Source organism: Georgenia halophila (assembly GCF_039541595.1).
In genome coordinates this window covers 112,979-226,547 of sequence record NZ_BAABGN010000001.1, presented here as the reverse complement: position 1 = coordinate 226,547, position 113,569 = coordinate 112,979, and the positions used below count along the sequence as shown (strand labels likewise).

General features: G+C 69.0%; 105 protein-coding genes and 2 pseudogenes (2 of these 107 cut by a window edge). 48 read left to right on the top strand and 59 right to left on the bottom strand.

The window, feature by feature from the left end; translation table 11 throughout:
- From ABD907_RS01035 to ABD907_RS01015, 5 genes are all read left to right on the top strand, one after another.
- Positions 1–249, top strand: the final stretch of a protein-coding gene (locus tag ABD907_RS01035; protein ID WP_345214630.1) for a LacI family DNA-binding transcriptional regulator. 816 nt of this gene lie to the left of the window's left edge; only the last 249 of its 1,065 coding nucleotides appear in the window; the start codon falls outside the window, past its left edge; it ends in the stop codon at positions 247–249.
- Positions 246–1,865, top strand: a complete 1,620-nt coding sequence (locus ABD907_RS01030) for an FAD-dependent oxidoreductase (RefSeq protein ID WP_345214629.1) — start codon at positions 246–248, stop codon at positions 1,863–1,865. The genes ABD907_RS01035 and ABD907_RS01030 overlap by 4 nt, the downstream gene beginning before the upstream one ends.
- A gap of 58 nt (positions 1,866–1,923) precedes the next feature.
- Positions 1,924–3,219 carry an ABC transporter substrate-binding protein gene (locus tag ABD907_RS01025; RefSeq protein WP_345214628.1) on the top strand — a complete coding sequence of 432 codons (1,296 nt, stop codon included), beginning with the start codon at positions 1,924–1,926 and terminating at the stop codon, positions 3,217–3,219.
- 3 nt (positions 3,220–3,222) lie between these two features.
- Positions 3,223–4,146 carry a carbohydrate ABC transporter permease gene (locus ABD907_RS01020; RefSeq protein WP_345214627.1) on the top strand — a complete coding sequence of 308 codons (924 nt, stop codon included), beginning with the start codon at positions 3,223–3,225 and terminating at the stop codon, positions 4,144–4,146.
- Between the two features lie 127 nt (positions 4,147–4,273).
- Positions 4,274–5,068 (top strand): carbohydrate ABC transporter permease, encoded by a 795-nt coding sequence (locus tag ABD907_RS01015; RefSeq protein WP_486334035.1) that lies wholly within the window; start codon positions 4,274–4,276, stop codon positions 5,066–5,068.
- Between the two features lie 117 nt (positions 5,069–5,185).
- On the opposite strand, the gene ABD907_RS01010 is transcribed toward ABD907_RS01015, so the two are convergent.
- The 3 genes from ABD907_RS01010 to ABD907_RS01000 form a co-directional block, all read right to left on the bottom strand.
- Complete coding sequence (locus tag ABD907_RS01010) at positions 5,186–6,673, bottom strand: sugar transferase (RefSeq protein WP_345214625.1); 1,488 nt, start codon at positions 6,671–6,673, stop codon at positions 5,186–5,188.
- A gap of 107 nt (positions 6,674–6,780) precedes the next feature.
- Positions 6,781–8,133 carry an MFS transporter gene (locus tag ABD907_RS01005; protein ID WP_345214624.1) on the bottom strand — a complete coding sequence of 451 codons (1,353 nt, stop codon included), beginning with the start codon at positions 8,131–8,133 and terminating at the stop codon, positions 6,781–6,783.
- The gene (locus ABD907_RS01000) at positions 8,130–8,588 is read right to left on the bottom strand and encodes a MarR family winged helix-turn-helix transcriptional regulator (protein ID WP_345214623.1); all 459 of its coding nucleotides are present in this window, start codon (positions 8,586–8,588) and stop codon (positions 8,130–8,132) included. Before ABD907_RS01000 ends, ABD907_RS01005 begins: the two co-directional genes overlap by 4 nt.
- A 133-nt stretch (positions 8,589–8,721) precedes the next feature.
- Between ABD907_RS01000 and ABD907_RS00995 the strand changes: the two genes are divergently transcribed.
- The gene (locus tag ABD907_RS00995) at positions 8,722–10,146 is read left to right on the top strand and encodes an Nramp family divalent metal transporter (RefSeq protein WP_345214622.1); all 1,425 of its coding nucleotides are present in this window, start codon (positions 8,722–8,724) and stop codon (positions 10,144–10,146) included.
- A gap of 9 nt (positions 10,147–10,155) precedes the next feature.
- On the opposite strand, the gene ABD907_RS00990 is transcribed toward ABD907_RS00995, so the two are convergent.
- The 5 genes from ABD907_RS00990 to cysD all read right to left on the bottom strand — a co-directional run bounded on the left by ABD907_RS00990 (position 10,156) and on the right by cysD (position 14,319).
- Positions 10,156–10,323 carry a hypothetical protein gene (locus tag ABD907_RS00990; RefSeq protein WP_345214621.1) on the bottom strand — a complete coding sequence of 56 codons (168 nt, stop codon included), beginning with the start codon at positions 10,321–10,323 and terminating at the stop codon, positions 10,156–10,158.
- The gene (locus ABD907_RS00985) at positions 10,323–11,030 is read right to left on the bottom strand and encodes a class E sortase (protein WP_345214620.1); all 708 of its coding nucleotides are present in this window, start codon (positions 11,028–11,030) and stop codon (positions 10,323–10,325) included. The genes ABD907_RS00990 and ABD907_RS00985 overlap by 1 nt, the downstream gene beginning before the upstream one ends.
- Before the next feature lie 379 nt (positions 11,031–11,409).
- On the bottom strand, positions 11,410–12,156 hold the full coding sequence (locus ABD907_RS00980; protein ID WP_345214619.1) for a 3'(2'),5'-bisphosphate nucleotidase CysQ: 747 nt from the start codon (positions 12,154–12,156) through the stop codon (positions 11,410–11,412).
- Positions 12,157–13,407, bottom strand: coding sequence for a sulfate adenylyltransferase subunit 1 (locus ABD907_RS00975; protein ID WP_345214618.1), 1,251 nt, complete (start codon positions 13,405–13,407; stop codon positions 12,157–12,159).
- The gene (cysD, locus tag ABD907_RS00970; protein WP_345214617.1) at positions 13,408–14,319 is read right to left on the bottom strand and encodes a sulfate adenylyltransferase subunit CysD; all 912 of its coding nucleotides are present in this window, start codon (positions 14,317–14,319) and stop codon (positions 13,408–13,410) included.
- 105 nt (positions 14,320–14,424) lie between these two features.
- Between cysD and cysC the strand changes: the two genes are divergently transcribed.
- Positions 14,425–15,717 carry an adenylyl-sulfate kinase gene (cysC, locus tag ABD907_RS00965; protein WP_345214616.1) on the top strand — a complete coding sequence of 431 codons (1,293 nt, stop codon included), beginning with the start codon at positions 14,425–14,427 and terminating at the stop codon, positions 15,715–15,717.
- A 7-nt stretch (positions 15,718–15,724) separates the two neighbouring features.
- Here cysC and ABD907_RS00960 read toward each other — a convergent pair whose 3' ends face one another.
- On the bottom strand, positions 15,725–17,320 hold the full coding sequence (locus ABD907_RS00960; protein WP_345214615.1) for a tyrosine-protein kinase domain-containing protein: 1,596 nt from the start codon (positions 17,318–17,320) through the stop codon (positions 15,725–15,727).
- 303 nt (positions 17,321–17,623) lie between these two features.
- Between ABD907_RS00960 and ABD907_RS00955 the strand changes: the two genes are divergently transcribed.
- The 3 genes from ABD907_RS00955 to ABD907_RS00945 are packed head-to-tail and all read left to right on the top strand — an operon-like array spanning position 17,624 to position 19,927.
- Complete coding sequence (locus ABD907_RS00955; RefSeq protein WP_345214614.1) at positions 17,624–18,274, top strand: hypothetical protein; 651 nt, start codon at positions 17,624–17,626, stop codon at positions 18,272–18,274.
- Positions 18,271–19,158 (top strand): sulfotransferase, encoded by an 888-nt coding sequence (locus ABD907_RS00950; RefSeq protein ID WP_345214613.1) that lies wholly within the window; start codon positions 18,271–18,273, stop codon positions 19,156–19,158. Before ABD907_RS00955 ends, ABD907_RS00950 begins: the two co-directional genes overlap by 4 nt.
- A 4-nt stretch (positions 19,159–19,162) precedes the next feature.
- Positions 19,163–19,927: a hypothetical protein gene (locus ABD907_RS00945; RefSeq protein WP_345214612.1), complete on the top strand. Its 765-nt coding sequence runs from the start codon at positions 19,163–19,165 to the stop codon at positions 19,925–19,927.
- Here ABD907_RS00945 and ABD907_RS00940 read toward each other — a convergent pair.
- The 3 genes from ABD907_RS00940 to ABD907_RS00930 form a co-directional block, all read right to left on the bottom strand.
- Entirely contained in the window at positions 19,922–20,956 is a 1,035-nt protein-coding gene (locus tag ABD907_RS00940) for a glycosyltransferase family 4 protein (RefSeq protein ID WP_345214611.1), read from the bottom strand. The genes ABD907_RS00945 and ABD907_RS00940 overlap by 6 nt on opposite strands.
- Before the next feature lie 82 nt (positions 20,957–21,038).
- Positions 21,039–22,220 (bottom strand): glycosyltransferase family protein, encoded by a 1,182-nt coding sequence (locus tag ABD907_RS00935; protein ID WP_345214610.1) that lies wholly within the window; start codon positions 22,218–22,220, stop codon positions 21,039–21,041.
- Positions 22,217–23,335, bottom strand: coding sequence for a glycosyltransferase (locus ABD907_RS00930; RefSeq protein ID WP_345214609.1), 1,119 nt, complete (start codon positions 23,333–23,335; stop codon positions 22,217–22,219). Before ABD907_RS00930 ends, ABD907_RS00935 begins: the two co-directional genes overlap by 4 nt.
- A gap of 462 nt (positions 23,336–23,797) precedes the next feature.
- On the opposite strand from ABD907_RS00930, the gene ABD907_RS00925 reads away from it, so the two are divergent.
- The 6 genes and pseudogenes from ABD907_RS00925 to ABD907_RS00900 form a co-directional block, all read left to right on the top strand.
- Positions 23,798–24,730 (top strand): glycosyltransferase family protein, encoded by a 933-nt coding sequence (locus tag ABD907_RS00925; RefSeq protein WP_345214608.1) that lies wholly within the window; start codon positions 23,798–23,800, stop codon positions 24,728–24,730.
- 95 nt (positions 24,731–24,825) lie between these two features.
- Entirely contained in the window at positions 24,826–25,749 is a 924-nt protein-coding gene (locus ABD907_RS00920; RefSeq protein WP_345214607.1) for a sulfotransferase family protein, read from the top strand.
- A gap of 89 nt (positions 25,750–25,838) precedes the next feature.
- Positions 25,839–27,053 carry a hypothetical protein gene (locus ABD907_RS00915; protein WP_345214606.1) on the top strand — a complete coding sequence of 405 codons (1,215 nt, stop codon included), beginning with the start codon at positions 25,839–25,841 and terminating at the stop codon, positions 27,051–27,053.
- A gap of 55 nt (positions 27,054–27,108) precedes the next feature.
- Positions 27,109–28,159: pseudogene (locus tag ABD907_RS00910) on the top strand (IS3 family transposase); the annotation flags it as partial.
- 235 nt (positions 28,160–28,394) lie between these two features.
- On the top strand, positions 28,395–29,498 hold the full coding sequence (locus tag ABD907_RS00905) for an IS110 family RNA-guided transposase (protein WP_345214605.1): 1,104 nt from the start codon (positions 28,395–28,397) through the stop codon (positions 29,496–29,498).
- A 14-nt stretch (positions 29,499–29,512) separates the two neighbouring features.
- Positions 29,513–29,752 (top strand): annotated as a pseudogene (locus ABD907_RS00900) (IS3 family transposase); the annotation flags it as partial.
- A 36-nt stretch (positions 29,753–29,788) separates the two neighbouring features.
- On the opposite strand, the gene ABD907_RS00895 reads toward ABD907_RS00900, so the two are convergent.
- Positions 29,789–30,979 carry a lipopolysaccharide biosynthesis protein gene (locus ABD907_RS00895; protein ID WP_345214604.1) on the bottom strand — a complete coding sequence of 397 codons (1,191 nt, stop codon included), beginning with the start codon at positions 30,977–30,979 and terminating at the stop codon, positions 29,789–29,791.
- A 1,017-nt stretch (positions 30,980–31,996) separates the two neighbouring features.
- Here ABD907_RS00895 and gmd point away from each other — a divergent pair.
- The gene (gene gmd, locus ABD907_RS00890) at positions 31,997–33,028 is read left to right on the top strand and encodes a GDP-mannose 4,6-dehydratase (RefSeq protein WP_345214603.1); all 1,032 of its coding nucleotides are present in this window, start codon (positions 31,997–31,999) and stop codon (positions 33,026–33,028) included.
- Entirely contained in the window at positions 33,025–34,005 is a 981-nt protein-coding gene (locus tag ABD907_RS00885; RefSeq protein ID WP_345214602.1) for a GDP-L-fucose synthase family protein, read from the top strand. Before gmd ends, ABD907_RS00885 begins: the two co-directional genes overlap by 4 nt.
- Positions 34,006–34,166: 161 nt before the next feature.
- Here ABD907_RS00885 and ABD907_RS00880 read toward each other — a convergent pair whose 3' ends face one another.
- Together ABD907_RS00880 and ABD907_RS00875 are read right to left on the bottom strand one after the other, a co-directional pair.
- Entirely contained in the window at positions 34,167–34,697 is a 531-nt protein-coding gene (locus ABD907_RS00880) for an LPXTG cell wall anchor domain-containing protein (protein ID WP_345214601.1), read from the bottom strand.
- Positions 34,698–34,755: 58 nt separating this feature from the next.
- The gene (locus tag ABD907_RS00875) at positions 34,756–36,387 is read right to left on the bottom strand and encodes a DUF4012 domain-containing protein (protein ID WP_345214600.1); all 1,632 of its coding nucleotides are present in this window, start codon (positions 36,385–36,387) and stop codon (positions 34,756–34,758) included.
- Positions 36,388–36,696: 309 nt separating this feature from the next.
- On the opposite strand from ABD907_RS00875, the gene ABD907_RS00870 reads away from it, so the two are divergent.
- Positions 36,697–37,284: an arsenate reductase/protein-tyrosine-phosphatase family protein gene (locus tag ABD907_RS00870; RefSeq protein WP_345214599.1), complete on the top strand. Its 588-nt coding sequence runs from the start codon at positions 36,697–36,699 to the stop codon at positions 37,282–37,284.
- Between the two features lie 38 nt (positions 37,285–37,322).
- Here ABD907_RS00870 and ABD907_RS00865 read toward each other — a convergent pair whose 3' ends face one another.
- Positions 37,323–38,783 (bottom strand): NCS2 family permease, encoded by a 1,461-nt coding sequence (locus ABD907_RS00865; protein ID WP_345214598.1) that lies wholly within the window; start codon positions 38,781–38,783, stop codon positions 37,323–37,325.
- Positions 38,784–38,854: 71 nt separating this feature from the next.
- Between ABD907_RS00865 and ABD907_RS00860 the strand changes: the two genes are divergently transcribed.
- The 4 genes from ABD907_RS00860 to ABD907_RS00845 all read left to right on the top strand — a co-directional run bounded on the left by ABD907_RS00860 (position 38,855) and on the right by ABD907_RS00845 (position 41,385).
- On the top strand, positions 38,855–39,103 hold the full coding sequence (locus ABD907_RS00860) for a DUF2530 domain-containing protein (RefSeq protein ID WP_345214597.1): 249 nt from the start codon (positions 38,855–38,857) through the stop codon (positions 39,101–39,103).
- 319 nt (positions 39,104–39,422) lie between these two features.
- Positions 39,423–40,355, top strand: coding sequence for a sulfite exporter TauE/SafE family protein (locus ABD907_RS00855; RefSeq protein WP_345214596.1), 933 nt, complete (start codon positions 39,423–39,425; stop codon positions 40,353–40,355).
- Positions 40,356–40,396: 41 nt separating this feature from the next.
- Positions 40,397–40,855, top strand: coding sequence for an RrF2 family transcriptional regulator (locus ABD907_RS00850; RefSeq protein ID WP_345214595.1), 459 nt, complete (start codon positions 40,397–40,399; stop codon positions 40,853–40,855).
- Positions 40,852–41,385 (top strand): CAP domain-containing protein, encoded by a 534-nt coding sequence (locus tag ABD907_RS00845; RefSeq protein ID WP_345214594.1) that lies wholly within the window; start codon positions 40,852–40,854, stop codon positions 41,383–41,385. The genes ABD907_RS00850 and ABD907_RS00845 overlap by 4 nt, the downstream gene beginning before the upstream one ends.
- A gap of 3 nt (positions 41,386–41,388) precedes the next feature.
- Here the strand turns inward: ABD907_RS00845 and ABD907_RS00840 are convergent, their stop codons facing one another.
- From ABD907_RS00840 to ABD907_RS00810, 7 genes are all read right to left on the bottom strand, one after another.
- Positions 41,389–43,305 (bottom strand): discoidin domain-containing protein, encoded by a 1,917-nt coding sequence (locus tag ABD907_RS00840; RefSeq protein WP_345214593.1) that lies wholly within the window; start codon positions 43,303–43,305, stop codon positions 41,389–41,391.
- A gap of 155 nt (positions 43,306–43,460) precedes the next feature.
- Positions 43,461–44,246 carry a DeoR/GlpR family DNA-binding transcription regulator gene (locus ABD907_RS00835; protein WP_345214592.1) on the bottom strand — a complete coding sequence of 262 codons (786 nt, stop codon included), beginning with the start codon at positions 44,244–44,246 and terminating at the stop codon, positions 43,461–43,463.
- Positions 44,247–44,358: 112 nt separating this feature from the next.
- Complete coding sequence (locus ABD907_RS00830) at positions 44,359–46,164, bottom strand: sulfatase (protein WP_486334034.1); 1,806 nt, start codon at positions 46,162–46,164, stop codon at positions 44,359–44,361.
- Between the two features lie 80 nt (positions 46,165–46,244).
- Positions 46,245–47,105, bottom strand: a complete 861-nt coding sequence (locus ABD907_RS00825) for an ATP-binding cassette domain-containing protein (protein WP_425555641.1) — start codon at positions 47,103–47,105, stop codon at positions 46,245–46,247.
- Positions 47,102–48,868 (bottom strand): ATP-binding cassette domain-containing protein, encoded by a 1,767-nt coding sequence (locus tag ABD907_RS00820; protein WP_345214590.1) that lies wholly within the window; start codon positions 48,866–48,868, stop codon positions 47,102–47,104. The genes ABD907_RS00825 and ABD907_RS00820 overlap by 4 nt, the downstream gene beginning before the upstream one ends.
- Complete coding sequence (locus tag ABD907_RS00815; RefSeq protein WP_345214589.1) at positions 48,865–49,806, bottom strand: ABC transporter permease; 942 nt, start codon at positions 49,804–49,806, stop codon at positions 48,865–48,867. The genes ABD907_RS00820 and ABD907_RS00815 overlap by 4 nt, the downstream gene beginning before the upstream one ends.
- Before the next feature lie 58 nt (positions 49,807–49,864).
- Complete coding sequence (locus tag ABD907_RS00810; protein WP_345214588.1) at positions 49,865–51,418, bottom strand: ABC transporter substrate-binding protein; 1,554 nt, start codon at positions 51,416–51,418, stop codon at positions 49,865–49,867.
- Between the two features lie 221 nt (positions 51,419–51,639).
- Between ABD907_RS00810 and ABD907_RS00805 the strand changes: the two genes are divergently transcribed.
- From ABD907_RS00805 to ABD907_RS00790, 4 genes are all read left to right on the top strand, one after another.
- Positions 51,640–54,141 (top strand): beta-glucosidase family protein, encoded by a 2,502-nt coding sequence (locus tag ABD907_RS00805; protein ID WP_345214587.1) that lies wholly within the window; start codon positions 51,640–51,642, stop codon positions 54,139–54,141.
- Between the two features lie 95 nt (positions 54,142–54,236).
- Positions 54,237–54,827, top strand: a complete 591-nt coding sequence (locus ABD907_RS00800; RefSeq protein ID WP_345214586.1) for a PadR family transcriptional regulator — start codon at positions 54,237–54,239, stop codon at positions 54,825–54,827.
- A 234-nt stretch (positions 54,828–55,061) separates the two neighbouring features.
- Positions 55,062–55,445 carry an STAS domain-containing protein gene (locus ABD907_RS00795; protein WP_345214585.1) on the top strand — a complete coding sequence of 128 codons (384 nt, stop codon included), beginning with the start codon at positions 55,062–55,064 and terminating at the stop codon, positions 55,443–55,445.
- A 170-nt stretch (positions 55,446–55,615) separates the two neighbouring features.
- Positions 55,616–56,053, top strand: a complete 438-nt coding sequence (locus tag ABD907_RS00790) for an ATP-binding protein (RefSeq protein ID WP_345214584.1) — start codon at positions 55,616–55,618, stop codon at positions 56,051–56,053.
- Between the two features lie 17 nt (positions 56,054–56,070).
- Here the strand turns inward: ABD907_RS00790 and ABD907_RS00785 are convergent, their stop codons facing one another.
- Complete coding sequence (locus tag ABD907_RS00785; protein ID WP_345214583.1) at positions 56,071–57,117, bottom strand: LCP family protein; 1,047 nt, start codon at positions 57,115–57,117, stop codon at positions 56,071–56,073.
- A gap of 148 nt (positions 57,118–57,265) precedes the next feature.
- Positions 57,266–58,408, bottom strand: coding sequence for an MFS transporter (locus ABD907_RS00780; protein WP_345214582.1), 1,143 nt, complete (start codon positions 58,406–58,408; stop codon positions 57,266–57,268).
- A 79-nt stretch (positions 58,409–58,487) separates the two neighbouring features.
- Here ABD907_RS00780 and ABD907_RS00775 point away from each other — a divergent pair, with 79 nt between their 5' ends.
- Together ABD907_RS00775 and ABD907_RS00770 are read left to right on the top strand one after the other, a co-directional pair.
- Positions 58,488–59,069, top strand: coding sequence for a TetR/AcrR family transcriptional regulator (locus ABD907_RS00775; RefSeq protein ID WP_345214581.1), 582 nt, complete (start codon positions 58,488–58,490; stop codon positions 59,067–59,069).
- A gap of 16 nt (positions 59,070–59,085) precedes the next feature.
- On the top strand, positions 59,086–59,802 hold the full coding sequence (locus ABD907_RS00770) for an SDR family oxidoreductase (protein ID WP_345214580.1): 717 nt from the start codon (positions 59,086–59,088) through the stop codon (positions 59,800–59,802).
- 28 nt (positions 59,803–59,830) lie between these two features.
- Here ABD907_RS00770 and ABD907_RS00765 read toward each other — a convergent pair whose 3' ends face one another.
- The 5 genes from ABD907_RS00765 to ABD907_RS00745 form a co-directional block, all read right to left on the bottom strand.
- The gene (locus ABD907_RS00765) at positions 59,831–61,396 is read right to left on the bottom strand and encodes a class I adenylate-forming enzyme family protein (RefSeq protein WP_345214579.1); all 1,566 of its coding nucleotides are present in this window, start codon (positions 61,394–61,396) and stop codon (positions 59,831–59,833) included.
- Entirely contained in the window at positions 61,393–61,839 is a 447-nt protein-coding gene (locus ABD907_RS00760) for a PaaI family thioesterase (protein ID WP_345214578.1), read from the bottom strand. Before ABD907_RS00760 ends, ABD907_RS00765 begins: the two co-directional genes overlap by 4 nt.
- Positions 61,836–62,849, bottom strand: coding sequence for a zinc-binding dehydrogenase (locus tag ABD907_RS00755; RefSeq protein ID WP_486334033.1), 1,014 nt, complete (start codon positions 62,847–62,849; stop codon positions 61,836–61,838). The genes ABD907_RS00760 and ABD907_RS00755 overlap by 4 nt, the downstream gene beginning before the upstream one ends.
- A 528-nt stretch (positions 62,850–63,377) precedes the next feature.
- Positions 63,378–64,847, bottom strand: a complete 1,470-nt coding sequence (locus ABD907_RS00750) for an NAD-dependent succinate-semialdehyde dehydrogenase (protein WP_345214576.1) — start codon at positions 64,845–64,847, stop codon at positions 63,378–63,380.
- 43 nt (positions 64,848–64,890) lie between these two features.
- Positions 64,891–66,258 carry an alpha/beta fold hydrolase gene (locus tag ABD907_RS00745; protein WP_345214575.1) on the bottom strand — a complete coding sequence of 456 codons (1,368 nt, stop codon included), beginning with the start codon at positions 66,256–66,258 and terminating at the stop codon, positions 64,891–64,893.
- Between the two features lie 168 nt (positions 66,259–66,426).
- Here ABD907_RS00745 and ABD907_RS00740 point away from each other — a divergent pair, with 168 nt between their 5' ends.
- The 9 genes from ABD907_RS00740 (at position 66,427) to ABD907_RS00700 (ending at position 73,680) form a co-directional block, all read left to right on the top strand.
- Positions 66,427–67,137 carry a GntR family transcriptional regulator gene (locus tag ABD907_RS00740; RefSeq protein WP_345214574.1) on the top strand — a complete coding sequence of 237 codons (711 nt, stop codon included), beginning with the start codon at positions 66,427–66,429 and terminating at the stop codon, positions 67,135–67,137.
- Positions 67,134–68,027 carry an NAD(P)-dependent oxidoreductase gene (locus ABD907_RS00735; protein WP_345214573.1) on the top strand — a complete coding sequence of 298 codons (894 nt, stop codon included), beginning with the start codon at positions 67,134–67,136 and terminating at the stop codon, positions 68,025–68,027. Before ABD907_RS00740 ends, ABD907_RS00735 begins: the two co-directional genes overlap by 4 nt.
- Before the next feature lie 111 nt (positions 68,028–68,138).
- A complete protein-coding gene (locus ABD907_RS00730) occupies positions 68,139–68,522 on the top strand; it encodes a carboxymuconolactone decarboxylase family protein (RefSeq protein ID WP_486334032.1) in 384 nt (127 codons plus the stop codon).
- 58 nt (positions 68,523–68,580) lie between these two features.
- A complete protein-coding gene (locus ABD907_RS00725; protein WP_345214571.1) occupies positions 68,581–68,853 on the top strand; it encodes a hypothetical protein in 273 nt (90 codons plus the stop codon).
- Positions 68,853–70,373, top strand: a complete 1,521-nt coding sequence (locus ABD907_RS00720; protein WP_345214570.1) for a sodium:solute symporter family protein — start codon at positions 68,853–68,855, stop codon at positions 70,371–70,373. Before ABD907_RS00725 ends, ABD907_RS00720 begins: the two co-directional genes overlap by 1 nt.
- Positions 70,374–70,452: 79 nt before the next feature.
- On the top strand, positions 70,453–71,385 hold the full coding sequence (locus ABD907_RS00715; protein ID WP_345214569.1) for a carbon-nitrogen hydrolase family protein: 933 nt from the start codon (positions 70,453–70,455) through the stop codon (positions 71,383–71,385).
- Positions 71,385–72,386, top strand: coding sequence for a nitronate monooxygenase (locus ABD907_RS00710; protein WP_345214568.1), 1,002 nt, complete (start codon positions 71,385–71,387; stop codon positions 72,384–72,386). The genes ABD907_RS00715 and ABD907_RS00710 overlap by 1 nt, the downstream gene beginning before the upstream one ends.
- A gap of 1 nt (position 72,387) precedes the next feature.
- The gene (locus ABD907_RS00705; protein ID WP_345214567.1) at positions 72,388–73,179 is read left to right on the top strand and encodes an N-acyl homoserine lactonase family protein; all 792 of its coding nucleotides are present in this window, start codon (positions 72,388–72,390) and stop codon (positions 73,177–73,179) included.
- A gap of 126 nt (positions 73,180–73,305) precedes the next feature.
- A complete protein-coding gene (locus tag ABD907_RS00700) occupies positions 73,306–73,680 on the top strand; it encodes an STAS domain-containing protein (protein ID WP_345214566.1) in 375 nt (124 codons plus the stop codon).
- A gap of 85 nt (positions 73,681–73,765) precedes the next feature.
- Here the strand turns inward: ABD907_RS00700 and ABD907_RS00695 are convergent, their stop codons facing one another.
- Positions 73,766–74,329: a class I SAM-dependent methyltransferase gene (locus ABD907_RS00695; RefSeq protein ID WP_345214565.1), complete on the bottom strand. Its 564-nt coding sequence runs from the start codon at positions 74,327–74,329 to the stop codon at positions 73,766–73,768.
- Complete coding sequence (locus tag ABD907_RS00690; protein ID WP_345214564.1) at positions 74,326–74,781, bottom strand: DUF6069 family protein; 456 nt, start codon at positions 74,779–74,781, stop codon at positions 74,326–74,328. Before ABD907_RS00690 ends, ABD907_RS00695 begins: the two co-directional genes overlap by 4 nt.
- Positions 74,782–74,961: 180 nt before the next feature.
- On the opposite strand from ABD907_RS00690, the gene ABD907_RS00685 reads away from it, so the two are divergent.
- Together ABD907_RS00685 and ABD907_RS00680 are read left to right on the top strand one after the other, a co-directional pair.
- Positions 74,962–76,155 carry a sensor histidine kinase gene (locus ABD907_RS00685; RefSeq protein ID WP_345214563.1) on the top strand — a complete coding sequence of 398 codons (1,194 nt, stop codon included), beginning with the start codon at positions 74,962–74,964 and terminating at the stop codon, positions 76,153–76,155.
- A 36-nt stretch (positions 76,156–76,191) separates the two neighbouring features.
- The gene (locus ABD907_RS00680; RefSeq protein ID WP_345214562.1) at positions 76,192–76,956 is read left to right on the top strand and encodes a response regulator transcription factor; all 765 of its coding nucleotides are present in this window, start codon (positions 76,192–76,194) and stop codon (positions 76,954–76,956) included.
- Here ABD907_RS00680 and ABD907_RS00675 read toward each other — a convergent pair.
- From ABD907_RS00675 to ABD907_RS00645, 7 genes are read right to left on the bottom strand one after another with little or no spacing between them, the layout of a single operon-like run.
- Positions 76,935–78,137, bottom strand: a complete 1,203-nt coding sequence (locus ABD907_RS00675) for a GGDEF domain-containing protein (RefSeq protein WP_345214561.1) — start codon at positions 78,135–78,137, stop codon at positions 76,935–76,937. The genes ABD907_RS00680 and ABD907_RS00675 overlap by 22 nt on opposite strands.
- Positions 78,134–79,774 (bottom strand): sensor histidine kinase, encoded by a 1,641-nt coding sequence (locus ABD907_RS00670; RefSeq protein WP_345214560.1) that lies wholly within the window; start codon positions 79,772–79,774, stop codon positions 78,134–78,136. The genes ABD907_RS00675 and ABD907_RS00670 overlap by 4 nt, the downstream gene beginning before the upstream one ends.
- Before the next feature lie 33 nt (positions 79,775–79,807).
- Positions 79,808–80,218 carry an Hpt domain-containing protein gene (locus tag ABD907_RS00665; protein WP_345214559.1) on the bottom strand — a complete coding sequence of 137 codons (411 nt, stop codon included), beginning with the start codon at positions 80,216–80,218 and terminating at the stop codon, positions 79,808–79,810.
- Positions 80,218–80,880: a signal peptidase I gene (locus tag ABD907_RS00660; protein ID WP_345214558.1), complete on the bottom strand. Its 663-nt coding sequence runs from the start codon at positions 80,878–80,880 to the stop codon at positions 80,218–80,220. The genes ABD907_RS00665 and ABD907_RS00660 overlap by 1 nt, the downstream gene beginning before the upstream one ends.
- Positions 80,877–81,869 (bottom strand): hypothetical protein, encoded by a 993-nt coding sequence (locus ABD907_RS00655; RefSeq protein ID WP_345214557.1) that lies wholly within the window; start codon positions 81,867–81,869, stop codon positions 80,877–80,879. Before ABD907_RS00655 ends, ABD907_RS00660 begins: the two co-directional genes overlap by 4 nt.
- Positions 81,866–82,405, bottom strand: coding sequence for a SipW-dependent-type signal peptide-containing protein (locus ABD907_RS00650; RefSeq protein WP_345214556.1), 540 nt, complete (start codon positions 82,403–82,405; stop codon positions 81,866–81,868). The genes ABD907_RS00655 and ABD907_RS00650 overlap by 4 nt, the downstream gene beginning before the upstream one ends.
- 19 nt (positions 82,406–82,424) lie before the next feature.
- A complete protein-coding gene (locus ABD907_RS00645; protein ID WP_345214555.1) occupies positions 82,425–83,021 on the bottom strand; it encodes an alternate-type signal peptide domain-containing protein in 597 nt (198 codons plus the stop codon).
- A gap of 261 nt (positions 83,022–83,282) precedes the next feature.
- Between ABD907_RS00645 and ABD907_RS00640 the strand changes: the two genes are divergently transcribed.
- A complete protein-coding gene (locus ABD907_RS00640; RefSeq protein ID WP_345214554.1) occupies positions 83,283–83,945 on the top strand; it encodes a response regulator in 663 nt (220 codons plus the stop codon).
- Positions 83,946–83,968: 23 nt separating this feature from the next.
- Here ABD907_RS00640 and ABD907_RS00635 read toward each other — a convergent pair whose 3' ends face one another.
- Positions 83,969–84,598, bottom strand: coding sequence for a VOC family protein (locus ABD907_RS00635; RefSeq protein ID WP_345214553.1), 630 nt, complete (start codon positions 84,596–84,598; stop codon positions 83,969–83,971).
- A gap of 182 nt (positions 84,599–84,780) precedes the next feature.
- On the opposite strand from ABD907_RS00635, the gene ABD907_RS00630 reads away from it, so the two are divergent.
- From ABD907_RS00630 to ABD907_RS00615, 4 genes are all read left to right on the top strand, one after another.
- Positions 84,781–86,241: a hypothetical protein gene (locus ABD907_RS00630; RefSeq protein ID WP_345214552.1), complete on the top strand. Its 1,461-nt coding sequence runs from the start codon at positions 84,781–84,783 to the stop codon at positions 86,239–86,241.
- 81 nt (positions 86,242–86,322) lie between these two features.
- Positions 86,323–87,915: a hypothetical protein gene (locus ABD907_RS00625; RefSeq protein ID WP_345214551.1), complete on the top strand. Its 1,593-nt coding sequence runs from the start codon at positions 86,323–86,325 to the stop codon at positions 87,913–87,915.
- 109 nt (positions 87,916–88,024) lie between these two features.
- Entirely contained in the window at positions 88,025–88,246 is a 222-nt protein-coding gene (locus ABD907_RS00620; protein ID WP_345214550.1) for a type II toxin-antitoxin system CcdA family antitoxin, read from the top strand.
- Positions 88,243–88,632 (top strand): type II toxin-antitoxin system VapC family toxin, encoded by a 390-nt coding sequence (locus tag ABD907_RS00615; protein WP_345214549.1) that lies wholly within the window; start codon positions 88,243–88,245, stop codon positions 88,630–88,632. Before ABD907_RS00620 ends, ABD907_RS00615 begins: the two co-directional genes overlap by 4 nt.
- A gap of 50 nt (positions 88,633–88,682) precedes the next feature.
- On the opposite strand, the gene ABD907_RS00610 is transcribed toward ABD907_RS00615, so the two are convergent.
- The 16 genes from ABD907_RS00610 to ABD907_RS00535 form a co-directional block, all read right to left on the bottom strand.
- Positions 88,683–90,770, bottom strand: a complete 2,088-nt coding sequence (locus tag ABD907_RS00610; protein WP_345214548.1) for a beta-galactosidase — start codon at positions 90,768–90,770, stop codon at positions 88,683–88,685.
- Between the two features lie 77 nt (positions 90,771–90,847).
- Positions 90,848–91,747 carry a carbohydrate ABC transporter permease gene (locus ABD907_RS00605; RefSeq protein WP_345214547.1) on the bottom strand — a complete coding sequence of 300 codons (900 nt, stop codon included), beginning with the start codon at positions 91,745–91,747 and terminating at the stop codon, positions 90,848–90,850.
- Positions 91,747–92,685 (bottom strand): carbohydrate ABC transporter permease, encoded by a 939-nt coding sequence (locus ABD907_RS00600; protein WP_345214546.1) that lies wholly within the window; start codon positions 92,683–92,685, stop codon positions 91,747–91,749. Before ABD907_RS00600 ends, ABD907_RS00605 begins: the two co-directional genes overlap by 1 nt.
- Before the next feature lie 87 nt (positions 92,686–92,772).
- Positions 92,773–94,086: an ABC transporter substrate-binding protein gene (locus tag ABD907_RS00595; RefSeq protein WP_345214545.1), complete on the bottom strand. Its 1,314-nt coding sequence runs from the start codon at positions 94,084–94,086 to the stop codon at positions 92,773–92,775.
- A gap of 272 nt (positions 94,087–94,358) precedes the next feature.
- A complete protein-coding gene (locus ABD907_RS00590) occupies positions 94,359–95,855 on the bottom strand; it encodes a GH1 family beta-glucosidase (RefSeq protein WP_345214544.1) in 1,497 nt (498 codons plus the stop codon).
- Positions 95,852–98,269, bottom strand: a complete 2,418-nt coding sequence (yicI, locus tag ABD907_RS00585; protein WP_345214543.1) for an alpha-xylosidase — start codon at positions 98,267–98,269, stop codon at positions 95,852–95,854. The genes ABD907_RS00590 and yicI overlap by 4 nt, the downstream gene beginning before the upstream one ends.
- A gap of 326 nt (positions 98,270–98,595) precedes the next feature.
- Positions 98,596–99,609 (bottom strand): LacI family DNA-binding transcriptional regulator, encoded by a 1,014-nt coding sequence (locus tag ABD907_RS00580; RefSeq protein WP_345214542.1) that lies wholly within the window; start codon positions 99,607–99,609, stop codon positions 98,596–98,598.
- Positions 99,610–99,723: 114 nt separating this feature from the next.
- Complete coding sequence (locus ABD907_RS00575) at positions 99,724–100,011, bottom strand: hypothetical protein (RefSeq protein WP_345214541.1); 288 nt, start codon at positions 100,009–100,011, stop codon at positions 99,724–99,726.
- A 231-nt stretch (positions 100,012–100,242) separates the two neighbouring features.
- Entirely contained in the window at positions 100,243–101,703 is a 1,461-nt protein-coding gene (locus tag ABD907_RS00570; protein WP_345214540.1) for a sugar transferase, read from the bottom strand.
- Between the two features lie 330 nt (positions 101,704–102,033).
- A complete protein-coding gene (locus tag ABD907_RS00565) occupies positions 102,034–103,269 on the bottom strand; it encodes an AGE family epimerase/isomerase (RefSeq protein WP_345214539.1) in 1,236 nt (411 codons plus the stop codon).
- A gap of 161 nt (positions 103,270–103,430) precedes the next feature.
- The gene (locus tag ABD907_RS00560) at positions 103,431–103,865 is read right to left on the bottom strand and encodes a nitroreductase/quinone reductase family protein (RefSeq protein ID WP_345214538.1); all 435 of its coding nucleotides are present in this window, start codon (positions 103,863–103,865) and stop codon (positions 103,431–103,433) included.
- A 101-nt stretch (positions 103,866–103,966) separates the two neighbouring features.
- Positions 103,967–104,722, bottom strand: coding sequence for a hypothetical protein (locus tag ABD907_RS00555; RefSeq protein ID WP_345214537.1), 756 nt, complete (start codon positions 104,720–104,722; stop codon positions 103,967–103,969).
- Between the two features lie 163 nt (positions 104,723–104,885).
- Entirely contained in the window at positions 104,886–105,983 is a 1,098-nt protein-coding gene (locus tag ABD907_RS00550; protein WP_345214536.1) for a S1C family serine protease, read from the bottom strand.
- A gap of 276 nt (positions 105,984–106,259) precedes the next feature.
- Entirely contained in the window at positions 106,260–106,808 is a 549-nt protein-coding gene (locus ABD907_RS00545; protein ID WP_345214535.1) for a hypothetical protein, read from the bottom strand.
- Positions 106,809–106,828: 20 nt separating this feature from the next.
- The gene (locus ABD907_RS00540) at positions 106,829–107,326 is read right to left on the bottom strand and encodes a pyruvoyl-dependent arginine decarboxylase (protein ID WP_345214534.1); all 498 of its coding nucleotides are present in this window, start codon (positions 107,324–107,326) and stop codon (positions 106,829–106,831) included.
- A gap of 45 nt (positions 107,327–107,371) precedes the next feature.
- Complete coding sequence (locus tag ABD907_RS00535; RefSeq protein ID WP_345214533.1) at positions 107,372–109,480, bottom strand: sensor histidine kinase; 2,109 nt, start codon at positions 109,478–109,480, stop codon at positions 107,372–107,374.
- A 114-nt stretch (positions 109,481–109,594) separates the two neighbouring features.
- Between ABD907_RS00535 and ABD907_RS00530 the strand changes: the two genes are divergently transcribed.
- From ABD907_RS00530 to ABD907_RS00520, 3 genes are all read left to right on the top strand, one after another.
- Entirely contained in the window at positions 109,595–109,975 is a 381-nt protein-coding gene (locus ABD907_RS00530) for a response regulator (protein WP_345214532.1), read from the top strand.
- The gene (locus ABD907_RS00525; RefSeq protein ID WP_345214531.1) at positions 109,972–110,298 is read left to right on the top strand and encodes an Hpt domain-containing protein; all 327 of its coding nucleotides are present in this window, start codon (positions 109,972–109,974) and stop codon (positions 110,296–110,298) included. Before ABD907_RS00530 ends, ABD907_RS00525 begins: the two co-directional genes overlap by 4 nt.
- Before the next feature lie 185 nt (positions 110,299–110,483).
- Complete coding sequence (locus ABD907_RS00520) at positions 110,484–111,260, top strand: response regulator transcription factor (RefSeq protein WP_345214530.1); 777 nt, start codon at positions 110,484–110,486, stop codon at positions 111,258–111,260.
- On the opposite strand, the gene ABD907_RS00515 is transcribed toward ABD907_RS00520, so the two are convergent.
- From ABD907_RS00515 to ABD907_RS00505, 3 genes are all read right to left on the bottom strand, one after another.
- Complete coding sequence (locus ABD907_RS00515; protein WP_345214529.1) at positions 111,217–111,690, bottom strand: hypothetical protein; 474 nt, start codon at positions 111,688–111,690, stop codon at positions 111,217–111,219. The two genes, ABD907_RS00520 and ABD907_RS00515, sit on opposite strands and share 44 nt — an antisense overlap.
- 318 nt (positions 111,691–112,008) lie before the next feature.
- Positions 112,009–113,274, bottom strand: a complete 1,266-nt coding sequence (locus ABD907_RS00510; protein ID WP_345214528.1) for an MFS transporter — start codon at positions 113,272–113,274, stop codon at positions 112,009–112,011.
- Between the two features lie 126 nt (positions 113,275–113,400).
- Positions 113,401–113,569: the 3' portion of an ice-binding family protein gene (locus ABD907_RS00505; protein ID WP_345214527.1), read on the bottom strand. It continues 893 nt past the right edge of the window; 169 of the gene's 1,062 nt are visible here — the last part of the coding sequence; its start codon lies off the right edge, out of view; the stop codon is at positions 113,401–113,403.

Sequence of the window (113,569 nt, the reverse complement as noted above, 5' to 3'; positions counted from 1 at the left end):
GTGCCCGGCGACCTCTCGATCGCCCGGCTGGGCGATCCCGAAACGGTCGAGACGGAAGACGTCGACTGGACCGGCTTCCTGATCCCCCGTCGGGAGATGGGGGCGGAGGCCCTTCGGGTGGTCCTGCGCCAGCTGACCCCGCTCGACGGCGACGACAACCTGCAGGCGCGCATCCCCTGCACGTTCGTCCCCGGTTCCACCGTCTCCGCACAGGCCGCCGATGCACCGGCCATCACTGGAAAGGCATGAGCTTGCACGAAGAACACGCACAGGTCCTCGTCGTCGGCGGCGGTCTCGGCGGGGTGGCGGCAGCGCTCGCCGCCGCCCGGCACGGCGCGGCCGTCATCCTCACCGAGGAGTTCGAGTGGCTCGGCGGCCAGTTGACCAGCCAGGCGGTCCCGCCGGACGAGCATCCCTGGATCGAGGACTTCGGCTGCACCGCGAGCTACCGCCAGCTGCGCGACGGGATACGCGACTACTACCGGCGGGCCTACCCGCTGACCACCGCCGCCGCCGCCAAACGCGACCTCAATCCTGGCGCCGGCTGGGTGTCGAAGCTCTGCGCCGAGCCCCGAGCGGGCCTCGCTGTCATCGAGGAGATGCTCGCCCCCTACCGCTCCGGCGAGAAGATACGCGTGCTGCAGCCGCTGCGGCCGGTCGCCGCCGAGGCCGCCGACGGGGTGGTGCGTGCCGTGACCTTCGCCGACATCCGCTCCGGCGAGCGCACCGTCGTCACCGCCGACTACGTCGTCGACGCCACGGAGACCGGCGAGCTGCTGCCCCTGACCGGCACCGACTACGTCACCGGCTTCGAGGCGGCCGCCGACACCGGGGAGCCCAGCGGCCCGCCGGAGGCGCAGCCGGAGAACATCCAGGCGGTGAGCATCTGCTTCGCGGTCGACCACCTCGAGGGCGACCACACCATCGACCGGCCGGAGCAGTACGACTACTGGCGCAGCGTCGCGCCGGAGTTCTGGGGCGGACCGCTCATCAGCTGGACCGCTCCGCACCCGAGGACCCTCGAGCGCGTCGAACGAGCCTTCGAACCGAATCCGGCCGACGACGCCCTGGCCGTCTTCGCCGACCAGAGCCTGAACCCGGGCGACACCAACCTGTGGACCTTCCGCCGGATCGCCGCCAGGGACCAGTTCGAACCGGGCACCTATGCCAGCGACATCACGCTGGTGAACTGGCCGAGCATCGACTACTTCGACGCCCCGGTCATCGACGTGCCCGACGACGTCGCCGCCGCACGCCTCCAGGACGCCAAACAGCTGAGCCTGTCGATGCTGTACTGGATGCAGACGGAGGCCCCGCGTCCCGACGGCGGAACCGGCTGGCCCGGCCTGCGACTGCGCCCGGACGTGATGGGTACCGTCGACGGCCTCGCGATGGCGCCCTACCACCGGGAGGGCCGCCGCATCCGGGCGCTGGAGACGATCCGCGAGCAGGACGTCTCGCTCGCCGTGCGCGGCGAGGCGGGCGCCCGCCGGTACGCCGACAGCGTGGGGGTCGGCATGTACCGCATCGACCTGCACCCCTCCACCGGTGGCAACACCTACATCGACGTCGGCGCCGAACCGTTCGAGATACCGCTGGGTGCGCTCATCCCCAGGGAGACCACGAACCTCCTGGCGGGGTGCAAGAACATCGGCACCACACACATCACCAACGGCTGCTACCGCCTGCACCCCGTGGAGTGGAACATCGGCGAGGTGGCCGGCGTCCTCGCCGCGGAGTGCCTCAAGGACGGCACCACACCGCACCAGGTGCACGCCGCCCCCGCCCTCGTCGAACGACTGCAGGACCACCTGCTGGCCGACGGCGTCGAGCTCGAGTGGCCCGACGGCGTACGCGGCTACTGATCCGCACAACCTCCGGCGCACGGTCGCGCCGGAGACCGACACCCATCAAGGAGCGAACATGGTTCACCGCCGATCCGTCGTCCCGGCGCTCGCCGTCCTCATGATCGGGGCCGGCGCACTCAGCGCCTGCTCCGGCAGCTCAGCAGGAAGCGACTCCGGCAACGACGGCCCCGTCGACCTCCGCATGACCGTCTGGACCGCCGACGAGTCTCAGCTCGCCCTCTTCGACGAGATCGCCCAGGGCTACGTCGAGGAGAATCCCGACCAGGTCTCGTCGGTCACGTTCGAGGTCGTGCCCTTCGAGGACTACACGACGTCGCTGACCACCCAGCTCGCGGGCGGGAACACGCCCGACCTCGCCTGGATCTTCGAGTCCAACGCACCGGAGTTCGTCGAGTCCGGCGCCCTCGCCGATCTCACGCCGACGCTCGAGGGGACCGAGGGGTACGAGTTCGACGACATCGTCCCCAGCGCCCTCGACCTGTGGTCCACCGATGACGGGCTGTACGCCTACCCGTTCTCCAACTCGCCCTTCGCGATGTTCGTCAACAAGGACCGCATCGCGGAGTCCGGGCAGCCGGCCCCGGCCGAGCTCTTCGCCTCGGGCGAGTGGACCTACGACGCCGCTCGTGACATCTCCGCGGCCAGCGCCGAAGAGCTCGGCGGCTCGGGCCTGGTGGTCCGCGACTTCAACTACAGCGTCTGGGAGAACCTCGCGACCGTGTGGGCCGGCTGGGGCGCCGCCCCCTGGTCGGAGGACGGCAGCACCTGCACGTTCACCGATCCCGAGATGGTCGAGGCCATGACCTGGATCCACGAGGCCACCTTCACCGACGGAGCGATCCCGGGGCCGGGCACCAGCGCCGACTTCTTCGCCGGCGACGTCACCATGACGATCACCCAGATCTCGCGCGCCGCCTCCCTCGACGGCAGCTTCGAGTGGAACGTCCTACCGCTGCCGGCCGGACCCGAGGGACGGCAGAACGTCATCGGCCAGGCCGGCATCGGCGTCCTCGAGAACGGCGCGAACCCCGAGATCGCGGCGGACTTCCTCGCCCACTTCACCAACCCGGAGAACGCCGAGAAGCTGGCCACCTACTTCCCGCCCCCGCGCGAGTCCCTGCTGAACGCCGAGACCCTGGGCGAGGCGAACCCCCTGCTGAGCGAGGAGCAGCTGCAGTCCGTCGTCGTCGACGGGATCACGGACGCGACCACCAAGCCGGCGCACGCCAACTTCGCCAAGCTGCAGACCACCATCCGCGGCGAGCTCGACGCGCTGTGGCAGGCCGACGCGGACGTCGAGTCGGTGCTGGCAGACGTCTGCACCGCCGCCGAGCCGCTGCTGCAGGACTGACGTATGGCGGCCGTGACAGGAGCCCGGGTGGGCCGGCCTCGCCGCCGGTCCACCTGGCGGCAGCGCGACGCCGCGACCGGCTACCTCTTCGTCGCCCCCGCGGTCCTGGGCGCGGTGGCGTTCGTGATCGCCCCGCTCGTCGCGGTGATCTGGTACAGCCTCCACGAGTGGAACGTCCTGGCGGGAACGTTCACCTTCGAGGGTGCCGCCAACTACGAGCGGATGCTCAGCGACGAGTCCCTGCACCAGTCCCTCGCCGCGAGCGGGTGGTTCTCCCTCGGGATCGTCGTCCTCAACATCTCGCTGGCGCTCGCGCTCGCCGTCCTGCTGAACCAGCGGCTGCCCGCGACGACGTTCTTCCGCGTGGCCTTCTTCTCGCCCGTCGTCGTCTCCCTCGTCGCGTGGACGATCGTGTGGGGGTTCCTGCTGCAGGTCGACGGCGGCGTGAACGCGTTCCTGTCGACGTTCGGCATCGACGGCCCGAACTGGCTGCGCGGCAACGTCACGGCGATGATCGCCGTCGTCGTGGTGCAGGTCTTCAAGAACGTGGGCCTGAACATGGTGCTGTTCCTCTCGGCGCTGCAGAGCGTGCCCGAGGAGATCCAGGAGGCCGCGACCCTCGACGGGGCCGGCCCCTGGCGGCGCTTCTGGTCGATCACGATGGCGATGATCAGCCCCACCGTCCTGCTCGTGTCGATCCTGACCGTCGTCGGATCTCTCGAGACCTTCGCCCTCATCGACGTGCTCACCCAGGGCGGGCCGAGCAACTCCACGACGGTGCTCGTCTACTACCTCTACCGCCAGGCCTTCGAGTTCAACGACTTCGGCTATGCCAGCGCGGTCGCCGTCCTCCTGTTCGCCATAGTGCTCGGTCTGACGCTCCTGCAGTGGCAGACCAGAAAGCGGTGGGTCTTCCATGAAGTCTGACCAGCTCCGCCCACCGGCCACGCAAGCGACGGCGTCGCCGCCCGAGACCGGACGGCCCGCCGGTCCGCCGGCGAAGGTCCGAGCGTCCCGCCGGGGACGGCGCCTGCGGTGGGCGCTCGTTCTCCTGATGGCCGTGCTGTCCGTGCCGTTCGTCTTCCCCACCTGGTGGATGGCCACGTCGAGCCTGAAGACCACGAGCGAGATCCTCCAGGTTCCGCCGAGCCTGTGGCCCGATGCGCCGTCGTTCGGGTCGTACGCACGGGTCTTCGAGCTCCAGCCCTTCGCCATCCAGTACTGGAACTCGCTCTACATCGCGGTCGTCGTCACGGTCGGGACGATTCTCGTGGCGTCGCTCGCCGGCTACGCCTTCGCCCGGATCCGCTTTCGCGGCGCGGGGTTCCTCTTCATCGTCGTGCTGGTGGGCCTGCTCATCCCGTCCGAGGTCACCATCGTCCCGCTCTTCCGGATGGTGAACTCGCTCGGCCTGATCGACACGCACTGGCCGCTGATCGTGATCCCGATCCTCGGCGCGCCGAGCGTCCTGGCGACCTTCATCATGCGCCAGTTCTTCCTGAGCCTGCCCTACGAGCTGGAGGAGGCGGGCCGCATGGACGGCCTGAACCGCTGGGGGATCTTCTGGCGGATCGCGTTCCCGCTCGCCCGGCCCGCCATCGCTGCCGTCGCGATCTTCACGTTCCTGAAGTCCTGGAACATGTACCTCGAGCCCATCGTGTACCTGTCCAGCCGGGAGAACTTCACCCTTCCGCAGGCACTGACCCAGTACGTCGACGCCTACGGCGGGCCGATCTGGAACGTCCAGCTCGCGGCCACCACGCTCACCGTCATCCCCGTGCTGGTCGTCTTCGTCTTCGCCCAGCGCCAGTTCATCCAGGGCTTGGCGCAGACGGGCCTCAAGGGCTGATCGCGTCCGGCCACAGCGTCGACCGCTACCCAATTCAGAACGCGGAGCGCTCCGGTTGATTTGTCTGGCAGCAGCGGGAACCTGGCTGCTTCCAGATGCCGCGTATCGACGACACGTCTAGTAGGCCCCTTGCGGCCTCAGGACGGCCCGTATCGTCTTCAAAATCAGGACGATGTCGCCACTGACGGACCAGTTTTCCACGTAACGCAGATCGAGGCGGACGCTCTCTTCCTCCGACAGGGTCGAACGACCACTCACCTGCCACAAGCCGGTAATTCCGGGCTTTGTCAGAAGACGACGATGCGCATGCTTCTCGTACTGCTCAACCTCTCGTGCAACCTGGGGTCTCGGCCCTACCACGCTCATAGAGCCGACAAGAACGTCCCAGAACTGCGGGAGTTCGTCGATCGAGTACTTGCGCAAAGCCTCGCCGATTCTGGTAACGCGGGGATCGTCTTGTAGCTTGAAGAGCAAAGCCCGACCGTCGTTTCGCGCTATGAGGTCGGCCATACGCGTCTCCGCATCAACCGCCATAGTACGGAACTTGTGGATCGTGAAAGGCTTGCCGTTCTGCCCTATTCGCTCCTGCTTGAAGATGATGGGGCCGCGGTCATCGACCTTGATCGCAAGCGCGACAATGATGAGCAAGGGGAGCAGGACAAGCAGGGCGGCGGTGGAGAACACGATATCCATCGCCCGCTTTGCCACGATGTTGGCGCCGGAGTACTGCGGGAGGTCAACGTGCACCATCGGAAGTCCGTCAACGGGACTGGTATGGGTCCGAGGGCCCGCTACGTCCGTAAGCCGCGACACGAGAATCAGCTCGACGGCCGAGTTCTCAAGGTCCCAAGCCAATTGTCGGATGTCCCTTCGCGGCAACGTCCCCGCAATCATTACGGACGATAGTCGTGTGTCGCCAGCAATCCGGGGTATCTCTGCCCACGGAATCCGTGGAAGAGTCTCCAAGAGTGGGTCAGAGTCGGGGCGCTCCTGCACAGGACCGATGATGTTGACGCCGACTGCCTTATAGCCCGCCTCAGGATGGCGTCGCAAGTCCTGTAAGGTGTGTTCCACCTCGTCCTGATCCCCGACGATAATCGCGCCGAGCATGGCACGTCCCTGGCTCCGCATCGAGGAAAGCACAGTCCGCCAAGCCAATCGGCCCGCCAGAAGTAGCACCAGGCCGGTCGGAAGGGCGAAGACAAAATAGAACCGCGAGAACTGGAACTGGAAGAGGTATGAGACAACGGCGATGAGGCCGAAGGTTGCGAAGGTAGACGTGATGACCTTCCGATACTCCTCCAGGCCGGCGCCCAGCACTCGCTTGCTACGTGACTCTGTAGCCGACAGTGCGGCGATCCAGACGAGTTCGATGACCAGGCCGGCGACCGCGTAACTTACCTGCAGCGGGCCGGCAACCACGGGCCCGGCAACTTCGCCAAACCGTGTGTGCTGGGCAACCAGCAACGCCGCAACAATCATGACTAGGTCCGTCACGAAGATCATGTAACGGTACTTGTCGAACCACGCCGAAGACTGGACCTGACTCAGGGACCCCTCGGACCAGAGATGGCGCGTGTTAAAAGCGCTCTGCGCGGTCGTCACTTGGGCTTGTCCCCATCTCGTGCGATGTCAGGCTTGGCTCATGGTAACGGCAGGCGCGTGGTCCCTCTAAGCGGAGGCCGTCCTCCGGAACCGCTCTCGTCGGGTCCCTAGGCAGTCTCGCTCGATTGACGAGCCTCCTGCGCGCCGAGCTCGTGGCGCGTGCGCTCCCTCTCCTCCCGTTCCGCCGCCCGAGTAGACCGCTCACGAGGGCCGACCATGACCAGATGGGGACGGTGTCGCAAGGAGTACTGGAAGTGGACGTGCCACGATCGCTTGACCCATAGTCCGGCGATCACGGCGATGAGGACCGAGGCGATCCCGCCGACGCCGACCGACCAGCGTGGTCCGAACTCCTCGGCGATCCACCCGACGATCGGGGCGCCGATCGGTGTGGTGCCCAGGAAGACCATCATGTAGAGGCTCATCACCCGCCCGCGCATCTCGGGCTCGGTGGACATCTGCACCGTGCTGTTGGCCGTCGTCATCATGGTGAGCGAGAAGAAGCCGACCGGTACGCACATGACGGCGTAGAGCTCGTACGTCGGCATGACGGCCTGCACACACATCGAGGCGCCGAACGCGATCGCGGCGAGAATGACGAGCCGAACCCGCGGATGCCTGCGCCGTGCCGCCAGCAGAGCACCCCCGAGCGAACCGATGGCCAGGATCGAACCGAGAACTCCGTAGTCCGCCGGTCCCACACCGAACTCCTCGCGGGCCATGACGGCGCTGGTCATCTGGAAGTTCAGGCCAAAGGCTCCGACGACACCGACAACCACCAGGATCGTCGAGATGTCGCCGCGGCGGCGGACGTACGCGACGCCGGCACGGAGCTGGCCCTTGCCTCTGCTGCTGTGCGGCATCCCGAGCAGCTCGGGCTTTCGCATGGCGGCCAGAGCCAGGATCGTCGCGGCGAACGTGAACGCGTTGACGACGAACACCCAGCCAGATCCGACGGCAGCGATCAGGAACCCGGCCACGCCGGGGCCGAGGAGGCGTGCGGCGTTGAAGGACGCCGAGTTCAACCCCACCGCGTTCGGCAGATCGGGGCCGGGAACCAGCTCGGCGACGAACGTCTGACGCACGGGCGCGTCGAGTGCGGAGAAGACCCCGAGGAGCAGCGCAAAGCCATAGACGTGCCAGAGCTCCGCGTGGCCGGTGAGCACGAGGAGGCCGAGGCCCGCTGCGAGGAGTCCCATCCCGCCCTGCGTGGCCATCAGCAGCTTGCGCCGAGGCAGGCGGTCGGCCAGCAGACCGGCGTAGGGGCTGAGGAGGAGGATGGGCAGGAACTGCAGCCCGGTGACGATGCCGATGGCCAGCCCGGAGTCGTCGGTGAGCACCGTCAGCACGAGCCAGTCCTGGGCGACGCGCTGCATCCAGGTGCCGACGTTGGCGACGAGGGCACCGGCGAACCACAGGCGGTAGTTGAAGTAGCGCAGCGAGTAGAACGTCCGGCTCACTGCTCCACCATCCGTCGCAAGATGGCGGCCGCCTCGGCAACCACCTGACGTTCCGCCGCCGTGAGTTTGGCGAGCCGCTTGTCCAGCCAGGCGTTGCGGCGTCGCTTGATCTCCTTGACGAGTGCCCGACCCTCCGCGGTGACGTCCACGACGACGCTGCGCTTGTCCACCGGATCGGTCTCGCGGGTCACCAGACCGCGCTCCTCCAGCGAGGCGACGGTGCGGGTCATCGAGGGGCGCTGGACATGGTCGTGCTCGGCGAGCTTTCCCGGCGTCATGGGCCCGAGGTGGAACAGCGCCGACAGCACCGAGTGCTGGGCCTCGCTCACCTCGAGCGTGGATTCGTTCCGCAAGCGCCTGGACAGGCGGAGGACCGCCACCCGGAGGTTCGTCGCCAGATCCGGCCTTCGCTCGGGACCGCGCTGCGGAGTCGAAGTCGGGGTCGATTCAGCCATCGGCCATTACCTTATCTCATTACCTACACTAATTACCACGGGTAACCGTTGTGGTGGCGCCCACGCCGCGACAACCACGGCGCGTGGAACTAGGTTCGACGGGCGACTCGATCCGCGCAATCGTTGGGGACGGATGACCGAGCAAGCTGACCGGCAGCCCGAGCGCACGGTCGTCAGCGGCGATCCTTACCACCTCGATCCCGCGGGGACCCGGGAACCCCCGACCACGTGGCGGGGCTCGGTCCGGTTCTTCGGACCCGGCCTGATCGTCTCGGCGTCCATCGTCGGCGCCGGTGAGCTGATCACCGCGACCGCCCTGGGGGCGCAGGCGGGTTTCGTCCTGCTGTGGCTGGTGGTCTTCTCGACCCTGGTCAAGGTTGCCGTCCAGGTGGAGATGGCGCGGTACTCCATCGCCACGGGCCTGGGTGCGATGGAGGGCTACACACGGGTTCCGCCGCGCTTTCGCAACATCAGCTGGGTCTTCATCCTCTGGGCTCTCCTGGCGTTGTCCAAGCTCGTCCAGACGGGCGGCCTCATCGGCGGCATGGCGGCCGCGTTGAGTCTCCTGTTCCCCATCGGCTCCGCGCCGCTGGAGACCACGTCGTTGACCATCTGGGCGATCGTCGTCACGGTCGTCGCGGTGGTGAGCCTCTATGCCAACAAGTACGGGCTCATCGAGAAGGTCGCGGTGTTCCTGACGTTGCTGTTCGTGGTGGTGACCCTGGTGATCACCTTGGGGCTCCCAGCGACCGATTTCGCCTACAGCGGCGGGGACCTCGCCTCCGGCCTGTCCATGTCGCTGCCAGCCGGCGCCATCGGTGTCGCGCTCGCGATGTTCGGGCTGACCGGTGTGGCCTCGGAAGAGATCACGGCGTACACGTACTGGTGCCTCGAGAAGGGGTATGCGCGCTGGTCGGGCCCGAACGATGGCTCACCGGAGTACCGGCGCCGGGCGCGCGGGTGGATCGCAGTGATGCAGCGCGACGCCGTCGTCTCGTGGGGCATCTATACGGTGAGCACGATGGCGTTCTACATCATGGGCGCCGCGGTCCTGAACCCTCAGGGGTTGTCGCCGGCCGGGAACGACATGATCAGGATCCTGTCCCAGACGTACTCATCGGTGCTCGGTGACTGGGGCCGTATCGTCTACCTCCTGGGCGCGGTCGCCGCGCTCGGCTCGACGATATGGGCGGCGATCCCGTCGTGGTCGCGTTCATGGGCGAACGCCATGAGCATCCTCGGGATGTTCGACTGGACGGACGCCCGGCGGCGGAACCGGTGGATGCGGGTCTTCATCGTCGCGCTACCGGTGATCTGGCTGCTGACCTATATGTGGATCGCGGCGCCCTTTGTCATGATTCTCATCGGAGGTGTCGCCGGCGGGATCTTCCTGGCGGCCGTCGCCGTGGCGGCCTGGTACCTGCGGTTCCGCTATGTCGATCCTGAGCTCCGTGGAGGACGGTTCTCGACGGCGGCGCTCACGGTCAGTGCCGTGGCGATCCTTCTGCTCGGGGTCTATACCGCGTTGAGCTCGGCCGGGCTGATGGAAGTCGGCTGACTGCTGGCCCTATCCGCCCTCGCCCACGACGGTGCTGTCCAGAAGGTTCAGCTGCTCGGCGGCCCATGGATACACCCAGGTGAACAGCGCCGCGACGATCACAGCGAGCAGCACGAGAGCTTCGATCGCCTTGAACCATGAGGGTCCTGGCAACAGACGCCAGATCATTGCGTACATCAGACATTCTCCCTGAGTTCCTCGGGCATGTCATCGGCCGGGCTGGGCGCGTACCACTCGACGAACTCACCGTGAACGATGTACCGCTCGCGGGTGCTCCAGAGCGGGTGGCACGTGGTGAGGGTGATGACTCGTTCGGTGGCTTCCGCCCCGGCGTTGCCGGGCACGGGTGCGACCACGTCCGTCTGGTCCGGTGTGACGACGTAGCTCTCGCTCACTTCGTAGACCAGCCAGGCCTTCGGGGTCCACACGACGATCTGGTCACCGTTCTGGAGCTGGTCGATCTTGTGGAAGGCGGCACCGTATGTCTGCCGGTGTGCGGCGAGCGCGAAGTTGCCGACCTCCCCGGGCATCGACGTACTCGGGTAGTGCCCGGCGGCGCCGGTGTTCAGGACATCGTGGAGGCCGACGCCCTCGGCGATCGGCAGCTCGTGGTCCTCTCCCCATCTGGGGACATGAAGGATCCCGAAGTCGGTCCCTTCCGCAGGGGCGTCGATGACGGGTGGAGCGCCCGTCTGCGGCCCCGTCGGCTGCTCACCAGTCGCGGCGGGCGGCTCATACGACTCGTGCATCCGTTCAACCGCATCCTGCGCCGCCCGCGAGCTCTGGACATCCGTCCAGAAGACCTGCCAGACGACGAACAGTCCGAGCAGGACACCCGCGGTCACCATGACCTCGCCGAGCAGCCCGACGGTCCAGGCGATCAAGCCGCGGCGCGGCCGCGGCCGCGATGGACGTCGGTGCGCGCCACGTCCAGAGGTACTCGTCACGACTTCGCCGCTTCCGCCACTGTCAACTGAACAGCGCGTACAGGAGGACTGCCGTAGCGATCACCATCACGCCGAGCGCGACGTACTCGACACGTCGCCAGAATCGCACGCGCTCGCTGTAGGACCTCCGCTTACGTGGCATGTGCACATCTTCCCAGAACAAGACAGGGGCTGGCTTGATTCCAGCTCCGTTGTCTACTTTGCAGTTTGGGCGGCATAGCGCCAATACGTCGTCTCACCCCACCTCGACAGCGGCGAACTGGGAACTCGACCGAGAATTTCCGCCGTCGACACCAAATGGAAACCTGCACCGCCGTCAGATCGACGCGAGAACCCGGAGCAGCTTGTCGGCCAGCCGCGGTCCGCAGACCAGTAGATCCGGCAGGTATGGGTCCTTGCGGTTGTATTCCAACGACGAGCCGTCGATCCGACTCGTGTGGAGCCCTGCCGCCGCAGCGACGGCGACGGGTGCTGCAGAGTCCCATTCATACTGACCGCCGGAGTGAATGTACGCATCGACCTCACCCCTAACCACTGCACTGACCTTGTACCCGGCCGACCCCATGGGGACAAGCTCTGCTCCGATACGCTCGGCAACGGTCAGGACCAGATCGGACGCGCGACTGCGGGAGACTGCTAGCCGGACGGGCTCGGCGGGTGCGCCGAGACCCGAGAAGGGACCCGCGGTACTCAGCGTGGCGTTCAGCCCAGGCAGTGCGACGGCGCCGGCCGTGAGCGCACCACACTCCCAGAGTGCGACATGAACGGCCCAGTCGTGCCGATCTTCGGAGTACTCGCGAGTGCCGTCAAGCGGGTCGATGATCCATACGCGCTCTCGACTAAGGCGGACCGGGTCGTCAGCAGCCTCTTCGGACAGCACGGCGTCGTCCGGGCGCTCCGCGGCCAGCCGTGCGGCGATGTGCTCCTGTGCGGTCGCATCCCCCATCTTCGCCAGGGCCTTGCCGCCCGCGGTACCGGAGGCCACGACCTCACTGCGAGTGTTCAGCAGAACCTGACCGGCTGACGTCGCGAGGTCGGCCGCGAAGGAGTGGTCGTCGGGCACTTAGTCTGCCCCGAGGATCGTACCGGCACCAACGGTGTTGCCGGTCGTCTCGTCGACGAGGATGAAGGAACCGGTAGTGCGGTTGTCCTCGTAACTGTCGCAGAGAAGCGGCGCGGTGACGCGCAGCTGCACGCGACCGATCTCGTTGAGACCGAGCTCGGTGGCCTCTTGGTCCCGGTGGAGGCTGTTGATATCCAGCCGGTACTGGATGTCCTTGACCAAGGCGCGCACATTGCGCGTGGTGTGCTTGATGGCGAGCTTCTGCCGCGTCTTGAGCGGCGCAGTGGTCATCCAGAAGACCATCGCGTCGATGTTCTGCGCGGGTGTCGGTGCGTTGCGGGGCCGGCAGATCATGTCGCCGCGCGAGACGTCGATGTCGTCCTCGAGCCGGACGGTCACCGACATCGGAGGGAAGGCCTCGTCCACCTCGCGGTCGAACACGTCGATGCCGGCCACCTTGCTGGTCAGGCCGCTCGGCAGGACCATCACCTCGTCGCCGGGCTTGAGGATGCCGCCGGCGAGCTGACCGGCGTAACCCCGGTAGTCGTGGTGCTCCTCGGACTTCGGGCGGATGACGTACTGCACAGGAAGACGTGCGTCGATGAGGTCGCGGTCCGAGGCCACGTGAACGTTCTCGAGGTGGTGCATGAGAGACGAGCCGTCGTACCAGGGCATGTTGGCCGATCGGTTCACGACGTTGTCACCGTTGAGGGCGGAGATCGGGATGACCTCGAGATCCGGGATACTCAGCTTCGTCGAGAACGCGGTGAACTCGTCGTAGATGTCCTGGTAGACCTTCTCGTCGTAGTTCACGAGGTCCATCTTGTTGACCGCAAGCACGAGGTGCGGCACCCGCAGAAGTGAGAGCAGCACGGCGTGACGCCGGGACTGCTCGGTCAGGCCGGCGCGGGCGTCGACAAGAACGAGGCCGAGGTCTGCCGTCGAGGCACCGGTGACCATGTTGCGGGTGTACTGCACGTGGCCGGGGGTGTCCGCGATGATGAACTTGCGCTTCGGTGTCGCGAAGTAGCGGTAGGCGACGTCGATCGTGATGCCCTGCTCGCGCTCGGAGCGAAGGCCGTCGGTGAGCAGCGCGAGGTCGGTGTAGTCGTAGCCCTTCGACTGCGAGGTGGCCTCGACCGAGGCCATCTGGTCCTCGAAGATCGACTTGGAGTCGAGCAGCAGGCGGCCGATGAGGGTCGACTTGCCGTCATCCACCGAGCCGGCGGTGGCGAACCTGAGCAGATCCATCTAGAAATAACCCTCTCGCTTGCGGTCTTCCATCGCCGCTTCGGAGAAGCGGTCGTCACCTCGGGTGGCGCCGCGCTCGGTGACCTTGGCCACCGCGATCTCCTCGATGATCTCCGGAACCGTCGATGCCGTGGACTCGAGGCATCCGGTGAGGGTGAGGTCTCCTACCGTCCGGAAGCGGACCGTACGCTCCTCGACCACCTCGCCGTCGCGAAGGGGGTTGTACTCGCTCGCGGTAAGCAGCATGCCGTCCCGCTGGAAGACGCGGCGCTGGTGCGCGAAGTAGATCGACGGGATCTCGACGCCCTCGCGGCCGATGTAGTCCCAGATGTCCAGCTCTGTCCAGTTGGACAGCGGGAACACCCGCATGTGCTCGCCCTCGTGGAGCTTGCCGTTGTAGAGCGACCAGAGCTCGGGCCGCTGGTTCTTCGGGTCCCACTGACCGAACTCGTCGCGGTGCGAGTAGACGCGCTCCTTGGCGCGTGCCTTCTCCTCGTCGCGGCGACCGCCGCCGAACGCGGCCGTGAAGCCGTTCTGCTCGATGATGTTGAGCAGAGTGCCGATCTGGAGCCGGTTGCGGCTGGTCCTGCCGTCGTCGACGACGATGCCGTCCCTGATGGCCTCCTCGACAGAAGCCACGATCAGCCGCAGGCCGAGCCGGTCGACCCAGTTGGTGCGTGTCTCGAGGACCTCCGGGAAGTCGTAACCCGTGTCGACCTGCAGGACAGGGAACGGGATCCGGGCCGGGTAGAACGCCTTCTCCGCCAGGCGGAGCATGACGATGGAGTCCTTGCCGCCGGAGAACATGAGGACCGGCTTCTCGAACTCAGCCGCCACCTCACGGAAGATGTGAATCGATTCCGACTCCAGCTCGTCCAGCTGGCTCAGCCGGTAGTCAGCATGCGTGCGCATCAAGTACGTTGCCTCTCATCAGTTGCCGCAGCCACAGTAGCGGCCGATCGGCCTCCAGGCCGACATGCTCGCACGCACGACATCGGCTCAAAACCTGCTGGCACAATGGCCGGCGTGGCCGATTCTTGGAGCGCCGTGCCCAAATACACACCGACAGCACGCGAGCTCGATGACTTGGAACTGATGCGCCTCGGTGCGCTCGGTCCGGAGCCACGATTCGCCGGCCCCGAGACCGGTCCGATGCTCGTCGTCCCCCAGCCGGTCGCCGACAACGCCACGGGGCGGCTCCAACTCGTGGATCCCGAGGGCACGACATTGGCCTCCGTCACAATCACGGCGACCTATGCGCACGAGGGCGGCACGGGAGTGGTCGGGGACGTCCAGCACACCGGCGAAGCCGCCAGCCGCCCTTTTCACCATCTTTACGTCCCCGCGATGCAGGCCCGCGAGCAGTACGGACCGTCCACTGTGGTCGTGCCGGTCGACTCCGCCCCGTCCGAGGACGACATCATTGCGGCCGGCCGGGCAGCAAACGGGGGCCGGATACTCTTTCTCTGCCTCACGGGGCACGGAACGCCGCAGAATCTCTCGGCGGCCGGTCTGGTTAGAGCTACCCGGGCTGCCGCGGAACCAGTCGAGGACGCGGTCGTCTTGGCGGCACCTCTCGCCCGTCACGACAACGGCAGCATGGACGCCGCACTGCTCGACCGCCTGCTCGAGTCCTACGCGCCTGGAGCCGATGTCGTCGTCCCGACGAGTGGGGGCCCGCTGCCGGCGAATGTGCGCGGGATCGTCGCAGCCGAGAACCCGCAAGGGTTGGACCGAGGCGCGGTCGTGTTCTTCACCGGCCTGTCTGGGAGCGGCAAATCCACGCTCGCCACTGCGTTGGTGAACCACGTCGCGGAGACCGGCGAACGTCGAATCACCTCCCTCGACGGTGACGTCGTGCGCCGCAACCTCTCCAAGGGCCTCACCTTCTCGACAGAGGACCGCGAGACGAACATCCGCCGTATCGGCTGGGTCGCCGCAGAGATAGCTCGCCACGGCGGCATGGCAGTGTGCAGCCCGATTGCGCCATTCGACTCAACGCGTCGCGAGGTACGCCGGATGGTCGAGGCCGGCAACGCGACTTTCGTCCTCGTCCATGTCTCCACGCCGCTCGAGGAGTGTGAGCGTCGAGACCGCAAGGGGTTGTACGCACGGGCACGCAGGGGCGAGATCTCCGACTTCACCGGCATTTCCTCACCCTACGAGGTGCCCGTGGATTCGGATGTCGTCGTGAACACCACCGACCTAGACGTCACGTCGGCTCTCGAGCATGTGCTCGACGCACTTAAAGACCGGCAGGTCGTCTCCGCGTTCCCAGCGGCGACGCAGACACCCGGTCCTAGAGGCTGAGCGAAGCTCAGCCTCCTCGTCGCTCCCCGGACAACGGACGCCCCGGCCAGGTGGTTCGCGATGACTCCGAGGAGGTAGCGGCCCCACGGCCCGAAACTGGTTGGGCATTCGGAACTTCCTGGGTGCGTGATCCATCGGCTTGGGCCTTCGCCCGCGTCGAACCCTGGCTGCTGAGCGTTCGCTTGGCCCGTCGCTGGACCTCACGCGGCTCGGACGGGGCCGGACCGGGACGGCTGCGGCCGCCGCCGTCATCGTCGGAACCGTACGTGCCGTAGTAGTAGCGCTGACGCAAGCGGCTCTGCTGAACCTTGTTCAACGCGACACCTATGACGCGCGCCCCGACCGCTTCCAACATGGACAGCGACTCACGCAGCTGTGCCCGGTGGATCCGGTCGGCCCCCGCCACGACGAGCGTCCCCGCGGCTCTTCGCGACAGGACTGCCGCATCCGTGACCGGCAGAAGGGGCGGACTGTCGTAGAGGACCACGTCGTACATCGCCGACGCCCGTTCCATGAACTCCGCCATCGTCGCGGAGCCCAGCAGCTCGCTCGGGTTGGGAGGGGTTGGTCCCGCGGGGACGATCCACAGCGAGGACTGCCGCCAGGGCTGGACGACATCCTCCAGCTCGGCGCGTCCGATCAGGACGGTGGTCAGACCGGCGCCACCCTCCAAGCCGGTGTACTCGGCGAGAGACGGACGCCTCAGGTCGCCGTCGACGAGCAGCACGCGAGCACCGGCGTCCGCTAGTGCTACCGCCAGGTTTACCGAGGTGATCGACTTGCCCTCGCCCGGCACGGACGAAGTGACGACCACCGAGATGGAACTCCGGTCGACGTTGTAGAACTGCAGGTTCGTTCGTAGCCGGCGGACGGCTTCGGCACGTACCCCCATGGGGTCGCTGTCCATAAAGATGTGCTGCGTCGCCTTGTCGGGCTCGAACGAAACCACGCCCACGACCGGGGAGTCCGTGACATCCGCCACGTCCTCCTGGTCGCGCACCTTAGTGTCCAGCATGTGGCGAAGTACGGCTGCAGCGACGCCGAGCACCACGCCGATGACCAGACCTAGGGCAAGGTTGAGCACGACGTTTGGTGACGACGGCGACGACGGCGCCACGGCAGGCGAGACGATCGTGGCCGAGACAGGCTCCATGCCGTCTGCCTGACTCGGCGAGAGCTCCGAGGCCGCCCTGGAGAGTTCGGCGGCAACGGCGTTCGCCAGTGTCGCTGCTTGGTGTGCGTCCTGGTCCGAGGACGTGATCGTCAAGATCGTTGTTCCCGGCGGTACGTCCACGGTGAGTCGCTCGGCCAACTGCCCCGGCGTGGCATCGAGGCCCATCTCCTCGATAACCGGCTCCAGAACGAACGGCGACGTCGCGACCTCTGCGTACGAACTCAGCTGCGCCTGTGTAAACGTGCTCCCCTGCTGCAGCTCCGCAATCGAGTGCTCGCCCTGGATCGAGAAGTACATCCGAGTCTCGGCCGTGTAGCTCGGAGTCATAAGCAACGTCACGAGAGCTGTGGCGGCAATCGTTGACACTGCCACAAGGGATGCAAGCAGCCACCGACTCCGCAGGACAGTCACGTAGTCACGAAGCTCCATGCACCCTCCCACAATCCGCCGGTATCGGCTCCGGTAGTCTCGCACACCGTTCGTACACGTTTAGGATTACCACGTGCGCACAGGCGGTCACCTCCTGGCTCCAGGTGCCCACGCGATGCAGGGCAATGCGATGCGTTCCGGGCTGCCGCATAAGAACGACCTCGGTGCTGGACCATATACTTGGCCGAGATCTGGCGCGAGCAGGAGCGACCGCAAACTGTCGCGCGACGCCGGAGAGCCCGGCGAATGCCAGTGCCGCAGCCGCTGCCGACACGCATAGTCAACCCGGAGACGGAGCCACCCGTGGCACAACCGCTCGCCATCACTGCCGGGGCTCGACGCGCCTTCAAGGGGCGCGATGCGCTTGACGCCGTCGCGCGGGTCCTTCATGCGTGCGGCTTGGCAATTCTATGTGTAACGCTGCTCATCGGTCTGCTGCTGCAAGCCGGCGATGCCTTAGCTCTCACCCAACGCACATACATCGTCGCGAACGCAGCCCTTTACGCCTACGTCATCCTCCACTCCCGAAGAGGTGGCGTCTCTCTGCTAGTGAGTTTCTTTTTTCTCTTCTTCATCGCACTCCCGACGTACGTACAAATATCAATCTCAACCTTACCGTACTACTCAATTTATACCGCTCGCCCGCTGGTGCAGGGTTACGTCATCTTGTGCATCGCCCAGCTTTCGTACGCGGTCGGCGAAATCTTCGTCGATTCTCGGTCCCGACGCAACGGCACAGCGACTTCGGCCACAATGCGCGGCAAATTTCACTGGAAGGGGCTCTGGCAAACCGCAGTTTCCGACAAGAGACCGTATGGACAAATCTCCGGGTGGATACATGATCATCTTTCGCGGAACCTTGAACGGAACCGCCCCGATGCCTTTTTGGTTTCTGCCCTTTGTAGCACTCACGGTGTGGCACAACAGAACCAGGTCAGGAGTACTCGGTCTTGACACTCGACTTCATCATCCTCGGCGCTCAGAAGGCCGCGACGACAAGCGTCCAAGATGGCCTACGGAAGGTTCCGGGCGTCTACATGCCCGCACGAGAGAGCCCGTTCTTCGAAGACCCGGAGTTCGAGCAGAGGCCATGGCTCGCCATGGGCAGCCCTTCGACGGTTAACGGGATCAAGCGACCAGACATCCTGTGCCGGCAGGACATACTCGCTCGAGTGTCGAAGGCGCTCCCAGAAGCCCGCTTCATCGTCGTGCTAAGGGAGCCCATTAGTCGTGCGGTGTCTGCTCACTATCACCTCGTCCGCCATGCGCGGCTACCGTATCGTACGCTGAACGGCGGCATGCGGGTAGCCGTGGACAGGTTTCATGGCGGGGAGGTTTCCACGCTCACGTCCGTTATTCAGTTCGGGCTCTACGGTCGTTTCCTTCGCCAATGGTTCGACCATTTCCCACGTGAACGGTTCTTGTTGCTCTCGCAGCGCGCGGTCCTTGATGACTTCGAGGGGGTAATCAGCGCATGTTGCCGTCATCTTCGGGTGCCGATCCCCAAGGTGTTGCCGGCTGCGGGGCAGCCAAAGAATGTCGGGATGTACGACGAGCGTTTGTTGCGCCTCCACCAGTTGGGTCATCGCCTCAAGACACGGGACCTTGGTTGGGGAGATCGGCGGAAAGTCAGCGCGAACCCCGCTGCCCGGGTTGCCGGTCATGCACTGACGAAGCTCGCTGTTCGTGCGTCTAGTCCGGGCACACGACCGGCCGCTCTTGAACGGGACGTGCGCAAGGCTCTGGAGGAGATCTACTCACCCGACCTTGAGGCGTTGAGCGGGTTGGTCGGCGGCAATGCGATCGACTGGACCTACGACTCGAGCACACGGAGCTGAGGCGATGGACGCTAAACCACTCGTGCGACCGGCCTATGCGACTGGTAGGCGTCTGGCTCTAACCGCGGTGCACCGTTTTCGTTCTTCACTCAACCACGATCCCCGGCTTGCACATCAGGGCATTCAACGCGCTGGCACGAACTACCTGTGTGCTTTGCTCGTCGAGGCCGGCTACTTCGTCGAGAACGCGGTTGACCCGCGACGGGACGATCCCCGGCACAAGCACTTCCGATGGCAGGACGATAAATCCACCATCGTCATGGACCGCGCGTTTCTGAACGACGAACGCGCCCAGACCATCGAGCAGGTCAACAGCGCCGCGAACTTCCTGCCCGGGATCCGGCACGTCGTGATCTTCAAGCACCCGGACAACTGGCTCCCGAGCATCCATCGCTGGGCGAGAAGGAATCGGTGGATCGAACCAAGGGCGACATTCGGTGACAATCGCGACGCGCTGCGCGTATGGCTGCGCGAGTGGGATGCGTATTACGGCAAATGGTTCGACCTCGCTACGACATCCCCTGGCAAGGTCCTGGTCACGTCCTACGAAGACCTCAGCGAAAGTCCGGTGGACACGCTCGCTCGGGTGCGCCGGTTCATGGGGGACGAGCGGCCTCTGACTTTGCGGTCAGGTGGGCGACTCGCAAAGGTTCCCCACTCGAGCGCCGTTGACCGATCCGGACGTACTGATCCGGCACCGTGGCTGTCGGAACTCATCGATGAGACGGTTGGGTGTCGTTGGAGGGCTTACACCAGTACCGCGCTATAGCGACTCGATGACGTTGAGGTGCTGCTGCACCCACCAGCCCTGCTCGTGGTGCTTGAGCCATGTCCGGCGCGGTTCAATGTTCTGCAGCCAAGAGGCGCGGAACGTTCTTGCCCACTCGTCCATGTCGTCTGCGTTCGCGACCACAGCACCGCCAGACGCACGGACAATCTCCTCCGCGCCTGACCGCGCGTGGGTCACGACGGGCACACCGTAAGAAGCGGCTTCCACGATGACTGTCGGCATGCCCTCACCGCGACCGGTCGACGTGAACATGAGGAGGTCCGCAGCGTGGAAGAGTGGTGAGATGTCGGTGATGTGCCCGGTCACCGTCACGTTCTGCAATGTCTGCGCGGCGGAGCGGATGGCACCACTCTCACGACCGGTGCCGGCGATGACCACATGGTCTCCGTGGTGACGCCTGGCGTACGAGATGGCCAGTTCCGGTCTCTTGCTTCGATCGAGGCGACCGACCCACAGCATCACGTGTCGGTCGTCGTGAACGCCCAGCTGCGCCCGCGCTGCTTGCCGTTCTCCTGTGCTCGGCGGCCGGTGCTGGCGCGCGTCGACGGCATTCTCGATCACGAGGATGCGCGATCGAGGCACGAGGCCCTCGATCGAGGAAGCCACGGGCTCGGACACGCAGATGACGGTCGAGACGTGACGAGCTGCCAGTTTGTAAGCAGGTCGCAGCGGCGAGCGGGACGCAAGCACTCCGTGTTCCGTCCAGATCACCGGCGCAATCTGAGCGAGCGACCGCGAGAAACCGATCTGCTCGCGTTTGAACTGCATGTGTATCCAGTCGGGTGAGAGGTCCTCGACCAGGGCGCGTACCCGCCGTGCTTCACCGTGAACTTTGAGCAGACCGGGCGCGATCGTCCGCCGTGACCACTTCGGACTTAGGGGGACTTCACGATGAACATGCCCCTGCCCTTCGCACCATCCTGGGAGGTTGCCCAGGACCTCTGCCTGCTTCCCATGGCGTCGAAGCTGTCCGTACAGGCGTGCCATGTACCCCTCCGCGCCGCCCATCTTGTTGGACTCGACGATGATTAAGCCGCTCTCTCGGCGAGATTCCGCTGATGAGGTGCTGAAGCGGCTTTGCTCGGCTGCCCTACCCGACGACATCGGCCGCCCCAGAGAGTCCGGCCGCGCGCCGGACCTGGATCCCCCGTCGGCCCCAACTGTGGGCGTCCGCGATTCGTCCGCGCGCAATGATCTGGGCCGTGGTTGGAGCGGCACTGTGGAGCTTCACACGCTCGAGGAAGTCGGTGCGTGTTTCGACCACATCGACATGTCCAGGAATCGCCCGCACCGACGGAACGCCGATCGAGACAACGGCAAGCCCGGCAGCTAGGTATTCGAACGTCTTGAGGGGACTCACCCCGCGCGTGTAGTCGTTGGATCGGTACGGGATCAGGCCGACGGCTGCGGTCGACAGCTCCTCGGCGAGCGCCCGGGGGCTCAGCATGCCGAGGTGTTTCACCCCTGAACCAAGGAGAGCGCGGTACGCGTCACTCTCCTTGCCTCCCCCTTCCGCGAACGGACCTGCCACACGGACATCCAGGCCCATGCGAGCGAGATCTTGGAGAATGGCGAAGTCGACCTTGTTGCGTGTCAGATTTCCGGCGAACACCACGCGCCCTGGCACTCGCTGGGACGACTGTGGCTCCGACTCGAGGACCGTTGCTGTGTCCGCAACGTTTTCCCACAACGAGACGTCCGTGAAGCCAATGTCGACAAGGTGGTCTTTCACCACAGGACTGGATGCGGCCGCAGCATACCCCCGTGACGCAAGGCGCATCTCACCACGCTCAATGAGCCTGCTATCAATCCCGGGCACCTGCGCCAGCAGGTCTACGCAGTGATAGACGACATGGTCGGCTTGCTGGTCCAAGCCGTATGTCACCGGCGTGTAGGTCCAGAGGACTTTTCGGCCACGCCAAGTGAGCCAGGCTGCGACCTGCCGCGTCAACGCACGGCGGTTGAATTGCTGAGCGGGGCCGCGGTGGTGAGGGATGACCAACGGCGAGACGACCTCGAGGCCAGCAGGAAGCGGACGCCGTAGGTTATCTCCGCCATCACGCGTACCACGCAGACGTGCGACCCTGGCGAGCATGCGCGACAGGTCGCGCCGAGAGAACTCGGGTCGCCTGAGGCCTAGAGACTCCAAGAAGGCGATCCGAGCCGGGCTTCCTGCGCAAAGTTCCCGTACCGCGTAGTGCTGATTCGTCGCGATCGGCTGGTTCCAGTCAGCCGTTCCCAAGACCAGGACATACGTGTCGTTCTCTGTCACGATGCGGTTCCCTCCGAGAGCCACTCATTCAGCTCTTGCCCGAACCGTGCGTACGAGAATCGGGCGACGGTCTCGGGAATCGACGACCGGCGCAGCCGCAGCGCCTCTTCCGCGGCCTCGGCGATCGACTCGACTGTGTCGTCGCGCGCGATCACTCCAGAAACACCGTCGCGGACTGACTCCTTGGCACCGCCTTCACCGAGTGACACGACCGGACATCCGGATGCCATTGCCTCGACCGGCATGATCCCGAAATCCTCGACGGGAGGGAAGACGAACGCACCCGCCGACTGGTACAACGCGTACAGCAAGGCATCGGAAGGGGCGTTGACAAAGGTCACGGGCACGGAGCCCGTCCCAGCGATCTCGCGGAGCCTTGCCTCCTCTGGGCCACGCCCCGCTATCACGACGGGGATGTCAAGCTCCTGACCCGTTCTGATCACCAGGTCGAGACGCTTGTACCGCACGAACCGCGACGCACCGAGCAGATAACCGGTGCCGACACTCGCCATCACGTCTGACTCCATTGGTGACAGCTTGTGGCACCAATCAGAAATCTCGCGGATTCTGTCGACGTCGACAGGAGGGTGAATCACCGTAGCGTCGCGCTGCCACGTGTTAAGGATGCGTTGGCGGACATACTCACTGTTGGCTGCTATCCGGTGTGGTTCACGAGCACGCTTACGGTCAAGCCTCCTGAAGTACGAGGAGGCGACGCTAGCCAGCGGCCCACTCCCGCGGGAGTCGAGCTCGGGCGTCCAGATGTACCGTGCCGGCGTGTGCACATAGACGAACTTCGGAAGTGCGCCTGCGGCGCCGACGAAGCGCGCGTGGTGGGCAAACAAGTGGGAACTCACGAGCACCCAGTCGTACGTCCGTCGGGGTGTAAGTCGACGCCACGTCACCGGCAGGAACGGAAGCGCGAGAGCCTTGTGGTACCTCAGGGTGGTCCTGGAAAGCCAAGACTCGTACACGTGGTGGGTCGGGAACCCGTCCGGGGCATCGCTCCAGAGCGTAAATATGTCCGAGTCGGGAAAGGCCTGCGCCATCGCGTCGAGAACCTTCTCGGAACCGCCGGAAGCAGCGATCCATTCATGAACGATCGCTCCGGCCATATACTTCCTCGAGTCGCCTGCGGTTCGGGCGGGACGCCCAATCCCGGGGCAGGTCTAGATACCAACCGGAGCCATCCTAGGCTAGGTGCGCCAGAGCGCGCCGCCCGTTGCGCCGTATCGCCACGTGGCCAGTCTCGTCCAGGGACGCATCGGGCTCCGGTGGCGTAGATCAGGCTGACGGCCACATCCGGGCCCGGGATGTAGGGGCGAGTCTGCCTGGGCCTCCTCGATGGTCCACACTGAGAGCCGTCTCCGTCGCGACCTCACCTCTGGAGGGCACTGGTGGTACCACTGCGCGTCGTCGTACTCGAGCCGAACCACACCGGACACCGCATGCAGTACTGCAGGTGGATAGCGGACTGGGTGTCGGACCGCGGCGGAGAGTTCGTTCTTGCTACGGCATCGGCCACCAGGGGCTCCTTGGAGTTCCGCTCGCGCTTCTCGGCTGGCAATGAGCCCAGAATGGTCGACCTCGGTGTACGGAGACATGTCGGCTCGTGGCGATACCAGATGTGGGTCCTTCGGCAGGTCCGCTTCGTGCTGGCGCGCTTTCCCGATGCGGCGCTCGTCCTCACGGAGGGCGACAAGGTGTTGCCCTTTTTGTGGCTCTTGCCGCACCAGTACCGGAGACGCCTCACCGTTCTCGTCATGCGTGTGCCGGCTCGCGGCGGAGGACGGAGATCGAGGTGGCTCTTTCAGAGACTGAAACGCCTCGCGTTGACGGTGTCAAGCCGGACGTGCCGCGTTCTCGTGCTCGCACCGGCGATGACGCCATCTAGCGGTTACGTCTGGCGGGGGCGCGCAGCGGTGCCCGATCCGGTCGAGGTCACACCGGCGGCCCCATCGTCACTCACCTTTCTGACGCCGCCGCAAGGAGGAGGCGGTGCCATGTGGCTTGGCGTGTTCGGAGCCATTAGTCGTCGAAAGAACGTGGTGGAGGTTGTCGATGCGATGGTTCGCGCGGCAGGACCGAACGATGCAGCACTCCTTCTGGCGGGTCAGGTTAGTATTGATTACGCCGACGAGGTCATGCACGCAATCCGCCGCGCACGGTCCCGTGGCTATACGGTCGTCCTCGAGAACAGGTTTCTGTCGAACAGCGAGCTCGATGGCGCCATCCAGATGGTCGACATCGTCGTCGCTGCTTACTCGAACGACGCCTCGAGTGGAATCTTCGGCAAGGCAGTTGCACTCGGGACACTCGTCGTCGCGGCAGAAACTGAGACCCTGGTCGAGGCCACGCGATCCCTGGGCGACCGCGTCATGCACACCGGCCTCACTCCTGAGGCTCTCACCGACGCCTTGCGAGAGGCGATCGGGATTGCGATGAGCCGGGAGCGGCGCCCACTCGAGCTTGCCGGACCTGAGGAGTTTGTGTCGGCTCTGCTGTCATAGCGCTTGGTTGAACTGCTCGCGTCAACTCTGGCCAGTATTGTCCACGTTTTTGCGGCCGTCACTTCTTCACCGGCCCGTTCAGCTTGGGAGCCATTGTGATTAGTCAACTACCAGCACCAATCTTTGTTGGCGGGTTGCAACGCAGCGGCACCACGTTGGTGGGGCGACTCGTCGCTCAACATCCCGCGGTCACCGGACTCGTCGGCACGCACACCGGTGAGGACGAAGGCCAGTTCGTCCAAGACGTGTACCTCACTGATCACGAGATGGGATCGCGCCGCGGCAGTAAGCGCGGGCTCACTATGCGGTGGGCGTACCACCCGGAGGCACACCTCACGGAGGACGATCTGCCATCACGGCCTGACGCCGCAGAACGCCTCGTCGCCGCCTGGAGCGCGTACTTCGAAGAGCCCACAGCTGCGGCTTTCGTGGAGAAGTCGCCATCGAACCTCACACGCACCCGTTTCCTGCAGGCGACATTCCCGGCGGCGCGATTCGTCATCCTCACTCGGAACCCGGTGGTGCAGGCACTCGCGACGCGCAAGTGGCTCACGCGTCGTATGCAGGTGGGCTCGAACTTCGCACCCGTCATTGAGCACTGGCTCGAGGCGATGTCGATCTACGAGCGCGACGAACCGCATCTCGAGGAGTCTCTCGTTGTGCGCTACGAGCACTTGTTGTCCAACCCCCAGGGCACGATGGACCGCATTTGGAGTCACCTCGGCCTAGAGTCGATCGACGTTCTGAAGGGAATCCGGAACGAGAACGACAAGTACGTCGAATACTGGGCCGCGATGCAACAGGGTATTCGAGGTGCGCGGGCACTCCACCCGCTGAATCCGCGCACGCGCCGCTTGAGCATACTTCCGCGATCCGCAGAAAGGATCGTAGTCCCTGCAACAGGAAAACGAAGCGCACGACACCTCAGGGAAACCCTCGATCATCGTATCGCCCACTTCGGGTACTCCCTGGACGACCTCACGGCAGCATCAACATGGCCCGATCCCGTTCCTTGGTGAGGATATCGTTTGCCTTGACGTCAGCGCGCAGGGGCTCACCCAGCGATATCGATAGGCGCGGCAACGGTGGGCGGCTTAGACTCGCGCGAGTGGTTGCCACCCCGGAGACGCGCGTCGAGGCCGAGGTGGGTCACGACAGCCGGTGGTTCCGAGCACTTCTCGGGCTCCTCGGCGGGGTGCCCACGGTGGGCTTGGCGGTCCCACTCAGCACAGCGCTCTGCCTCCCGCTGATTCCCGTCATGCCGATCACCCCCTTACCTGGCAGCGTAAAGCGCGCCATCGTGCTGGCAGTCCTAGGCGTGACGGCCATGATGGCGAGTGCCGTGGTCCACGGGTCGTCGCTCAACCTCGGCAGTATCGGTGCCTTCCTGGTCATCGCTCTCGGAGTGCTCGGCATCGCCAAGTCCACCGACAGCACGGCCAAGACCGCGCAGGTTCTGGCTTGGCTGTGCGCCGCAACCATCGTGTACTGGTTAATCGTCGGCGTTCGAGAGCCCACGTTCGCCGCGCAGTGGAAGTACGGGGGGGCGTTTCCGGTCACAGCGCTCGTCGTCTATCTAGTTGCTGCCCGTAGAGGCCGCACGCGGCTAGCCATACTGCTGCTCGTCGGGTTCGCGGTACTCAGTCTAGCGCTCGGCTCAAGAGGCTTCGGCGTAGTCTGCCTAACAGCAGCGATCGCCCAGTACGCGCACGGTCGTTACCGGGGAAGCGTCCGCGACCATGCGAAGGTGCTTGCGGCCGCAGCACTTGCAGCGGGTGTAGCCTTGGGCCTGCCGACTCTTATGGAACAGGGGCACCTCGGCCGGGATCTGCAAGAGCGGGCATTGCAGCAGACAGAAGGCGGTGCCCCGCTTCTCCTCGGTGGTAGGACCGAGCCCCCACTGTCTCTCATTGCGGTGGCCGAAAACCCCATCGCCGGATGGGGCCACCCCAATCGGCTAGACTTGCCGACGATCGCGGCGGGCAAGCAACTCGCCACAGACCTGGGCATTACGACTTACATGCCGTTCTGGATGGACAACGGCCAAATCACACTGCACTCGGTGCTATTTGAGGCGTGGGTCTCCGGCGGTGTTCTAGCTGCGGCCCTACCTCTGTTCCTGATTGGTCTATTCGCCCTGGCGGTCCTCCGTGGCCGGGGCCGGTTTTACCCCTTGGTGGCACTGGTCTCGGTCTACGGCATCTGGGATGTGTTGTTCTCACCGTGGGCTGGGAACCGGTCGATGCGCCTAGCCGTCTCGACCGTCTTGGCGGCTTGGGCATTAGTCGAGGAGCGACGCACCACTCAGACTCCACCTGACTGAATGAAACGTCCTGGGTTTGGTGGAGACTCCTGAGTTTGGAAACGAGGATGGAGTCATGCCACGAGAAGGGATCGCTGGGAAGCCGTCGACGCGTCGCTACAGCGAAGAGGAGAAGGCTGCTGCGGTGCGGATGGTCCGGTCGCTGCGCGCCGAGCTGGGCACGAGTCAGGGAACGATCACCCGGGTCGCCGAGCAGCTGGGCTATGGGACCGAGTCGGTGCGGATCTGGGTGCGCCGGGCTGATGCCGCCGAGGGTATCGAGGGCCCAGCCCCGCCGGTGAGGGCGGAGAAGTCCGAGCGCGAGAAACAGCTCGAGCAGGAGGTCCGCGAGCTGTGGCGGGTGAACGAGATCCTGAAGCGAGCTGCGAGTTTCTTCGGGGCGGAGCTCGACCGCCAACACAAGTGATCACCGCGTTCATCGACGCCAACCGCGAAGTCGTCGAAGGGCGCCGGCTCGGGGTCGAGCCGATCTGCCGCGTGCTGAGTGAGTACGGGATCAAGATCGCCCCGAGTACCTATTACGCCGCCAAGGCCCGGCCGCCCTCGTCCAGGGCCGTGGGTGATGAGGAGCTCAGGCCACGGTTGCGTCAGTTGTGGGAGGCCAACTACCGGGTCTATGGAGCCCGCAAGCTCTGGAAAGCCGCCCGCCGGGCCGGGATGGGCGTCGGGCGTGACCAGGTCGCCCGGCTCATGCGCGCCGAGGGCATCGCCGGGGTGACGCGGACGAAGAAGGTGCGCACCACCCGCCGCGCGGAGGCCGCGCGCGCCATCGCGATCTGGTCGAGCGGAAGTTCACCGCCGAGGCGCCGAACCGGCTGTGGGTCACCGACCTGACCTACGTGCCCACCTGGGCCGGGAGCGCGTACGTGTGCTTCGTCATCGACGCCTACTCGCGGACGATCGTCGGCTGGCGGGTCGCGTCGACCATGCGCACTCAGATGGTCCTGGACGCCATCGAGATGGCCCGTTGGCGACGCGGAACCAACCTCCCCGGACTGCGGTGTCACAGCGATGCCGGAAGTCAGCTCACGTCCCTGCGATACGGCGAGCGGCTCGCCGAGATCGGCGCCACGCCTTCGATCGGCAGCGTCGGGGACTCCTACGACTGTGAGCACAATCAGCGGGCTGCCTGACCGGGGTCTGACCCTTGCTTACGACTGGCCGTGGTGCCTTGGCGTTGATCTGTCGACGCCGGTCAGGTGGCGATCAACGCACACCGGCTGGCCGGGAGGGCGGTGACCGAATAGGGGCCTGATCGCCAAACCCGACCCATCACAGTCCTGTCCTACCCGCCCGACCAGCTGGTTTCGACCACCCAGCAGTCGGAACGGAAGGGCAGCCATGACCAGCATGACCGTCGAACCCCGCGAAGCAGTAGCCAGCCGACAGATCATCGTCGGCGTCGACACGCACAAGTACGCCCACGTGCCCGTCGCGGTCGACCACCTTGGCGCCCGGCTCGCCGCGCGGCACGTCGCAGCCAACCGAGAGGGCTACGCACAGCTCGAGGCATGGGCGGCGGCCCTGGCCGGCGGTGGCCGCGTCATCGCCTACGGCGTCGAGGGCACCGGCAGCTACGGCGTCGGCCTGGCCAGCTTTCTTCGACGTGGCGGCCACCGAGTCGTCGAGGTCAACCGCGGGGATCGGCGCGGACGACGCTCCAACGGCAAGAGCGACACCCTCGACGCCGAGGCTGCCGCACGCGCCGTCCTGGGCGGCCAGGCAGTCGCGACTCCGAAGTCGGCCGATGGCACCGCGGAGATGATCCGCCAGATCAAGATCGCCCGCGACACCGCCCGCAAGGCCCGGACCAGCGCGATGATCACGCTCAAGGCGCTCATCGTCACCGTTCCTGCCGAACTGCGCGAGCAGCTGGCCGGGCTGTCCGACAAGGTCCTCATCGAGCGCTGCGCCTCACTGCGTCCCGGCGCCGTCACCAGCGCGAAGCACGCACTAAGAACCCTCGCCAAGCGCTACCGCGCCCTCGACACCGAGATCGCCGACCACGACACCATCCTCGACGACCTGACCCGCAGCCACGCCCCGACCCTGCGCGAGGCCCTCGGCATCGGCGCGGACACCGCCGCCGAGATGCTGATCGTCTTCGGGGACAACCCCGACCGCGTCAGGTCCGAGGCGGCCTTCGCCAAGCTCTGCGGCACCAGTCCGATCCCCGCCTCGTCCGGACTGACCAACCGGCACCGGCTCTCACGTGCCGGCCATCGAGAAGCCAACGCGGCCCTCTACCGGACCGTGATCGTACGGATGCGGTTCCACCAGCCCACCACCGACTACGTCACCCGCCGCAGCGCCGAAGGACTGTCCAAGCGAGACATCATCCGCTGCCTCAAGCGCTACCTCGCCCGCGAGGTCTACCAACGGGTCATGACCGATCACCACGCCCGCCAGCGACCGCAAGCCCAGGCCATCCACGCCAAATCCTGACCTATAGGGGCTTCAGCGCCCTGGCCGAGACCGTCAACGGCTACAACAAGGCCGAACTCATCCGCGGCCCAGCCCGAGCCGAGCAGGCCCCTGGAAGTCGGTCCAGGACGTCGAGCTAGCCACCCTCTCCTGGGCCCACTGGCACAACACCGCCCGGCTCCACGGCTACCTCGACGACCTCCCCCCCAGCCGAGTACGAACAGGCCCACTACGCTGCCCACCAGGACCCCGAAGTCCTGATGGAAACCCAATGAGACGAGTCTCCATCAAACCCAGGGCGCTTCACCGGCCTACCTGGGCTGGTGCTTCCGCCAGATAAGGTGCAGCGCAATTAACGTCGCCAGCGCGCTGACCGGCAGCATGGCGGCGAGGCCCCAGGGGCCCCACACCACGCCCGCAATCAGGCAGAGAACCAGCCGGAACAGAGCAGAGCCAAGCACGCTCATACCAACCGACATCGGTGTCTCCGTGGCATAGAACCAGCCGAGATAGGCCTGGCTCAGCGCGATAAACGCCGCTGCGGCGATCACACCACCGACAATCGGGCTTGCCGCCACGAAGGCGCTGCCGAGCAGCGCCCTGGTCACCCACGGCGCAAGTGGGACCGCGAGCAAGAAGCATGCGGCCAACACCATGGCAGTTCGACGAGAAGCCCGGAATATTTGCTCGCGCGCGTGACGCTCGGTCTGGCTGGCCATCTCCGGAACGAGCACCTGCATCACCGTCGTGATTGCCAAGTTCATCGGTGCCGACAAGCGCCGTGATGCACCAAAGAGGCCGGCCATATGGACACCCGCTGTGAGGCTCACCGCAGCGGACTCGAGCTGAGCGATGTTGCTGCCCAGCCCAGTCAGGAAGATCGAGCGGTTGAATCTGAGGACGACTAACAGCGGCGTGGGCCGCCCGGCGCGGGGTAGCGCGAGAACGTAGAAGGCGACAATCCCGATGATCGCCGACATGGCCAAACTGATGAGGGCGGTGGTCATGGTGAGCCCGAACAGGAACGGGGCGAGACTGATCAACCGCCGTCCGAGCAGAAGACCGGTCCCAGCCGCTGGGTGCTTCTCTCCCTGCTGTATGTTCAACGAGGTGTCGCCAAACCGGTCACCTAGGCCGGACAGCGCCGTACCCAACACAAGGAATCTCTGCATGGGATCCGCATCGAAGACGAGCGCGCCGATGGAAGCGCCCAACACAACGATGGTGAAGGCCAGCGTCTTGGACACGGCGAGCGCGCCGAAGAGCCCCCGCTTGTCCGCCAAGTTGCTGGACGCAAGCACGCGGGTGGTAAGTCCATAGTCGAGGACTCCTGTGCCAAATGTGCAGACCGCATACGTCAATGCGTAGTAACCAAAACTCTCGACGCCTAGCGCCCTTGCCAGGAGCGCAAGGAGGAGCGCCTGCGCGAGCGAGGCGCCGATGCGCCCTCCAAACGAGATTCCGATGCGATTGATAATCCCGCGACCGCTTGCCCTCTTCACCGCTGCTCTGTCGCCGATACGCCGTCGTCCTCTACCACGGCATGCTCCGGAGCCGGACCACCTATTACAGGCGATACCGAAGGACCCGCCCCTAACTTCAATTGGCGTCCCGTCCGTAAGTCAGGACTGCACAAGTCGAGGGTGCTACGCGGGTAGGAGGTCGTATCCGAACACCTCATAGTCCTCCGTGTGGCGCCCCGGGCACGGCTCTGGCAAGCTCTCTGCTGCGGTCGAGGCGCCTGATCTCGTGGGCCCGCGGAGACGTATTGACGTACGGAAATCGGAGAGACGCGATTTCGGGGCGCCCGGCTAACCGCCGTACCGAAATCTCCATGGTCGTTGACGTCACCGCCAGGACCGGCTTCCGCACCCATCGGTCAGGCAGTCGACAGGAATCGCTCATCATCGAATTCTCAGGAAGCATGCGAACAACTATCCTTTCATTCCTGGGCGGCTTCTGTGGCGAATTGGCATCGAGTCGACACAATGCAGACCCGATGCCCCGAGGCGCTTGGAATCGCTGATGCGTTCCCGGATCCAGCTGCCTGGACGGAGGTACCGGCTGAGCACCCGGTCGAAAGGATGCCGTGATCCTCAGACGAGGAAATATTCGACGGTTCTATTACCGCGCAGCGTGGAGTAGTAGCGAAGTTGCGCGTGCTTGCTCGGGATCGACGATTCGCGTATTTCGAACGCGTCATCAATTCGCTCCTCCAGGCAGCGATGTCACCTAGTCGCCAGAGTAAGGAAGAAAGCCTTGGAGACCGATGGCCCAGCCGTCTTAGGCAGGTCAACTAGCACACACCGAGGTGGTTCTGAGGTCACGGCACACTTCCGGTCGTCCGGCTCTTGACGTGTCACAGGCTAGTCCAAGACGGCGCGTCGAAGACTGGGCGACGGCGCAAGAGGACTGGAGCCACCCCGGCGAGCGATTTCCCCGCGGCCTAGTCGTTTGGCCCTCGGCCGCTATCGTTGGAGCGTGCGCCGAGTTGGCGTGGACACAACCCCGAGGTAGGCATGACGAAACGCGCTCTCATCACGGGCATCACAGGGCAGGATGGCTCATACCTTGCCGAGCTGTTGCTCGCAAAGGGGTACGAGGTGCATGGTGTCATTCGGCGAGCATCGACGTTCAACACCGCGAGGATCGATCATCTCTACGTCGATCCGCATGACCCGAACGCGAAGCTGTTTCTGCACTACGGGGACCTGAGTGACGGAGCACGGTTGGTGACGCTGCTGGCGCAGGTCGATCCGGACGAAGTCTACAACTTAGCGGCACAGTCGCACGTTCGAGTCTCTTTCGACGAGCCCGAGCACACGGCGGACACTACGGGTACAGGGACGATCCGAATGCTCGAGGCAGTCCGTCTGTCCGGTATCAAAACTCGCTTCTACCAGGCGTCGTCCTCGGAGTTGTACGGTGCGACGCGCCCGCCGCAGAACGAGGAGAGCCCGTTCTACCCGCGATCGCCGTACGCGGCCGCCAAGCTCTACAGCTTCTGGATCACGAAGAATTACCGTGAGGCGTACGACATGTTCGCCGTCAACGGCATCCTCTTCAACCACGAGTCGCCCCGCCGTGGCGAGACCTTCGTGACCCGCAAGATCACCCGCGCCGTCGCTGCCATCAATGCGGGCAAACAGGAGTTTCTCTACATGGGCAACCTCGATGCTGTCCGCGACTGGGGATACGCCGCGGAGTACGTCGAAGGTATGTGGCGCATGCTGCAGGCGGACGTGCCCGACGACTACGTCCTCGCCACCGGCGTCGGGATCACCGTCCGTGAGTTCCTGGAGATTGCGTTCTCGCACGCCGGCCTCAACTGGGAGGACCATGTGCGATTCGATGAGCGCTACCTGCGACCGACGGAGGTCGATGCCCTCATCGGTGACTCCACCAAGGCTCGAAGGAATCTCGGCTGGACACCGACGGTCGACGGCCGCGCACTCGCCAAGCTCATGGTCGCTGCTGATGTCGAAGCCTTAGAGCATGCAGGCCGCCCGTGGACCGACCAGGTTCGCCTCACCTCCTGGGGAAGCACATGACCGCCGGTGACCGACTCCGTTACACGCCAGGCCAGCTCGACCGTAACGCGCCGTTCTACGTCGCAGGTCACCAGGGCCTCGTCGGTTCAGCGATCTGGCGCAAGCTAGAGGCGTCCGGCTTTCGCAGCGTCGTCGGCAGGACGTCTCGGGAGCTCGACCTGAAGGACCGGGGCAGAGTGTTCGATTTCTTCCACGAGGTCCGACCGAGATACGTCGTACTTGCGGCGGCAAAGGTAGGCGGAATCCTCGCAAACACCACCTACCCGGTCGACTTTCTGAGCGACAACATGCAGATCCAGGTCAACGTGATGGACGCCGCTCGAAAGGTCGGAGTTGAACGTCTCCTCTTTCTCGGTTCCTCATGCATCTACCCGAAGTTCGCCGAGCAGCCAATTCGGGAAGATTCCCTGCTCACCGGACACCTGGAGCCGACGAACGACGCCTACGCGATCGCAAAGATCGCGGGTATCCTCCACGTTCAGGCCGTACGCCGCCAGTACGGGCTACCGTGGATCTCCGCCATGCCGACCAATCTCTACGGCCCGAACGACAACTTCTCGCCGCAAGGCTCACACGTGCTACCAGCTCTGATCCGGCGTTACGACGACGCCGCACGAGCCGGGAAGAGCACCGTATCGAACTGGGGCACGGGCCGTCCGCGGCGCGAGTTCATGCATTCGGACGACATGGCGGACGCGTGTCTCCACCTGCTTGAGCACTACGACGGAGCGGCGCAGGTCAATGTCGGCACGGGTTCGGACATCACGATCCGTGAGGTGGCGCACGCCATCTCCGCCATTGTTGGTTACGACGGCAGGACGGAATGGGACGTCACCAAGCCGGATGGGACGCCGCAGAAGTTGCTCGACGTCTCGAAACTTGCCGAGACTGGCTGGACGTCGGGTATCTCGCTCGAGGAAGGGCTGGAGCGCACCGTCGCGTGGTACAGGCACCACGTCACCACAGTCCGCACGTAGGGCCCGGCAGCGCCGGTCGGGCCATGCGCCGCCGCTTGGTCGACCAGTACCACCGTAGTCACTATCGGCTCTTGAGGAGATTAGAACCCATCTGCAAAAAGGAGAAGGCCTCATGCGGTTCCGCCGCAGGAGGCCTTCTCCTTCTGTGTCGAGAAGCGCCGTCAGGCTTGAGTCTGGCGGCTACGGGCGAAAACCATAGCGCCAGCACCGGCGGCGAGCAGGACTGCCGCACCGATCACCAGTGGCGTGCTGCTTGCTCCGGTCTCAGGAAGACCACCGACACCACTATCGTCGCCGTCGTCCTGCGCGTCCTCGTCACCAGCAGCAACGACCTCGATCGTGGCGGAGTCGATGAGCTCACCATTCGGGCCGGTGGCGACAAGCTCGTAGGTGCCCGCCTCGTCGAGCGTTACGGTGAACGTGGCCTCACCGTCCTCGACCTCGTTGGTCTCGGAAGCAGTACCGGCGATCTCGATGGCGCCGTCGGGAACGTCCTCATCCTCGGAACTGACGGTGAGCGTCACCTCTTCGAAGTCGTCGGTCGCGATGACGATCTCGAACGGCTCACCCTCGACGGGCGTGGCGTCAGAGGCGACAAGGGCGTCTGGGTCCGCGTACTCAGCCATAGCGGCTGTGGGAACGAGGACGAGGCCGGCAGTGGCGGCGGCCGTAGTTATTGCGCGTCGATTCATGCTTTCCCCCAGGCATTGGAAGCGCGTGCAGATATACCGTCACAGACGCTAGCAGGCCTCAGGCACAAGGAGAAGTGGAGGCAGTAAATTGACCGTCTGCTGGACCCGGCGTCACCCGGACGATCGGGTCGACTGCCAAGGGCTCCTGAAGCCGGACGTCGTAGTCCAGCGTCCGCGTCTCACCAGGCGAGAGGGTCACTCGCGTACTTACCGCGCTCAGGCCGTCGTGCACGGCCGGCGTACCGGCCGTCTGTCCATCGCTCGCGACGAAGTTCGTAATCTGCCCGCCTCTCGGCGCATAGAGAACGATCTGCGATCGCATATCGCCCACGGCGATGGGCGACCCGTCACCGATGAGGTACGGCGGCATCTCGGAGTAGTTCGGCGGCACCTGCGAACGCACCGCTACGGAGACATGGAGATTTTGCGGACCACCTGGGCCACATCCGACTGCTTGGACCTTTGCAGAGACATGCTGGTAATAACCGATTTTGGCGGCGGAAAGGTCGTTGACGTACACGCCGACGATCGGAGCGTCTCGATAGTGACCTCGTAGCGCCCCGCTGAGATTAGTCTCCGAAAGCAGGCGCTGCTCGCCCGCGTCGACGCTCCAGACCATGAGGCGCCCCTCGGCGGCGACCTCGTCGAGGACGCCGATAACCTCCGTCGGATCACCGGCCCCGCTGAGGACCCGGTCAAAGATCGCTGAGGCAGCCGCCTCGAAAAACAGGTCCTGCTGCGCAGGGTCCTCGATGTCGAGATAAACCTGGTTGAGGAGAATCTGCGCAGCTGTGTCTGCAGTCAACTCATGACCGGTGGGAAGCGTCACGGCACCCGTAGGACCGAGGAGTGCGCCAAGTGCCACTGGATCGACAGAGAGGACACCGTCCACCTCTGTGCCAAACTCCCGGCGCCACATCTCACGGGCCAGCTCGGCGCTTCGCGGGAAATCGGGCGTAAACGTCACGTCCGCCATGAAACGGCCAAGCTGAGTTCCATACAGTGAGCGCTCGGCCGGGCGCAGCTGAAGCACCGGGTCATTCTCACCATATGGACCGAACGCGCCGGCATCGCGCTGATCGACTATCTCGATCGCACCTTCTTCGGCTCGGAGCAGAATCACGGCACCGGGGATTCCACCAGTCGCACGAGGCTCGGCGTTGTTCTGGACCAGCAGCAGATATTCGCGCGGCTCATCGATACCCATCATCGGTGGGATGAGTTGGACGGCCCGCGAGGCCGTGCCAGTGAGCGAGGCGATCTCATCGACCTGGCCGCTCAACTGCTCCACAGCAGTCGCCACCTGGCCGACAAGGCTCTCCGTATCAATTTCTTCCAAGGCCCCGGCCGACGCCTGGACAGTCTCGTTCGCGGCCACCACCTTAGGGGCGACCTCGGCGATCGGAGCGATGTCGATCCTGCCGTTATCCGGGGCCAGGTTGGCAGGATCGACGACCTCGATGGCATCGACCAGATCGCCCAGGGCATTGTTGGCAAGATCGTCGACCGCAACGCTTACGGTTTGCACGGCGGTGACGTTCTCACCCAGCCACGGCAGCTTGCTCGCGATGGTCCAGTGAGGCCCAGTGAGTGCCTCTCTAGCCGCACCGGTGTGTTCACGAATGTCCTCCGCGAGTTCTGACACCCGCTCGCGGTCACCGGCGAGTGCCTGGTCTTGAAGTGCACCCACCTGCCGCTCCGCGTGGCGTAGTTCGCTGTCGGCCGTTCGCGCGTCCCACGCGAAGACGGCAAGCACGGCAACCAGCAGCAGGGCTGCCCCGCCGAACGCCCATTTGCTCCAACGCGGCAGTCCCCGACGACGTCGGGTCCTGGCATGTGCTACGCGCCGCCCACTCACCGTCCGCCCCAGGACTTGCCGAGGACGGCGCGGTGGACTGCCTCGACCGATGAGCGGCGCATGACGCCGAGTGTAGGCACGGACAGAGTGACGGCTACCGTGGAGCGCTGCACGCCATCGATGAGGAAACTGAGGTCAGGCATGAGCTACGGGTCGAGCTCCAGGTTCACGATCCTCACGGTGTGCACCGGCAACATCTGCCGCTCCCCCGCGGCCGAGCGGCTCTTCCGCTCGGCCTTCGGGACGAACGGCGACGTCGCCGTCGGCAGCGCCGGGATCGGCGCCCTCGTCGGCGAGCCCATCCACGGCCCGATGGCGAATCTCCTCAGAGATATCGAGGTCGACACCGAAGACTTTGCCGCCCGGATGCTCACCGAGGACCTCGTCCGGAACGCGGATCTCATCCTGGGAATGACGCGCGAGCACCGCGCGGCGGTGGTCGAGCTCGCTCCCGCAGCGGTGAAGCGGACGTTCACCATCCGTGAGTTCGCCCGACTCGCGGCCGAGGTCGACCGGGACGAGCTCGAGGCTAACGCCGGACCGGACCCCACACCCGGGTCCCGGCTCGCAGCCCTCGTCCCGCTGGCCGCCCAGCACCGGGCCGCGGTCGAAGCCGAGCTGGACGACGTCGTTGACCCGTTCCGGCGCAGGGACAAGGTCTACCGGCAGTCGTTCGACCAGATTTTGCCGACGGCGCGGACGATCGCCCGGATAGCCCTGAATCTCTGAGACCCTGCACCCTCTGAGGAGGTTCAACCCTCGAAGCCTCAGACGCCGAGCGCCGCCTGGATCGGGCCGAGGGCGAAGTAGAGGACGAAGGCCGCCGCCACTACCCACATGAGCCAGTGCACCTGACGGGCGCCGCCCTTCTTCGCCGCCGAGAGCACCACGTAGGCGATGAAGCCGGCGCCGATGCCGGCCGTGATCGAGTACGAGAACGGCATGAAGATGATGGTCAGGAACGCCGGGATCGCGATCGCGGCCTCCCGCCACGGGATGTGCGTCACCTGCATCATCATCAGGAAACCGACGATGACCAGTGCCGGCGTGGCTGCCTCGTAGGGCACGAACGCCACGAGCGGCGCGAAGAACATCGCCAGCAGGAAGCAGACGCCGGTGACCATCGACGCCAGGCCGGTGCGGGCGCCGTCGGCGACACCGGAGGCGGACTCGATGTAGCTCGTGTTGGAGGACACGCCGGCAGCACCGCCGGCGGCCGCGGCCACCGAGTCGACGACCAGGATCCGCTTGGTGCGTGGCGGGTTGCCATCCTCGTCGAGCAGGTCCGCCTCGGCGCCGACGGCGACCATCGTGCCCATCGTGTCGAAGAAGTCGGCGAGGAGCAGCGAGAACACGAGCAGCAGGGCGGCGAGGACGCCGACCTTTTCGAAGGCTCCGAACAGCGAGAACTGACCGAGCGTCCCGAAGTCGGGCAGCTGGACCGGGGATCCGCTGAGCTCGGGGACCGAGAGGGCCCAGCCGCCGGGGTGCTCCTCGTCCTGGAGCCCGACGCCGGCCACGGCCTCGATGACCGCGGCCAGGATGGCCGCCACGACGATCCCGATCAGGATGGCGCCGCGGACCTTTCGGACCATGAGGATCGCGATGAGGAAGAGCCCGACGACGAACACCAGCGAGGGCCAGCCCACGAGCGAACCCTCGACGCCGAGCTGCAGCGGGGTGCCGCCGGGGCGGACGATGCCGGCGTCGACGAGGCCGACCAGCGCGATGAACAGGCCGATGCCCACCGTGATGGCCGTCTTCAGGGGCTGGGGCACGGCCCGGAAGACGGCCTCCCGCAGCCCGGTGAGGACGAGGATGAAGATGACGAGTCCCTCGAGCACGATGACACCCATGGCATCTGCCCATGTCATGCCGGGCATCGCGACGAGCGTGTAGGCCACGACGGCGTTGAGGCCCAGGCCTGCGGCGAGCGCGATCGGGTAGTTCGCGATCGCGCCCATGAGGATCGACATGACGCCCGCGACCAGTGCGGTGCCCGCCACGATGGCCGCGCGACCGTTCTCCCCGCCCAGGAAGGCTCCGGTGGAGTCGGGCGTGGAGAGGATGAGCGGGTTCAGCACGAGGATGTAGGCCATCGTGAAGAAGGTGACGACGCCGCCGCGGACCTCCCGCGCCAGGGTCGAGCCTCGTTCGGTGATCCGGAAGGTGCGATCCAGCCAGCCATCTGGCGCGGTGCTCGGCGCGCTCGGCGCGGGGGTGCTCATGGCGGCGGATTCTCGCAGAAGGCACGGCGAAACTGGGAATCACCGCCGAAACGGCTGACTACGATCGGTGCATGCCCGAGGTCCACCTGTTCGAGAAGCGCCCGGACCCGCCGCCGGCCAAGGTCAACGCCGTGACGCTCACGGTCACCGGGACGGTGGTCTGGATCGTGGCGACGCTCGCCGTCGGGATCCTGGAGCTGCTCGACCGGGTGCCGGCCAAGTGGCTGGACGTGTGCTTCGCCGGTCTCGCGCTCGGCATCGTCGCCGTGGGCTGGGGTTACGTGCACGAGTACCGGCTGCGCCGACGCGCCCGCCGCTGACGCGCCGGGACGCCGGACGGCCGAGGTCCCGAGGTCGGTCCCAAGACAGTGGAGCGGGTGACGGAACACCGCCCGGAACCCGTCCGTTGGTACGGGTAGGCCCCGGAGGCCCGGCCCCCCATTCCCCCAGGTGCGCGGCACCGGGCCTCCGCGGGTCTTGATCGTAGGGCGGTCCGCGCGAGGTCGCGAAGCGGGTCCCACGCGGCATCTGCGAGGCGGGCGGGTGAACCGTCGCCGCATCGCTGGACGCGGCACCCGTTTGCATGCATAGTTGATCTTGTTACTCGACTTACTCGACTAGCGCCCGGAGCGCCCGCCCATGGCCGGTATCCTGATCCTCTCCGTCGTCGGACTGTTCTCCCAGCTCGTCGACGGCTCGCTGGGCATGGGCTTCGGCGTCATCTCCTCCACGCTGCTCATCGCCGTGGGGATCGCGCCCGCCGCCGTCTCATCGACCGTGCACCTCGCCAAGATCGGCACCGGTGTCGCCTCCGGCCTCTCGCACTGGAAGTTCGGCAACGTCGACTGGCGGGTGACCTCCCTCCTCGCCGTGCCCGGCGCCGTCGGCGCCTTCGGCGGCGCCGTCCTCCTCTCCAGCCTGAGCGCGGAGGTCGCCGCACCGTGGGTCTCGCTGCTGCTCTTCGGGCTCGGCGGCTACGTGCTCTGGCGGTTCGCCGTGCTGGCGGGTGCCCGCCCCGTCATCAACGGCCGGCTCTCGCGAAACCTGCTCGCACCGCTCGGCCTGGTCGGCGGCGCCCTCGACTCCCTCGGCGGTGGCGGATGGGGCCCGATCGGGACAACGACGCTGCTCTCCTCCGGGCGCCTCGAGCCCAAGAAGGTGGTCGGCTCCGTCTCCACGGCCGAGCTCGTGGTGGCGCTCGGCTCCTCGGCCGGCTTCCTCGTCGGTCTGGGCAGCGCCGGCATCAACGTCGGATGGGTCCTCGCGCTCCTCGTCGGCGGGGTCATCGGCGCACCCTTCGCGGCATGGGTGGTCCAGCACATGCGCCCACGGATGCTCGGCGTGCTCGCCGGCGGCCTGATCGTTATCACCAACACCATCACGATGATGCAGTCCTGGTTCGGCCTCGAGCTGACCTCCGCGGTCATGTGGGTCGTCGTCGCCGCCCTCACCGCCGCCTGGTCCGTCGTCGTGCGCCGCACCTTGCTGGACGAGCGCGAGAAGACGCGCCGCGCGGCCGCTGTGGCGCTCGAGGCCGACCCCAACGCCAGCGAGACCGCCGTCGACGCCTGAGTGCCGCCGGCCGAGCGCCGCCGGGATGGAACGATGGCGGCATGCATGTCTCTGCCAAGACGGACTACGCCCTACGGGCTCTCATCGAGATCGCCCGGGCCGAGGGCGCCGCTCCGCTGACTGCGGAGGCTGTCGGCCGCGAGCAGGAGATCCCGCGCCAGTACCTGCAGGCGATCCTCGCCGGCCTGCGTCGCGCCGGCATCGTCCGCAGCCAGCGGGGTCAGGGCGGTGGCTGGCTACTCGCCAAAGAGCCGCAAGCGGTCTCGGTGGCCGACGTCATGCGGGCCGTCGATGGTCCGCTCGTCAGCGTGCACGGCGTCCGGCCCGAGTCGGTGACCTACCTGCCCGAGGCGCGGGTGCTGCAGTCGGTGTGGATCGCCGCCCGCGGCGCGCTGCGCGGCGTCCTCGAGTCGACGACGCTCGAGCACCTGGCCACCGGCACGCTGCCGCCGGTGGTCGAGGAACACAGCAACGACGACGACGCCTGGCAGCCGCGATGACACGGTTGACCCGCCCGAGGCGCCTGACCGGACCGATCCTCGTCACGGTCCTGGGGCTCGTCTGTGGCTGCACCGCGAGTCCGGAGGAGTCGGGCGAGCCGCCGACGTCCGCGACGCCCACGAAGGAGCGACCCACCGTCGACGTCGCGACCGTCGACCTCGGCGAGTACGCCCGGGATCTCTACGAGCTGACCAACGACGTCCGGGCCGACGAAGGTCACCGGTCGCTCGAATACTCCGACTGCGCCGAGCAGCAGGCTGCCGCGCGTGCCGAGGATCTCGTGGGGACCGAGGAGCTGGAGCACGCCCCGATGCACGGCGTCCTCGAGGAGTGCTCGGCCTCGTTCAGCGCCGAGAATCTCGTCCGCAGCGTCGCCGAGCCGCCCGCCGTGATCGACGCCTGGATGAATTCCTCGGGCCACCGCGAGAATCTCATGAGCGAGGACGCCACCCGGCTCGGCGTCGCCTGCACCCTCGACGACGACCAGATTCTGTGCTCCCAGATCTACCTGGGTCCGGCCGACGAATAGCGCTCAGTTTTTGGTCACCTCGTAGGGCGTGAGCTCGGCCGCAGAGGAGAACAGGCCAACGGCTTCGTGCACCACGAGGCGTAGGTACCGTGCCTCGACGCCTGGCAGCTCGACGTTGCTCGGGATCTGGCTGCGGTCCCACGTACCCGAGGCCACTTCGGTGAACGTGGTGCCGTCGGTGCTGGCCTCCACCGTGTACTCGGTGACGATGCCGTTGAAGCCGTTGATGCGCGGCTGGTAACGCAGGCCGGTCAGTGACCTCACGGACCCCATGTCGACCGTCAGCTCGTGCGGAAGCGGCGGTGGCGGGTCGAGCTGGTAGTTCGAGTGCCAGTGCGTGCGGGCGTCGCCGTCCACCGCGAGCGCGGCGGGGGAGCTTTCGTTGGATGCCGTGGCGGAGAGCTCCGACGGCGGCACCGGGACGCCGTCGGGCGCGGCCGGCCAGTCGTACGGCTCGACGGGCTCGTCCACCTCGTAGTCGCCGGAGGGCGCCGCACCGGTGCCGCGGACCAGCAGCTCAGAGACGACAGCCGCGTGGTCGGAGTAGAACGGGTAGATGTCGTCCAGCGCACTCCCTCGCTGCTCCGGTAGCCGGCGGTCGCGCGTGGACGAGGCGAGCACCCGCACGTCCTCTCCGCGGGTGAGGATGTAGTCGATCCGGGCGGGCGCGTAGGTGTAGGCGAAGCCCGCGCTCCAGGTCCGCCCGGGAAAGCGGCCGGCATCTGGATTCGCGTGCCGGTAGGTGTCGGCGAAGCCGGCCTCGCGGAACTCGGACATCACCGGCCACTCGAGCGTGAGGCCCTCGTGTCCGGGCGCGTCGGCGAAGGGCGCCGACCAGTCCAGCGGTGAGAGTGCGTTGGCGTCGCCGGCGATGATCACCGGTGCGTCGTCCTGGACGATGGACGGCAGGTGCTCGTCGAGGATCTCGTTGGCCATGTCGAGGCGCGCGACCCGGTCGGTGTCGAGCAGCTCCTCCTCCGTCGAGGTCGTCTCCAGCCCGAGGGCGTTCTCCATGGCCGTGCGGGTCACCGGCGACCAGGCGTTGCCCCGGTGCGAGAGCCACATGCTGAACGCGTGCACGTGCCGGCCGTCCGGCAGGCCCAGCCGGGCGCCGCCGAAGTTGAAAGAGGTGGCGTGGTCGCCCGCGACCGACGGGTAGACCTCTTCAACGGGCAGATGGGTGAACATCCAGAGGTTGTCCTCGTCCGCGGCCTGCCCCGGCTCGCGGGTGATCTGTACGCCGGTGAAGACCTTGTCGTCCGAACGGGCCGTGTTGAGCGCCTCGACGATCTCGTCTCCCGTCCCGTACGTCTCGACGGTGAACAGCACGTCCGGGTCCTCGTGACGCACGAACTCGAGGAGCTCCGCGATGTTCCGCTGCTCGAACCCGTGCTCGTGGACCTCGTCGAGGCGGCCACCGTGGAGGATGTTGAACGACATGACGCTCAGGGCGGTGCCGACCTCGCCGGCCTCCAGGAGGCTCGACGAAAGGCGTACCTCGACGTCACCGGCGGGCAGCCGGAAGCTGCGGCCCCCGAGCTCACCGGTCTCGTATGCCGTGGCCCGGTGCACCACCGCCCCGCTGGCGGCTGATCGCACCTCGAGCATCACCTCGTTGACCCAGTCAGCCCGGCGCGGCGCACGCAGCCGGACCACGCAGTCGGACTCGGCGTCGGCGCTCCTGCGCTCGGTGACCGTGGCTCGGTTGGGAACGTGCAGCCGGGCGCTCGCCTCGACATCGCCGTCGCAGCGCAGCTGCAGGTGGTGCGTGCCTCGTGCGACGTCGTTGCCCGGCGTGGCTTCGAGCGCGAAGGTCACCTCGCCTCCGGCGCCGTGCAGGGGACCGGACGCCTGCTGCATTCCGCCGCCCAGCCCCCCGACGAGAACCAGCGCCGCGGCCATCATTGCTGAGATCTTCATCGTTCCCGCTCACCCCTCACAGACCGGTCGTCATCGACAGGCCCCGAGGGGCCGAGCTACACCGTCGCGGGAACCGTGCGCAATGTCAAGGGTTATGGCGTCGTATCGATCGTAAGTCGTCACCACAGCGCAACTTACGTCGCGCGATCAGGTGCTCAGCTGGTCACCACATCGACGCCGGCGTCCCGGAAGTCGTCGACGACCTCGGAACTCGCCTCGGAGTCCGTGACGAGCACGTCGATGTCCTCCACCGGCAAGATCCGCGCGAACACGCGCGACCCGAGCTTCGTGCTGTCGGCGGCGATCATCACGGTGTCGGCGCGCGCCGCAAGGAGCGCGTTCGTGGCTGCCTCGCCCTCGTCGAAGGCCATCGCGCCCTCCCGGGCGTCCACCGCGTCCACGCCGAGCACCGCGACGTCGAGACTGATCACGTCGAGCATGCGGTCGGCGAGGGGCCCGAGGACCTCGTAGGACCGTGAGCGGACCACGCCGCCGACCACGACGACCTTCACGTGGGGCCGGACGGCAAGCTCTGTCGCGATGTTCAGGGCAGTCGTCACCACGGTGACACCGGTCTGCCCGGGCTCGGCGTGGAAGGCCTTCTCGAGGGCGATCGCCTGCGCGACGGCGAGCGCCGTCGTCCCACCGTTCAGTCCGACGACGGAACCCGGCGGGATGCGTTGCACGACCCGCTTCGCGATGCGTTCCTTCTCGGCGGCGCGGCGTCCGGCCTTGTAGCGAAGCGGCAGGTCGAGCGCCGTGTTGGCAGCGACGACGCCTCCGCGGGTCCGGGTCACGAGCTGCTGCTGCGAGAGCTGGTCCAGGTCGCGCCGGACGGTGGCGGGCGAGACGCCCAGCTCCGCCACGGCTTCGTCGACCGAGAGCTGTGATCGCTCGGAGACGATCTCCAGCATCCGTGCCAGTCGTCGGTGTCGGTTCATCCTGCGCTCCCGCGATCCATGCTCGATCGATCATCGTTCCCAGCACAGCCAACCATGACCGTCGGGCGTGGAAGCGACCCGGCACACGAAACGCCGTCTCGGCAGGGCAGCGTCAGACGGGCTCCGAGGCTGCAGACAAGTCAGCCGCGAGGGCGGTCAATGTCTTTGTCGGGATCGCGGCAAAGCGCGCCAGGGCGAGCAGGCTCATCCCGGGTGTGAGCGTGATGAGTTCTGTCTCGGTCAGCTCCGGTGCGTGGCGGTCGACGACCAGGCGCATGGCCGGATCACCGATCAGTTCGGTCAGCGGCGCTGTGAGAAGGCCGTTGCCCCCCAGCTCGGCGAGAGGAGGCAGCGCTGCCGCCGTGGCCGCTGCCCGCTCCGAATCCTCCCGGACGCGAAGGTGTTCAGGCCGTGGTGGCGCGTCGTACGGGATGCCGATTCGTTCGAACTGGCTTCGCGGTGCGTCGTTGTCGCGCATGAGGTCGGCGAGGAGGCGCAGCATCCGAAGCTCGACACCGTCGTCCTGGATCGGGTGCTCCTGGCCCGGGTCCGACGCCAGATCGAAGAGGAGAGTCCCGTGCGTCCAGGAGTTCATCCACGAGGACGTGCTGGGCATGCGCATCGTGCGCAGGCCCTTGGTGAAGCTAAATGCCGCGGCGGGTTCCCAGTCGGCGAGCTCGGTCACCGAGAAGCGCGAGCGCATATGCGTCGGCATCAGGGTGTGCTCCTCGAGCGGAGCGTTCGAACGGTGTGCTGCTGCGCGCATGTAGACGTACCGGCCGTCGGTCACGTTGATATGACCGCCGAAGACACCGAACAACGCCCCTTCCCGTACCTCTGGGCCATCACCGAACGTGACCTCTAGGCCATCACCGAACGTGACCTCTGGGCCGTCATCGAAAGTGGACGCGAGATCCCGCCCTTGCACGTCGGGGTCGGGTTCGAGCCCGAAGTAGCCCAGGATCGTCGGGGCGATGTCGATCGTCTGGGCGAGCGTGTCGTTCCGTCGCCCCGCACCACCGGTACGGGGGTCCCACAGGAACATCGGCAGGTGCACGAGCTCGTTGAACCATGGCTGAACGGACTTGGCCCACCAGCCGTGCTCTCCAAGCAGGAATCCGTGGTCCGTGTTGACGAGCAGCATCGTGTCCTGCCACATCTCGTGCTCGTCCATGAAGTCCAAGACCCGTCCGAGCGAGCGGTCGCACATCGAGACCAGTGCGGCGTACTCGTAGCGCGCGTGGTCGACCTGATCGTCCGGCTCGACGACTTTCTGGTAACCGGGCCAGTCGAACTCCGGACCGTCGTAGTCGTGCGGGTAGCGGTCCTTGTACTGCTGGTGCGTGAAGAAGGGCTCGTGGGGGTCGAACAGCTCGAGCTGGAGCATCCAACGATCGGCGTCCCTGTTGGTCTCCAGGAAGTGGAGGCCCGCGTCGACGGTGAGGGTCTGGTAATGCTCCTGCTCGGTCGGGATGTAGCGACGGTTGATCTCCTCCTGGCGCCTGAGCCTCGCCGGCATCCCATGCACGAGTGGACCGTCGCCATCATCGACGACGCCTTTCCACGGGTCTCCTTCTTGGCCGCGGAAGAACTCACAGGTGGTGTAGCGGGTGTGATAGGTCGCGCCGCCGTCCTCCCAGTAGTGCGGATGGTCGGTGGCGAGGTGCGTGTGGATGCCTGCCTCGCTCAGCGTCTGCGGCATGGAGTCGTCGAAGGGTTCCACCGGCCCCCAGCTGCGGTGCAAGAAGTTGTACCGGCCGGTGTGCAGCTCCCGTCGCGCGGGCATGCAGGGCAGGGAGCCGGCGTAGAAGTTGTCGAAGGTGACTGTTTTCCGAGCAAGGCGGGCGAAGTTCGGGGCGTCGACGAACGCATCACTCGCGTAGGGCGAGAGCATGTGCCGATTGAGGCTGTCGAACATCAGGATGATGGCGCGCTTCAACTGTCTGGGTTCCTTCCTCCGGGTCCTGGCCCCGAGTGCTTTGTCTGGTGTGGACCGGGTCAGGCCATGGTGGTGCGGGCCGTTCCGGGGTCCTGGGCGAGCACGGCGAGTCGTTCCCTGCGCCGGACGGCCTGACGTCGCGGGTCCGCAACGGGCGCGGACAGGAGCAGTCGCTGGGTATACGGATGCTCGGGCGCACTGGTGACCTTGTCGCCGTCGCCCTGCTCGACGATCTCGCCGCCGTACATGACAGCGACGCGATGACTGATGTTCCGGACGACTGAGAGGTCGTGCGAGACGAAGAGGTACGCCACGCCGGTCCGCTCCTGGATCTCGATGAAGAGGTCGAGGATTCGGGCCTGGGTCGACAGATCGAGGGCCGAGACCGGTTCGTCGCAGATGATGAGGCGGGGCGAGAGCGCCAGCGCACGCGCTATGGCGATCCGTTGCCGTTGCCCGCCGGAGAACTCCCTCGGGTACCGGTCGGCCGCGTCGGAGGGCAGCCCTACGTCGTCGAGCAGGTCACGCACCCGTTCCCGGGCGCCTCGCCTGCTGTCCGGCCGCACGAGCAGCGGCTCGCTGAGGATGTCACCGACGGGCAGTGCTGGGTTGAGCGAGGTGTACGGGTCTTGGAACACGACCTGGATGTCATTGCTGAGGGAGCGTCGGCGGCGGCGGTCCAGACGGGTGAGGTCGGTCCCGGCGAACTCGATCGATCCCGACGCGGCGGGGACGAGACCGAGGATGGCTCGCCCCAGTGTCGTCTTGCCGGATCCGGACTCCCCCACCAGTCCGAGGGTCTCGCCGGCTCGGATGTCGATCGAGACCTCGTTCAGCGCCCGGAAAGGCGGACTACGGAAGCCCTTGCGCGGGAACTCGACGACGACGTCCCGGGCAGACAGCAGCGCATTGTCGATCATCGCGCTTCTCCCTGGTGGACGAGCGCGCCGCGTGGTGGCGCGTCATCGAGCGTGGAGCTCATGAGCATCTGGGTGTAGTCGTCCTGCGGCGCGTCGAACAGCGCCTGCACCTCATTGGTCTCGACGTCGCATCCGTTCTGCATGACGACCACCCGCTCGCAGATGTCCGCTACGACGCCGAAGTTGTGTGTCACCAGCACGACGCCCATGGCGAGCTCGTCCTGCAGCTCGCGTAGCAGCTCGAGAATCTCGGCCTGGACGGTGACGTCGAGCGCCGTCGTCGGCTCATCGGCAATGAGAAGGCTCGGCTTGCAGGAGATGGCCCCGGCTATCAGGACTCGTTGGGCCATGCCTCCGGAGATCTGGTGGGGATAGGCGGCGAAGGTGCGTGGTGGATCCGGTATCCCGACACGACTCAGGAGGTCGAGTGCTCTGCCCCTTGCCTCCCGGGAGGAGATGCCGAGGACCGCTTGCATAGGTTCGACCAGCTGATGACCGATGGTGAACGACGGGTCGAGGTTGCTCATCGGTTCCTGGGGGATGTAGGCGATCTCGCCCCCTCGCAGCGCGGCGAGCTCCTTGGCGCCGAGTCGCGTGAGCGCCGTTCCACGGAAGAAGATCTCGCCGCCAAGCACACGACCGCCTCGCGGGAGGAGGCCGAGGATGGAGAAGGCCGTTTGTGTCTTGCCGGACCCGGACTCGCCGACGATGCCGAGGATCTCACCCTTCCGTAGGGAGAAGTTGACGCTGCGCACCACGACCGTGGGGTTCTCGTCGGGTCCGTAGCCGATGCGGAGGTCGTCGACCTCCAGCAGGGCGCCACTGCTCGGCACCTTCGTGCTTTCGGTCGCGGCAGCGGGTCGCGTTCGCGCAACGCCCGCGACGCGCCTGCCCTGAATCTCGTCACGGAGGGCGTTGCCGAAGAGCACGAGCGAGGCAACGGTGGCCGAGATCATGATTCCGGGCCAAAGGATCGAGGTGCGCTGGACGTAGATGTTCTGGAAGGCGTCCTGCAGCATCGCTCCCCAGGTCGGCGTCGAGGGGTCGCCGAGACCGAGAAACTCGAGACCGGACTGGATGATGATGGCGATCCCGGAGATGATCGCCGTCTGGATGATGACCGGCGAGCGCACGACCCGGAACACATGCCGGGAGATGATGCGCCGGTCCGGCAGGCCCGAGACCCGGGCGGCGTCGACGTAGAGCTCGTTCTTCACGGCGATGACCTGGTTACGCACGAGGCGGAAGAAGCTGGGTGAGAGCATCACGCCGAACACCGCCATCGCGGCGAACATGGATCCGCCCAGCGAGGGGTACAGCGCCAGGAGGACGATCATCGCCGGCAGCGCGAGCACGATGTTCGCGGCCCAGCTGCTCAAGGTGTCGAACCACTTGCCGAAGTACCCGGCGATCAGTCCGGACGTCGCGCCGATCACCAGGGCGATCGCCACGGCGATGGCGGCGCCGAGCAACGTGTTCCTGCCCGACCACATGAGGCGACTCAAGATGTCCCGACCCGCACCGTCACCGCCCAGGATGTACTCGCTGCCGACCGGCGCGTTGACCAGCTCGATCCGGACCTGGTTGGCGCCGTATGGCGCGAATATGGGGCCGATGACGCTGATCAGGACGATGAGGGCGAGGGTGATGAGCGCCAAGCGGCCCAGTGTGTTGCGAAGCAGCGTTCGGGTGAGGGACTCCCGGGATGCCGCAACGGCCGCCGGGACTGTTTTGGACGCTTCGGCTGCGGAGGTGTCGCTCACTGGAGCCTCGCCTTCGGGTTGATCCAGCCGCTGGCCAGGTCAATGACCAGGTTCACGGTCACCACGAGGATGACCATCACGACGACGATCCCCATGAGCACGGGGATGTCGCCCTGGATGGAGGAATTCACGGTCAGGGTGCCGAGCCCGGGAATCCCGAAGACGCGCTCGATGACGACGGCACCTCCGAGGAGCCCGATGAATTGCAGGGAGAGCACGGTGAGCGCGGGTGGTGCCGCGTTACGCAGCACGTGCCGGAACAGGACGCTGTTGCGACCCAATCCGCGTGCCCACAGCGTTCGGACGTAGTCGAGCTCGAGGACGTCGATGACGGCGCCGCGGATCTGCTGGGCCGCGGATGCGGTGCTGCCGATGACCAGGGCCGTGACGGGCAGGATGAGGCTGCGTGCCCAGCCACCGGGCGACGTCGTGAATGGTACGTAGCCGGTTGCGGGAAGTACGGCGAGCGTGATGCCGAAGGCGAGCACCAGGACGAGTGCGACCCAGAAGTTGGGGAGGGAGAAACCGATGACGCTGACGAACTGGACGATGCGGTCGATGACTCCGCCACGTACTGCTGCTGCCACGCCGAGTGCGATGCTGACGATGGCCGTCATCAAGACCGCCACGAGGACCATCGACAAGGTCACCGGTAGACGGTTGGTCACGGTGACCGCCACGGCTTCGTTCGTGAACCACGAGACTCCGAAGTCTCCCGAGAGGGCATTCGCGAGCCAGGTGACGTACTGCTCCGGCAGCGGGCGGTCCAGGCCGAGCTCGGTCGCGAGTGCTTGAACCTGGTCCTGGGTCGCGTTCTCCCCCAGGATGTTGCGGGCGATGCCGCTGGCAGTGGCGAAGATGAGGGCGTAGGCGACGGTCGAGATCACGAAAACGAGGACGACGCCGGCCGCGAGTCGCTTCAGGACGAAGGCGAGCATGTATCGGTCCTATCGGGCGGGGTGAGGCGACCGTTGCGGCGGCCGCCCCACCCGGTGGTCAGGAAGCCGGTGCGAAGTCACGGATCCAAGGGACGACGTTCCATGGCTGGAGCTGGACGTCGACCGACGTCTGGTTCGCCACGAGCATGTTGACCCGATAGAACGGTGCGAACCACGCGTTCTCGACGAGCCAGCGGTTCGCCTCCTGCATGGCAGCAGGCTGCTCCTCGAGCGGGACCTCGAGCACGCGGTCGAGCAGGGCGGACAGCTCCTGGTTCTCGACCTTGGCGGTGTTCCACGGTGACTCCGGGAAGGCGAACTTGCGCAGGTCCTGCCAGGCGCTCTGGCTGCCCAGGGAGAAGAAGAACATCGGGAACCGCCCGGAGAGGATCTCCGAGATCGACGCGTCTGCAGAGACCTGCTCCCACTTGACGTCGATGTTGAGTTGGCTCAGCTGCTCGCTGATGATCGGCGAGTAGTTGGCGAAGCTCTGCAGCTGCGGCATCGTGACGGTGAAGCCGTCCTCGTAACCGGCCTCCGCCATGAGCCGGCGCGCCTCCTCGACGTCATGGGAGTAGTAGCTGTCCAGTTCCGGCACGTACGCCTCGCTCAACGGGTTGAACGGCTGGTCGGTCAACTCACCCTCGCCAAGCAGAAGGTTGTCAAGGATGCTCTGTCCGTCGATCGCAAGGTTGATCGCGCGTCGCACACGCACATCGCCCAGGGCCGGAACGGCCTGTCCGTCACGGTCAGCGATGAAGAGTCCCTGCCAATCGACCGGGTTGCGGGTGACCTCCAGACCGGCGCCCTCGGCCTGCTCGATCGCCGTCGTATCGATCTGGCCGACGTCGACCTGACCAGCAAGCAGGGCGTTGAGGCGCGCAGTCTCGTCCTGGAACGGCTTGACGACGATCTCCTCGTACGGGAAGGCCTCTGCGTTCCAGTAATCCTCGTTCCGCACGAAGGTGTACTGGCTTCCTGTCGTCGTACGGCCGGCCTCGAGCACGTAGGGGCCGCTCCCGACCGGACCGGAAGAGGCCTCGAGCGCCTTCGGGCTCGCCATCGCTCCCCCGACCACCGCGAGATAGCCGATCAGGCCCGGGTCGGGCTGGCTGAGGTGCAGGTTCACCTCGGTATCGCTGACGACCTCGACCTCCTCGATGGAGGCGGCCATGTAGGAGTTCTGGCCAGTGCCGTTCGCCAGGTGCTCGAGGTTCGCCTGCACAGCCGCGCCATCGAAGGGAGTGCCGTCCGTGAACTCCACCCCTTCGCGCAGATGGAGGTTCAGCACGGTGGCGTCGTCGTTGTACGACCACTCCGTCACCAGGTTGGGCTGGGGTTCCGCGTTCTCGTCGAGGACCAGGAGCGTGTCGTACACCGGCATCCAGTAGTGGACGCGGTGGCCGATCTCGAGATCCGCTCTGTCGAACGAGTTGTTGTCGACCACACTCGCGATCGTCAGCGTCTCGCCGCCCGCAGCGGCGCCATCACCGCTTCCCGATGCGCTACCTCCGGAACAGCTTGCCAGCGCGAAACTTGCTAGCAGCAGCGCGGCGGCGACTGCGACCAGGCGCCGGGCTCTGCCACGCAGGCCGATGGTCTTCGGTTCCACGGCATTCTCCTTTGAATGTATGCGACCGCCGGTTGGCCAACTCGCCGCATCGACTGCCTACAGGACTTGTCCTATAGTGAGTGAGCCGGGTCACGCTGTCAATATGGACGAGGCGCGCTCCGCAGCCGTGCTCGTAGAGCACGCCGCACGACATGGCCGTCGAAAGCCGAGGCGGCGGGCCGCCACCGTCGGCCCGATGCCCGACCACCGAGAGGAAGCACATGACCGACCTCGATGCCGCACCGCCCCCGGGCAACGCAGCCACATCCGACGGACGCCCGCCGAGTCCTGACGGCACCAGGCTGAATGAGCTGCTGCGACGTCTCACGCTCGACGAGAAGGTCGCGCTGCTCACCGGGCGCGACTTCTGGACGACACTGCCGATCGAGAAGATCGGCCTCCGACCCATCCTCGTCTCCGACGGGCCGTCCGGAGTTCGCGGCGAGAGATGGGACGAGCGCGAACCTTCGCTGAACCTTCCGTCGGCATCAGCGCTGTCGTCGTCATGGGACCTCGACATCGCCCGGAGGTACGGCGCGTGCGCGGCAGTCGAGGCACGAAGGAAGGGCGTCGACGTCGTGTTGGGTCCGACGATCAACTTGCATCGCTCTCCCCTCGGCGGACGCCACTTCGAAGCTTTCAGCGAAGATCCACTGCTGACCGCGGAGCTCGCCGCTGCATACGTACGCGGAGTCCAGGACAACGGCGTCGGCGCGACGCCGAAGCACTACGTGGCGAACGACTTCGAGACCGACCGCTTCACCGCCGACGTCGTGGTGAGCGAACGGGCGCTGCGCGAGCTCTATCTGCTGGCCTTCGAGAAGTCGGTCACGGAGGCCGGCGCATGGCTGGTCATGAGTGCCTACAATGCGGTCAACGGAGCCCCGGCCACCGAGAACGACCTGCTCGAGACGCCCCTGAACTCCGAGTGGGGCTTCGACGGCGTCGTGATCAGCGACTGGACGGCCGTCCGCAGCCTCGAGAGCGCAAGCTACTCGCAGGACCTGGTCATGCCGGGCCCTGAGGGGCCGTGGGGCGACGCACTCATCGAGGCAGTACGCGCCGGGGCCATCGACGAGGCCGTCGTCGACCGGAAGGTCCGCAGAATCCTCCTGCTCGCCGCCAGAGTCGGCGCCCTCGAGGGCTTCACCCCGGCAGCGGCGGTCAACGCCGATGCCGGGCGTCACGGCGACGGCCGCGACTTCGCCAGGACCGCGGCCACCGAGGGCACCGTGCTCCTGCGGAACCAGGGCGAGCTTCCTTGGCACTCGCGCGACATCCGGCGTATCGCCGTCATCGGGCACAACGCCAAGCAGGCTCGGACACAGGGTGGAGGCAGCGCGACCGTCGTACCCGAATCGGTCGTCAGTCCGCTCGACGGCATCCGTGAGGCCTTCCCGGATGCCGAGGTCACGTACTCCCTCGGCGCGATCGTCCAGGACGGAGTGGGCGAGTTCGCGCCCCGTTCGATGATCAACCCCGTGACGGAGGGGCCTGGCGCCCATGTTCGGTTCCTTGACGCGGACGGCAAGGAGATCTTCACCGAGGAACGGTTCGCGAGTGCGCTCGTCTACTTCGGCGGTGACGCCCCGGTCGCCAGGACTTCCACGTTCGAGTTCTCGACCCGTTGGACCCCTGAGGAGACGGGGACGGTTCGGCTCGGGCTCGCGTCGGTCGGGCACGGCCGCGTCTACGTCGACGGCGACCTCGTCCTCGACGAGGAGGCCGCGCCGAGTGGTGACGACCTCGGCGCAGCCTTCCTGTCGCCGCGGACGATCGCTGCGGAGATCGACGTCGAGGCGGGCGTCACTCGTGAGGTGCGGGTCGAGCTGCATCGTCGTGTCCAGGGCCGCCTCGGCAACGGGATGAGCATCACGATCGGCACAGAGCCGCCCGACACGGATCCTGAGCAGCTCACCGAGGCGGCAGCCGCCGCCGCCCGCGCAGCCGACGTCGCCGTCGTCGTCGTCGGAACGAATCCGAAGGTGGAGTCGGAAGGGTTCGACCGAACGGATCTGGCCCTGCCGGGTCGGCAGGACGACCTCGTCCGCGCAGTCGCAGCCGCCAACCCTCGAACGGTCGCCGTGGTCAACGCAGGCTCGCCCGTCCTCCTGCCGTGGCGCGACGAGGTCGCTGCGATCGTCCTGCCCTACTTCCCGGGTCAAGAGTTCGGCCACGCCCTGGCAGACGTGCTGTCCGGAGCCGCGGAACCGGGTGGACGGCTGCCGACCACCTGGCCGGTGTCACAGGAGGACGTGCCCGTCATCGACGTGACACCGGTCGACGGGAGGGTGCGGTACGACGAAGGAATCCACATCGGCTACCGGGCCTGGATGCGCGCCAGAACCTCGCCGGCGTACCCGTTCGGTCACGGCATGGGCTACACCACTTGGGAGCTGGGCGAACCGACCGTCACCGGATTCCAGGACGGCGAAGCGCGGCTGCGCGTGCCCTTGACGAACACGGGCACCAGGGCGGGTAAACAAGTCGTCCAGGTCTACGCGGAGCGCGCCGACTCCTCCGTGGAGCGACCGGTTCGCTGGCTCGTGGCGTTCCAGCCCGTTCGGGCTGGAGCGGGTGAGAGCTTGACGTGCGAGATCGCCGTCGACCGCCGCTCTCTCGCACACTGGGCGCAGGGATGGAACTACGAGCCGGGAGCGTTCACGCTCCGTGTCGGCACCTCGGTCGATCGGCTCCCGCACACCGTCACCGTCGTGGTGTGACGCTCTGGCGTCCACCGCTGCCGGCATCGCCCATGGCGGTGGACGCCTCGCGTACGGAGCGAGCAGGCGCCCATGCTCAAGGAAGAATGGGGCACATGAAGTTCGACGACATCCTGCTCGCTCTGATCTTGCGAAAGCCCATCACCGGCTACGACGCCAAGAAGTGGCTCGACACCGAGGGCATCTTCATGAGAGCGAACGCCGACCAGTCGCAGATCTACCGCACACTGCACCGGCTCGCCCGCAACGGACTGATCGAGGCGAAGCGCGAGCAGCGCGACGGCGCCCCCGACGCGAAGGTCTACTCGGCCACTCCGGCCGGCGCCCAGCACCTCCGCGAGCTCGCGACCACGCAGTATGAGCCTCCGCCGCGATGGCAGGAGCCGGACTTCATGGTGCGTTACAACGTCTTGGGGGTCCTGCAACCGCAGGTGCTCATCCCCCTCATCGAGACCGAGATCCACTTCCGTCGCGATCAGATCGCCCGCTTCCGGGGACGGGACCGGCATATCCAGGTCGCGCCCACGCACATCCCGATCGACCGTGAGCTGGCCCAGGAGATCCTCGACAGCTCCCACGAGTACAGCGCCGGAGCCATGGACGACTGGATCGCCTGGCTCGAGGAGCAGCTGCTCCGATGGCGAGCACGCCTCCAGGTCCCCGCGAGCACGCCTCCAGGTCCCTGACGGTCGGGGGCCGTTCATTGCACACGAGGATCGATCAAACCCTTGTCGGTGCATCCACCACCGGGCGAAGCCGAGCTCGGCAGTCTGGCAGCTGACCCGCGGTGTCGCCTCGTTAGATCGCGTAGATTGGGGAAGTGGGGGAAGTCGTCCCGAATCGCTGTGGACCATCAGCGCTATCTTGCAGCTGACATGAGCAGCTGTCTGTCAAAACAGCGGAAGGGGTTGGAACCGCCGATGAGTGACATCAGTGGGCCCCAGGTAGGACCTGGGGCCGCAGAGCCACCGGGCTCCGTGGCGGTGCTGACCACGGATTCCGGAGTACGGCTGGTGCTGTCCGGGCAGGTGGACGCGGGCATGAACACCGAGCTCGTCGAGGCGGTTCACGAGGCCACGCGGATCGGCCTTCCGGTCGATGTCGACACCCGGACCGTGACGTTCATGGACTCCACGGTGATCGCCCTGATGGCCCACATGGTCAACCGTCTCGCTCACCCGGTGCGGTTCATCGAGCCGCCGGAGGTGGTGCGGTTCCTCCTCGACCTCACGCACATCGACGAGGTGGTCGACGTCGTGGACGAGGAAGAGGTTTCCTCGGAGCCGCGCTCCTCGTCGGACTGATCGAAGTCAGACCGGATCCGCCTTCCTCGACCTCGTCCGACATCGCGCCGACCAGGGCGACGCGACGCCGTCACCGTGCCCGAGACGGGCCGAGGCCTCTCACCACGGCGTCCCGGTTGCCGTCCCGAGACACCGGGGTGACCATGATGTCGACCGACCGAGGGAGACCAATGCCGCCCGGTGTTGAGATCGAAGCAAGCCGACCGCCTCAGGACTCCGAGCTGGTCGCGCGCTGGGCCGTCGAGGCGCCGGACCAGCTTTCCGCGCTGCGCGCCGACCTAGGCCGCACCCTTCGGGAAACCGGAGCCCCGCCCTCCGGCGGTCTGACCGGGGTGGCCGACCAGATGGTGCTGGTGGCCTCCGAGCTGGCGACCAACGCGATCTTGCACGGTCTGCCCCCGACGATCGTGCAGCTGATGACCACGGGTGAGGAGTTCGTCCTCGACGTCATCGACCACGCTCCCAGCGCGGCCCCTGAGGTGGCCACGGACCGAGCGCCAGGTGAAGGCGGCCTGGGGCTGCAGATCGCCAAGCGCATGGCGATGAACGTCGCGTGGTTCAGCGAAGGTCGGGCCAAGCACGTCTGGGCTCGCTTTCCCGGCCCGTAAGTGTCCGATCCGGTCAGTCAGTCAACGTGCTCACCGAGTCGCGGCGCGGCGTCGGGGTTGGCATCCAGGTACTCCGCCACACGGTCCTCCGCGAACGCGGCGCAGACCTCGTCGAACCGTGGCTGGTCGAGCCGCACGATCGATTGCCGCCCGTCCGGGCTCCAGCCCGTGCCGGCGTACGGGGCGGTGAGGAAACGCGCGTCCTCGAGCTCGAGGTCGCGGGCGGTGACCGCCAGGCCGAGCATCCGGGCGCTCGTGAGGCTCTGGTCCACCGCGACGGACCGCGTGATCGTCTGCACGAGGCTGAGGGTGCGGCCCGGGCTGGACAGGACCTCACGGTCGGACGCGGCGCTCATGATGGCGCGCATCCAGTTCTGCTGGCGCTGCACGCGGCCGAAGTCGCCACCGGCGACGTTGTACCGCTGGCGCGTATAGGTCAGCGCCTGCTCGCCGTCGAGTTCGTGCCTCCCGGGCTCGAGGGTCTCGCTACCGGCGGTCAGCGGCTGGGTGAGCTCGATCTCGACGCCACCGAGCTCGTCGGTGAGACCCGAGAAGGAGGCGAAGTCCGCGACGGCGAAGTGATCGATGCGGATGCCGGTGAGGTGCTCGACCGTCTGGATCATCAGGGTGGGACCGCCGAAGGAGAACGCCGCGTTGATCTTGTTCATCCCGTGGCCGGGCACCTCGACCCAGGAGTCGCGCGGGATCGACATGACGGTCAGGTCGCTGCGGTCCCCGGACAGCTGGACCACCATGATCGCGTCGGTGCGCTGCGCCCCCGCCTGCCACTGCTCGGGATCGCCGGCCGAGATCCGCGAGTCCGAGCCCAGCACGAGGATGTTCACCGGTGCCCGGACCGGCTCGCCGTCCTCGTCCACCTGAGCGACGGGCACGGGCCGGTCGGTCAGTCCCGTGAACGGGTCCTCGATCCATTCCAGGCCACCGGTCAGCCGGGACTGCAGGTAGCCGACGCTCGCGATCCCGGCGGCCAGCAGGACCAGGACCATACCGAGCGCCACGACCAATGCCGTACGCGCGTTGCGATGCTCCACGACGTCGCTCATCCGACTTCCCCTGTCTCCCCGGTCGAGACGTGAGCGTCTCAACGCGAGCCCGCGGGTCAGCCTGAGATGGTGCAGAAGGCAGGGGTGATCGGCAGGTGATTCTCGCGGGGTGACGCACGGGTGACGTACGCCGTCGGAGGGTGAGGCGTCACACCCCGCGCGGGCGCAGGAGAGCACCCACGACCGTCACGGCGGCGCAGGCGACGAAGACGCCCGCGAGGGTGAGCGGCTCGACGCCGGCGCCCGCCAACGGTGATCCGACCGCCTGGCCGGCGGCGATGCACAGGAACGAGATGCCGACGCCGTAGGAGGCCCGGTCCGGGAAGAGCCGGGTCGCCCAGACCAGGAGGATGCCGGTCAGCGCGATGTAGGCACCGCCGAACAGCGCGGCGGCCACGATCGCGGCCGCCGGCTCGGCGGCGAGCACTGCGAAGACAACGCTCGCCACCGCCATCGCCGCCATGCCGAGGACCCAGGAGCGGCCGATGCCGAGGCGATGCACGCCGGCGCCGGCCAGGGCGCCGACGACGCCGGCGGCCCCGATGACGGTCCACACGAGACCGGTCAGGGAGGGGGAGCCCCCTTGGTCGGCGATGGCCTCGCGGCCCAGCGTCCAGACCGCGATGCTGCCCATGCCCATGAGGCCCGAGCACAGCAGGAGCCGGCGCGTGCCGGCGGGCAGCCCGGTGAACGGGCGGCCGGACCGCGGGCCCGGGGAGTGCCGCCGCGGCGCTCGATCCTCGGCGGGCACGAACCGCCACACGGCGACCGTGACGGCCGCGGCCACGACGGCGAAGACGGCCCACGCGACCCGCCAGTGGCCCTGCAGCGCGAACGCGACGGGTCCGGACACGAGCACGCCCACGCCGGTGCCGGCGTTGACCAGCGTCTGGGCCTGGTCCTTCCGCGCGGACCGGACCCACCGGGCCACGGCGCCGGCCATGGGCGGCGAGGCGATGCCGGTGCTCGATCCCGCCACGATCAGGCCGGCGGCCAGCATGGTCGGTGACGCGGCGGTCGCGACCATCGTGATCCCGACCGTGGCACTGGCTCCGGCCAGCAGTCCCACCCGGCGTGGCCCCCATCGTGTCGTCAGCGCGGTGGCCACCACGATGGCGACGCAGTAGCCGACGTAGCTGCCCGAACCCAGCAGCCCGGAGACCACCGGAGTCAGCGCGAACTCCGCCGCGAAGTCGGGCGAGAAGAGGCCGTACGTGAACCGCGCGAGGCCGTAGCAGGTGGCGATCAGGGCTGTTCCGGACGCCACCAGCCAGCCGGGACGTAACCGCACGTCGGTCCACCACCTTCCTGGTTCGGTTCGATCCTCGATCTGGTAGAACGATCGTTCTACCGGTTGCTACGCTAGAGGCATGTCAGCCGGGAAGCAACCGCGGGAGCCGGCACGGGACCGCCTGCTCCGCGCGGCCGAGGAGCTGTTCTACGCGCACGGGATCGCCGCTGTCGGCGTGGATGCCGTGGTCGAGCGCGCCGGCGTGGCGACCGCATCGCTGTACAAGAACTTCGCCGGCAAGGACGGGCTGGTCGCCGAGTACCTGCGCACCAGGGACGAGCGCTGGCGGCAGCACTGGGAGTCCTGCATCACCAGCCACGACGATCCGCTCGAGCGGGCGCTGGCCGTCTTCACGGCGCTCGACACCTGGGAGGCCGACGCCGGCCGCCACAACGGCTGCGCGCACCTGGCCGCCCTCCAGCAGCTGGCCGGCGACCATGCGGGCTCAGCCGTGGCCCGGGAGCACAAGGCGCACCTGCGCCACCGGCTCGGGGAGCTCGTGGCCGCCGTCGGCGTTCGGGACGCGGACTCGGCCGCCACGGACCTGCTGCTGATCTACGAGGGCACGCTGGCCCTGCAGGCCCAGGACGTGGCGAGCGATCCCGTCGAGCGAGGGGGACGGCTCGCTCGGCGGCGGCTGGAAAACCCAACCTCGCAGTGATGGCAAGGTAGTCCTCGTGAACCCAGAGTCGAGAGACGACCGACCCGTCCGCCCCCGCGTGCTGGTCACCGGCGCCACGCGCGGCATCGGACGGGGCGTGGTCGACACCCTCTCCCCCGCCTACGACGTCGTCGTCGCCGGCCGCCGGAGCACCGACATCCGCGCCGTCGCCGCACAGACCGGCGCCGCCGCCTCCCTCGTCATCGACCTCGCCGAGCCGGCCGCGCTCGCCGTGGCCTGCCAGGACCTCGGAGAGGTGGACGCCGTCGTCCACTGCGCGGGGATCGAGGGCACCGCCGTCGCGGCGGACCTGGGCCCGGACTTCTTCTCGCGTGTGCTGGCGGTCAATCTCGCCGGACCCGTGGAGCTGACCCGGCTGACGCTGCCCGGGCTCCGGCGTCGCCGGGGTCACGTCGTCTTCGTCAACTCCACCGCCGCGCTGGGCGCGTTCTCCGGCTGGGGTGCCTACGCCGCGTCCAAGGCCGGTCTACGGGCCTACGCGGACGTGCTGCGCACCGACGAGCGTCCGCACGGCGTCCGGGTGACCAGCGTCTTCCCGGGCCGGACGGACACCGGGATGCAGCGCGACATCGCGGCCAAGCTCGGCACGATGTTCGACGCCGCCACGGCGATGCCGCCGTCCTCCGTGGCGAGCGCGGTCCGCTACGTCCTCGACGCCCCGGCCGACGCGGAGATCGGCGAGCTGACGATCAGTCCCGTGCCGGTGGCCTGAGGCCACGTGCCCCGGTTCTGCGCCGCGGTCATCCCCCGCCGCCGAGCAGCTCCCGGGCCCGCTCCGTCAGCGCGCGGCTGTCCACCTTGTTCGTCGCGGACAGCGGCAGAACGTCGACGAAGAAGACGCGGCGCGGGTGGGCGTACGGCTCGAGCCGGCTCAGCACGTGCTCGCGCAGCTCCTGCTCGGTGAGGCCCGCGCCCGCCTCACCCGGGACGGGCACGACGAAGGCCACCGGCTTGGCGCCCTTCACCGGGTCCGGGGTCGGCACGACGGCGGCGTGCAGCACGCCGGGGTGCACCTCGAGGACCTGCTCGACCGCGCGGGGGTAGACGTTCTCCCCGCCGGAGGAGAACATGTCGTCCTCCCGGCCGGCGAAGTAGTAGAAGCCGTTCTCGTCGACCTCGAAGAGATCCTTGGTGTGGTAGAAGCCGTCCTCGGTCACGGGCGAGGGCAGGTCCGGGCGGCGGTAGTAGCCGGTGAGCAGCGCCGGGCAGCGGATCTCCAGGACGCCCCGGTGCTGCTGCGGGCGGCCCTGGTCGTCCACCAGCCGCAGGTCCACGGCCGGGGAGGCGGCACCCACGGATCCGCGCGGGGCGGGCAGTCCCTCCGGGTGGTCGCCGAACGCGACCGGGCCCGACTCGGTGGTGCCGTACCCGAAGTGCAGCGTCGCGTTCGGGAAGAGCCGTTCGACCCCTTCCAGGAGGGCGTACCCGGCGGGTGCGGACCCGATGAAGACGTCGTTCACGGAGCTGAGGTCGAGGCGCTCGGCAAGCTCGGTCTCGGCGAGCATCATCGCGAACATCGGCGGCACGCCGGTCACGCGGGTGCCGCGCTCGTCCGCAACAGCGGTCAGGAACGTCCGTGGTTCGAACCGGTCGAGCAGCACGACGGTGGCGCCGCCCGCGAGCGCGGTCTGGACGTTGGACAGGGCGTTCATGTGGTACAGCGGCGCGGCCACGACGAACCGGGACGCCGGGTCGATCCCGCGGTCCAGGGCGACCTTGATGACCCAGAGGTGGCTGCGCTGGGACAGCTCCACGCCCTTGGGCCGGCCGGTGGAGCCCGACGTGTACAGGATCATGGCGGCGTCGTCGGGTGCGCGGTGGTGTCGCGGTGCGCGGTCGTGCGGCGGGGTGCGATCGGCGGCTGCGGCCTCGGAGGCTGCGGCGTCGGTGTCCAGCAGGCCGGCCAGCGGCAGCACCTCGACGCCGGCCGGGGCGACCGAACGGGCCCGGCCGTCGTCGTCGGCCGCGAAGACGAGCGCGGCCTGGGAGTTCTCCAGGACGTAGCGGACGCCGTCGGCCGGCAGCTTGTAGCTGACCGGCACCGCCACGTGACCGGCCCGCATGCTCGCGTAGAACACCACGAGCCAGTCGGCGCTGTTCTGGCCGAGCACCGCGACCCGGGAGCCGGCCGGCAGGCGGCGGGCGGCGAGGTCGTCCGCGAGCGCCTCGATGGCGCGGTCGAGGTCGGCGTAGGCGAACCGGCGCGTGACGCCGTCGCGGACCTCGACGACGGCCTCGCGGCCCGGCTCCCGGAGGTCGAGGGCGTCGCCCTGGTTCGCGAAGGGCAGCCCGGAGGTCTCGGTCATGTGCCGCCTGTCGCGTCCGGGTCGGCGACGGCGGACAGGAACGACCCGCGGCCGACGGCGAGCAGCCGGCCGCCGTCGTCGCGGACCTCGGCCTCGGCGACGGAGACCTGGCGGCCCGGGCGCACGAGCTTGCCGGTGACGTGCAGGGGTCCCAGGATGGCCGCGCGCAGGTAGTTGATGGTCAGGTCGACGGTCGGCACGCCGGTGCCGATGGCACCCACGAGCGCCCAGTCCGCGGCGAGGTCGAGCAGGCCGGCGAGGACGCCGCCGTGGATGGTGCGGGTGCGCGGGTCGCCGACCCACTCGTCGCGCGGGGCGGCCCGCAGCTCGATCCGGTCGCGATGGACCTCGACGACCTCGAGACCGAGCCAGCGGTGGTACGGGCTGGCCAGCAGGGTCTGCTGCAGCTCGGCGGCGGTGGGCAGCGCCGGCCGGTCGGTCATGACTCCCGCCACGGGTCCACGACGATCTTGCCGATGACACCGCGGTCGCGGACCTTGCGCAGGGCCTCGACGGTGCCCTCGAGGGGGACGACCTCGTCGACGACCGGCTCGAGCGCGCCGTTGTCGACGTCGTCGAGCAGGGCGCGGAAGTCGGCGGCGCTGAAGCCGTTGGAGCCGATGATCTGCAGCTCGAAGGTCCAGATGTAGCGCAGGTCCTCGACCGGGTCGAACCCTGCGGTGGCGCCGCAGACGAGGATCTTGCCGCCGAGCTTGGTGGACTTCAGGGTCGGCCGCCAGGTGTCGCCGCCGGTAAAGTTGATGATGACGTCGAAGCCGGTCTCGGCCGAGACGCGGCTGGGCTTGCCGACGTGCTCCTTGGTCCACTGGTAGAAGTCGGTCTCGCGGTAGTTGATGTACTCGTCCGCGCCGATCTCCAGCATCCGGCGGCCTTTCTCCTCGGAGCCGACCGCCGCGACGACCCAGGCGCCGAGCTGCTTGGCCAGCAGGACCGAGGCGGTGCCGACGCCGCCGGAGGCGCCGAGGACGAGGACCTTGTCCCCGGCCGTGACGGTGCCCTTGTCGACGATCATGCGGTGGGCCGTGCCGTAGGCGACCGGGAGGGCGGCGGCGTGCTCGTAGCTCACGTTCTCGGGGACGGCGATGAGCTGCTCGGCGTCGACGAGCGAGTACTGGGCCAGTCCGCCGTCGTGGGTCTCCCCCATCAGGTCGGTGCCGTGCAGCGGGTGCACGAGGACGCGGTCGCCGACGTCCCAGCCGGTGACGTCGTCGGCGACCTCGGCGATCTCCCCGACGACGTCGAGGCCCGGCACCAGCGGGAAGTTGATGGTGATGCCCGGCATGCCGTTGACGGTGAAGATGTCGTGGTAGTTCAGCGAGGTGGCGCGCACCTTGACGATCGCCTGCCCGGCGCCGAGCATCGGGTAGGGGTAGTCCTCCTCCAAACGGAGCGCGTCCACGTCGCCGTGATCGCGCAGCACGACCGCTCGCATCGTCGTCATGTGGCTCTCTCTCGTCGGCGGCCGGGCGGGCCGCAGGTCGGGTCACCGGCGGAACCGGTCGCTGCTGGGACGTTCCGGCCCGCGCGCCGGGCGGCTCGGGTCTCGGACCGGTGGGGTGCCGGACGCCGCGGCCGCCCGGCGGTCCGCCGTCGTCCGCCTTGCAGGCTAGGCGGTCCACCGTCGTCCATCTCGCAGGCTAACCGTCCTGAGCGCGTGGTGCCTCGGCGGCATTCCCCGTGGTCCGCCACCCGAGATGTCGCATCAGCCGCCGCGGGCTCGAGTCGTCATCTGTGTGCCGACTCGTCAACGGTGTGCCGAGTGGTCAACCGGCGTGCCCGTGGTGCGATGGACGGACGCCGACGCGTGTGGCGCGCCGGGGGCTGCCCACCAGCTCGCGGTGGGGTCGTCCTAGGCCTCGGGGCGGGTGCACGCCGCCCAGCCCGAGAAAGAGGTCGTTGGAAACAGCCACTTCCTCGGGTTCGGTGACGTTCTCAGGCTCGGTGCCCGTTTTCGAGGTCCCTACGACCCCGGCAGTGCCACGTAGGTGGTCTCGAGGTACTCCTCGATTCCCTCGGTGCCGCCCTCACGGCCGAGGCCGGACTGCTTCACGCCACCGAACGGTGCGGCGGCGTTGGAGATCACGCCGGTGTTGACGCCCATCATCCCGACCTCGAGGCGCTCGCTCAGCCGCAGCACCCGCTCGAGATCCTTGGTGAAGACGTAGCTCGCCAGCCCGACGTCGGACCGGTTGGCCATCTCGATGACCTCGTCCTCGTCGGTGAACGTGGCGATCGGTGCCACGGGGCCGAAGATCTCCGTGCTCATCACCTCGGCGTCGGCCGGCACGTCGGTCAGCACCGTGGGCGGGTAGAAGTAGCCTGGCCCGTCGAGCGGCTCACCGCCGAGGCGGACGCGGGCGCCGCCGTCGCGCGCGGACGCCACCAGGCTGTGGACCCGCTCGCGCTGCTGCTGGGAGATCAGCGGACCGACGTCCGTACCCTCCCCCAGACCGGGACCCACCGTGAGGCCGCGGAACTCCGCGGTCAGCGCCACGGCGAACTCCTCGGCGATCGACTCGTGAACGTACAGCCGGTTGGCGGCGGTGCAGGCCTCCCCCATGTTCCGCAGCTTGGCCATCTTCGTGCCGGTGACCACCTCGGCGATGTCGGCGTCCTCGAAGACGATCAGCGGCGCGCAGCCGCCGAGCTCCATCGAGGTGCGCAGCACGTTGTCGGCGGCCTCCTTCAGCAGGGCGGAGCCCACCGCGGTCGAGCCGGTGAAGGAGAGCTTGCGCAGCCGCCGGTCCTTGATGACCGGACCGGTCACCGGCGGGGCGAAGCGGGTGGGGATGATGTTGACGACGCCGTCGGGCACGCCGACCTCGCGGAGGATCTCGCCGAAGGCGAGCGCAGTCAGCGGGGTGGCGTCCGACGGCTTGAGGATCACCGTGCAGCCGGCCGCCAGCGCGGGCGCGATCTTGCGGGTGGCCATGGCCAGCGGGAAGTTCCAGGGCGTGAGGAACAGGCACGGGCCCACCGGTCGCTTGGTGGCGAGGATGCGCAGGTTGCCCTCGGGCGAGCGCTGGTACCGGCCGTTGACCCGGGAGGCCTCCTCCGAGAACCACCGCAGGAACTCGGCGCCGTAGGTGAGCTCGGCGCGCGAGTCCGCCAGCGGCTTCCCCATCTCGAGGGTCATGAGGGTGGCGAGGTCCTCGGCGCGCTCAGTGGTCAGCTCCCACGCGGCGCGCAGCAGCTCGGCCCGGGTCCGTGCCGGAGTGGCGGCCCACTCGGCCTGGGCGTCCGCGGCGGCGTCGAGGGCCGCGATGCCGTCCTCCGGGGTAGCGTCCGCGACGGTGGTCAGCGCCTCGCCGGTGGCGGGGTCGCGCACCTCGAAGGTGCCGCGGTCACTGGCCTCCCGCCACCGTCCGCCGATGAGCAGGCCGGTGGGGACAGAGCTCAGCACGGCGTCCGGGTCGGTCACTGTGGTCACGGGGTGGCACCAACTTCTGGCTCATGGGCGTGCGTCAGGTCGTTCACTCCTGCCCCCCGGCGAGCTCGTCGAGGACCGAGAGCAGGTACGTGCGGAACACCGGGTAGTTCTCGGCCATCGGGAAGTGCCCGACACCGGGCATCACGCCGCCGCGGGCGCCGGGGATGGCGGCGCGTGCGGCGTCGGTGTCGGCCGGGGTGCAGGCGTGGTCGTACTCACCGGTGAGCAGGTAGACGGGGCAGCGCGCGGTGTCGATGCTGCCGGCGGTCTCCCGCAGGTCGAGGTCCTCGGAGTAGAAGTAGGTGTCGCCGCGGTAGACGCCCGGACCGCCCTGGCTGTAGATCCACCACACCTCGCGGCGGGCCTGCTCGGGGCCGTGCGGGGACATCAGGCTCGCGGTCCAGGTGGGTACCACCTGCTGGGCGTTGACGTCCGGGTGCAGCGACCAGTCCTGGAAGCGGCCCTCGAGGCTCAGGGCGCCGGACAGGCCGACGACGCCGCCCCACCGGTCCGGGTCGCGGCGGGCCAGCTCGAGGACGAGCGAGCCGCCCATCGAGCAGCCGAGCACCACCGGCCGGGGCAGGTCCAGGGCGTCGGCCACGTCGCGGACGAGCGTGGCGTAGCTGTCGGTGGTCAAGAGATGCTCTCGGCGCCACCAGCCCTCGGGCGGCAGGGACCGGCCGTGAGCGGGCAGGTCGAAGGCGACCACGCGGTAGCGACTCGTGATGTCGGTGTCCGCGAGGAGGTGGCGGTACTGGCGCGAGTCCGCGCCCGCGGTGTGCAGGGCGAGGATCACGGGGGCATCGCCGTCGGCGGGGCCGGCTTCCTCGAAGTAGATGCGTTGCTCGGTGCCGTCGGAGCGCAGCCGGAGGTACCGCCCGACGACGTTCTCGACCACCGGCGCCACGGCCGGGTCGGGGAGCTGCTCGCCGTCCGGGGCGGGAGCCACGGTGCCTCGCGGGCCACCCTCCGTCCCGGCTGTGACGGCCTTGGCGACGTCGACGAGCCGGGCGAGCACGCGCAGGTGCCGGATCATCACCTCGCGGCCGGCGACGACCTCGATGCCGGCGGCGGCCTTGGTCAGGGCGAGCAGGTCGTGCCGGCGCGGGGTGGCGCCGGGGTCGGCGAGCTCGCACCAGACGGCGCGCGACCCCCGCAGGACCAGCCGGTCGACCGGTGAGGAGGTGCGGGAACCCCCGGGACCGCCGTCCTCCGCCGCCGCATCGAGGTGATCCGGAGCCGGCCGGGCGCGGACGGCTCCGCCGTCGTACTCGACGACGTATCGCTCACCCTCGGTGGTGCGGATCTCGATGTCGAGGCGTGAGAAACGGCCGATGTGGGCGTTCTCCGCGTCGTAGGAGACCGCGTCGATCCACCCCTGCGCCCACTGATGCAGCTCCGACGTCGGCATCCGCATCCTCCTCGACCTGGTCGTTGGCGCCGCACACGGAGGGTCCGGTGCCTCCGCCGTGTGCGGCTACGTCCGACCGTAGCGGCATCTTGCGTATGACGGTAATACCGTGTCATTCTCCATCGCGATCGGCGCCACGACGGCGTCAGCCACGACGAGGGAGCGACATTGGCCATCCAGCTGCGGCGCGAGGCCGCGCCGCTGCGCGCCCAGGCCGTTGCGGTGCTCAAGCAGCAGATCGTCTCCGGCGGCTACCGGCCCGGTCAGCGCCTGGTGGAGAAGCGGCTCGAAGAGGACCTGGGCGTCTCCCGCACGGTGATCCGCGAGGCGCTGCGTCAGCTGGAGAGCCAGCAGCTCATCACCATGAAGCCCCAGGTCGGGCCCATCGTCGCGGTGCTGACCGTCGAGGACGCCCGGCACCTCTACCAGGTGCGCGGCGCGCTGGAGGGAGCGGCCGCACGGCTCGCCGCCGAGAACGCCGACGACGGCGACGTCGCCCGCCTGCGCGACCTCATCGACCGGTTCCGGGAGGCCGGCGAGGCCGGCCACGTCGAGGATCTCGTCGCGATCAAGGACGACTTCTACGCGGCGCTCGTCGCCGCGGCCGGCAACCCCGTCATCGAGGAGATGCTCGGCAACGTCCAGGCCCGGATCGCCCTGCTGCGCGCCTACACGCTCGAGGTCCCCGGGCGCAGCGCCCAGAGCCACGCCGAGCTGAGCGCCGTCATCGACGCCATCGAGGCGCACCACCCGGAGCTGGCCGAGTCCCGCAGCCGCGAGCACGTGCTCGCCGCGCAGACCATCGCGCTGACCCACTTCGCCGAGGCGCCGCCCGTGGCCGAGACCACCACCGCGACCACTCCGGAGGCCACATCATGACCACACTGTTCGTCGGGCTCGGGCGCATGGGCCTGCCCATGGTGCGCCGGTACGCCGCCGTCCACGACGTCGCCCTCCAGGACGCCGACCCGGGTGCGCTGCGGTCGGCGGCCGACGAGCTCGACGCCCCCACGCTCGGTGACCTCACGGACCTGGCGACGATCGACGTCGTCGTCCTCATGCTGCCCTCGTCCCGCGTGGTCGAGGCCGTGCTGGAAGGCACCGGAGAAGGCGACGGTCTGCTGGCGCGGCTGGAGCCGGGCGCACTGGTCATCGACATGAGTTCCTCGGAGCCGGAGAGCACCCGGCGGCTGGCCGCGGCGGCGGCCGAGCACGGCGTCGGTTACGTCGACGCGCCGGTCTCCGGCGGCGTCGCCAAGGCCGTCACCGGCGAATTGTCGATCATGGCGGGCGGCGACCCGGTCGACGTCGAGAAGGCTGTTCGGCACCTCGAGCCCATGGGGACCACCATCACTCCCGTCGGGCCCTCGGGGGCCGGCCACGCCGCCAAGGCACTCAACAACCTGCTGTCCGCCACCAACATCGCCGCGGCGGCCGAGGTCCTGACCGTCGCCGCGAAGTTCGGCATCGAGCCGAAGGTGATGGTCGACGTCGTCAACGCCTCCACCGGCCGCTCGCAGGCCAGCGAGGTCAAATACCCCAAGCACATCCTCACCGGCACCTACGACTCCGGCTTCGCCTTCGACCTGATGGTCAAGGACATCGGCATCGCCACCGCCCTGGCGGAGTCGCACGGCGTGCCGCTGGAGATCACCGGAGCAGCCGCGCGGGCCGCCGGCGAGGCCGCCGGCGAGCAGCCGGCGGACCACACCGAGCTGGCCCGGTTCGTCGCGGGCCGGACCGGCACGGACCTGAGCTCGACCGGCTGAGTCGGCTGCCTGAGGCCACAGCAGGGACCCCGAACTGGGCACCACCAGAGACCGCCAACCAACCATCAGGAGGACACATTGAGCGACGCCGCGCAGCAGTACATCGACGACATGGCCACATCCCGGGGATACGTCCTCGACTACCACAAGGTCATGGCCAAGCACGACTTCGAGGTGCTGCAGGCCGCCAACGGCGTCGTCTCCGCCGCCTACCTCAACCAGCGGACGCTGGACAAGAAGACCAAGGAGCTCATCTTCATCGTGAGCCTGACGGTCATGCGGGCCTCCAAGGGCCACATCCAGAGCCACATCCGCGTCGCGCTCGACCTCGGGCTCACGCCGCAGGAGATCCTCGAGGCCATCGAGATCTCCCTTCCCGAGGCCGGGATCGTCGCGTTCCAGGCCGGCGTCGAGGCGTGGCGCGAGGTCGTCGACGCGGACCAGCTCGAGCCCACCGTCACCGTCCACGAGGGCGGTGCCGGAGCGGACGCCTGACCCACCCGCCCCCGTCGGGCCTGCCCGGCGACGACAAGGAAGTCGAGAGGTCTCCACCGTGAAACGCAAAGCGAACTACATCGTCCTGACGATCTTCTTCGCGCTCTACCTCGCCAGCTGGCTGCCCTACTTCGGGATCGTCAACGCACCGACGTTCATCGGCCCGTTTCCCCAGCCGATGGCCTTCGGCATCGCGATCAACGTCCTCAACACCGCCCTGGTGCTCGTCGTGTACTTCGCCTTCTTCAAGCCCTACGGGGAGCGGATGCGGCGCTACCACGAGCAGGAGCACGCGCGCACCGAGGCCGAGCAGAAGGAGGCGCAGTTCTGATGAGCACCACCACCGCAACCGTGATCGCGCTCGTCGGGTTCCTTGCCCTCCTGGTCGGGATCAGCCTGTGGGCGTCGCGGCGCAACAAGCAGACTCCCGACGACTTCTTCCTCGCCGACCGTGGCCTCGGCACGATCGTGCTGATGATGACCACCGGCGCGAGCTTCTTCTCCACCTGGACGCTGCTCGGCGCCGTCGGCTCCTTCTACCGGGACGGCGTGTGGTTCTGGGCGTTCCCCGCCTGGACCGTCGTGCACGCCATGTTCATCTGGGTCTTCGGCACCCGGATCTGGCAGCTGGGACGCAAGTTCTCCTTCGTCACCCCCGGCGACATGGCGGAGCACTACTACGGCAGCCCCACGCTGCGTGTGCTGTTCGCCGTGTGCGGCATCATCGGGCTGGTCCCGTACATGATGATCCAGATCATCGGCGGCGCCACGGCCATGTCCACGCTGACCGGCGGCGCCATCCCCTACTGGGTGGGCATCGTCGTCCTGGGGCTTCTCGTCGGGCTGCTCGTCACCCTTGCCGGCGGGCGCGGCGCCGCCTGGACGGACACCTTCATGGGGTTCTTCTTCGGCATCGTGCTGACCGGCATCGTGCTCACCTTCCTCAGCTCCGCCGGATGGTTCGACGCGTTCCGCAACCTCCAGGACGTCGCCCCGGAGATCCTCGTCAACAAGGGCGAGCCGTGGACGATCATCGACACCACGATCGGCCTCGCGCTGGGGTTCTGGGTCATGCCGCACATGTGGCAGAAGTACTACTCGGCCAGGTCCGCGACGAACCTCGCCAAGGCGGCCGCCATCACACCGGTGTGGAACACCTGGATCATGGCGATGGGCGCGCTGGTCATCGGGATGCTCGCCTGGACTCCGGGCCTCATCGACGGCCTGACCGCCGAGAACAGCGACCAGATCATCCCGCTGTACTTCGCGCAGAACGCCCCGCTGCTCGGCGCCGTCGTCGTGGTGGCCATCGTGGCCGCCGGCATCTCGACGGTGAACAGCCAGCTGCTGTCCTCCGGAAGCCTGCTGACCACGGACCTGTACGTGCGGTTCGCCCAGCCCAGGGCCACGCCCCGGGTCCGCACGATCGTGGGTCGGGCCTGCGTGCTGTCGCTGACCGCGCTGGTGTGCATCCTCGGTTTCACCCCGGCGGCGCAGGAGTTCCTGGTGCCGCTGGCTGACCGTGGCTTCGCGATCGGCAGCATGCTGGTCCCGGCCGCGCTCGGTCCGCTGGTGTGGCGGCGCGCGACCCGCGCCGGCGCACTGTCCAGCGTCATCGTCGGCGAGCTGATCGTGCTGCTCGTGGTCCTCGGTTACTCGCCGCTGCCCTTCGGGCCGGCGATGACCGGCCTGATGGTGGCGCTGCCCCTGTTCGTCATCGTCTCGCTCGCGACGCAGTCGCAGGTGCGGCCGGTGCAGGACGAGTACCACGACTCGCTGGCCGCGGGGCTGTACGGCGAGCGGCCGGCCACGCCGCCGGCCGACGAGCCGAAGACCACGGCGCACGTCTGACGTCGCTCGGCAGCTGCGGGGCGCCGGGATGGTGCAACATCTGACAGATCGGCGAGCGATCGCCACGAGAGGAGCAGACATGGTGAAGGTCGCGGTGGTCCAGGCCGGATCGGTTCCGTTCGACGCGGTGGCGAGCACGGAGAAGACGGTCCGGCTGATCGGCGAGGCGGCCGACGGTGGAGCGAGAACGGTGCTCTTCCCGGAGGCGTTCCTCGGCACCTACCCGAAGGGACTGACCTTCGGCAGCCCGGTCGGCCGGCGCACCGAGGCCGGGCGCGCGGAGTACGCCCGCTACGCCGCGGGCGCGGTCACCCTCGACGGGCCCGAGCTGGCCGCCGTCGCCGAGGCCGCGGCCGAGCACGACATCTTCGTGGTCCTCGGGATCATCGAGAAGGTCGGCGGCACCCTGTACTGCACCGTGGTGATGATCGACCCCGAGCGCGGGCGGGTGGGCCACCACCGCAAGCTCATGCCAACCGGCGCCGAACGGCTCGTGTGGGGCTTCGGTGACGGCTCGACCCTGCCGGTGGTCGACTCCCCGGCCGGCCGCCTGGGCACCGTCATCTGCTGGGAGAACTACATGCCGGCCCTGCGCCAGGCGATGTACGGCCAACAGCTCGACATCTACTGCGCCCCCACCGCCGACGACCGGGACACCTGGGCGTCGTCCATGCAGCACGTCGCCCTCGAGGGCCGCTGCTTCGTGCTCTCGGCCTGCCAGTACATCACCCGCGACGACTACCCCGAGGACTACGAGGCGGCGTTCGGGGCGGAGCCCGGATCGGTGCTGATGCGCGGCGGCAGCATGATCGTCGACCCGTCCGGGGCGGTCCTCGCCGGCCCGGTGTACAACGAGGAGACCATCCTCTACGCCGACCTCGACCCCGAGATGCGTGCGCGCTGGCATCTCGACTTCGACGCCGTCGGGCACTACGCCCGGCCGGACATCTTCGAGCTGCGGGTGGACCGCCGGCCGAAGCAGGCCGTCACGTTCGAGGATGTGACGGGCTGATGGCCACCCCGCTCCAAAGCCTGCGCCGCCCGGCGCTCGCCGCCCCCATGGCCGGCGGCCCGTCCACCGCTGCCCTGGTGCTGGCCGCCGTCGATGCCGGCGGGACGGGCTTCCTCGCCGGGGGCTATCTCACCGCCGAGCGGCTCGCCGAGCAGGTCGAGGAGGTGGGCCGGGGCGCGGACGTCTTCGGCGTGAACCTCTTCGTGCCGGAGCGTGCGCCGCTGACGGACGCCGTGCGTGCCTACCGGGAGTCGCTGCTGGCCGAGCATCCCGACGTGCCGATCCCCGAGCCGGCACCGGACGACGACGGGTGGTCAGACAAGCTCGAGCTGGTCCTGGACGCCGGCGTGCCCCTCGTCTCCTTCACCTTCGGCTTCCCGACGGCGGAGGTCGTCGAGGCCCTGCAGCGTGCCGGTTCCACGGTGGTCGCCACCGTGACGACGGCGGACGAGGCACGGACGGCGCTCGACCGCGGCGCCGACGTGCTGTGCGCCCAAGGACCCGACGCCGGGGGGCACCGCGCGACGTTCGACCAGGCGGCCGAGCCGGCGACCCGGCCCCTCTCCGAGCTGCTCTCCGCCGTGCGCGGGACGGCGCCGCTCGTGGCGGCCGGAGGCCTCGCGTCCCCCGCCGCCGTGACCGCGGCGCGTGCCGCCGGTGCGGACGCCGTGCAGATCGGGACGGCGCTGCTGGTCGCGGACGAGGCCGGCACGCCCCCAGCGCACCGCGGCGAGCTGTTCGCCGGTGAGCGGGACGTGGCGCTGACGCGTGCGTTCAGCGGCCGGTGGGCGCAAGGACTGGTCAACGACTTCCTGCGCGCCCACGCCGGCGCCCCGAGCGGGTACCCGTACGTCAACCAGCTCACGTCGCCGATCAGGGCGGCTGCGAAGAAGGCCGGTGAGGTGGAGCTGATGTCGCTGTGGGCGGGGCGGCGCTACCGCGAGGCACAGGCCGGCCCGGCTGGCGAGATCCTCGACCGGCTCTGCCCGGCGGACGGGTGAGATGACGGACGGGACGTACGAGATCGCCGTCGTCCGGCACGGGACGGCCCCGACCACTCGGCGCGACGTCTACCTCAACCATCACCTCTACGGCGAGGACGACGGGCCCTCCCCCACCGACTACTACCTGTGGGTGGTCTGGAACGAGCACCGGACCGTCGTCGTGGACACCGGGTTCTCCGAGGCCGCCGCCGCCAAGCGGGGCAAGCAGATCCTCGTGGCGCCCGCCGAGGCGTACACCCGGCTCGGAGTCGACACCGCCGCGCCGCACACGCTGGTGGTGACCCACTGCCACTACGACCATCTCGGCAATCTGGACCTCTTCCCCGCGGCGACGATCGTGATGTCCCAGGCCGAACGGGACTTCTGGTTCTCACCGGTGGCGGAGCGGTTCCTCATCGGCTTCTACGCCGAGTCCGCGGACCTGGCCACGCTGCGGTGTGCCGACTCCGAGGGCCGCGTGCGGACCTTCCACGGGCACACCGAGGTGGCGCCGGGCATCGATCTCTTCGAGGTCGGCGGGCACACCCCCGGCCAGGCCATGGTGCTCGTGTCGACGGCGGACGGGCCTGTCCTGCTGGCCTCGGACGCCGTGCACTTCCGCCGCGAGCTCGACGAGGACATGCCCTTCACCGCGGTGACCGACCTGCCGGGCCTCTACCGGGGCCTTGACCTGGTCCGCGCCTACCGCGACGAGGGCACGCGCGTGGTCACCGGGCACGATCCGGCCGAGCTCGACGGCCTGCGCCGGATGGACGGACCGCTCGGCGAGCACATCGGGTTCCTGGGCTAAGTCGCCGACAGGCCGTCGCCGCCGGTGCGGCGGATCGGTGCGGCTGGTGATTCAAGCGCGCACCACTTCCCCCCGCGCATGCGATGCTGGTGCTTCCGAGACTGGAGGGAAGGTTCGGACCGGCCGATGACTGACAACGACGTTCCAGCGGCGCGCCCAGACACTGAGCATTACCAGGAATCAGGGTCGGTGTCGGTTCTGACCTCTGGATCGCGGGTGCGCGTCGTCCTGTCCGGACCGATAGACGCAGCCATGAAGGCTGAGCTCGCCGAGGCGTTTCGCGGGGCCGAACGTCATCAGGTCCCGATCGAGGTCGACACACGGACCGTGTCGTTCATGGACTCCACCGCCGTCGCCCAGATCGCCCACACGGCCAACCGTCTGCCTGGGCGGCTGGTGTTCATCCAGCCACCGGAAGTCGTGCGATTCCTCCTCGACCTCACACACGTCGACGAGATGGTCGATGTCCTGAACCACGACCCTGGCTTCCCGGAGAGTTGATCGACCCGGCCCTCACGTGAACCGCCGTATCGGCCACGAGAAGGCCAAGCGGTGCGTCACGATCGGCAGTGCCCGCGGAACGGCGTCAGGCGGTCGCGTGGCCGGCGATCACCGGGATCCGCGCGCCGAGGAAGCCGGTGACGTACGCCGTCGCCCGTTGGACGTCCGCGAACCCGGCCGCGTCGATGGCGGTACCGGTGTCCCGGTCGGGCCGGCACTCAGCCATCGTCGCCGTGCCCCACACGCGCTGCCCGAACCGGGTCCACGTGCCCCGCTCGGCCACCACGTGCTCGACGTAGACGTACGTGCCGCCCGGGCGCAGCACCCGCCGGATCTCGGCGAGCGAGCACTCGACGTCGTCCACCGAGCAGAGCACGTACGTCCCGACGACGGCGTCCACGGACCCGTCTGGCATCGGGATGGCCTCGGCGACGCCGTCGAGCAGCGTGACGGGCCGACCGAGCCGGTCTGCCAGGCGCGTGAGGAGCGGGAAGGCGGTGGTATCCGGCTCGAGCCCGATCCAGTGCACGCCCGGGTCGAGCTGCTGGAGGTTGCTCGTCGGTCCCGGGCCCACCTCCAGAACCGTGCCGCGCAGCGGTGCGAGCAGTGCGGCGCGGCCCGTCGGGCCGGCGGCGGTCGGCGCCGTCATCGCGCGGCCGCCGCCCTGCGGGGCGCGCGAGCCGTCGCCGCGAGCAGCGGGATCGCCACCGCTGCGACCGCGAGGTGCATGGCCACGAGCGTCGCGGCGGCTGCCGTCGACTGTGTCTCCATGAGCGGTCCGCTCATGGACAGGACGAGGACGGCGAGCGCCACGATGGTCCAGGTCCTGCGCGGCCGGGCGGTGAACCGCTCGAGCAGGGCGAGGACGCACCAGCCGGCGAGCGAGGCCGCGATCCCCGACACCAGGACGGCGCCGGGGCCGACGACGGACCCGCCGTCGGGCGAACCGGTGAGAATCTCGATGTCGAGCAGCGGCACGGCGATCAGCCAGACGACGAAGCCGGCGAGGCCGGCGACGATCGCCACGCCGAGGCGGTGGCTGCGTGAGCTCCTGGCGGCGGTCGCGGCGGTCGTGACAGGTGATGCGGTGGGGATGGACACGGTGTGCTCCTCGGTCGGTCGAGCGGTGCGACATCACCGTCTCGCCGGTGGGGCCGGCCGGACATCGGCCATCGGTCCGCTCTGTCACGACGCAGGTCGGCGACGTTCGCCCACAGGTCGCGGTGACCCCAGACTTTGGTCGGTGTCCGGCACCGGCGTGCCGTCTCTACGCTGCAAGGCATGACGAGCGACCCGGCGGACATGTGCGTGCCGAGCCGCCCTTCCGTCAGGGTCGTCGTCGCGGCCGTCGTGATCGTCGCCGTGTGCGCCGCGACGGCGACGTACGCCGAGCTCCAGAACGACCCGGCGACGGCCGTCGTCACCGTAGACATCGTCGCCGGCGTGCTCGGTGTGATCCTGGTGCCGGTGCTGGTCGTGCGGCCGGTGGCGGCCGCCGTCGTGCTCGCTGTGCTGGCCGGCCTCTCCCCCGCGGCCACGCCGGCCGCCACGGCCGCGACGCTCGCGGTGGGTCGCTGGGCCCCCTTCCCTGTCGCCGTCGGCGTCGCGGCGCTCGGCGCTCTGACGCACGTGGTCCGCGGTGTGTGGCGACCGCCTCCCGACCTGCCGATGGTGTGGTGGGTGGTGCTCGTCGTCGTCGCCCATGCCGCCCTGCTGGCCTGGGGGGCGCTCAGCCGGTCGCGGGCGCAGGTGCTGGCCGCGCTCCGCGAGCGGGCCCGGCGGGCCGAGTCGGACCGCGACCGGGCGGTGGCCGAGGCCCGCGCCGAGGAGCGCACCCGCATCGCCCGGGAGATGCACGACGTGCTCGCCCATCGACTCTCGCTGCTCGCCACGCACGCCGGGGCGCTGGAGTTCCGCCCGGACTCGCCGCCCGAGCAGATCGCGCGGGCGGCCGGTGTGGTGCGCGCGGGCGTCCACCAGGCCCTCGACGAGCTCCGGGACGTGATCGGCGTGCTGCGGTACGAGCCGCCCTCCGCGGCCGCCGCGGGCGGCGTCGGTGCTGGCTCGGCGCCGGCGGGCGTACCTGCGCCGCAACCGGGCGCCGACCGGCTCGAGGATCTGGTGACCGAGGCGCGGCAGGCCGGCTCCGCCGTCGGGCTGGAGCTGCGGCTGGACGGTGACGCGCCGGGCCTGGTCGGGCGGACGACCTACCGGGTGGTCCAGGAGGGCCTGACGAACGCCCGCAAGCACGCACCTGGTCTCGCCGTCGAGGTGAGCGTGACGGGCCGGGAGGGCGAGGGGGTGGACGTGCGGGTCGCGAACCCGCTTCCGCCGTCCCCGGTCGCGGCGGTGCCCGGCTCGGGCACCGGGCTCGTCGGTCTCGAAGAACGGCTGCAGCTGGTGGGCGGACGCCTGGAGCACGGGGTGAACGGCCGCCGGTTCGTGCTGTCCGCGTGGCTGCCCTGGCCCCCGTGAGCGCACCGAACCGGGACATCTTGTTACGTTGCGCTCGTGGACGAGAACTATCGGCGGGTCGCGGTGGTCGTCGAGGACGACGAGGACATCCGCGGCCTCATCGAGATCACGTTGCAGCAGGCGGGCTTCGTCGTCCACGTCGCGGTCACCGGAGCGCAGGGTGTCACCCTGGCCAGGACCCACTCCCCCGACGTAGCGACCGTCGACGTCTCGCTGCCCGACATCGACGGTTTCGAGGTGATCCGGCGGCTGCGGACCTTCAGCGACGCCGTCGTCATCATGGTCACCGCACACGGCGAGGAGCCGGACACGCTGCTCGGACTGGACTCGGGTGCCGACGAGTACGTCACCAAGCCGTTCCGGCCGCGTGAGCTCCGCGCCCGGATCGAGGCACTGCTGCGCCGGACGCGGCGGGTCGCGTCAGTGCCGCCACCGCCGCCGAACGGGCAGGAGCCCGCCGCGGGAACGACCGACCAACCGGCACCCGGCGGGTCCGGCCTGGTCGTCGACCCGGACGTGCGCGCCGCGCGCGTGGACGGCGAGCTCGTCTCGCTGACCCGGACCCAGTTCGCGCTGCTGGCCGCGCTCCACGAGGCACGCAGGCGACCGGTCGCCAAGGGTGAGCTCGCCCGCGTGCTGTGGCCGGACCAGTACAGCCACGGCGCCCGGGTGACGGAGGCGGACAGCCGTACCGTCGAGGTGCACATGGCGAACCTGCGTCGCAAGCTCGGTGAGACGCCGGACAACCCGAGGTTCGTGCACACCGTGCGCGGTCTGGGCTACCGGCTCGCCACGGACTGAACCTGTTCGACGGCGGCCTCGGCGTCCGCGGCGACGCGCACCTGGTCCCCGCCCGCTCGCGTCGCCTCGCGCAGCGCCCGCTGTGCCGAGGTTCGGAGCTCGTCGAGGTCGTGGCCGTGCTGGTCCGTGCCGGCCACGCCCACGCTGACGACCAGGCGCAGCGCCACGCCGGGCATCTCGACCGGTGCGTCCAGGAGCTGGCGACGCAGCTCGTCGGCCCAGCGGCGGGCGCGCTCCGCAGTGACGTCCTCGAGCACCACCTGGAACCCGCTGTGGTCCTCCTCGAGCCCGACGAGCGTCCCCGGCTGGGCCACCGCCCGCAGGACGTCGCCGCAGGTGGCGTAGGCGGCGTCCGCGCGGGTCTCGCCGAAGGCCGTGCGGATGGCGGGGGCGTCATCGATCCGCACGCGGACCAGGCACATGGGCACGCCGCGCTGGGCGCCGATGCCGAGCGCCTGCCGAGCCAGCGTGGCGAACGCGCCCGGAGGCCGGGCGCCCGTCAGCGGGTCGTACCGCAGTGCGCCCGGGCGGTCCGCGACGCCCTGGTCTCCGCGCAGCGCGACCATGAACAAGGCCGCGCCGTTGACCATGCCCGCGAGCCACAGGGTCGCCGTCGTCGTCCCGAGCACGGCGACGAACGTCGGGTCCTCCGGCCCGACGGTGACGAAGGCCAACAGCCGGACGACGAAGAACGCGGCAGTGGCGAGGAGCAGGACGGCGAGGCCCACGCCGCTGCGGTAACGGCGCAACGGGCTCCGGACGATCTCGAGGCCCGCGATCAGGCAACCGGCGCTGACGCCCAGGAGGTAGGCCTCGGCACCGGCCCAGTGCCCGCCGTCGGGGCCCTCCAGGAGGCCCGCCGCCACCGTCGCGCAGGCGATCATCACCGAGACCCACAGACGCGTCGGCCGGCCGGCACCGGCCCGGGCGCCGTTCCAGAGCGCGAAGGGCACCAGCACCGTCGTTCCGTTGCCCAGGCCGACCAGCCACCACAAGGTGGGGCTGTCCAACTCCTGGGCGGCCGTGATCACTGCGGTGGCGATGGCGCCGCACAGGGCGAGCATCCACAACCGGTCCACCACCTCACCGCGGCGGTCCCACGACTGGACGAGGAACAGCGTGCTCGCCATGAGGATGATGGCGCCCGCGGACACCTGGAGCGTGAAGATGTCGAGCGTCATGGCGCCTCCGGCAGACTGATCCGTACCTCGGTCCCGACCCCTGGCTCGCTGTCGAGTTCCACCCAGCCGCCGTGCGCGCTCACGAGCTCTTGCGTGATGTGCAGGCCGAGCCCGGTGCCGGAAACCTTGCTCCCGCGCACCGCCTCGGCGCGATAGAAGCGCTGGAAGACCCTCTCCTGGTCCGCGACGGCGATCCCGACGCCGTGGTCCCGGACCCGCAGCAGCACGTGGCCGTCGTGCCGGTCGCCACTGACCACGACCTCGCCGCCCCGCCGTGAGTACTTGATGGCGTTGGTCAGGACGTTGTCGACCACCTGTGCGAGACGCGCGGGGTCGCCGTGCGTGCGGATCGGGCCGTCGAGCTCGTCCCGGACCTCGACGCCACGCTCGCGCGCGAACGGCGACTGTGCCTCGATCGCCTCGGTGACCACGTCACGCAGGTCCACGTCCGTGCGCTCGAGGGTGAGCGTTCCGCGGTTGATCTCCCCGGCGGCGAGCAGGTCACCGATCAGGCGCAGCAAACGACGGGCGTTGCGCTCGACGACCCGTAGGTACGTGCGCTGCCGCTCGTCGAGGGCCGGATCGTCGGAGAGCACCTCGGCATAGCCGAGGACCGACGTCAGGGGGGTGCGCAGCTCGTGGCTCACCGAGGCGACGAAGTCGTCCTGCTGGGCCATCGCCGTCATCTCGGGCGTGAGGTCCTGGTAGACGACGACGGCGCCGTCCCACCGCCCGTCGTTGCCCGACAGCGGGCTCGAGGAGACGCCGACGGCCCGCCACGCCCCCTCCTCGGTCCGGAACCACACCAGCTCGCGGCCCACCCGCTCGCGCCGGCTCGCCCGCACGAGGGGCGAGGCGTCGGCGCCGAGAGCCGTGCGGCGGTCGGGCCCGTAGAGGGTGTCGGGCACGTAGGTCTCGACCGACTGTCCCACGGCCGGGGTCCGCGGAGCGAGGCTGGCCTGCGCGCGGTTGCGGACGATGACCTCACCCTCGGCGTTCACGGCGACGACCCCGACGTCGATGGTGTTGAGGACGCCCTCGAGGAGCCGCCGCTGCCGTCGGGCGTCCTCCAGCGTGCGCTCGAGGATGCCGCTCTGCCGCTCGAGGAGGCGCTGGCGGGCGATCGAGCGGCGTTCGGCGAAGTACATGTAGGTGCCGATGGCGCCGAGCACCGCCGGCAGGACCAGGAGCCGCGGGAGCGAGACGTCCGTGACGGGAGCGCCGAGGACCTGCGGCAGCCAGACGATCACCGTGCCGCCGAGGACCGAGGTCACCAACCCGGCCATGCCGTAGGCGCGGGACAGCCACAGCACGGGGAGCGCCAGGCCGGGGGCCACGTCCGCACCGGAGGTCGAGGCGAGGCCGATGGCGGCCATGTCGCCGGCGGGGACGAGGGCTGCCCAGCGCCGGTCGAGGCGGTGCCACGGGATGACGATGCTGGCGGTCGAGGCGGCTACGGCGACGATGATCGCCGCGACGATGCTGTGGTCGGCCAGGTTGGCAGGCCTGACGAGGAAGATGCCGCCGACGACGATCGCCGCCACGACCGTGAAGGGCAGCTGGCGCAGGAAGACGAGGTGGTGGGAGTCCTCGGCGGCGCGCTCGGCGTCAGCCGTCCACGTCGCCCTTTCTGCCATCAGCCGACCCTAGCGAAGGGCCGGCAGGCAGAGTCAGGGCTGTTCGTGCAACAGGCGCCCGAGCTCCGCGTCGGTCTCGCGGGCGAGCCGCAGGAGCGCCTGCAAGTCGTCCCGGGACGGCCCGAGGGTGAGTCGGAGGCGCGCCGCGATCTCGCCGGCGGTCGCGGCGAGGCGAGGGGCACCGACCATCGCGGCGCCGGAGGAGAGGTTGAGGGCGACGTCGTAGGCGGCCGCGAGGTCGATGTTGCGGAGTGCGTGGTGCAGCTCCGCGAGCCGGCGACCGAGCGCGGCGCGGAACCGCACGACGAACCGCCGTGCGCCGTCGCACCCCACCTCCTGTACGAGGCGCGCGAGCGCGTCGGGGTCGACGAGCGGCTCGGTCGTCGCTACTGGGCCGGGTCGGATCTTGGTCGTCGTTCCTGCTGCAGGTCCCGCTTCGCTCATCACTGCTCCTCGGCTGTCACTCCGGCCATGGCCGGGACTCGGGCATCGGGCTCTTCGACGGCGTGCTCGGTGGCTTGTTCGGTGGCTTGTTCGGCAGACTGTGCGTCCGCCTGCTCCCCGGTCGGCCGATCGGCGTCACGTGCCCGACGGCGGTCGCGGCCCGCCAGCAGCAGCTCCATGCCCGCGTAGAGCACGAGACCGCCGGCCAGTGCCACCGTCGCGATGGACTTCTGCTGCCCGTCGAGGGCCTGGGCGACGTATCCGGCGAGGGGGACGTGGTACCGCATGACCCCGCGGACCTGCTGCGTGGTGAGGTCGACCTCGTCCGGGTTGTCGTTGGCGTCGCCCTGGGTGGTGAGGGTGACGACGCCGTCGCTGCCGACGCTGCGGGTGACGACGCGGTGCGTCACGAGAGTGGCGTCGTCGGGCTTGGGCATGAAGGTGATGACGTCGCCGATCTGGAGGCGGGCGACGTCGGAGTTGTCCTCGACCGGCTCGACGATGACCTGGCTCCCGACCGGGATGGTCGGTTCCATGGACCCGGAGAGGATCGTGAGCGGCACCCACCCGGTGACCCGGGGGACGACCACGAGGGCGAGCGCCAGAGCGACGGCGCCCACGGCGAGCAGGGTGCCGACGAGGCGGAGGATGCGGCGGGTCACGAGGCGCTCCCGAGGTTGATGGCGGAGGGGTTGGTGTTGGGAACGAGGCCGTCGCAGACGGGAGGAGTCGTGATGCGGTGGCCGAGACGGACCATCAGGTCTGACTCGACGTACGCACCGCGGTCGACCTGCCCGTTCGCGGTGAACGGGTAGGCGCGGACCTTGACGGAGTAGGAGGTCCACGCGGGCTGGGGGAGGTCGTAGTTGGTGAGGGTGACCTGCATGGTTCCGCTGGTCACCGTCCTGACCGGGTTCCAGCTGCCGCTCCCGTTCTGGACGAGCACCTCCCACAGCGCGACGGCGGGCTGGCCCGCCACGTTGGTTCCGGCCCATGACCACTCGATGACGGGTTCGATACGGGTCGGGATACCAAGCAGCCCGGGTTTCGTATCCCTGCACGACACCGATGTCGGCTGCGGGAACGGGACGGTGACGTCGGTGCTCGTCGTCGCCGTGGTCGACCAGGCAGGTGCCTCGACGGCGGAGCCGGCCAGGGTGGTGGTGAGGTCGACGCTGCGGGCGCCGGCGCTGCGGATGAGGGCGAGCTCGTCGGTCACGCTCACCGGCTGGCACAGCGAGGAGGTCTGCCCGGCGGCCAGGGTGGTGGGTGCGCCGGTGATGGTCCGCGTGGTCCCGGACGTCGTCCCGGTGCTCCAGCTGGAGCCGCCGTTGCAGTCGTCGTAGCCGAGCACGAGCCCGCCCAGGATCTGCGCGGCCTCGGCCCCAGTTGTGCGGGCGTCGGGTGTCGCGGTCACCTCGGTCGGCGCCCAGGCGAGGGTGGCCGAGCCGGAGGTGTTGGTCACGGCCGACGTGGTGGGTCCGGTGGACGTCACGGACATGCCGACGGTGTCCGTCGTCATCGTCCCGAGGGTGACGTCCTCGTGGTCGTGCCAGCGGGCCTGGGTCTCGCCGGAGGGGCTGACGACGACGGCGGCGAGCACGGCGGCGCCGAGCAGAGCCCAGCCGCGGTGCGTGCGTCGTCCGGTCATCGTGCGTCCTCCTGCGTGAGGTCCCAGGTGATGGGGGTAGTGGAGAGGTCGATGGTGCTGCCCTGGGCGGTCGGCGCGAGCGCCTCGCTGATGGGGAGGTTGATGGTGGCGGTGACGAGCGCGCCGTCTTCGGCTGCGGTGACCGGCCCACGCCAGGTGGCGCCGGAGGTCGACCCTGTCGGGCCGGTCACCGCGATCGTGGGTGCGTCGAGCATGACGCCCTGGGCGGCGATGGCGTCCGCCGTGGCACCGGCGTCGAGGACGAGCTGTCCGGCGACGCCGCCGACGGTGAGGCGGACGGTGGTCTCGACGACGATCGCGTCACCGGGAAGCAGCGGCGTCGTGGTCGGCAGCACCGTGTCTCCACGGTGGATGCTCACGCTCGCGGCCTCGAGGTCGCTGCGCAGGGCGCCGCTGCGGACGCTGGTGCCGTCCACCGCGCTGGCGTCGGACCAGCTGGCGTAGCTGCTTCCGGTGCCGGCGAGGAGGAGCAGCGCCAACGAAGCCGCGGCCGCCCCGCGCAGTGCTCGTCCCATCGTGTCCGCCTCGGCCCCGTCAGAGTGCCGGGTCGACGACCGGCTGGGTGGCGGCGGTGTCCTGGGTGAGGGAGACGTCGAAGGCGGTCAGGTCGAGCACCCCGTCCTGCGCGTAGGTGCCCCAGTCGGTGCCGTCTTCCCGGGTCTGCGGGAACGCGACCGTGATGACGAGGGGGTGCTGGCCGCTGCTGATGATCGGTGTGCTCGTCGCCTCGGCGCCGACCACGGTCATGTCCGTGCCGTCGATCGTCATGTCGACCTCGAGCGCCTGGGCCAGCTCGGTGCTGCTGGTGACGTCGGTGAAGTCGGTGGTGATCGCGGCTTCGAGGTTCTCGCCCTCGACGACCACGTCCAGCGTTCCGTTGTAGGTGAGCGTCGTGCCGGGCACCATCAGGTAGTTGGCCGGGTCGGCGACGGTCACGCCGAGCTGGTCGGTCCAGGTCCCGCCCGACTGCGTGATGCCCAGGTCGCCGGACGCGAAGCTGGCACTGTCCACCCCGGTGCTGTCGGACCAGCGGGCGAAGCTGCCGCCGGCACCGGCGAGGAGCAGGACGGCCGCGCCGCCGGCGACGAGTGCCTTGGTCCGGCGAGAGGTGGGGCGCGAGGTGCGAGTCATCGAGTTCTGCTTTCGTGAGTGGGTGTGTGGTGCGATGTCCTCAGCATCCGGTCCGCACCTTTAGCCCCGGCCCAAGGCGCCCTACCTTTGGCCAAAGGTCCTCTTTGGGTTCTTTGGCGTCCTCGGCCTCTTTGGGTACCCCAGCGTTCTCATGGGGTTTCGCAAGACGTCATCGGGCGCAGGTCTGCGGCAAAGATTGCTGTTCGCGCGCCTGGGAACCGCACATGGAGCACATTTTTCGAGGTTTTGCCCGCGGCTACGATGGCGGGCGTGACTGCACCGATACGGGTCCTCGTCGTCGACGACGACCCACTCGTCCGATCCGGGCTGACGATGATGCTCGACGGGGCGGACGGCATCTCCGTCGTCGGTGAGGCCGCGGACGGCGACGAGGTGCCCGCGGCGTTGGACACGCACCCGACCGACGTCGTCCTCATGGATCTGCGCATGCCCCGGGTCGACGGCGTGCGCGCGACCGCCCGGCTCCGGTCACGCCCGAACGCGCCGGAGGTCGTCGTCCTGACGACCTTCGACTCGGACGAGGAGATCCTCGGCGCCCTGCGGGCGGGCGCGAGCGGCTTCCTGCTCAAGGACACCCCACCGCCGCAGATCTCCGAGGCCCTGCGGCGAGTCGCTGCCGGGGAGTCGATCCTCTCGCCGTCCGTAACGCGGCGGCTGATCGACCAGGCGGTCGGGCAGTCTGGTGTGGCGGAGCAGGCGCGGCAGCGGCTCGCGCGGCTGAGCGAGCGCGAGCTGGAGGTGGTCCGCGCGATCGGTCAGGGCCGGACCAACGCGGAGATCGCCGCGCAGATGTACCTCTCGTTGGCGACCGTCAAGGCGCACGTCTCGCAGGTGCTGACCAAGCTGGAGCTGACGAACCGCACCCAGATCGCGCTGCTCGCCCACGACGCCGGGATGGCCTGACGCCGGAGCCCGTCCTCGCGCCGTCAGAGCGTCGTCGAGCCCGCCGGGCCCTCGACCGTCAGGCGCAGCCGCGCCGGACCCTCGCTCACCTCGAGATCCGTCCCGAGGGCGGTGAGCACGCTGCGGATCCGGGCCGGTTCCGGGTGGCTGGCGACGAGCTCGACCAGGCCGAGCTGCGGCGTCGTGGTTCGTGCCGGCGAGACCGTCTCACCCCAGTCGAGCAGGAACGGGACGACGCCGGAGGGTTCCGCATGGTCCTTCGTCAGCCGCCACTGCAGCAGGGTGCCGTCGGCGGTGCGCCGGGAACCGTCGTAGGGCTCGCCAGGGTCGATGCCCGCCGCTCGCGCTGCCGTCACGGCGCCGGAGATGTCGGGCGGGTGGATCGCCCAGGTGGACGTGGCGGTCCCGGTGACGTCGTCGACGCCGAACGGCCGGATGCCGGTGAACCCGTGGTTCTCCGGGTCGGCACCGAGGATCTCGAGGTAGCGGTCCCCCCCGAAGGTGACGAGGTAGTTGCGGGTGCCGAACGTCGGGTGCACACCGCCTGGCTCGGGTGCCACACCGGTGGCCGACTCGAGGTCTCGCACGGCGGCGGCGAGGTCCGGGGTGGTGACGACGACGTGATCGAGATAGCGAGGAGCGGTGGATGCCATGGATGACTCCTACGGCATCGCCACCGCGTGCACAACTGCCGGGCACCCGCACGTGGTGAGCGTGCCTCGTGCAGGGCCTTGGCCGATTGCGTGGCGCAGCGGTGTGACGTGGGTTACGTTGTGCACGAGGACCACGTCCCGGGGATGCAGACGTCCGCCGGGCACGTTCAGGGGGAGGGCCTTTGCGACGCGACGCCGGGCGTGACGAGGGTGGCTGCAGCCGCCTGTCGCGCTGGCTGCTGCGCGGGGCCATGACTCTTGGCGGCACCGGTGCCGTGCTCCTCGGATCCGCCGCACTGGCCACCTCGGCCTCGGCCGACGACGAGTCGCTCCTGGGGAACGTCGTCCGGGGAGCGACGCAGACGGTCGAGGAGACCACCCGGGGCACCACGGAGACCGTCGGGCAGCTCGCCGAGGGAGCGAACGAAGCCCTCCGGGAGGCCATCAGCCCGAGCGGCGGGCAAGCGAGTTCCGTTCCACCCGAGCCGCAGGAGCCGCAGGAGCCCGAGGCTCCGCCAGCATCCGAGCCGCAGCAGCCGGCAGCCCGGCCCGGGTCCGAGGGACAGCAGTCCGCGCCCGAGCCGGAGCAGCCCGCGAACCAGCAGCAGCCCGCGCAGGACGGCGCCAGCGAGGCGCAACAGGTGCGCACTGCCGTCGAGACCGTTGCCGAGCCGGTGCGCGAGGCCGTCGTCGAGCCGGTGACCGAGGACGTCGCCGCGCCGGTGGTGGACGAGGTCGCCGCCCCGGTGGTGGACGAAGTAGCCACCCCGCCTGTGCAGCGGCTCACCGACGAGGTCCGCGACCAGGTTGTTGCGCCGCTTGCGGAAGCGGTCGTCCGGCCGGTGGCCGACCGCTTGGCGCCGGTGGTCGCGGATGTCGTGGTGCCCGCCGAGGAGGCTGTGCTCGGCTCGGTCGGCGCCCACCTCTCCCCGGTCCTGGATGACGTCCTCGGACCGATCGCGCCCATCGTCGAATCGGTCGGGGGCACCGTGCGTCCGTTGACCGACCAGGTGTTGGCACCGCTCACCGAGAGCGTCGGCGGCGGCGTGGTCGCGCCGGTGGTCGACGCGCTCGACCCTGCGGTCCGACCCGTGGTGGACGTCGTGCCGATCCCGGATCCCGTCGGGTCGGTGACGGAACCGATCGTCGACGTCGTCGACCCGATAGGGAGACCCGTCGGGGACACCACGGTCCCGGTGACACTGCCGGCGGAGGACGCCGGCAGGACCTTGCCGGACGCGTTGCCGGCCGCGCCGAGCCAGACGAGCGACCCGGCGGCCGATCCCGATCGGCCGCGAGCCGTCCGGCAGGCCGCTCCTGCCGTCGTAGCGCCTCCAGCAGCCTTGCTGCCGGTACCCGCCGATGTCGTGTCGCGGACCGCACTCCGGGCCGACGGCGTCGCGAACGAGCTCACCACCGACGTCGCCACCGTGGCCGAGGACATGCAGGCTCCGTCGCCCGGCCTTGCGCCGAGCTCGGCGCCCGCGGGCGCGAGCACCACGACACCGTCTCCGGCGGGAGCCGACGCGGACGTCGTTCGCGGTCTCGGGGCGTCCGCGGACGCGCTGATCACCCACGCTGCCGCGGCGCCGCCGTCGGGTGTGCTCGATGTCGTCCTCGAGGTGAGCGTCGCTCCTGACTGATGGGTGGACGGCCGGACTCTTCCGGCACGTCCTCACGCGCCCGACGGGCGCAGACCACCCGACAAGTCAGGAGTCAGACCCATGCGTACCTACCTTCGGCGAGCGCTGCGAACAGCGTTGCTGACCGGTGGGCTCATGGTCGTCGGTACCGCGGCCGCACAGGCCGCCACCGACGACAGCGTGGTTGGCGACGTGCTCGAGAGCACCACCGCCACCGTCGAGGCCACCATCGGCCTCGCCGACGCCACCGCAGAGCTCACCAGCGAGAATTCCGACCCGGCCGTGAGCGGCGGGTCCACCGACGAAGCCCCCACGGGTGACGTCGCAGATGTCGAGGTCACGGTCGACGGCGGCACGTCGCCGGAGGTGGTGACGGACACCGTCGAGGATGTCCTGAGCGAAGGCGGCGTGGTCGACGACATCGTCGGCGCGGACCAGCCACAGCAGGGCGTCAGCGACGGCGTGGTCGACGCGGTTGTCGACGACGTGGCCGGCGAGTCCGGCACCGTCGACGACACCCTGGCAGGTGACGTCGACGGCGTGATCGACGGCGTCGTCGCACAGGACGGCGTCACCGACGACGCGCTCGAGGACGGCACGGACGCCTCCCGTGCTGTCGAGGCCATCACCGGTGAGGAGGGTCTCGTCGACGACATCGTCGGCGCGGACCAGCCACAGCAGGGCGTCAGCGACGGCGTGGTCGACGCGGTCGTCGAGGACGTGGCCGGCGAGTCCGGCACCGTCGACGACACCCTGACAGGTGACGTCGACGGCGTGATCGACGGCGTCGTCGCACAGGACGGCGTCACCGACGACGCGCTCGAGGACGGCACCAACGTCTCCGACGCCGCCGACGATGTCACCGGCGGTGTCACCGGCGGCGACCCGGCCGGTGGACTGACCGGCGCGGTCGGTGAGATCGCGGGCGAGGAAGGTCTGGTCGACGACATCGTCGGCCCGGACGAACCCCAGCAGGGTGTCACCGACGGCCTGGTCGACGAGACTGTCGCCGACCTGGTCGACGCCGGTCTGCTCGACGAGGCGACCGATGGCGGTTCCCTGACGGAGACCGTCACCGACGTCGTCGAGGGTGTCGTGGCCGAGGACGGCGTCGTGGACGACGTTCTCGAGGACGGCTCCGCGGTCTCGGACGTGGTCGAGGGCGTCGCTGGTGAGGAGGGCCTGGTCGATGACATCGTCGGCCCGGACGAGCCCCAGCAGGGTGTCACCGACGGCCTGGTCGGCGCGATCGTCGACGACATCCTCGGTGAGGAGGCGCTCGTCGACGACCTTCTCGACGGTGACCTCGGTGCGGTCGTGGACGACATCACCGCCGAGAACGGGCTGATCGACGACGTCCTGGAGGATGGCGCCACTGGCACCGACGGACCAGGTGACGGCACCGACGGACCAGGTGACGGCACCGACGGACCAGGTGACGGTACGACGGGGCCGGGTCAGTTCGGCCCGCCGACCGGTCCGATCACCATCCCGCCGGGGACCGGCATCGACGGTGGTCCGGACACGGGGCTCGGTGGGGGCGTCGCCACCGCCGACTCCACGGACGACGAGCTGGCCATGACCGGAGCGAGCCCGGGCCCGCTGGCCGGGATCGCCCTGCTCCTCGTCCTGGCCGGAGCGGCGCTCGTGCGGCGTCGGCTCGTCACCGCCTGAGAAATGGTCGATGCGGGCTCGCCGGTCCCACGCAGGGGGCGGGACGGCGAGCCCGCAGAGACCGCTTGCCGCTGCTCGACCAAGACCGCCGTGGGGGTATATTGGGGGTATGCCCAAGGTGAGCGTCTACCTGCCGGACGACATGTACCGGCAGGTGCGCGAACGCCACCTCTCGCTGTCGGCGCTGACTCAGGATGCCGTCGAGAAGGCCCTGGCCCGACGCTCCCTCGAGGACTGGATCGAAGGCGAACGGCACCGCGCTCCACGTGCCAGCAAGCCTGTGCCCACGTCGGCCATCATGGACGAGATCCGAGACGAGTTCGGTCGGTGACAGTCCTCGACGCCTCGGCTCTCGTCGACATCCTGCTCGGGCAGGAGGACGCTCCCTGGCTCTTGGACCAGCTGGCGGGCGGCGATGTGGTGGCTCCCGCGCATCAGCTGGCCGAGGTTCTGTCGGCGCTCACCAGGCTCGAGCGCGCCGGGATCCTGGCACCGGAAGCGGCGCGGGATGCCGTTACCGCAGCTGTCGCGCTGCCCCAAGAGCTGGTGCCGCTCGCAGGGCTGACCACTCGCGCGTTCGAGCTGCGGGACCGGTTCCGCGTCCTCGACGGCTTCTACGTAGCCCTCGCCGAAGAGCGTGGCACCGCGTTGCTGACGACAGACATCAGGCTCGCACGGGCGAACCCGCCGTGCGCAGTCATCGTTCCCCGAGGCTGAGGAACGACGAACGGACGTCCCGACGGTCCGGCGCACCCGGCCGGCACGGTTCACGCGGTGGCGACCTGCCACGTCGCGGTCACGCCCGATTCGCGGACGACGGCGACGCCTCCTGGCTCGAGCACGAGCCCGCCCGCGGTATCGGTGTCGGTGAGGAGGTCGTGGCCGGACCCTTCGACGCGGAGGGTCCGGTCGCCGTGGTGGAGCAGGAACAGGTACTCCCCGTTCAATCCCCTGCGCCGGACGGCCTCGAGGCCGTGCTCCGCCGCGCCCGGCACTGTGGGGCGGATGCGTCGCTCGCTGCACAGGCCCGCGAGGAACGCGTCTCGTGACGCCTGCTCGAGCCGGACCGACACATAGGTCGCGTCACCCGAGCCGATGTCGCGGCGCGTGACCGCCGGAGAGCCGGCCAGCTCGCCGTCGGCGTACGCCGCGACCTCGCCGGCACCCTCGAGATGGACGCTCTCGGTCCACAGGTCCGCCCGTGAGCCGTCGCTCAGCGTGATGGTCTCGCCGACCTCCAGCGGGCGAAGCTCCTCGACCCGGATCCCCAGCAGCTCACGCAGCAGGCCCGGGTAGCCACCGAGGACGACACGCTGGTTCAGGTCCGCGATGCCGGTGAAGGGGAAGACGACGAGGCTACCGCCGTCGGTGGCGTACCGGGTCAGCCACTCGACGGTCGAGGCGTCCATGGCGTAGAGGCTGGGGACGAGCAGGAGGCGATAGCGCGACACGTCCGTGCCGACGCGCACGAAGTCGGCGGGGATGCCGGCCCGCCACAGCGACCGGTGGGTCGCTCGGACCTCGTCGGAGTAGTCGAGCTCCTCCGCAGGGATGTGTGGCGTCTCGAGCGACCACCAGCCCTCGGCGTCCCAGACGATCGCGACGTCTGCCTCGACGAGGGGGCCATCGACCGGGGGTTCTTGGACCTCTGCAAGGCGTTCGAGGATGGAACCGAGCTCCGCCGTCGCCTCGAACGTGCGGCTGTGCGGTCCCACGTGCGGGACGAGCGCCCCGTGCCACTGCTCGGACCCGGCGGCCGACGCTCGCCACTGGAAAAACAGCGAACCCTGCGATCCGCGCGCGATGTATCCGAGGGAGTTGCGGATCATCCTGCTGGGGTCCTTGAACAGCGTCCGGTCCCCGACGCGGATCCCCGTCGCGTTCTGCTCCATGAGCAGCCAGGGGCCGCCGCCGGCCCAGCCCCTCGTGAGGTCGGATCCGTAGGCCACGTGCGCCTCGCCGTCGGGGCCGGTGGTGTCGAGGTAGTGGTCGACGGAGACCAGGTCCTCATGCTCGCTCCAGGCCCACTGGTCGAGGTGGTTCCAGGTGGGCAGCATGAAGTTGGTGGTGATCGGCACGCTCGACCCGGTGGCGCGGATCTCGGCCTTCTGCTCGTCGAAGGCGGCGAGCATCTCGTCCGAGCAGAAGCGCTTGAAGTCGACGACCTGGGCCGGGTTGTGCAGGTACTGGGTAGCCATGGGCGGGAGGACGTCCTCCCAGTCCTCGTAGTGCTGGGACCAGAACGCGGTGCCCCAGGCCTCGTTGAGGCGCTCGAGGGTGCCGTGCCGTCCTCGGAGCCAGTCGCGGAACGCGCGGGCGGCGTGCGGGCCGTGGTCGATGGTTCCGTACTCGTTGTGGATGTGCCAGCCACGCAGGCGCGGATGTGCGCCGTACCGCTCGGCGAGGAACCGTGCGATCCCGCGAGAGGCGTTGCGGTAGGCGGGCGCGCTGATGGCGTAGGTGTCGCGCGACCCGTGGGAGAGGCGTGTGCCATCGGGGCGCACCGGCATCGCGTCCGGGTGCGCGCGGGTGAACCACGGCGGCGGGGACGCGGTCGGCGTCGCGAGGAAGAATCCGATGCCGGCCTCGTCGAGCATCTCGACGACGTCGTCCAGCCACGCGGCGTCGTACTCGCCCTCGCGCGGTTCGAGGAGCGCCCAGGCGAAGACCCCGAGGGTGACGGTGTTGACGCCCGCCCGCCGCATGAGCTCCATGTCCTCGGCCCACGTCTCGCGGGGCCACTGCTCGGGGTTGTAGTCGCCGCCGAAGAGCAGCGGCGGTCGCTCGGTGCGGCCGTCCGACCGGGCCTGGTCCGCCGTGTCGTGGTCCGCTCGGGCCGTCGGGAGCTCAGCCATGTTCTCTCAATCGTGATTCGTGTCCGGAAAGATTCCTGGCGTCCGATGCCGGCAAGCTTCCCCGGAAGCCGGCCGGTTCAGCCCTTGATGCCGCCGCTGATGAGGTCGAGGCGCCAGTACCGCTGGAGCACCAGCATCATCGTCACCAGCGGGATGATCGACAGCGCGGCGCCGATGATGGCGAGGCTGTACAACGACGGCGTCCCCGACCCCTTCGACAGCAGCGTGTACAGCCCGAGCGTCAGCGGATACATCCGCTCGTCGGCGAGCATGATGAACGGGAGCAGGAAGTTGTTCCAGATCGCGACGAACTGCAGCAGGAAGATGGTGACCATCCCCGGCACCAGCATGGGCAGCGCGATGGAGCGGAAGACCCGGCCGTCGTTCGCGCCGTCGATGCGGGCCGCCTCCATGGTCTCGGTCGGCACCGCCGACGCGGCGTAGACCCGTGCCAGGTAGATGCCGAACGGCGAGATCACCGACGGCAGCAGCACCGACCAGTAGGTGCCCGCCATACCGATCTCGGACATCAGCAGGTACTGCGGGATCGCGAGCACGATCCCGGGCAGCAGGACGCCACCGAGGATCGTGTAGAAGACCGCCTGGCGGCCCGGGAAGTCGTACTTCGCGAGGGCGTAGCCAGCCATCGTGGAGACGAACGTCGACAGGACCGCGCCGACGCCGGCGAAGATGAGGCTGTTGTAGGCCCACCGGAGGTAGTTCCCGTCGCCGTAGGCGAAGAGATTCTCCAGATTCTCGAGCAGCCCGGTGCCCGGCGCGAAGGTGAAGGTCGTGAACAGCTCGGCGGGGGACTTGCTCGACGCGATCAGCACCCATGCCACCGGCACGAGGCAGTAGAGGGCGCCGAGCAGGAGTACCAGGGAGGGCACGGTCCGTCGGGGCGTCTTCTTCCCGCGGGCGAGCGGCGGCGCGGGCCGGGCGGCCTGTGCCGACCGGACGGTGGTGGCAGCGGTCATCAGGACCCCCCGAACGCGCGCTTCTGCGTCATCCGCAGCAGCAGGACGGACACGACAAGTGTCCCCAGCGCCAGCACCACCGACGACGCCGCCGCCAACGAGAGGTTGTCGCGGAGGAAGGCGTCCCGGTAGATCTTCATCAGCGGCACCCAGGTCTGGGAGATCTCGTTGGTCATCGGCCGCAACGTCATCGGCTCGCCGTAGACCTGGAGGGTGCCGATGAGGGCGAACAACCCGGTGAGGACCAGCGCGGGGCCGACGAGCGGAATCTTGATCCGGTAGGCGATGTCCCACTCCGACGCGCCGTCGATCCGGGCAGCCTCGAAGACCTCGTTCGGGATGCCGCGCAGCGACGTGTACAGGATGATCATGTTGAAGCCGACACCGCTCCAGATGGCGACGTTCGCCACCGAGGGGAAGAGCATGGCGCCGCTGAGGACCTCGATGCCGTCCAGGCCCAGCTGTCGCAGGATCCAGTTGAGCGGGCTCGTCGAGGGCAGGTAGAGGAAGCCCCACAGCAACGAGGCCACCACGCCGGGAACCGCGTACGGGACGAAGATCGCGGTCCTGGAGGAGCGGGCACCGCGGACGCGCGGCAGATCCAGGAGTAGCGCGAACGTCAGCGCCAGGCCCAGCGTCACCGGGACGGCGATCATGCCGTAGATGGCGAGCCGGCCGAAGCCGGCGAGGAACGCGGTGTCGGTCAACGCCGTCGCGTAGTTGCTGAACCCGACCCACGCCGGCTCCTGGACCCCGAACGGCCCGCCGCCGGTGACCCGTAGCCCACGGAAGCTCAGGAAGATCGCGTAGCCGATCGGGATGGCCAGGAACGCGATGAACAGCACGCCCGCGGGCAGCAGGAACGTGTAGGGCGCGACCCAACGACGCCGAAGTCGACGCCTTCGGGCCTGCGTCTGCGTGCTCGCGGCCGCACTCATCTCACGAAACTCCTCTCGGCTGCCGTCTGCGTGACGGTGCGATCTCGGCCGCCGCCGTGGTGACGGTGTGCTGCGCTCGGTTCGGCGTCAGTTCCTGGTGACGTCGAAGCCGGCGGTCTCCATGTCCTCGAACACGGCTTCCTCGGTCGCGGTCAGCGCGTCGCGCAGCGGCGTGCCGTCGGTGACCGCCTTGGACATGGCGTCCTGGAACGCGCTGGAGGCGACGTTGACGTTCGGGCCCCAGCTGATCTCCGGGATGGTGTTCTCCGCGATGTCCGCGGCGATCTCCCAGTAGTCGTCCTGCTGCGGCATCAGCAGGGGCGGGTCGCTCTCGAGCGTGAGCTCCTGGCCGGCGAGGGACGCCGGGTACTGCCCCTGCTCGATCTGGACCGCGGCGCTCGCCTCGCTCGACCCGATCCACTCGGCGAACTCCGCCGCCGCTTCGGGGTGCTCGGTCGAGGTCGTCACCACGGCGGCGGAGCCACCCTGGAACGCGACCTGCGGGTTGCCCTCCTCCCACTGGGGAAGCGGCGCCATGGCCCAGTCGCCGGCCATCGGCTCGGCGATGCCGTAGAGCACGCCAGCTGCCCACAGCCCGGCGGGCCAGGAGAGGATCTTTCCCTCGTTCAGCTTCGAGTTCCACTCCGGCGTCAGCAGCGGCTCGGCCAGCACCAGGTCCCGGTCGATCAGGTCCTGCCAGTAGTCGGCGACCGCCACCGAGGCCTCGTCGTCGAAGTTCACCGTCCAGGACTCGCCCTCGAGGTTCCACCACTCGGCACCCGCCTGCTGCGCGAACCCGGCGAAGCCGCCGAACTCGGCCGGCGCGAAGGTGGTGATGTAAGTGTCCGGGTCGGCCTCGTGGACCTTCGCGGCCGCCTCGGCGAACTCCTCCCACGTCTTGGGCACCTCGATCCCGAGCTCCTCGAAGCGCGCCTTGTTGTAGGTCAGCGCCTGCGGACCGGCGTCCTGCGGCACGCCGTACGTCGCGCCGTCGAAGGTGGCCTGGCTCCAGACCCCTGGCGCGTACTGGTCCTCGAGTCCCGCGGTGTACTCGGTGATGTCCGCGGCCACACCGGCCACGATCATGGCCGGCAGCGTGTTGTACTCGACGAGCGCCACGTCGGGCGCGTTCTCGGCGCGCGTGGCCGTCACGAGCTTCGCAGACGAGTCCGTTCCGCCACCGGCGTCGGTGTGCTCGACCTGGATGTCGGGGTGCGCCTCGTTGAACGCCTCGACCAGCGGCGGCTGCGGCGTGCCCCACCCCCAGTACTCGAGCGTGACCGGTCCGTCGGCGCTGTCGTCGCCGGCGTCACCACCGTCCGCCGCACCGGACGAGCACGCGGCCAGCGCGAAGCTCGACGCCGCCAGCAACGCCGTCGCGATCGTGACGTTCTTGCGCATAGGTCCATCTCCCTCGATGAGCTCGGATGGGGCTCGAAGGTCTCCGTTGCCGAAGCGCTTCGACGTCGTCCTCAGCGAAACGCTTCGATTGGTACTGCATACTCGCCGTCGGGCGGATCCGGTGTCAAACCGCGGCCTGCGAACCGGCCGACCCGACCCGCCGTCCGCGGTGCCCCGCGCCGCCGTGCAACCCCCGCCACCGCGCCGCCGTGCAACCCCCGCCACCGCGCCGAACAAGCCCTCAGGTCCCGTCCGCCGGCGCAGACGACCAGTTAGGGGTTGTTCGGCGGCGGGTGTTCGGCGGAGCCGCCTGCCGAGTCGGTCCGCGCCCGGGTGAGCTCGGCGAACCAGAAGGCACTGTCCTTCGGGATCCGCTCCAGCGTGTCGTAATCCACGCGGACAATGCCGAACCGCTTCGAGTAGCCGTAGCCCCACTCGAAGTTGTCCATCAGCGACCACACGAAGTAGCCCCGCAGATCCACGCCCTGCTCCACGGCGCGGTTGCAGGCGGCCAGGTGGTCGCGGACGTAGGCGATGCGGTCGTCGTCGTGGACGGCGCGGCCGCCGGCGCGGTCGGCGTCCTCGACCACCTCGTCCGGGAAGGCCGCACCGTTCTCGGTGACCATCAGCGGCAGCTCCGGGTACGACCGGTGCAGGCGCACCAGCAGCTCCTCCAGACCGCCCGGGTCGATGTTCCAGCCCATGTCCGTGTAGGGCCCGGGCTGGGGCAGGAACTCCACGCGGTCGGCGCCGGGCCACGGGGAGTGCCCGACGTCCTTGTGCCCGTCGGCCTGCTGACGCTCGGAGACGCCGTCCCAGAGGCGGACACGCTGGGTGGAGTAGTAGTTCACGCCCAGGACGTCGATCGGCTGGCGGATCACCACGTCGTCGCCGTCGCGGACGAAGGACCAGTCGGTGAGGCCCGAGGTGTCGGCGATGACGTCGGCCGGGTAGCCGCCCTCGATCATCGGCTGCAGGAAGACCCGGTTGGCGAGCCCGTCGGTCTGACGCACGGCCTCGGCCCCGGTCTCGCCCTCGGGTCGGATCACGTGCAGGTTCAGCGTCGCGGAGTAGTCCGGGTCGCCGGTGACGACGTCGCGCAGCGCCTGCAGGCCGAGTCCGTGCGCGAGGTTGAGGTGGTGCACGGCGGCGAGCGCGGCCGCCGGCTCCGTGCGACCCGGCGCATGTGCCCCCGAGGCGTATCCCAGGTAGGCCGAGCACCACGGCTCGTTCAGCGTGGTCCACATGCCCACCCGGTCGCCGAGCCGCCGGCCGACGATCGCCGCGTAGTCGGCGAAGGCGAGCGCCGTCTCGCGGAGCGGCCATCCGCCGCCGTCCTCCAGCGCCTGCGGGAGGTCCCAGTGGTAGAGCGTGGCGACCGGACGGATGCCCCGTGCGAGCAGCCCGTCGACGAGGCGGTCGTAGAAGTCGAGGCCGCGCTCGTTCGCCGGGCCGCGACCCGTCGGCTGGATGCGGGGCCAGGCGATGGAGAACCGGTAGGCGTCGAGGCCGAGCCAGGCCATCAGGTCGAGGTCCTCCTCGAGCCGGTGGTAGTGGTCGCACGCGACGTCGCCGGTGTCACCGTTCCACGTCTTGCCCGGGGTGCCGCTGAAGGTGTCCCAGATGCTCGGGCCGCGACCGTCCTCGTGGGCGGCGCCCTCGACCTGGTAGGACGCGGTGGCGGAGCCGAGGACGAAGCCCTCGGGCAGGTTCCGTCCTGCTGCGCGGGCCTCGTTCTGCTGCGGCGTCGTCTGGTCGGTCGTCGTCATCGCACATCTCCTTCTCGATTCGGTAGCCGGACCTCGCCGTCGACGGCATCGACCGCCGGACCGCCGGCCATGCGGGCGCGGAAGCGGGCGGCCGGCGTCGCGCTGACGCTCACCCACCCGTCGCCGCGGACCACCGCGAACGACGTCGACTCCCCCGTGCCAGGTCCGCTCACCCGCACGGTCCGGTCGGCGTCGCCCGGGTAGACGGTCACGAGGGCGCCGTCGGTGAAGTCCCCGTCGGGCCGGTCGGCCCCCGGCGCGGTGACCAGGAGCGCGTTCTCACGCACCCAGAGCGGCAGCGACGAGAAGTCGTGCCGCTCCCGGCGCCAGCCGCCGTCGGCGACCTCGCCGGTGAGGAGGTTCGTCCACCGCCCCGCCGGGAGGTAGTACTCCACATCACCGGCCGCGGAGAGGACCGGCGCGACGAGGAGATCGGGACCGAGCATGTACTGCCGGTCGAGGTGGCCGACGGCGGGGTCGTCCGGGAAGGCGAGGGCCATGGGACGCATGACGGGGACGCCGGTCTCGTGCGCCGTCGTCCCGGCCTGGTACAGGTACGGCATCAGCTCGAGCTTGAGGCGGAGGAAGCGGCGCGCGACGTCGACGGCGGACTGGCCCGGCGCCTCGTCGCCGGTGTCGAACATCCACGGCACGCGATAGCTCTGCGAGCCGTGCAGCCGCGAATGGGAGGAGAGCATCCCGAAGGTGAGCCACCGCTTGAACACCGCGGGGTCGGGCCGGCCCTCGAAGCCGCCGATGTCGTGGCTCCAGAACCCGAACCCGGACATCGACATCGACAGGCCCGCGCGCAGCGACTCGGCCATGGACGGATACGTCGAGGAGTTGTCGCCGCCCCAGTGCACCGGCATGCGCTGACCGCCGGTGGTGGCGGCGCGCGCGAAGACCACCGCCTCCCCCGCACCCCGTGCCTCCTCCAGCACATCGAACACGGCGGCGTTGTAGAGCTGGGCGTACCAGTTGTGCATGACGTACGGGTCAGAGCCGTCGTGCCAGACGACGTCGACGGGTATCCGCTCGCCGAAGTCGGTCTTGATCGCGTCGACGCCCCGCGCGAGCAGCGCCCGGATCTTGTCCTGGAACCAGGCCGTCGCGTCGGGGTTGGTGAAGTCGACCAGCGCCATCCCGGCCTGCCACATGTCCCACTGCCAGATGCTGCCGTCCGGACGGCGCACCAGGTAGCCGGCCTCCGCGGCCTCGTCGAAGGTGTTGGCCTTCTGCGCGATGTACGGGTTGAGCCAGACGCTGGTGCGTAGCCCGCGGTCGTGCAGGCGGCGGAGCATCCCGTCCGGGTCGGGGAAGGTCCGCGGGTCCCACTCGAAGCTGGTCCACTCGAACTCGCGCATCCAGAAGCAGTCGAAGTGAAAGACGCTCAGCGGCAGGTCCCGCTCGGCCATGCCGTCGATGAAGCGGGTGATCGTCTCCTCGTCGTAGTCGGTGGTGAACGACGTCGAGAGCCACAGCCCGTAGGACCAGGCGGGGACCTGGGCCGGCCGTCCGGTCAGGCGGGTGTACCGCTCCAGGATCTCCTCCGGCGTCGGGCCGTAGATGACGAGGTACTCCAGGGACTCGCCCGGGACCGAGAACTGGACCTGCTCGACGGCCTCGCTGCCGACCTCGAACGAGACGTGCTCCGGGTGGTTGACGAGGACGCCGTAGCCGCGGTTCGTCAGGTAGAACGGCACGTTCTTGTACGCCTGCTCGCTGGAGGTGCCGCCGTCGGAGTTCCAGATGTCGACACTCTGCCCGTTCTTGACGAAGGGGCCGAACCGCTCGCCGAGGCCGTACACGAGCTCGCCGACGCCGAGGGAGAGCTGGGTGCGCATGTAGCGCGAGGCCGGGGCGAGGCCGGTCGTGGTCACGCCGGCGATGCCGGTCGGTTCGGCCGGCACCGGGGCGCCGTCGGCGAGGCTCAGGTATCCGATCGACTTGTCGCCGGACCTGGTGAGGACCCGGGCGCCGGACTCGGTGTCGTCCGTGCTGCCGCGGGAGGTGCCGTCGGCCGTGTCGTCGTCCGTCTCGAAGGTGAGGTTCCACGGCGCTCCGGGGGCGATCCATGCCCGCAGCGGGCCCGCCTGCAGGACGCCGCCGTCGTCGCCGGCGCGGGCCTCGCCGTGCCCTTCTTCGGCGCCGACGAGGTCGAAGCCGGGCGAGGCCGGGGTGCCGCGGTGGTGCTCGGTCCGCACACGGACGACGCCGTCGAGCGGGCTGGAGAGCGTGACGGTCAGCAGCACGCGGTTGAGGGTGTCGCCGCGGCGGCCGATGGGCTTCGTCGGTGCGCTGACGACGAGAGCGTCACCCTCCGGCGCGCGCCGGACGTCGATCTCGTAGGCCTCGCTCGCGTACTGGGCGTCGACGCCGGGCCGGCTCAGCCAGAACCCGTCGGTGAACTTCAACTGCTCTCCTTGCTCGGGCGGGTGTCCCTGACGGACGGCCGGCCGATGGTCGTCGGGCCACCAGGGTCAGCGCGGCGCCTCCGACGGCCGCCTGACGGCGACCCGGCGGAACGCTGAGCTGATCTTGGTGCGGGCGTGGAAGGACGAAGCTGCCCGACGGCGATCCCCGCGGCTGATCGTCTTCCGTGCCTGGTTCGGTGCTGTGGGCACTCTACCGAAGCGCTTCGACTATGCCAGCACCGTCCTGACCGGTGAGCCCGGCCGCGCCCGCGTTGCCTAGCCTCGAAGCCGGGATGCCCGACGCCTGACGGCCCGCCCGGCGCTCGTCAGGTGCGCCGCGCCGCCGTCGAGCCGCGTTCCACGTACGTCGGGGCAATCAGTTCGACGTGCGGTTCGACGAGACCACTCATCTGATCGATGGTCAGCTCGACGGCGCGCGAGCAGCTCTCCGCGGGGATCAGCGGGATGACGTCCAGGGGTGGGTCGAGCGTGGAGGTGTCGAACGTCGCGGCGGCGGAGATGACGGAGACGTCTCCGGGGACCTCCAGGCCCCGCTCCTGGAGGTCGTCCAGGGTCCGCATCTGGATGTTGTCCTCGCAATGCATGACCAACCCGGTGAGGTCACCCTCGGGCCCCAGCAGCTCCGCCACGGCGGCACGGGTGTCCGCGATGGTGGCCTCGGGGCTGGCGAACCGCGCCTCGACACCGCGCTCGCGGGCGCGGGCAAGGAATGCGTCGCGGAATCGCACCGGGTAGTTCGACCCCCGCTGGTAGGCCACCTGAGGTTGGCCGAGGAGACCGAGGACGCGATGACCGGCCTCGACCAGGCGGTCGACGGCGAGCTCCGCCGCGGCGGCGAAGTCGAGGTCGACGCAGACGAGATCCGTCGTGTCCGCGGGCAGTCCCACGAGCGCCGCCGGCACACCCAGGGCGCGCACGAGGTCCGCGCGCTCGTCCTCCGCGAGGACGTCGAGGACGATGACGCCGTCGACCGTCCGGCTGTTCGTCACGCGCTGCAGCCCACCCGCCGCCTCGTCCTGGGTCAACAGGAGGATGTCGTAGTCGTAGTTCCGGGCGGCAGTGGCGGTCGCGAGCACAAAGGCCATGTGCGCGGGTGTGTAGGTGTCCGGCCGCAGCGGCTCGGTCACCGCGAGGATGTACGTCCGCCGGCCCGCGAGCGCCCGCGCGCCGGCGTTCGGGCTGTAGCCGAGCTCGGCGACGGCGGCCTCGATGCGGCGCCGGGTCTTCTCCCCGACGGGGCGCTTACCGCTGAGCGCGTAGGAGACCGTGCTGATGGAGACGCCAGCGACACGAGCGACATCATTGATGGTGGCTATCACTGCGCCGACTCCGTCGTGAAGCGTTTCGATAAGTCTTCCGAACGTACGCCAGCGCCGATCGATGGCGCAAACACCGGTGCATCGGGCCGGCGGAACGCCAGGTTGTGGTCAACTCTAGACTGGCAGCCACCGGCCGCCCACGCGCAGGGTGAGCACGGGCGCGCCGACCTCCGCCAGCTCGTCGGCCCTTTCGTGCACGGCCGCCCCCACGAGGTGCGCCTCGCCGTCGTCGGCTGCCGTGAACCGGACGGTGATGCGTGCCTGGCCGCGGACGAGGCCGACGTCCTTGGCCTCAACCGTGGTGCGCTCCCCCGCTGCCGCGGCCGCCGCCGGCAGCAGGTCCGCGGGATCGACGCTGGGACGCAGCAGGCCGACGGTCATGGTCACCCGGTAGGACGGCACCGGGACATTGTGGCCCGGCGCGGCTGCCGAGCGGTTGCCGAGCGCCCCGACCACGCCCCACCGCAACCACGCCCGACCCTCGACCGGGCCCGCGGCGGGACAACCGAAGGAAACTCCTGCCGGAACCCCGCCACTGCACCGGCGCGGCTGCAGGAACCCCGCCACAGCACCGGCGCGGCTGCCGAAGCCCCGCCACTGCACCGGGCCCCGACGATGAGCCGCCGTGGAACGTCAGTACGCGCCGCTCGGGCTGACGACGGTCCTGAACGTCTTGAGGATCAGGAGGAGGTCGCCACTGACCGACCAGTTCTCCACGTAGCTGAGGTCCAGGCGCACGCTGTCGTCCCAGGACAGGTCGGACCTGCCCGACACCTGCCACAACCCCGTGACGCCCGGCTTGATCAGCAGGCGCCGGTAGACGTGCGCCTCGTACTGCTCCACCTCGGCCGGCAGCGGCGGTCGCGGGCCCACCACGCTCATCTTGCCCCGCAGCACGTCCCAGAACTGGGGGAACTCGTCGAGGGAGTGACGTCGGATGAACCGGCCGACCTTCGTCACGCGCGGATCGTTGGCCATCTTGAACAGCACGCCGTTGTCCGGCCCCTCGGCCTGCAGGGCCGCCCGCCGGCTCTCGGCGTCGACAGCCATGGAGCGGAACTTGTGCATCCGGAAGGTGCTGCCGTCCTGACCGACGCGCTCCTGGCGGAAGAAGACCGGTCCGCCGTCGTCCAGCTTGATCGCGAGGGCCACCGCGGCGAACAGCGGCGCGAGGAGGACCAGCGCCGCGGACGCGATGACGACGTCCATGGTCCGCTTGAGCACGTGGACGCCGCCGGAAAAGCTGGGCAGGTCGACGTGGACGACAGGAAGGCCGGTCACCGGGCTCTGGTGAATGCGGGGGCCGGCGACGTCGGTCAGCTGGGAGACGAGCAGCAGCTCGGACTCACCCGTCTCGAGGTCCCAGGCGATCTGCTTGATCTGGCTCGACGGCATGCCGCCGGCGATCATGACCGCACCGAGCCGGGGGTCCTGCGCCGCCAGCCGCAGCTCCTCCAGGGAGATCCGGGGCAGCTCGGGGACCGGTGGAACCCCGCCGGCACCGGCGTCCTCGGGCGTGGTCAGGGCGACGGCGACCGGCGCGTAGCCGGCTTCCGGGTAGCGGCGCATCTCGGCGACGGCGGTGTTCACCTCGTCGGCACTGCCGACGACGACGGTTCCGGTCAGGGCGCGGCCCTGGTTGCGCACGCGTGTCAGGCCCAGCCGCCAGGCCAGCCGGCCGCCGAGGAGGAGCAGCATGCCGACCGGCAGGGCGACCAGGACGTAGGACCGCGAGAGCTCGACCGGAGCCAGGTAGGACAGGATGGCGATGAGCCCGAAGGCGGCCAGCGTCGCGGCGAGGACCCGCCGGTACTCCTCCATCCCGGCGCCGATGACGCGGCGCACCCGGGTGTCCCAAGCACCGAGCGCGCAGAACCACACGAGCGCGAGGATCACGCCGACGACCTCGTAGCGCACGCTCCGCCCGCCGTCGAGGGTGAGGCTCGCCTGCTCGGCACCGAAGCGCGCCAGGTCCGCGACCGTCACCGCCACGATCAGAACCATCAGGTCGGTGAGGGCGACCCCGGCCCGATAGTGGCGGTCCCAGCGCCGTGCCGGCTCCGGTGCCCGGGCCGGCCAGAGCCACAGCCACACTCTGCGTGAACCCGTCGGCTGCCGTCTGGTGACGGGTGACGGGGTACGGCGCGTCCTGGCGGCGGTGGTCGTGCCGCTCCGCAGGGGGGTTCGAGGCGACATACCTGCCGCCGCCAGGACGCGGTCCATGGGGCCGGAAGAGTCCGAGGCAACGGCGGTAGCCGTGGTGTCGGCTGCAGCGCGTGCGGTCATCGGCTCGTCCTCCGGCAGTACGGGTGGTTCGAGCTACAGCGAACCGTCGGCGGAGGCCGAGTGACATGCGCTTAGTGGGTGAACGCCGGGTGAACAGCCGCCCTCACCCGCAGGGCGGGAGAGGGTGAGGTGGGCCGGTCAGGTGTCGAGCAGGCCGGCCGCGAGGGACGGCGCGATCGCCGGCGTCACGGGCAACCGGGGCAGGATGGTGGCCTGCAGCGAGTGGTAGATGTCGGGCTTGCCCGTCCAGGTTTGGGTGCTGGGGCCGAGGTCCGGGCCGAGCTCGTGGAGCCAAGCACCCGGTGCCTCGATGAAGCGCTCTGCTGCGTGGTCCCAGCAGGTGCGGTACCACTGCTCGTAGACCGGGTCGTCGGTGACCCGGGACAGCACCGCAGCTGCCGCGATCGCCTCGGTGATCACCCAGTGCAGGCGCTCGCGCACCACCGGAACACCGTCGAAGTCCACGGTGTAGACGAACCCGTCCTGGCCGTCGACGGCCCAGGCCTCGACGCCGCGGCTGAAGAGCGCCGTCGCACCCTCGAGCATCCACGGCTCGGGTTCGCGTCCGCGGGCGATCACGGCGGCTCGGGCCTGGAGCACCAGGCGTGACCACTCGAACCAATGACCGATGGTGGCTCCGAAGGGACGGAACTTGTGGGCCGGCTCTTCTCGGTTGTAGTCGGGCAACGGCGTCCAGCTCGGGTCGAAGTGCTCCGGTATCCGCCAGCTGGCGCCTCGCGCGAACTCGTCGACCACCCGGCGGCCGATGCTCAGGGCGCGGCCGAGCCAGGCGTCGTCACCGGTCACGTCGGCCGTGGCGAGGTACGCCTCGACGGTGTGCATGTTGGCGTTGACGCCGCGGTACTCCTCGAGGTCGGTGAAGTCGCGGTTCCAGCTCTCCACGACCATGCCCTCGTCGTCGCGCCAGAACTTCTCCAGCTGGACTGCCTGGGCTCGGGCGAACAGCTCAGCCGCGCCGGGCCGGCCGGCCGCCGTCGCGGAAGACGCGGCGAGCAGGACGAAGGCGTGCGGGTAGGCGTCCTTGCGGGTCTCGGTCGGTCCGTTCGGCCCGACGGCGGAGAACCAGCCGGTGTGCTCGATGTCCTCGAACGTCTCCGTCAAGGCCCGCAGGCCGTGGTCGACCAGCGGGGCGTATCCCGGCCGGCCGAGCAGCGAGGCGAGCGCGAAGGAGTGCGTCATCCGGCAGGTGACCCACAGCTCGCTCGGACCCAACGGGTCCACGGTGCCGGCGGCGTCCAGGTAGCCGAAGCCCTGGCTGGTGCGTGATGCGCGTCCGAAGCGCAGCAGCGCGTCCGTCTCCTGCTCCAGCCACCGGTTGTGTGCGGGCTGCCCCAACCACTGCGTGGTCGCCATCGTTGACCGGCCTCCATGTCGTCGTGAGCACTGGCGCTCTGTCTGTCGCTCGCGGTCCGTCGAAAGGCTACCGGCCCAGGGACGACTGCTGTGCAGCTGGTCACCCTGCCGTCGGTGCGTGGCTACCAGAGGTGGCCGGTCGCCCGCGCCCGCCGAGCGGCTCAGATCGATGGCTCGTCCAGCAGCACGAGCGGAATCTCCCGCTCGGTCTTGCCCTGGTAGCGGGCGTAGTTCTCGTGGTCGGCCACGATCCGGGACCAGAGCCGCCGGCGCTCATCGGCGGTGGCCACCCTGGCACGCATCGGTCGGGCCGGCTGTCCCTGGTAGGACACCTCCACCTCCGGATCGGCACACAGGTTGAGGAACCACGCGGGGTGGATGTCGTCCCCACCGCGTGAGGCCACCACGACGAGGCTCCCGTCCTCCTGGATCGGGGAGGCGAGCACCACCGAGCGCGGTCGACCAGATTTGCGGCCGATCGTGGTGAGTCTGAGAACGGGCATCCCGTACACACGCCAGCCGGCCCTGCCGCCACTGATCTTGAGGATTCCACGGTGGACGCCGTTCATGGCCTTGAAGGCGAAGTCGCTGGGCATGCCTCATTCTCCGAAGGTCGACAGGTGCGCGCTCGTCGGATACAAGGTATGGCCGGTGAAGATCTCAGAGGCGCCGGGCCGGCACCCAGGCCGGGTTTCGGCTAGTCGTTCATCTTCAGGACCGTGCCGGGCTGCGCCCTGCGAGCTCCCAGGCGCGGGTCCCCGACGACGGCGTCCACCAGCGCGGTGGAGCCGCCCACCGCAGCCTCGAGGGTGTAGATCGGGATGCCGACGAACCAGGATCGGTCGTCGGGCCAGATCAGCGAGGGAGGGTCGTGGGGCCACTGTCTGAATGCGGTCGCGGAGCGCAGCGGGCCGGTCCAGAGGTGGTACTCGGGGTGCGGAAGCGCCAGCATCGGTGCGTCGGGGCGTTCGACCCGCACGGTCCGCAGGTGCTCCTCGGCCTCCGCACCTGGGCGTGACCTCGCCATGGCGTCCGGCACCGCGGGGAACCGCCCGACGACGGCGGACGCCCACCTGGAGACGCGGCCACGCCAGCCCCGTCGGGCAACCAGGACGGCCATCCCGCGGGCGGTCACCGGGTCGTCCCCGTGGTCGTACATCCACCCCCAGCCGGTCCAGATCCCGCAGTGCACCGCCTGTTCTCCGGTGAACGGCTCGAGCACGTTCAGGAGCGCGTCGAGCCACGCCAGCGGCTCGGGACCGTCCGGCTCGCCCGTCTCGGGCACCGGCACGACGGCGTAGCGCTCGTACCCGCGCGGCACCGCATGGTCGAGCGTCGCGCCCGGCGGGCCGAGGAGCGGCGCGATCCATTCACCCGCCGATGCGTCCGCGTCCCAGGTCGCACCGGCCGCGGCCAGGTCTGATCCCTGCGGTGGCCCCTGTGCCTCGTTCATGACACGACACTACGGACGGCTCGGTACCGACGTGCCAGCCGTTGCTCGACGACCCGGGCCGGGGCTGGTGACCGGCCGTCGACGATCACCGTCGGGACGGGAGCGTCCCGTTGCCATCGTGGACCGGCCGGACGAAGGCGGCTGCGTCGCCGCCTGGGCCGGCTCAGCGCTCCGCGGACTCGAGCTCGAGGCTCACCTGATGCTCCTCGCCGCCCCGCAGATAGGTGAGGTCGACCGACTGTCCCGGCTCGGTCCCGCGCTGGGCGCCGAGGAGGTCCTCAACCGTGGCGATCTCCTCGCCGGCGTACGAGACGATCACGTCACCCGGCTCCAGCCCGGCGTCGGCCGCCGGCCCGTCGGACACCACGTCGCGCACGACGACGCCGCGCTCGGTGGGCACGTCGAGCGCCTGGGCGATCTGCGGGGTGAGGCGGCCGACGACGAGGCCAGCGACGGGGTGGGTGACCCGTCCGTCGTCGCGCAGGTCCGCGGCCACGTCCAGGGCGGTCGCGCTGGGGATGGCGAAGCCGATGGAGACGGCGCCCTGCTGCGGTGGGATGTAGGCGTCGTTGATCCCGACGACCTTGCCCTCGGCATCCACCAGGGCGCCACCGGAGTTCCCGGGAGAGATGGCGGCGTCGGTCTGGATCAGGTCGACCAGCGCGGGGTTGGTGCCGGCCGAGCCCGGGACCTCCCGGCCCAGCCCCGAGACGATGCCCATGGTGACGCTGTTGCGGAACCCGAGCGGGCTCCCGAGCGCCACGACCATCTCGCCGGCCTGCGGCAGCCCGGTGCGGAACTCGGCGACGGGCAGGTCGGTTCCCTCCGCCTGCAGGATCGCCAGATCCGTGACCTCGTCGGTGGCGACGACCTGCGCGGGGACTCGCCGGCCGTCGGCGAGCGCGAGGACGACCTCCTCCTGCACCGTTGACCCTTGCTGACCAGCCACGACATGGTGGTTGGTCAGCACCCAGCCGCCCTCTTCGAACACGACGCCGGAGCCGAGCCCGCCCCCGTTCGTCAGGACCGTGACCACGGACGGCTCGACGCGTTCGACGACGTCCGGGAGCCCGGCCAGGAGCGAGGCTGCGCCGTCGGTCTGCCCTTCCCCGCCGCCGCCCTGGGTCGCCTCGGTGGTGGGGCTGTTCTGCGGGCTCGGGGACTCACCATCGTCGCCGCCGCTGGTCGTGCAGCCCGCGACGGCCAGCGACACCCCCGCCATCGCGGCGAGGGCGCGTCGAACACGAAACTGGGCGGCCATCAGGGTCTCCTCCTCGTACCCGACGTCACGCGGATCACTGCTTGCGATCCTGCGCCATGTCGGCGTCCCCCGCATCTAGGACGACCTTTCAAGGGCCGGCCCGAGAGCTCCCGTACAGATCCGGCGGTGCACCGGTTGCGCCCGTGGAAGGGCTCCGGCACGCCAGGAGAGCGTCGAGCGGCGTCGCTGCTCGGGGCCGCCCGGCTCAGCCGACTCGGGTACTGGGCACCGGCTGTCCCGGTCGTCAGGCGAACGATCGCCCCTCACCGGTGCACATCAGGTCCCGGTGCGCGTCCCGTGGAAGGTGGCCGCGTAGTACGTCTGCACGTCGACTCGGTCGACGTCGAGGTCGCACGTGCGTCGGGCCCGCGCGAACAGGTGCTCGGCGAACCGCAGGGTCTCGTCGTTGTAGCGGCTGACGTCGTAGGCACACACGACCCGGTCGGTCGCGAGGATCTCGATCAGGCTGTCCAGCATGTCGACGAAGACGAGACTGCGTCGCTGCCCGGGATGAGCGAGCGTGAACCCGACGTAGTAGATCGCGCCGCGGGCGGCATGCTCCGGGTAGCGGCGGACGTGGAAATCGCGGCTGATCCACGGCACGGCCGCGAGGTCCGTGGCAAGAGTCGTGAGGCCGACGGCGTGACCCTCGTGGTTGCGGGCGAGAAGCTTGAGGATGCGTTCGTCGCGCATCTCCTCGTCGAACTCCTCGCGGGTCAGGACATGCCGCGCCGCGGCGCGTGTGGCGAGCGGCTCGAACGCGGCCAGGTACGTCGGCCAGAACTCCTCGGCCATCTCGTCCGGCAGGACGCGGGACGTGCTCACCTCCGCGCGTCTCGGGGGGGTCACGACGCAGACCAGCCCTGGGCGACGTAGGACGCGACGACGACGGCACACACCGGCTCCCGCTCGCACATCACCGAGGCGAACACCCGGCCGGCCTCGGTGTACCCGCCACTGCGGCCCGCGACGAGGTCCTCGAGCGATGCGGTGAGGTCCCGGTCGACCTGGTCCCGGGACGGGCCGTCGTGCTCGACGAACAGCCCGGCGCCGCTGCCGTCATCGCGCAGCGCCCACGCGATCCCGGCCCAGCCCTCGTGGTAGGGAAGCTCGGCATGTGCCGCCGCGTACACGCAGTAGAGACGGTCGCCGTGGCGGCCGACGAGCTGGTCGGTGAATGCAACCTCGCGCACCTCGCTCCCGGGCGGGATCACAGAGCTCAGCCGGATGAGGTTGAAGTCGGCGACCCCTGCGCCCCGGAGCGCCGCGTCGAAAGCCGACAGCTGGGTCCGTCCCGCGCCCGATCCTGCGCTCACCCGGATCGTTGGTGCGTCGTCACGCATGCGCGGCTCCACCGTGCTCCCTTCATCGTCCTTCACCACCACGGGCTATCGTTCCACCTTGTCGCCGCGCTCCGGTACGTCGACCGGCTGCGGTTCCTCGACGCGGGGAAGCGTGACGTAGAACGTCGACCACATCCCCGGCGAGCTGGTCGCCCAGATCCGTCCACCGTGACGCTCGACGATGCTGCGGCAGATCGCCAGGCCGAGGCCCGTCCCGCCCTTCTCACGTGCGTCGGACGTGTCGACCTGCTCGAACCGTCCGAAAATCCTCTCCAGGCGGTCCTGAGGGATCCCGCGACCGTGGTCGGTGACCCGGAACTCGACGAACGCGCCCGACGGGCGGGCGGCGATGGTCACCTCGGATCCGCGGGGCGAGAACTTGACCGCGTTGCCGAGCAGGTTGATGAAGGTCTGGACGATGCGGTCGGCGTCGGCGTGAACTCGTCCGACGACGTCACCGAGCCGCAACGACACACCCTCGGAGTCGGCGACGCCCCGCACCTGGTCGACGGCCGCCTCGACGAGGTTCCTGGCCTCCTGCTCCACCGGTTCGATGGGTGTCGCTCCGGCCTCGATCCGTTCGACCTCGAGAATGTCGTTGATGAGCCGAGAGAGACGTTCGCTGCTCTCCAGGGCGATCGAGACCATCCGGTGCGCCTGCGGCGTCATCTCACCCGCCGCACCGCCGACGAGCAGCCCCAGGGAACCCCGGATCGACGTGAGCGGCGTGCGGAGCTCGTGCGAGACGACCGACACGAACTCGTTCTTCAACCGGTCCACCTCGCGCCGCTGCGTCATGTCACGAAAGACCACCACGGCGCCGAGGATCACGGATCCGCCCCGCAGCGGACTCGCGGTGACCTCGACCGGGATGTCCTTGCCGTCCACCCGCCGGTAGATGTCCTCCTCCGCCGACGCGGTGACGCCGTCGCGGATGGCTTCGGTGATGTAGCAACCGTCGGCGGGGAACGGCCTGCCATTGGCACCCGGTGCGTGGAACGTCGCGTGCGCGTCCCGACCGACGAGAGCCGCCGTGGCGTAACCGAGCGTCCGTGCCGCGGCAGGATTGACGAACGTCACCCGGCCGTCGGTGTCGACGCCGTAGATGCCGTCACCGACCGAGGACAGCATGAGCTCGGTGGACAGCGTCATCGTGCGCAGCTCGGTCGTCCGGGCGCGCACGCGCCCTTCCAGCTCCTGGCGGAGGCGTTCGTTGTCGATGACGAGGATCGTCTGGCGCGTCGCGACGGCGCCGAGGATGACGATCCACAGGATCACGGCCACGACGCTCCACGGCCGGGTACTCATGGTGGCCACGCCGACCGCCGCGGCGACGATGAACAGGGAGAACGTGAGCACGGTCGCCGCGATCGGCGACGACTCGTCCTGGCGCAGCTTGCGCGGCTGACCGACGGCGCCGGGATGCCGGGCGGCGAGTCCGCCGAGGGCGTACCCGGTGATCCAGCCGAGGTCGACCGGGGTGCCGAGGTTGAAGGCGGTGATGCCGAGGATCGCGTACGAGAGGTCGGCGAGGGCGTAGAGCACGAAGCTGAGCCCGACGAGCACCAGCGGCACGCGGTCGGAGCGCGAGCTCCGAGCGATGAGGAAGACCGCGAGCGCCGCCAGCACGGCATCGAGCAGCGGGAAGATCAGAGCCAGCACGCTGGCCAGCGTCGGTCCACCGTTCAGCTGCCGCTCGGGAAAAACCGCGACGGCCGCGATGAACAGCACCGAGCCGCCGACGACGACGCCGTCGAGGACCATCCGTGCCACGCGGCTGCGGCGCACCGGGCTCGACGGGAACGACAGCAGCGCCAACACACCGATCAGCAGGGCGCCGAGGTAGGCGAGGTCGCCGGTCTGGGTGGTCCCGCTGAACCACGCCACAGCGTTGCCGGCAAAGCCGACGTAGCCGGCTGCGGCGAGCAGCGCCCAGGCCCGTCTGCGTCGCCCGACGGACCGCTTGGCCGTCAGCAGGCAGCTCGTCGCAGCGACCAACGCGGTCACCGGGAGGACGGCGGCGGAGAACCCGCTACGGGCTTCCTCCGGGATGCCGCTCAGGAGGACCGTGAGACTGGCCAACACCCACAGGGCGACGATGCCGGCCCACTGCTGGAAGTTCGCACCACGGACCTGCACCCGCTCTGCCGCCATGGCGAGAGCCTAGCGAGGCACATCACCAGTGCGTGGTGAGGCTCGGCGACCGGAGGAGTAACGTCGCGGTTGTCGGTTCGAGGGGCGGACCGACGTCGGTGACCAGGGGGAGCTATGCGGCCGGGACATGCGCTCGTCGTCGATGACGACGAGACCATCCGTGAGGTGGCACAGCTGGCGCTCGAGCTAGTCGGCGGCTGGCGTGTCTCCACGGCCGCCAACGGCACGGAGGCGGTCCGGCTCGCCCGGACCGAACGCCCCGACGTCATCCTGCTCGACGTGATGATGCCGGTCGTCGATGGCCCCGCGACTCTGGACAAGCTCCGTGAGGACACCTGGACGCGCGACATCCCGGTCGTCTACCTGACCGCGAAGGCGAACCCCGAGCAAGAGTACGAGTGGGTCCCGGGCGGCGCGACCGGGGTGATCGCCAAGCCGTTCGACCCGATGACGCTCGCGGACGACGTCTCACGTCTGCTCGAGCAGGTGCCATGACGCAGGAGGATCCCGTCGACGTCGCGCTGGCCCAGATCTCCCGGCGTGCGGCGATGCGGAACCGGGAACGCGCCGAGCACCTGAACCGGATCTGCACGGACCTGGGTCCCGGCACGCCCGGCCAGGCCTGGGATGAGGCGGCCGAGCTCGCACACCAGGTTGCGGGGTCGAGCGGCACGTTCGGCAACGCTGCCGCGAGCGCGATCGCGCGGGAGCTGCTCGCCGCGCTGCGTGCCCGAGACCTTGCGGCCGTCCCCCCACACATGGCCGCGCTGACGGCGGCGCTCGCGGGGCCGGGACCCGCGACCAGTCCTCGCCACTAGCGCGGCCGGGTCACCCGGTCGGCCGCCCGACTCCTCCGCCGGGGCCGGCTACGACACGGTGCTCTGACGAAGCAGCCCCGACGAAGCAGCCTGTGCCGCACGGTGGTCCCGGCCGCCGGACAGGTTTGCGACGCCAACCTCCTGAATCACCGGACGGGGGTCGGGATTGTTGTTACGTTCGGGACGTGACCGAACCGGAGCACCGGGTCGCCGTCGTTATCGAGGACGACCCCGACATCAGGTTCCTCCTCGAGACGACGCTGTCGCACGCCGGTTTCGAGGTCCGCACGACCGCGGAAGGGACGGACGGCGTGGCGCTGGTGCGCGCCCACCACCCCCTCGTGACCACCCTCGACATCGCCTTGCCGGACATCGACGGGTTGGAAGTCGCACGGCGGATCCGGAAGTTCTCGACCACGTATCTCGTCATGCTGACCGCCCGGGACGAGGAGATCGACACGCTGCTCGGCCTGGACGCGGGTGCCGACGACTACGTCACCAAGCCCTTCCGCCCGCGCGAGCTGCGTGCGCGGATCGAGGCGATGCTGCGCCGTCCGCGGCAGCTCGATGAGCTGTCCGTCAGCGGCACACCCCGCGACGTTGCCGGTCCGCCATCCGACGAAAGTACGCAGCCGGCCCATCGCGTACTGACGCACGAACGGCTCGTGGTCGACGTCGATGCCCGCACCGCCGAGCTGGACGGCCGCTCGGTCGACCTCACCCGTACGGAGTTCGACCTGCTTGTCGCGCTCCTCGAGGGACCGGGCCGCGTCCTCCGCAAGGACGAGCTGGTCGTCAGGGCGTGGGCCGACAACTACGACGCCGGTTCCCTCATCTCCGATGCCGACCGGCACGCTGTCGAGGTCCACGTCGCCAATCTGCGCAGAAAGCTGGGCGAAGGCACCGAACGCCCGCGGTTCATCCAGACAGTGCGCGGAGTCGGCTACCGCCTGCGTCGGTGATCCGACCGGGTGACTCATCGTCGAATACCGACAGCGTCGCGCAGGCGACCTTCGCCAGCCGGGTGAGGCCCGCACTCCCCGGCGTGGGCCCGCCGTGGCCGGTGGCGGCCGCCCAGTCCAGCGCAATCCCGTTGAGACAGGATGCCCCCACCATCGCGGATGTCGACGCCAGGCTCTGTGCGACGTCGCACTCGCGGCGCAGGTCTCCGGACGCCATGGCCAGCTGCAGCTGGACGACACGGATCGGCAGCTCGTGCACGTATCGCCGAACGAAGTTCTCGGTGGCTTCCTCCCCCAGATCTTCGACGAGAGCCTGCAGCGCACGCGGATCGAGGAGCACCTCGTACACCTGTGCCCTGCCGCCCACCGTCACGACCTCGTGCATCACCATGCTGACCCGGGACGCCTGCTTCCAGGGCCGCCGGATCATGCCAGCACCCCCCGCTGCCGGCGCAGAAGCTCCTTCAACGTCCCGAGCGTGCGGACGTTCGGCGACCACGCCATGTCGCAGGTGATGCCTGGCATCGCTGTCGTCTCCTCTGTGAGTTTCGACCGTCGGCCGGAAAGGTCCCCGGCCGGCGTCGGTACGGGTGGCGCAGGGCCGGTTCTGGCCTGTTTCCCGCATTCTGTCGGTGGCACCTCAGCCGAGGATCCGCACAGGCGCACGCTCGGCCAAGAAGTTCCTCAGGATTCGTCCACCCAGCCTTGAGGGAACGTTGAGGCGGTCGGAGCGGTGAGTACGGGCAGATCAGCGGTCGCCGATCCCTGCCCGACGGCGGGTGGTCCGGTTCGCGTGGACGGTCCAGCGCGGCACCCACCTGGCCAGCGCCGCGGACGCGCACGGCCCGAGCGCGCCGGTCACCCAGATCCCCGCGGCCAGGGAGCCGAGGGCCGCGCCTCCGGAGACGATGAGCGGCCCGAGGGCCATCCCGGAGTCCTGGAGCACCCGCCACATGCCCAGGAACCGAGCGCGACCCACGCCCGGTGCGACGTCGGAGCCCAGCGTCATCAGGATGCCCGAGCTCATTCCGTTGCCCAGGCCGAGCAGTCCGGCGGTGACGGCCAGGCCGGTCGCCGACCCGGTGAACGGCAGCGCCACCATGGCGGCACCCATGACGAGCATCGAGGGCACGCCGATCCACAGGCGGCCCATCCGGTCCATGACCTTCCCGGCCGGGTAGAACAGCAGCATGTCGATCCCACCGGCGAGCCCGAAGATCAGGGAGATGACGGCCGGGTCGAGCCCGAGGTGCTCGCCCCACAGCGGGATGACCGTCTGCCGGGCGCCGCGCACGCAGCCGACGAGGACGACGGCGAGGCCCAGCGACGTGAGCATCGAGCGGTGCGTGCGCAGCATCTCGGCCAGGCCGGGTGCCGGTCCGGCGGCGGAGGCCACGGCGTCGGGTCCGCGTGTCCCCGGCTTGTCCCGGGTCACGGCGATGGTGATCGTCGCGGCGACCGCGGTGCCGGCGCCGAGCAGGTACGCATGGTGGACCTGTCCGCCGTGGATCACGAGCGCCCCGGCGAACGGGCCGACGAACTGCGCGATCCGGTGGATGCCACCGAGCGTGGACAGCACCCGCGCGCGCTGCAGCGGCGGCGTGATCTCGGTCAGGTACGAGTGCCGGGCGAGGTTGTAGACCGCCGACGCCGCACCGACCGCGAGCACGGCGATCCCGAGCGTGACCAGGCCCGGTGACAACGCCGCTCCGGCGAACGCGAACGCCGCGACGAGACCGGCGATGATCATCGCCCGCCGGTCACCGATGCGGGTGGCGAGCGCTCCGGCCGGGATGTCGGCGAGGATCTGCCCGATCGGCATCAGGGCCGCGACAACGCCCGCCGTGGCGAGGTCGGCACCGCGGGCGACCGCCGAGGGGGCGATGATCGGCAGCATCGCGCCGAGCCCGACGCCGAAGACGAACGTCGGCACGAAGGCGCCGAGCACGACGGTCCGCATCGGGAACATCGGAGCGCGGTAGGCCCCGTCGCCGTTCGACGTCGGTGCAGGCACACCGCCATCATGACGCGGCGGGCGGCCAGCTTCTCGGCCGGGTCGCCACGTGGACGCGTGCCTCGGGTGCAGTCGGGCCCGCAGGGTCCGGTCGCGAGCTCGCGCAGAGATCCCGCCTGGCGCGGCCTACTGCAGTCGGCTGCGGCGGATCAGGACGAGGCCACCGAGGAGGAGCAGCGCGCCCAACCCGAGCAGTGCACCGGCTCCGGCCCCAGGCCCCGTTTCCGGGAGCTCCGACTGCCCGCTTCCGTCGTCCCCGTCGGCGTCGCTGTCGGCGTTGGTGGTGCCGGCGTCG

Excerpts from the sequence above, each read along its gene's own strand:
- ABD907_RS01030 (WP_345214629.1), top strand. The coding sequence starts at position 246 with ATGAGCTTGCACGAAGAACACGCACAGGTCCTCGTCGTCGGCGGCGGT.
- ABD907_RS01025 (WP_345214628.1), top strand. The coding sequence starts at position 1,924 with ATGGTTCACCGCCGATCCGTCGTCCCGGCGCTCGCCGTCCTCATGATC.
- ABD907_RS01020 (WP_345214627.1), top strand. The coding sequence starts at position 3,223 with ATGGCGGCCGTGACAGGAGCCCGGGTGGGCCGGCCTCGCCGCCGGTCC.
- ABD907_RS01015 (WP_486334035.1), top strand. The coding sequence starts at position 4,274 with ATGGCCGTGCTGTCCGTGCCGTTCGTCTTCCCCACCTGGTGGATGGCC.
- ABD907_RS01000 (WP_345214623.1), bottom strand. The coding sequence starts at position 8,588 with ATGGCTGAATCGACCCCGACTTCGACTCCGCAGCGCGGTCCCGAGCGA.
- ABD907_RS00995 (WP_345214622.1), top strand. The coding sequence starts at position 8,722 with ATGACCGAGCAAGCTGACCGGCAGCCCGAGCGCACGGTCGTCAGCGGC.
- ABD907_RS00990 (WP_345214621.1), bottom strand. The coding sequence starts at position 10,323 with ATGTACGCAATGATCTGGCGTCTGTTGCCAGGACCCTCATGGTTCAAG.
- ABD907_RS00975 (WP_345214618.1), bottom strand. The coding sequence starts at position 13,407 with ATGGATCTGCTCAGGTTCGCCACCGCCGGCTCGGTGGATGACGGCAAG.
- cysD (WP_345214617.1), bottom strand. The coding sequence starts at position 14,319 with ATGCGCACGCATGCTGACTACCGGCTGAGCCAGCTGGACGAGCTGGAG.
- cysC (WP_345214616.1), top strand. The coding sequence starts at position 14,425 with ATGGCCGGCGTGGCCGATTCTTGGAGCGCCGTGCCCAAATACACACCG.
- ABD907_RS00960 (WP_345214615.1), bottom strand. The coding sequence starts at position 17,320 with ATGGAGCTTCGTGACTACGTGACTGTCCTGCGGAGTCGGTGGCTGCTT.
- ABD907_RS00945 (WP_345214612.1), top strand. The coding sequence starts at position 19,163 with ATGGACGCTAAACCACTCGTGCGACCGGCCTATGCGACTGGTAGGCGT.
- ABD907_RS00940 (WP_345214611.1), bottom strand. The coding sequence starts at position 20,956 with ATGGGCGGCGCGGAGGGGTACATGGCACGCCTGTACGGACAGCTTCGA.
- ABD907_RS00930 (WP_345214609.1), bottom strand. The coding sequence starts at position 23,335 with ATGGCCGGAGCGATCGTTCATGAATGGATCGCTGCTTCCGGCGGTTCC.
- ABD907_RS00925 (WP_345214608.1), top strand. The coding sequence starts at position 23,798 with ATGGTCGACCTCGGTGTACGGAGACATGTCGGCTCGTGGCGATACCAG.
- ABD907_RS00905 (WP_345214605.1), top strand. The coding sequence starts at position 28,395 with ATGACCAGCATGACCGTCGAACCCCGCGAAGCAGTAGCCAGCCGACAG.
- gmd (WP_345214603.1), top strand. The coding sequence starts at position 31,997 with ATGACGAAACGCGCTCTCATCACGGGCATCACAGGGCAGGATGGCTCA.
- ABD907_RS00885 (WP_345214602.1), top strand. The coding sequence starts at position 33,025 with ATGACCGCCGGTGACCGACTCCGTTACACGCCAGGCCAGCTCGACCGT.
- ABD907_RS00880 (WP_345214601.1), bottom strand. The coding sequence starts at position 34,697 with ATGAATCGACGCGCAATAACTACGGCCGCCGCCACTGCCGGCCTCGTC.
- ABD907_RS00870 (WP_345214599.1), top strand. The coding sequence starts at position 36,697 with ATGAGCTACGGGTCGAGCTCCAGGTTCACGATCCTCACGGTGTGCACC.
- ABD907_RS00865 (WP_345214598.1), bottom strand. The coding sequence starts at position 38,783 with ATGAGCACCCCCGCGCCGAGCGCGCCGAGCACCGCGCCAGATGGCTGG.
- ABD907_RS00860 (WP_345214597.1), top strand. The coding sequence starts at position 38,855 with ATGCCCGAGGTCCACCTGTTCGAGAAGCGCCCGGACCCGCCGCCGGCC.
- ABD907_RS00855 (WP_345214596.1), top strand. The coding sequence starts at position 39,423 with ATGGCCGGTATCCTGATCCTCTCCGTCGTCGGACTGTTCTCCCAGCTC.
- ABD907_RS00850 (WP_345214595.1), top strand. The coding sequence starts at position 40,397 with ATGCATGTCTCTGCCAAGACGGACTACGCCCTACGGGCTCTCATCGAG.
- ABD907_RS00845 (WP_345214594.1), top strand. The coding sequence starts at position 40,852 with ATGACACGGTTGACCCGCCCGAGGCGCCTGACCGGACCGATCCTCGTC.
- ABD907_RS00840 (WP_345214593.1), bottom strand. The coding sequence starts at position 43,305 with ATGAAGATCTCAGCAATGATGGCCGCGGCGCTGGTTCTCGTCGGGGGG.
- ABD907_RS00835 (WP_345214592.1), bottom strand. The coding sequence starts at position 44,246 with ATGAACCGACACCGACGACTGGCACGGATGCTGGAGATCGTCTCCGAG.
- ABD907_RS00830 (WP_486334034.1), bottom strand. The coding sequence starts at position 46,164 with ATGTTCGACAGCCTCAATCGGCACATGCTCTCGCCCTACGCGAGTGAT.
- ABD907_RS00825 (WP_425555641.1), bottom strand. The coding sequence starts at position 47,105 with ATGATCGACAATGCGCTGCTGTCTGCCCGGGACGTCGTCGTCGAGTTC.
- ABD907_RS00815 (WP_345214589.1), bottom strand. The coding sequence starts at position 49,806 with ATGCTCGCCTTCGTCCTGAAGCGACTCGCGGCCGGCGTCGTCCTCGTT.
- ABD907_RS00805 (WP_345214587.1), top strand. The coding sequence starts at position 51,640 with ATGACCGACCTCGATGCCGCACCGCCCCCGGGCAACGCAGCCACATCC.
- ABD907_RS00800 (WP_345214586.1), top strand. The coding sequence starts at position 54,237 with ATGAAGTTCGACGACATCCTGCTCGCTCTGATCTTGCGAAAGCCCATC.
- ABD907_RS00795 (WP_345214585.1), top strand. The coding sequence starts at position 55,062 with ATGAGTGACATCAGTGGGCCCCAGGTAGGACCTGGGGCCGCAGAGCCA.
- ABD907_RS00790 (WP_345214584.1), top strand. The coding sequence starts at position 55,616 with ATGCCGCCCGGTGTTGAGATCGAAGCAAGCCGACCGCCTCAGGACTCC.
- ABD907_RS00785 (WP_345214583.1), bottom strand. The coding sequence starts at position 57,117 with ATGAGCGACGTCGTGGAGCATCGCAACGCGCGTACGGCATTGGTCGTG.
- ABD907_RS00775 (WP_345214581.1), top strand. The coding sequence starts at position 58,488 with ATGTCAGCCGGGAAGCAACCGCGGGAGCCGGCACGGGACCGCCTGCTC.
- ABD907_RS00765 (WP_345214579.1), bottom strand. The coding sequence starts at position 61,396 with ATGACCGAGACCTCCGGGCTGCCCTTCGCGAACCAGGGCGACGCCCTC.
- ABD907_RS00760 (WP_345214578.1), bottom strand. The coding sequence starts at position 61,839 with ATGACCGACCGGCCGGCGCTGCCCACCGCCGCCGAGCTGCAGCAGACC.
- ABD907_RS00755 (WP_486334033.1), bottom strand. The coding sequence starts at position 62,849 with ATGCGAGCGGTCGTGCTGCGCGATCACGGCGACGTGGACGCGCTCCGT.
- ABD907_RS00745 (WP_345214575.1), bottom strand. The coding sequence starts at position 66,258 with ATGCCGACGTCGGAGCTGCATCAGTGGGCGCAGGGGTGGATCGACGCG.
- ABD907_RS00735 (WP_345214573.1), top strand. The coding sequence starts at position 67,134 with ATGACCACACTGTTCGTCGGGCTCGGGCGCATGGGCCTGCCCATGGTG.
- ABD907_RS00730 (WP_486334032.1), top strand. The coding sequence starts at position 68,139 with ATGGCCACATCCCGGGGATACGTCCTCGACTACCACAAGGTCATGGCC.
- ABD907_RS00720 (WP_345214570.1), top strand. The coding sequence starts at position 68,853 with ATGAGCACCACCACCGCAACCGTGATCGCGCTCGTCGGGTTCCTTGCC.
- ABD907_RS00715 (WP_345214569.1), top strand. The coding sequence starts at position 70,453 with ATGGTGAAGGTCGCGGTGGTCCAGGCCGGATCGGTTCCGTTCGACGCG.
- ABD907_RS00710 (WP_345214568.1), top strand. The coding sequence starts at position 71,385 with ATGGCCACCCCGCTCCAAAGCCTGCGCCGCCCGGCGCTCGCCGCCCCC.
- ABD907_RS00705 (WP_345214567.1), top strand. The coding sequence starts at position 72,388 with ATGACGGACGGGACGTACGAGATCGCCGTCGTCCGGCACGGGACGGCC.
- ABD907_RS00700 (WP_345214566.1), top strand. The coding sequence starts at position 73,306 with ATGACTGACAACGACGTTCCAGCGGCGCGCCCAGACACTGAGCATTAC.
- ABD907_RS00695 (WP_345214565.1), bottom strand. The coding sequence starts at position 74,329 with ATGACGGCGCCGACCGCCGCCGGCCCGACGGGCCGCGCCGCACTGCTC.
- ABD907_RS00685 (WP_345214563.1), top strand. The coding sequence starts at position 74,962 with ATGACGAGCGACCCGGCGGACATGTGCGTGCCGAGCCGCCCTTCCGTC.
- ABD907_RS00675 (WP_345214561.1), bottom strand. The coding sequence starts at position 78,137 with ATGACGCTCGACATCTTCACGCTCCAGGTGTCCGCGGGCGCCATCATC.
- ABD907_RS00670 (WP_345214560.1), bottom strand. The coding sequence starts at position 79,774 with ATGGCAGAAAGGGCGACGTGGACGGCTGACGCCGAGCGCGCCGCCGAG.
- ABD907_RS00665 (WP_345214559.1), bottom strand. The coding sequence starts at position 80,218 with ATGAGCGAAGCGGGACCTGCAGCAGGAACGACGACCAAGATCCGACCC.
- ABD907_RS00655 (WP_345214557.1), bottom strand. The coding sequence starts at position 81,869 with ATGACCGGACGACGCACGCACCGCGGCTGGGCTCTGCTCGGCGCCGCC.
- ABD907_RS00650 (WP_345214556.1), bottom strand. The coding sequence starts at position 82,405 with ATGGGACGAGCACTGCGCGGGGCGGCCGCGGCTTCGTTGGCGCTGCTC.
- ABD907_RS00645 (WP_345214555.1), bottom strand. The coding sequence starts at position 83,021 with ATGACTCGCACCTCGCGCCCCACCTCTCGCCGGACCAAGGCACTCGTC.
- ABD907_RS00640 (WP_345214554.1), top strand. The coding sequence starts at position 83,283 with ATGGCGGGCGTGACTGCACCGATACGGGTCCTCGTCGTCGACGACGAC.
- ABD907_RS00635 (WP_345214553.1), bottom strand. The coding sequence starts at position 84,598 with ATGGCATCCACCGCTCCTCGCTATCTCGATCACGTCGTCGTCACCACC.
- ABD907_RS00625 (WP_345214551.1), top strand. The coding sequence starts at position 86,323 with ATGCGTACCTACCTTCGGCGAGCGCTGCGAACAGCGTTGCTGACCGGT.
- ABD907_RS00620 (WP_345214550.1), top strand. The coding sequence starts at position 88,025 with ATGCCCAAGGTGAGCGTCTACCTGCCGGACGACATGTACCGGCAGGTG.
- ABD907_RS00610 (WP_345214548.1), bottom strand. The coding sequence starts at position 90,770 with ATGGCTGAGCTCCCGACGGCCCGAGCGGACCACGACACGGCGGACCAG.
- ABD907_RS00605 (WP_345214547.1), bottom strand. The coding sequence starts at position 91,747 with ATGACCGCTGCCACCACCGTCCGGTCGGCACAGGCCGCCCGGCCCGCG.
- ABD907_RS00600 (WP_345214546.1), bottom strand. The coding sequence starts at position 92,685 with ATGAGTGCGGCCGCGAGCACGCAGACGCAGGCCCGAAGGCGTCGACTT.
- ABD907_RS00595 (WP_345214545.1), bottom strand. The coding sequence starts at position 94,086 with ATGCGCAAGAACGTCACGATCGCGACGGCGTTGCTGGCGGCGTCGAGC.
- ABD907_RS00590 (WP_345214544.1), bottom strand. The coding sequence starts at position 95,855 with ATGACGACGACCGACCAGACGACGCCGCAGCAGAACGAGGCCCGCGCA.
- ABD907_RS00565 (WP_345214539.1), bottom strand. The coding sequence starts at position 103,269 with ATGGCGACCACGCAGTGGTTGGGGCAGCCCGCACACAACCGGTGGCTG.
- ABD907_RS00560 (WP_345214538.1), bottom strand. The coding sequence starts at position 103,865 with ATGCCCAGCGACTTCGCCTTCAAGGCCATGAACGGCGTCCACCGTGGA.
- ABD907_RS00555 (WP_345214537.1), bottom strand. The coding sequence starts at position 104,722 with ATGAACGAGGCACAGGGGCCACCGCAGGGATCAGACCTGGCCGCGGCC.
- ABD907_RS00550 (WP_345214536.1), bottom strand. The coding sequence starts at position 105,983 with ATGGCCGCCCAGTTTCGTGTTCGACGCGCCCTCGCCGCGATGGCGGGG.
- ABD907_RS00540 (WP_345214534.1), bottom strand. The coding sequence starts at position 107,326 with ATGCGTGACGACGCACCAACGATCCGGGTGAGCGCAGGATCGGGCGCG.
- ABD907_RS00535 (WP_345214533.1), bottom strand. The coding sequence starts at position 109,480 with ATGGCGGCAGAGCGGGTGCAGGTCCGTGGTGCGAACTTCCAGCAGTGG.
- ABD907_RS00530 (WP_345214532.1), top strand. The coding sequence starts at position 109,595 with ATGCGGCCGGGACATGCGCTCGTCGTCGATGACGACGAGACCATCCGT.
- ABD907_RS00525 (WP_345214531.1), top strand. The coding sequence starts at position 109,972 with ATGACGCAGGAGGATCCCGTCGACGTCGCGCTGGCCCAGATCTCCCGG.
- ABD907_RS00515 (WP_345214529.1), bottom strand. The coding sequence starts at position 111,690 with ATGATCCGGCGGCCCTGGAAGCAGGCGTCCCGGGTCAGCATGGTGATG.